The sequence below is a fragment of the Klebsiella sp. LY genome (assembly GCF_004010915.1).
Lineage (GTDB): Bacteria > Pseudomonadota > Gammaproteobacteria > Enterobacterales > Enterobacteriaceae > Klebsiella > Klebsiella quasipneumoniae.
In genome coordinates this window covers 1923533-2034232 of sequence record NZ_CP022444.1, presented here as the reverse complement: position 1 = coordinate 2034232, position 110700 = coordinate 1923533, and the positions used below count along the sequence as shown (strand labels likewise).

Sequence of the window (110700 nt, the reverse complement as noted above, 5' to 3'; positions counted from 1 at the left end):
AGCTGCTGAACCTGCTGCGTGAGCAGTTCAACCTGCGCATGCAGGCTGCAAGTGGCCAGCTGCAACAGACTCATCTGCTGAAGCAAGTGCGTCGTGATGTTGCACGCGTTAAGACTTTACTGACTCAGAAGGCGGGTGCGTAATGACCGATAAAATCCGTACTCTGCAAGGTCGCGTAGTTAGCGACAAAATGGAGAAATCCATTGTTGTTGCTATCGAACGTATGGTGAAACACCCGGTTTACGGCAAATTCATCAAACGTACGACCAAACTGCACGTACATGACGAGAACAACGAATGCGGTATCGGCGACAAGGTTGAAATCCGCGAATGCCGTCCGCTGTCCAAGACTAAGTCCTGGACGCTGGTTCGCGTTGTAGAGAAAGCGGTTCTGTAATAGAGTACGCATTCTCGATACGGATAAACGGCTCAGCGATGAGCCGTTTATTTTTTCTACCCATATCTGGTTTGTGGTGTTATAATGCCGCGCCCTCGATATGGGGCTTTTTAACGACCCTAATTTTCGGGTCTCAGTAGTAGTTGACATTAGCGGAGCACTAAAATGATCCAAGAACAGACTATGCTGAACGTCGCCGACAACTCCGGTGCACGTCGCGTAATGTGTATCAAGGTTCTGGGTGGCTCGCACCGTCGCTACGCAGGCGTAGGCGACATCATCAAGATCACCATCAAAGAAGCAATTCCGCGTGGTAAGGTCAAAAAAGGTGATGTGCTGAAGGCGGTAGTGGTGCGCACCAAGAAGGGTGTTCGTCGCCCGGACGGTTCTGTCATTCGCTTCGATGGTAATGCATGCGTTATTCTGAACAATAACAGCGAGCAGCCTATCGGTACGCGTATTTTTGGGCCGGTAACTCGTGAACTTCGTACCGAGAAGTTCATGAAAATTATCTCTCTGGCACCAGAAGTACTCTAAGGAGCGAATCATGGCAGCGAAAATCCGTCGTGATGACGAAGTTATCGTGTTAACCGGTAAAGATAAAGGTAAGCGCGGTAAAGTTAAGAATGTCCTGTCTTCCGGCAAGGTCATTGTTGAAGGTATCAACCTGGTTAAGAAACACCAGAAGCCGGTTCCGGCTCTGAACCAACCAGGCGGCATCGTTGAAAAAGAAGCTGCAATTCAGGTTTCTAACGTTGCAATCTTCAATGCGGCAACCGGCAAGGCTGACCGTGTAGGCTTTAGATTCGAAGACGGCAAAAAAGTCCGTTTCTTCAAGTCTAACAGCGAAACTATCAAGTAATTTGGAGTAGTACGATGGCGAAACTGCATGATTACTACAAAGACGAAGTAGTTAAGAAACTCATGACTGAGTTTAACTACAATTCTGTCATGCAAGTCCCTCGGGTCGAGAAGATCACCCTGAACATGGGTGTTGGTGAAGCGATCGCTGACAAGAAACTGCTGGATAACGCAGCAGCTGACCTGGCAGCAATCTCCGGTCAAAAACCGCTGATCACCAAAGCACGCAAATCAGTTGCAGGCTTCAAAATCCGTCAGGGCTATCCGATCGGCTGTAAAGTAACTCTGCGTGGCGAACGCATGTGGGAGTTCTTTGAGCGCCTGATCACTATTGCTGTACCGCGTATTCGTGACTTCCGCGGCCTGTCCGCTAAGTCTTTCGACGGTCGTGGCAACTACAGCATGGGTGTCCGTGAGCAGATCATCTTCCCAGAAATCGACTACGATAAAGTCGACCGCGTTCGTGGTTTGGATATTACCATTACCACTACTGCGAAATCTGACGAAGAAGGCCGTGCTCTGCTGGCTGCCTTTGACTTCCCGTTCCGCAAGTAAGGTAGGGTTACTTAATGGCTAAGCAATCAATGAAAGCACGCGAAGTAAAGCGCGTGGCTTTAGCTGATAAATTCTTCGCTAAACGCGCTGAACTGAAAGCTATCATCTCTGATGTGAACGCAACCGACGAAGATCGTTGGAATGCCGTTCTCAAGCTGCAGACTCTGCCGCGTGATTCCAGCCCGTCTCGTCAGCGTAACCGCTGCCGTCAAACAGGTCGTCCGCATGGTTTCCTGCGGAAGTTCGGGTTGAGCCGTATTAAGGTCCGTGAAGCCGCTATGCGCGGTGAAATCCCGGGTCTGAAAAAGGCTAGCTGGTAATTGTCACCAATTGAATCACGGGAGTAAAGACAGATGAGCATGCAAGATCCGATCGCGGATATGCTGACCCGTATCCGTAACGGTCAGGCCGCGAACAAAGCTGCGGTCACCATGCCTTCCTCCAAGCTGAAAGTGGCAATCGCCAACGTGCTGAAGGAAGAAGGTTTTATCGAAGATTTTAAAGTTGAAGGCGACACCAAGCCGGAACTGGAACTGACTCTTAAGTATTTCCAGGGTAAAGCTGTTGTAGAAAGCATTCAGCGTGTCAGCCGCCCAGGTCTGCGCATCTATAAGAAAAAAGATGAGCTGCCGAAAGTTATGGCCGGTCTGGGTATCGCAGTTGTTTCTACCTCTAAAGGTGTTATGACTGATCGTGCAGCGCGCCAGGCTGGTCTTGGTGGCGAAATTATCTGCTACGTAGCCTAATCGGAGGAAAAAATGTCTCGTGTTGCTAAAGCACCGGTCGTTGTTCCTGCCGGCGTTGATGTAAAAATCAACGGTCAGGTTATTACGATCAAAGGTAAAAACGGCGAGCTGACTCGTACTCTCAACGATGCTGTTGAAGTTAAACATGCAGATAATGCACTGACCTTCGGTCCGCGTGATGGTTACGCAGACGGTTGGGCTCAGGCTGGTACCGCGCGTGCCCTGCTGAACTCAATGGTTATCGGTGTTACCGAAGGCTTCACTAAGAAGCTGCAGCTGGTTGGTGTAGGTTATCGTGCAGCGGTCAAAGGGAATGTAGTAAACCTGGCTTTAGGTTTCTCTCACCCGGTTGATCATCAGCTGCCTGCGGGTATCACTGCAGAATGTCCGACTCAGACTGAAATCGTGCTGAAAGGCGCTGATAAGCAGGTGATCGGCCAGGTTGCAGCAGATCTGCGCGCCTACCGTCGTCCTGAGCCTTACAAAGGCAAGGGTGTTCGTTACGCCGACGAAGTCGTGCGTACCAAAGAGGCTAAGAAGAAGTAAGGTAACACTATGGATAAGAAATCTGCTCGTATCCGTCGTGCGACCCGCGCACGCCGCAAGCTCCAGGAGCTGGGCGCAACTCGCCTGGTGGTACATCGTACCCCGCGTCACATTTACGCACAGGTAATTGCACCGAATGGTTCTGAAGTTCTGGTAGCTGCTTCTACTGTAGAAAAAGCTATCGCTGAACAACTGAAGTACACCGGTAACAAAGACGCTGCTGCAGCTGTGGGTAAAGCTGTCGCTGAACGCGCTCTGGAAAAAGGCATCAAAGATGTTTCCTTTGACCGTTCCGGGTTCCAATATCATGGTCGTGTCCAGGCACTGGCAGATGCTGCCCGTGAAGCTGGCCTTCAGTTCTAAGGTAGAGGTGTAAGATGGCTCACATCGAAAAACAAGCTGGCGAACTGCAGGAAAAGCTGATCGCGGTAAACCGCGTATCTAAAACCGTTAAAGGTGGTCGTATTTTCTCCTTCACAGCTCTGACTGTAGTAGGCGATGGTAACGGTCGCGTTGGTTTTGGTTACGGTAAAGCGCGTGAAGTTCCAGCAGCGATCCAGAAAGCGATGGAAAAAGCCCGTCGCAATATGATTAACGTCGCGCTGAACCACGGCACCCTGCAGCACCCGGTTAAGGGTACTCACACGGGTTCTCGTGTATTCATGCAGCCGGCTTCCGAAGGTACCGGTATCATCGCCGGTGGTGCAATGCGCGCCGTTCTGGAAGTCGCTGGGGTTCGTAACGTTCTGGCTAAAGCGTATGGTTCCACCAACCCGATTAACGTGGTTCGTGCAACTATCGACGGTCTGGAAAACATGAAGTCCCCGGATATGGTCGCTGCCAAGCGTGGTAAATCCGTTGAAGAAATTCTGGGGAAATAAACCATGGCAAAGACTATTAAAATTACTCAAACCCGCAGTGCAATCGGTCGTCTGCCGAAACACAAGGCAACGCTGCTTGGCCTGGGTCTGCGTCGTATTGGTCACACCGTAGAGCGCGAGGATACTCCTGCTGTTCGTGGTATGGTCAACGCGGTTTCCTTCATGGTTAAAGTTGAGGAGTAAGAGATGCGTTTAAATACTCTGTCTCCGGCCGAAGGCTCCAAAAAGGCGGGTAAACGCCTGGGTCGTGGTATCGGTTCTGGCCTCGGTAAAACCGGTGGTCGTGGTCACAAAGGTCAGAAATCTCGTTCTGGCGGTGGCGTACGTCGCGGTTTCGAGGGTGGTCAGATGCCTCTGTACCGTCGTCTGCCGAAATTCGGCTTCACTTCTCGTAAAGCGATGATCACCGCAGAGATCCGTCTCTCCGATCTGGCTCACGTAGAAGGCGATGTAGTAGACCTGAACGCGCTGAAAGCGGCTAACATTATCGGTGTCCAGATCGAGTTCGCGAAAGTGATCCTGTCTGGTGAGGTAACTCGTCCGGTAACTGTTCGTGGCCTGCGTGTGACTAAAGGTGCTCGTGCTGCTATCGAAGCTGCTGGCGGTAAAATTGAGGAATAAGTAGCAGATGGCTAAACAACCGGGATTAGATTTTCAAAGTGCCAAAGGTGGCCTTGGCGAACTGAAACGCAGACTTCTGTTTGTGGTCGGTGCGCTGATAGTGTTCCGTATTGGCTCTTTTATTCCGATCCCTGGTATTGATGCCGCTGTACTTGCCAAACTGCTTGAGCAACAGCGAGGCACCATCATTGAAATGTTCAACATGTTCTCTGGTGGTGCTCTCAGCCGTGCTTCTATCTTTGCACTGGGGATTATGCCGTACATTTCGGCATCTATCATCGTGCAGCTGCTGACGGTGGTTTATCAACCGCTGGCAGAACTGAAGAAAGAAGGGGAGTCTGGTCGTCGTAAGATCAGCCAGTACACCCGCTACGGTACTCTGGTGCTGGCGATATTCCAGTCGATCGGTATTGCTACCGGTCTGCCGAATATGCCTGGTATGCAGGGCCTGGTGATTAATCCAGGCTTTGCATTCTATTTCACCGCTGTTGTCAGTCTGGTCACAGGGACTATGTTCCTGATGTGGCTCGGCGAACAGATCACTGAACGCGGTATCGGTAACGGTATCTCGATCATTATCTTCGCCGGTATCGTTGCGGGACTCCCGCCGGCCATCGCCCATACTATCGAGCAAGCGCGTCAAGGCGACCTGCACTTCCTCCTGTTGCTGTTGGTTGCAGTATTAGTATTTGCAGTGACCTTCTTTGTTGTATTCGTTGAACGTGGTCAACGCCGCATTGTGGTAAACTACGCGAAACGTCAACAGGGTCGTCGTGTCTATGCTGCACAGAGCACACATTTACCGCTGAAAGTGAATATGGCGGGGGTGATCCCGGCAATCTTCGCTTCCAGTATTATACTGTTCCCGGCAACCATCACGTCATGGTTCGGGGGTGGTACTGGTTGGAACTGGCTGACAACAATTTCGCTGTATTTGCAGCCTGGGCAACCGCTTTATGTGTTACTCTATGCGTCTGCAATCATCTTCTTCTGTTTCTTCTACACGGCGTTGGTTTTCAACCCGCGTGAAACAGCAGATAACCTGAAGAAGTCCGGTGCATTTGTACCAGGAATTCGTCCGGGAGAGCAAACGGCGAAGTATATCGATAAAGTGATGACTCGCCTGACTCTGGTTGGTGCGTTGTACATTACTTTTATCTGCCTGATCCCGGAGTTCATGCGTGACGCGATGAAAGTGCCGTTCTACTTCGGTGGGACCTCGCTGCTTATCGTTGTTGTCGTGATTATGGACTTTATGGCTCAAGTGCAAACTCTGATGATGTCCAGTCAGTATGAGTCTGCATTGAAGAAGGCGAACCTGAAAGGCTACGGCCGCTAAAACTGGTCGCCCGAGAAGTTACGGAGAGTAAAAATGAAAGTTCGTGCTTCCGTCAAGAAATTATGCCGTAACTGCAAAATCGTTAAGCGTGATGGCGTCATCCGTGTGATTTGCAGTGCCGAGCCGAAGCATAAACAGCGCCAAGGCTGATTTTTTCGCATATTTTTCTTGCAAAGTTGGATTGAGCTGGCTAGATTAGCCAGCCAATCTTTTGTATGTCTGTACGTTTCCATTTGAGTATCCTGAAAACGGGCTTTTCAGCATGGTGCGTACATATTAAATAGTAGGAGTGCATAGTGGCCCGTATAGCAGGCATTAACATTCCTGATCACAAACATACCGTAATCGCTTTAACCGCTATTTTCGGTATCGGCAAAACCCGTTCTAAAGCCATCTGCGCTGAAACGGGCATCGCTGAAAATGTTAAGATCAGTGAGCTGTCTGAAGAACAAATTGATATTCTGCGTGAAGCAGTAGGTAAATTTGTCGTTGAAGGTGATCTGCGCCGTGAAATCACCCTGAGCATCAAGCGTCTGATGGACCTTGGTTGCTACCGTGGTTTGCGTCATCGTCGTGGTCTCCCGGTTCGCGGTCAGCGTACCAAGACCAACGCACGTACCCGTAAGGGTCCGCGTAAACCGATCAAGAAATAATCGGGGTGATTGAATAATGGCAAAGGCACCAATTCGTGCACGTAAGCGTGTAAGAAAACAAGTCTCTGACGGCGTGGCTCATATCCATGCTTCTTTTAACAACACCATCGTTACCATTACTGATCGTCAGGGTAACGCACTGGGTTGGGCAACAGCCGGTGGTTCCGGTTTCCGTGGTTCTCGCAAATCCACTCCGTTCGCAGCTCAGGTTGCAGCAGAGCGTTGCGCAGAAGCCGTAAAAGAATACGGCATCAAGAATCTGGAAGTTATGGTCAAAGGTCCGGGTCCGGGTCGCGAATCTACCATTCGTGCACTGAACGCCGCTGGTTTCCGCATCACTAATATTACTGATGTGACTCCGATCCCTCATAACGGTTGTCGTCCGCCGAAAAAACGTCGCGTATAACGCTGCGTTTTCCAGGTTAGTTGGAGAAAGAAAATGGCAAGATATTTGGGTCCTAAGCTCAAGCTGAGCCGTCGTGAGGGCACCGACTTATTCCTTAAGTCTGGCGTTCGCGCGATCGATACCAAGTGTAAAATTGAACAAGCTCCTGGCCAGCACGGTGCGCGTAAGCCGCGTCTGTCTGACTATGGTGTGCAGTTGCGTGAAAAGCAAAAAGTTCGCCGTATGTACGGTGTGCTGGAGCGTCAGTTCCGTAACTACTATAAAGAAGCAGCACGTCTGAAAGGCAACACCGGTGAAAACCTGTTGGCTCTGCTGGAAGGTCGTCTGGACAACGTTGTATACCGTATGGGCTTCGGCGCCACTCGTGCTGAAGCACGCCAGCTGGTTAGCCACAAAGCGATTATGGTAAACGGTCGTGTTGTTAACATCGCTTCTTATCAGGTTAAAGCGAATGACGTTGTCAGCATTCGTGAGAAAGCGAAAAAGCAATCTCGCGTGAAAGCCGCTCTGGAGCTGGCTGAGCAGCGTGAAAAGCCAACCTGGCTGGAAGTTGATGCTGGCAAGATGGAAGGTACGTTCAAGCGTCAGCCGGAGCGTTCTGATCTGTCTGCGGACATTAACGAACACCTGATCGTCGAGCTTTACTCCAAGTAAAGCTTAGTACCAAAGAGAGGACACAATGCAGGGTTCTGTGACAGAGTTTCTAAAACCGCGCCTGGTCGATATCGAGCAAGTGAGTTCGACGCACGCCAAGGTGACCCTTGAGCCTTTAGAGCGTGGCTTCGGCCATACTCTGGGTAACGCACTGCGCCGTATTCTGCTCTCATCGATGCCGGGTTGCGCGGTGACCGAGGTTGAGATTGATGGTGTACTGCACGAGTACAGCACCAAAGAAGGCGTTCAGGAAGACATCCTTGAAATCCTGCTCAACCTGAAAGGGCTGGCGGTGAGAGTTCAGGGTAAAGATGAAGTCATCCTTACTTTGAATAAATCTGGCATTGGCCCTGTGACCGCAGCCGACATTACCCACGACGGTGATGTCGAAATCGTCAAGCCGCAGCACGTGATTTGCCACCTGACTGATGAGAACGCTGCTATCAGCATGCGTATCAAAGTTCAGCGCGGTCGCGGTTATGTGCCGGCTTCTGCCCGAATTCATTCGGAAGAAGATGAGCGCCCAATCGGCCGTCTGCTGGTCGACGCCTGCTACAGCCCTGTAGAGCGTATTGCCTACAATGTTGAAGCTGCGCGTGTAGAACAGCGTACCGACCTGGACAAGCTGGTCATCGAAATGGAAACCAACGGCACAATCGATCCTGAAGAGGCGATTCGTCGTGCGGCAACCATCCTGGCTGAACAACTGGAAGCTTTTGTTGACTTACGTGATGTACGTCAGCCAGAAGTGAAAGAAGAGAAACCAGAATTCGATCCGATCCTGCTGCGCCCTGTTGACGATCTGGAATTGACTGTCCGCTCTGCTAACTGCCTCAAGGCAGAAGCTATCCACTATATCGGTGATCTGGTACAGCGTACCGAGGTTGAGTTGCTGAAAACGCCGAACCTGGGTAAAAAATCTCTTACTGAGATTAAAGACGTGCTGGCTTCCCGTGGACTGTCTCTGGGCATGCGCCTGGAAAACTGGCCACCAGCAAGCATTGCTGACGAGTAACCGGATCACAGGTTAAGGTTTTACTGAGAAGGATAAGGTCATGCGCCATCGTAAGAGTGGTCGTCAACTGAACCGCAACAGCAGCCATCGCCAGGCTATGTTCCGTAACATGGCAGGTTCGCTGGTTCGTCATGAAATCATCAAGACGACCCTGCCGAAAGCGAAAGAACTGCGTCGCGTAGTTGAGCCGCTGATTACTCTTGCCAAGACTGATAGCGTTGCTAATCGTCGTCTGGCATTCGCCCGCACTCGTGATAACGAGATCGTGGCAAAACTGTTTAACGAGCTGGGCCCGCGTTTCGCGAGCCGCGCCGGTGGTTACACTCGCATTCTGAAGTGTGGCTTCCGTGCAGGCGACAACGCGCCGATGGCATACATCGAGCTGGTTGATCGTGCTGAGCCGAAAGCAGAAGCTGCTGCAGAGTAATCTGTAGTAACGTAAAAAAACCCGCCCCGGCGGGTTTTTTTATATCTACCTCATCCCCACTTCACTACAATATCTGTACTCTTTTTGTTCATCCCCCGGAGCCGTAGAATGTGGTTACTGGATCAATGGGCAGAACGCCATATCCTCGATGCCCAAACCAAAGGCGAGTTCGATAATTTACCCGGTAGCGGCGTACCGCTAACTCTCGATGACGATTCGCATGTACCGGCCGAGCTGCGGGCAGGCTATCGCCTTCTGAAGAATGCAGGGTGTCTTCCCCCGGAGCTGGAGCAGCGCAGAGAGGCGGTGGCTCTGGCAGACTTGCTTAAGGGTGTGCGTCAGGACGACCCGCGGCATGGCGAACTCAGCAAGCGCCTTGCTCTGCTCGAGCTTAAGCTGCGTCAGGCAGGACTGAACACTGACTTTTTACGCGGTGAGTACGCCGATGCGTTGCTGCATAAAATCAATCAGGAGTGAATATGTATCGTATTGGTGAGCTGGCAAAACTGGCTGATGTGACGCCAGATACCATCCGTTATTATGAAAAACAGCAAATGATGGATCATGACGTGCGCACTGAGGGGGGATTTCGTCTTTACTCGGATAACGATCTTCAGCGTCTGCGCTTTATTCGCTATGCCCGTCAGCTGGGCTTTACTCTGGAAGCGATCCGCGAATTATTGTCGATCCGTATCGATCCGGAACATCACACCTGTCAGGAGTCGAAAGGGATCGTTCAGGCGCGATTAAGCGAAGTTGAGGCGAGGATCAACGAGCTACAAACGATGCGTCGCTCTCTGCAACGGCTCAACGACGCCTGCTGCGGCACAGCTCACAGCAGCGTTTACTGTTCGATCCTCGAGGCCCTTGAGCAAGGCGCCAGTAACGGCAATGCCAGCCGTTGATTTTTTGTGCGCGCGGATCTACACTCGCGCGGAATTCACACATGTACTGGAGTTACTATGAGTCGCTATCAGCATACCAAAGGGCAAATTAAAGATAACGCCATTGAGGCACTTCTCCACGATCCATTATTCAGGCAGCGTGTAGAGAAGAACAAGAAAGGGAAGGGAAGCTATCAACGTAAAGATAAACATGCAGCAAGGATGGACCGGGAGGCCAGTGGCAAGCAAGCGAATCGCTTTTTTACCACTGGTCTTCTGCTTTCGCTGCTGATTAAGAACGCTTGTTTTGTTCTTTCAACAGATCGCGAATTTCGCTCAGCAGGACTTCTTCTTTAGAGGGCGCTGGCGGTGCCGCCGGAGCCTCTTCTTTCTTGCGATTTAACTTATTCATCAGTTTAATCGCCATGAAAATGGCAAATGCGACGATGATGAAATCGAAAACGTTCTGAATAAACACCCCATAGTGCATCACCACTGCCGGTACATCACCCTGGGCATCGCGCAGCGTGACGGCAAACTGTTTAAAATCGATCCCGCCAATCAACAGGCCGAGCGGCGGCATAATAATATCCGCGACCAGCGACGAAACAATTTTACCGAATGCTGCACCGATGATCACACCCACTGCCAAATCGACAACGTTCCCGCGCATCGCGAATTCGCGAAACTCTTTTAAAAAACTCATTTTATTCTCCTTGAGCCAGCTGACGTTGTAAGTTTAACAAATGTATTTTCATTTGCCATTCCCCGTAGAGCGTTACAGGAAAATATTAACCTTTGAATAATAAGGGATAATAAAAGGCGCCTGTTCGACGCCCTGGGAATTAGAGGAAGAAAGGACTTGGCTGGAACAGCCTTTCTACATCGGAAATAAACTTTTTATCAGTCAAAAACATGATCACATGATCGCCCTGCTCGATGCGCAGATTATTATTGGCGATCATCACGTCATTCCCGCGCACGACGGCGCCAATGATCGTGCCTGGCGGAAGCTTGATCTCATCGATCGATCGCCCGACCACCCGCGAGGTACTCTCATCGCCGTGTGCCACTGCTTCGATCGCTTCCGCAACGCCGCGGCGCAGGGAGGAGACGCCGACAATATCGGCTTTACGAACATGGCTGAGGAGGGCGGAAATCGTGGCCTGCTGAGGCGATATCGCGATATCGATGACGCTACCCTGAACCAGATCCACATAGGCTCTACGCTGGATCAGCACCATCACTTTTTTGGCCCCCATTCGCTTGGCCAGCATCGCAGACATGATGTTTGCTTCGTCATCGTTAGTGACGGCAATAAACAGGTCCACCTGGTCAATATGCTCTTCGGCCAGCAGCTCCTGATCCGATGCATCACCGTAGAAGACGATAGTATGCTGCAGTTTTTCTGCCAGCTCAGCGGCTCGCTGCTGATTGCGCTCGATAAGCTTAACGCTGTAGTCTTTTTCCAGCTTATGGGCCAGGCCCGCGCCAATATTGCCGCCGCCGACCAACATGATGCGTTTATAAGGCTTCTCCAGACGCTGGAGTTCGCTCATGACCGCCCTGATATGCTGCGAGGCGGCAATAAAGAAGACTTCATCGCCGGCCTCGACAATCGTCGAACCCTGTGGGCGAATGGGGCGATCGTGGCGGAAAATAGCGGCCACGCGCGTATCGATATGCGGCATATGCTCACGCATGGTGGACAATGCATTACCCACCAGCGGACCACCGTAATAGGCTTTCACCACGGCGAGGCTGACTTTCCCTTCCGCGAAGTTCACGACCTGCAGCGCGCCGGGATATTCTATCAGACGGTGAATATTGTCGATGACCAGCTGTTCCGGAGCGATTAAGTGATCGATGGGCACTGCTTCAGAATTGAAGAGCTTTTCCGCATCGCGGACGTAATCAGGCGCACGAATACGAGCAATACGGTTTGGCGTATTGAATAACGAATAGGCGACCTGGCAGGCCACCATGTTGGTTTCATCCGAACTGGTGACCGCCACCAGCATATCGGCATCATCGGCTCCTGCCTCGCGCAGTACGCGGGGGTGAGAACCGTGCCCCTGGACGACACGCAGGTCGAACTTATCCTGCAGGCTGCGCAGACGGTCGCCATTGGTATCAACCAGCGTAATATCATTGTTCTCGCCGACGAGGTTCTCCGCCAGCGTGCCGCCGACCTGGCCGGCGCCCAGAATAATAATCTTCATCTGCAGTGATCCATTAGTTGCGACGTTTGATTAGCTTAGCGTAAAAGAAGCCATCGCCTTCTTCCGCACCCGGCAGATTTTGCTGTCCCGGGCTTGCCGGCGTACCGGTTGCGTCAAGCTCCGCATCCGGGGTCCGCGCGAGGAAGGCGGCAATTTGCTGGCTATTCTCTTCCGGCAGAATAGAACAGGTAGCGTAAACCAACGTGCCGCCTGGTTTCAGATGCCCCCAGATGGCATTGAGGATCTCGGCCTGTAGCTGGGCTAAATCGGCGATATCCCGATCCCGGCGCAGCCATTTGATATCCGGATGGCGGCGAATAACACCGGTGGCGGAACAGGGGGCATCCAGCAGAATGCGATCGAACTGCTCGCTGCCACACCACTGCTCAGGGAAGCGACCATCGCCCTGTTTGACTTCGGCTTTCATGCCCAGCCGTTTCAGGTTGTCATAGACGCGGGAAAGACGCTGTTCATCAATGTCCACCGCCATGACCTCAGCCTGGGGAGCGACCTCCAGAATATGCGTCGTCTTGCCGCCCGGCGCAGCGCAGAGATCAAGAATGCGCTCGCCGTTTTCCGGCTGCAGATAGCGCATGCAGCCCTGGGCCGAGGCATCCTGAACGGTTACCCATCCTTCGGTAAAACCCGGCAACGTATGGACCGGGGCAGGGGTGGCCAGACGCACGGCGTCGGGATAGTCAGGGTGGGTGAAACCTTCTAAACCGGCCTCTTTAAGCAGAGCAAGCCATTCATCTCGGGAATGATGGTTGCGGTTAACGCGCAGCCACATCGGCGGGCGCTGGTTGTTAGCGTCGACAATCTCCTGCCAGTGTTGCGGCCAGGCCTGCTGCAGACGCTTCAGCAGCCATTTGGGATGAAGGTAGCGGTTTTCCTGCCCGGCGAATTCTGCCAGTAGCTCTTCCTGTTGGCGCTGAAACTGGCGTAACACCCCATTGATCAGCCCTTTAAGCTGCGGGCGCTTAATCGCCACCGCGCCTTCTACCGTTTCAGCCAGCGCGGCGTGTGGAGGGATGCGGGTGTAGAGTAACTGATAGAGCCCAACCATAATCAGAAAGTGCACGGTGCGCTGTTTGCCGGTCATCGGACGCGCCATCAGCTTGCTGATAAGCCACTCCAGCTGGCTGAGCGTACGCAGTACGCCAAAACACAGCTCCTGCAGCAGCGCTTTGTCTTTATCGCTGACTTTTTGCTGTAGAGGGGGCAGGACGTTGCTTAAAGACTGACCTTTTTCAACGACTTGCTCGATAGCCTGGGCGGCCAGGCTGCGTAAATTTATATTCTTTTTCATAAGCGCAAAAATAAAAATGCCCGGCGAACCCGGGCTTCAGAAGAGACGACCGTCAGGCGAGACGGGTGCCAGGCGTAAACCACTCCCGGCGGGAATTGAGTAAATCCTGGGCGCTCATCGCTTTTTTACCCGCAGGCTGTAGCGATTCCAGGCTGAGGATCCCATCGCCTGTGGCGACCTGGATACCCTGTTTGGTTGCTGCCACGATAGTACCTGGTTCGGCATGTGCGGCTTCGGCAATGACCGATGCCCGCCACACTTTTAGCGGCTGCCCGTCAATTTCCAGCCAGCTCATTGGCCACGGATTAAAGGCGCGGATGCAGCGCTCCAGCTGTGCGGCGGAAAGCGACCAGTCGATGCGAGCTTCTTCTTTACTCAGCTTCTCGGCGTGGCACACCAACGATTCATCCTGTACTTCAGGCTGCGCGGTGCCGTTGGCCAGCTGGGCTAAAGTTGCCAGCAGACCTTGAGGGCCGAGCTCGGCCAGCTTATCGTACAGGCTGCCGCTGGTATCCTCTGCGGTAATGGGGCAGGAAAGCTTATACAGCATATCACCCGTATCAAGGCCGACGTCCATCTGCATGATGGTTACGCCTGTTTCGCTATCCCCCGCCCACAGCGAACGCTGGATCGGCGCTGCGCCACGCCAGCGCGGCAGCAGGGAGCCGTGAACGTTGATGCAGCCCAGACGGGGCATCTCCAGCACCGCTTTCGGCAGAATCAAACCGTACGCCACCACCACCATAATATCGGCGCCGAGATCGGCGACTAATTGTTGGTTGTCCTGCGGACGCAGGGAGGATGGCTGGAATACAGGTAAGTTATGGGCTTCAGCCAGCACCTTTACCGGGCTCGGCATCAATTTTTTGCCGCGGCCAGCAGGGCGGTCTGGCTGAGTGAATACGCCAACAACCTGATGTTCAGACGACAACAGCGCGTCAAGATGACGCGCTGCAAAATCGGGGGTGCCGGCGAAAATGATACGTAGTGATTGTGACACGGTATTCCTTGTTATCAGGCACGGGAACGTAAACGATCCAGTTTCTCAACCTTCTGACGAATGCGCTGTTGTTTGAGCGGTGACAGATAATCAATAAACAGTTTGCCGACCAGATGATCCATCTCATGCTGAATACAGATAGCCAGCAGGCCATCGGCCTCCAGTTCAAATGGCTTACCGTCGCGATCCAGCGCGCGGATCTTCACTTTTTCCGCACGCGGCACCAGGGCGCGCTGTTCCGGAATAGACAGGCAGCCTTCTTCAATGCCGGTTTCGCCATCTTTTTCCAGCAGCTCCGGGTTGATTAACACCAGCTGCTCTTCACGATTTTCCGACACATCAATAACGATAATGCGCTGATGGATATCGACCTGGGTCGCGGCCAGACCAATGCCCTCCTCAGCGTACATGGTGTCGAACATATCATCGACGATACGCTGAATTTCCGCATTCACTTCTTTGACCGGCTCGGCGACTTTGCGAAGGCGCTCGTCCGGAATATGTAACACTTGCAAAACTGCCATAAAGTTCCAGAGTCGTATTCAGGAGTTGATAAGATTATTAGCTCTATTCTAGACAAAACACCCTGCAATTGACAGTCTCACTGTCCAATCGCAAAGATTGTCAATACCGCTTATGGCAGGGGGTAAGGATGACGCCCGACGAGATTTGGCTGCGGCTGATGAAGGTCAGTAGCTTGTATGGCGACAGGATGGTAGAGATCGCTCAGCGCTTATGCGCAGCCGCCAGCATTGATCATGAAGCGCTGCATGCCGTCGGGATGACCGCGGCGCAGGCAACGTTATTTTTTCGGCTTGACGGGCGTGAGCTTGACGAGACGCGGCGCTGGCTGGAGCACCCGGAACATCATCTGTTACTGGCCGACGATCCACGCTTTCCGCTGCGGCTAAGGGCCATCGTTGATTATCCCGGCGCGTTGCTGGTCAGCGGCGATCCCGCTCTGCTTCACAGCGCGCAGCTTGCCGTTATTGGCAGTCGCTTGCATTCCTGGTATGGCGCTCGCTGGGGGAAGCTGTTCAGCGAAACGTTGGCGCGTAAAGGGATGACTATCACCAGTGGGTTGGCGTTAGGCATTGATGGCGTCGCGCATCGCGGCGCGCTCGCGGCCGAGGGCAAAACCATCGCGGTACTGGGCAACGGACTGGGCCAGGTTTATCCGCGGCGCCATGCGAGCCTCGCCCAGCAGATCGTCGATAATGGCGGTGCGCTGGTGTCTGAATTTCCACTTATAACGCCGCCGCTTCCCGCGCATTTCCCCAGACGCAACCGGATTATCAGCGGCCTGAGCCTGGGCGTGCTGGTGGTTGAGGCGGCATTGAGAAGCGGTTCGCTGGTTACCGTCCGCTGTGCTCTGGAACAGGGAAGGGATGTGTTTGCCCTGCCTGGGCCGATAGGCAATCCGGGATCGGAAGGCCCACACTGGTTAATTAAACAAGGCGCGGTGCCGGTGACCTCGCCAGAGGATATTGTGGAATACTGGCACAACGAGCTGGCCTGGCTAACTGATACGTCTGATTCGATAAATAATTGCGCCGATCAGCCGTCTGTAGCATTGCCATTTCCGGAGCTCCTGGCTAACGTAGGAGATGAGGTAACACCTGTTGACGTTGTCGCTGAACGTGCCGGCCAATCTGTGCCAGTAACCGTAGCTCAGCTACTTGAACTGGAGTTAGCAGGCTGGATCGCAGCTGTACCCGGCGGCTATGTCCGATTAAGGAGGGCAAGCCATGTTCGACGTACTCATGTATTTGTTTGAAACTTACATCCATAGCGAAGCAGAAATGCGCGTGGATCAGGACAAACTGACGCGGGATCTTACCGACGCAGGTTTTGAGCGGGAAGATATCTATAACGCGTTAATGTGGCTCGAGAAACTGGCTGATTATCAGGAAGGTCTCGTTGAACCCATGCAGCTCGCTTCCGACCCGCTGTCGCTTCGGGTATATACCGAAGAGGAGTGCCAGCGTCTGGACGCCAGTTGCCGTGGGTTTTTACTCTTCCTCGAGCAGATTCAGGTGTTGAACCTCGAAACGCGAGAAATGGTGATAGAGCGCGTACTGGCGCTGGATACGGCAGAATTTGAGCTGGAGGACCTGAAATGGGTCATCCTGATGGTACTGTTCAATATTCCGGGCTGTGAAAACGCCTATCAGCAAATGGAAGAATTACTCTTCGAAGTAAATGAAGGTATGCTGCATTAATCTTTTTGCAGCAACATCGAGTTGTTATGACCAAATCAGCACTGTTTTCGGTGCGTAAAAATGAGCCCTGCCCACAGTGCGGGGCTGAACTGGTGATCCGTTCCGGGAAACATGGCCCGTTTCTCGGCTGTTCGCATTATCCGGACTGTGACTATATCCGTCCCCTGAAAAGTCAGGCTGACGGGCATGTCGTTAAGGTGCTGGAGGGGCAAGTATGCCCATCGTGCGGCGCGGTTATGGTGCTACGTCAGGGGCGTTTTGGGATGTTCATTGGCTGTAGCCACTATCCGGAATGCGAACATACTGAGGTAATTGATAAACCAGATGAGACGGCTATTGCTTGCCCACAGTGCGGACAAGGCCATCTGGTCCAGCGTCGTTCCCGTTTCGGTAAAACCTTTCACTCCTGCGATCGCTATCCTGATTGCCAGTTCGTTATCAATTTTAAACCGGTGGCGGGCGAATGCCCTGAATGCCATTACCCGCTGTTAATAGAAAAGAAGACGGCGCAGGGGCTCAGACGCTTCTGTGCCAGTAAACAATGTGGAAAGCCGATCCCGGCGGAATAAATCAGTGAACAATAACCTGCCCTCAGAAGCCGTCGCCCATGCCGTGGCGGTCCTGAATAATGAACATGTCATCGCCTATCCCACGGAAGCCGTTTTTGGCGTCGGCTGCGACCCTGACAGCGAAACGGCCGTTATGCGTCTGCTGGAGCTGAAGCAGCGTCCTGTTGAGAAGGGATTGATCCTTATCGCCGCTAGCTTTGAGCAACTCAAGCCATATATTGATGATTCACGGTTAAGTGATTCGCAGCGGGCAGCGATCTTTTCCTGCTGGCCAGGACCGGTGACGTTTGTATTCCCGGCGCGTCCTGAAACACCACGCTGGCTGACTGGTCGTTTTGATTCGCTGGCTGTACGCGTGACCAACCATCCGCTGGTGATTGAATTGTGCGAAGCCTACGGAAAACCGCTGGTCTCGACGAGCGCCAATCTCACCGGGCAACCGCCTTGCCGCACCACCGCAGAGGTCCGTGCTCAGTTTGGTGACAGCTTCCCGGTCGTGGATGGCGCTACGGGCGGACGGCAAAATCCATCTGAAATACGTGATGCCCTGACGGGTGAACTGTTCCGCCAGGGGTGAACCATGGAAACCTATGCTGTTTTTGGTAATCCGATCGCGCACAGCAAGTCGCCTTCTATTCACCAGCTGTTTGCCCGCCAGTTAGGGATTACCCATCCTTATGGACGTGTGCTGGCGCCGCTGGACGATTTTGTCTCTTCTCTCAATCAGTTTTTTGCGGAAGGAGGAAAGGGCGCCAATGTTACCGTTCCTTTTAAAGAAGAAGCCTTTGCGCGCGCGGATGAACTGACAGAACGCGCTGCGCTGGCGGGAGCGGTGAATACCCTGAAACGTCTCGAAGACGGGCGTTTGCTGGGCGACAACACGGACGGTATTGGTCTGCTGAGCGATCTGGAGCGTCTGGGATTCATTAAGCCACGCCAGCGGATCCTGCTTATCGGTGCCGGTGGCGCATCGCGTGGGGTGCTGCTGCCGCTGCTGTCGCTGGGATGTGCCGTCACGATCGTCAATCGCACCTACGCTCGTGCCCATGAGTTAGCCACGCTCTTCGCTCATACCGGCAGCGTCAGCGCAAGGGAGATGGATACCTTATCCGGGGAAACATTCGATCTGATCATCAATGCGACGTCCAGTGGAATAGACGGTGATGTACCGGCTATCCCGGCATCTGTTGTCAACGCTGACGTGTATTGCTATGACATGTTCTACCAGAAAGGGCCGACACCGTTTCTTCACTGGTGCCAGCAGCATGGCGCAACCCACTGTGCTGACGGGCTGGGAATGCTGGTGGCGCAAGCCGCCCATGCCGTTCTGCTATGGCACGGCGTCCTGCCGGCTATCACCCCGGTTATAGAAAGGCTGCAACAGGAACTGAATGCATGAATCAGGCGATTCAGTTTCCCGATCGGGAATCATGGGATGCCGAACGGCAGGGCGTGGTGTTTCCCGCGCTGGTTAATGGGATGCAATTAACCTGCGCAATTTCAGGGCAGATCCTGCAGCAGCGTTTTGGCGCAGAGGGGCCAGCGCAGTGGCTGGCCGCATTCCAGAAACATCGTTGGGATCTTGAGGAAGAGGCAGAGGCATTGATCCGCGATAATCAGGAGGATGCTCAGGGTTGGGTCTGGCTCTCCTGATCCAGATATTCATCTTTCCATTTCACATAGTTATTCGCTGAATACTTAAGGCCTTCCCGCTCCGCCTCTGTCAGGGGGCGGATCTGTTTGACCGGATTGCCAAAGTAAAGGAAGCCGCTTTCCAGCTGTTTGTTCTGCGGTACGAGACTTCCCGCGCCAATCATGACGTCATCGCCAACGACGACACCATCTAATAAGATCGAACCCATACCAACCAGTACGCGGTTGCCGATAGTGCAGCCGTGCAGCATCACTTTGTGGCCAACCGTCACATCCTCTCCAATGATCAGTGGATTACCCTCAGGCTTGTAAGAGGATTTATGGGTCACGTGTAGAACGCTGCCGTCCTGAATATTGCTGCGTTGACCTATCGATACATAGTTGACGTCGCCGCGAATGGCTACCAGAGGCCAGACGCTGACGTCATCGGCAATTCTGACATCACCGATAACGACGCTGGATGCGTCAATCATGACGCGAAGACCGATTTGCGGGAAAAATGCTTTATAGGGGCGAAGTTGAGCAGACATGTTGACCTCAAAAATAGGGGAGCGTAAGAAGACTTTGGTGGCTTTTATCTCGCTCTGCAACCCCTGAAAACGGTGAAAATTGAGCAAATCGTGCAATTACACGGCGAAAAGGGTGAAAAATCACCATTCAGAAAAAAAGATCGAAAAAAGGCTTGTGCAAAAAAATGGGATCCCTATAATGCGCACCCACTGACACGGCAGATGTGAATCACTTCACACAAACAGCCGGTTCGGTTGAAGAGAAAAATCCTGAAAAACGGGTTGACTCTGAAAGAGGAAAGCGTAATATACGCCACCTCGCGACAGAGCGCTAAAGCGCGTCGCAACTGCTCTTTAACAATTTATCAGACAATCTGTGTGGGCACTCAAAGTGACATGGATTCTTAATGTCTTCGGACAATAAATGAATACCAAGTCTCAAGAGTGAACACGTAATTCATTACGAAGTTTAATTCTTTGAGCATCAAACTTAAATTGAAGAGTTTGATCATGGCTCAGATTGAACGCTGGCGGCAGGCCTAACACATGCAAGTCGAGCGGTAGCACAGAGAGCTTGCTCTCGGGTGACGAGCGGCGGACGGGTGAGTAATGTCTGGGAAACTGCCTGATGGAGGGGGATAACTACTGGAAACGGTAGCTAATACCGCATAACGTCGCAAGACCAAAGTGGGGGACCTTCGGGCCTCATGCCATCAGATGTGCCCAGATGGGATTAGCTAGTAGGTGGGGTAACGGCTCACCTAGGCGACGATCCCTAGCTGGTCTGAGAGGATGACCAGCCACACTGGAACTGAGACACGGTCCAGACTCCTACGGGAGGCAGCAGTGGGGAATATTGCACAATGGGCGCAAGCCTGATGCAGCCATGCCGCGTGTATGAAGAAGGCCTTCGGGTTGTAAAGTACTTTCAGCGGGGAGGAAGGCGATAAGGTTAATAACCTTGTCGATTGACGTTACCCGCAGAAGAAGCACCGGCTAACTCCGTGCCAGCAGCCGCGGTAATACGGAGGGTGCAAGCGTTAATCGGAATTACTGGGCGTAAAGCGCACGCAGGCGGTCTGTCAAGTCGGATGTGAAATCCCCGGGCTCAACCTGGGAACTGCATTCGAAACTGGCAGGCTAGAGTCTTGTAGAGGGGGGTAGAATTCCAGGTGTAGCGGTGAAATGCGTAGAGATCTGGAGGAATACCGGTGGCGAAGGCGGCCCCCTGGACAAAGACTGACGCTCAGGTGCGAAAGCGTGGGGAGCAAACAGGATTAGATACCCTGGTAGTCCACGCCGTAAACGATGTCGATTTGGAGGTTGTGCCCTTGAGGCGTGGCTTCCGGAGCTAACGCGTTAAATCGACCGCCTGGGGAGTACGGCCGCAAGGTTAAAACTCAAATGAATTGACGGGGGCCCGCACAAGCGGTGGAGCATGTGGTTTAATTCGATGCAACGCGAAGAACCTTACCTGGTCTTGACATCCACAGAACTTAGCAGAGATGCTTTGGTGCCTTCGGGAACTGTGAGACAGGTGCTGCATGGCTGTCGTCAGCTCGTGTTGTGAAATGTTGGGTTAAGTCCCGCAACGAGCGCAACCCTTATCCTTTGTTGCCAGCGGTTCGGCCGGGAACTCAAAGGAGACTGCCAGTGATAAACTGGAGGAAGGTGGGGATGACGTCAAGTCATCATGGCCCTTACGACCAGGGCTACACACGTGCTACAATGGCATATACAAAGAGAAGCGACCTCGCGAGAGCAAGCGGACCTCATAAAGTATGTCGTAGTCCGGATTGGAGTCTGCAACTCGACTCCATGAAGTCGGAATCGCTAGTAATCGTAGATCAGAATGCTACGGTGAATACGTTCCCGGGCCTTGTACACACCGCCCGTCACACCATGGGAGTGGGTTGCAAAAGAAGTAGGTAGCTTAACCTTCGGGAGGGCGCTTACCACTTTGTGATTCATGACTGGGGTGAAGTCGTAACAAGGTAACCGTAGGGGAACCTGCGGTTGGATCACCTCCTTACCTTAAAGAACCTGCCTTTGTAGTGCTCACACAGATTGTTTGATAAATAATAAATTTCAAAATGTACTGCAAAGTGCATTGTGAAATTTTGCTCTTTAAAAATCTGGATCAAGCTGAAAATTGAAACGACACACAGTTAATGTGTGTTCGAGTCTCTCAAATTTTCGCGACACGATGATGTTTTACGAAACATCTTCGGGTTGTGAGGTTAAGCGACTAAGCGTACACGGTGGATGCCCTGGCAGTCAGAGGCGATGAAGGACGTGCTAATCTGCGAAAAGCGTCGGTAAGGTGATATGAACCGTTATAGCCGGCGATGTCCGAATGGGGAAACCCAGTGCAATTCGTTGCACTATCGTTAACTGAATACATAGGTTAACGAGGCGAACCGGGGGAACTGAAACATCTAAGTACCCCGAGGAAAAGAAATCAACCGAGATTCCCCCAGTAGCGGCGAGCGAACGGGGAGCAGCCCAGAGTCTGAATCAGCTTGTGTGTTAGTGGAACGGTCTGGAAAGTCCGACGGTACAGGGTGATAGTCCCGTACACCAAAATGCACAGGCTGTGAACTCGAAGAGTAGGGCGGGACACGTGGTATCCTGTCTGAATATGGGGGGACCATCCTCCAAGGCTAAATACTCCTGACTGACCGATAGTGAACCAGTACCGTGAGGGAAAGGCGAAAAGAACCCCGGCGAGGGGAGTGAAAAAGAACCTGAAACCGTGTACGTACAAGCAGTGGGAGCACCTTTATGGTGTGACTGCGTACCTTTTGTATAATGGGTCAGCGACTTATATTCTGTAGCAAGGTTAACCGTATAGGGGAGCCGCAGGGAAACCGAGTCTTAACTGGGCGTTAAGTTGCAGGGTATAGACCCGAAACCCGGTGATCTAGCCATGGGCAGGTTGAAGGTTGGGTAACACTAACTGGAGGACCGAACCGACTAATGTTGAAAAATTAGCGGATGACTTGTGGCTGGGGGTGAAAGGCCAATCAAACCGGGAGATAGCTGGTTCTCCCCGAAAGCTATTTAGGTAGCGCCTCGTGAACTCATCTTCGGGGGTAGAGCACTGTTTCGGCTAGGGGGTCATCCCGACTTACCAACCCGATGCAAACTACGAATACCGAAGAATGTTATCACGGGAGACACACGGCGGGTGCTAACGTCCGTCGTGAAGAGGGAAACAACCCAGACCGCCAGCTAAGGTCCCAAAGTCATGGTTAAGTGGGAAACGATGTGGGAAGGCACAGACAGCCAGGATGTTGGCTTAGAAGCAGCCATCATTTAAAGAAAGCGTAATAGCTCACTGGTCGAGTCGGCCTGCGCGGAAGATGTAACGGGGCTAAACCATGCACCGAAGCTGCGGCAGCGACACGATGTGTTGTTGGGTAGGGGAGCGTTCTGTAAGCCTGCGAAGGTGACCTGTGAGGGTTGCTGGAGGTATCAGAAGTGCGAATGCTGACATAAGTAACGATAAAGCGGGTGAAAAGCCCGCTCGCCGGAAGACCAAGGGTTCCTGTCCAACGTTAATCGGGGCAGGGTGAGTCGACCCCTAAGGCGAGGCCGAAAGGCGTAGTCGATGGGAAACAGGTTAATATTCCTGTACTTGGTGTTACTGCGAAGGGGGGACGGAGAAGGCTATGTTAGCCGGGCGACGGTTGTCCCGGTTTAAGCATGTAGGCTGATTATCCAGGCAAATCCGGATAATCAAGGCTGAGGTGTGATGACGAGGCACTACGGTGCTGAAGTAACAAATGCCCTGCTTCCAGGAAAAGCCTCTAAGCATCAGGTAACATCAAATCGTACCCCAAACCGACACAGGTGGTCAGGTAGAGAATACCAAGGCGCTTGAGAGAACTCGGGTGAAGGAACTAGGCAAAATGGTGCCGTAACTTCGGGAGAAGGCACGCTGGTGTGTAGGTGAAGTCCCTGCGGATGGAGCTGAGACCAGTCGAAGATACCAGCTGGCTGCAACTGTTTATTAAAAACACAGCACTGTGCAAACACGAAAGTGGACGTATACGGTGTGACGCCTGCCCGGTGCCGGAAGGTTAATTGATGGGGTTATCCGTAAGGAGAAGCTCTTGATCGAAGCCCCGGTAAACGGCGGCCGTAACTATAACGGTCCTAAGGTAGCGAAATTCCTTGTCGGGTAAGTTCCGACCTGCACGAATGGCGTAATGATGGCCAGGCTGTCTCCACCCGAGACTCAGTGAAATTGAACTCGCTGTGAAGATGCAGTGTACCCGCGGCAAGACGGAAAGACCCCGTGAACCTTTACTATAGCTTGACACTGAACATTGAGCCTTGATGTGTAGGATAGGTGGGAGGCTTTGAAGCGTGGACGCCAGTCTGCGTGGAGCCAACCTTGAAATACCACCCTTTAATGTTTGATGTTCTAACGTTGGCCCCTTATCGGGGTTGCGGACAGTGTCTGGTGGGTAGTTTGACTGGGGCGGTCTCCTCCCAAAGCGTAACGGAGGAGCACGAAGGTTAGCTAATCCTGGTCGGACATCAGGAGGTTAGTGCAATGGCATAAGCTAGCTTGACTGCGAGCGTGACGGCGCGAGCAGGTGCGAAAGCAGGTCATAGTGATCCGGTGGTTCTGAATGGAAGGGCCATCGCTCAACGGATAAAAGGTACTCCGGGGATAACAGGCTGATACCGCCCAAGAGTTCATATCGACGGCGGTGTTTGGCACCTCGATGTCGGCTCATCACATCCTGGGGCTGAAGTAGGTCCCAAGGGTATGGCTGTTCGCCATTTAAAGTGGTACGCGAGCTGGGTTTAGAACGTCGTGAGACAGTTCGGTCCCTATCTGCCGTGGGCGCTGGAGAATTGAGGGGGGCTGCTCCTAGTACGAGAGGACCGGAGTGGACGCATCACTGGTGTTCGGGTTGTCATGCCAATGGCACTGCCCGGTAGCTAAATGCGGAAGAGATAAGTGCTGAAAGCATCTAAGCACGAAACTTGCCCCGAGATGAGTTCTCCCTGAGACTTTAAGTCTCCTGAAGGAACGTTGAAGACGACGACGTTGATAGGCCGGGTGTGTAAGCGCAGCGATGCGTTGAGCTAACCGGTACTAATGAACCGTGAGGCTTAACCTTACAACGCCGAAGATGTTTTGGCGGATTTGAGAAGATTTTCAGCTGATACAGATTAGTCGATGCGTCCGCAGGGCGTGTTGATAAAACAGAATTTGCCTGGCGGCACTAGCGCGGTGGTCCCACCTGACCCCATGCCGAACTCAGAAGTGAAACGCCGTAGCGCCGATGGTAGTGTGGGGTCTCCCCATGTGAGAGTAGGGAACTGCCAGGCATCAAATTTAGCGTGCTGATATGGCTCAGTTGGTAGAGCGCACCCTTGGTAAGGGTGAGGTCCCCAGTTCGACTCTGGGTATCAGCACCACTTTTTAGGTTAAAGTTCGGCACGTTGTAAAGAATTTGCCTGGCGACAATAGCGCGGCGGTCCCACCTGACCCCATGCCGAACTCAGAAGTGAAACGTCGTAGCGCCGATGGTAGTGTGGGGTCTCCCCATGTGAGAGTAGGGAATCGCCAGGCATCAAATAAAGCAGAAGGCCCAGTCGAAAGACTGGGCCTTCTGCTTTTGTGTTATCTGTTATCTGTTATCTGTTGATAAACAGTCCTGCCACCAGGGGAAACCCGTCAAAGTCGATTTGCTCGTAATGCAGCAAGGGACAGAGAGTTTATTTGCCCGGTTGTCATGTGGATGATGCGCAGAAGAGCAGATACAGGTTCGACGCTAGCCCCAGTATCTGCTGGTCGGGGGTGAATTAGCGGGTCAACGCAACGATCCCTAACGTGAGACCGGCTACCGCGGCGGCCCCCCCGGCGATCGCGCCTGCCGTGTCCCAATTGTCTTCTGTTGTGCCCTTCATACAGGTATTGGTGTGGACTAAGCGGCCTTGCGAGTCATAAACCGGCACGCAGGGAGAGTCATGGGCACAGCCTGCCAGCAGAGAGGCCAGCAGCGCCACGATTAAATACTTTTTCATGATATTACCTCTGGATAATCCGCAGGGTTGTACTGAAAGCCAGTGCAGAACGGAATGGCTTATTTTATCACCGCGGATTGTCCGGCCCGGATGCCGAAATCATCTCAATATATGAGCCACGTAAATATCGTGAAGATAAGCAGGGGAATATGCAGAAAAGATGGAGAGAAAGATCGTCTCCCCGCGCTGCCGCACGCGATAGAGGTTGTCAGATAGCGGGAAGCTGAGCGGGTTGCTAATATGCCTGGCGAAAAAAAAGCGCCCGCAGGGGGCGCCTTTAAAACCAGGCCGGGTTATTCAGCGTGCCGGGTAAAACGTCGTCTGACGACCACAAAGAAGACCGGAACAAAGAAGATCGCCAGCAGTGTCGCGGTTAGCATCCCGCCCATGACGCCGGTACCTACCGCATTCTGCGCCCCGCTGCCGGCACCATGGCTAATCACCAGCGGCATGACTCCGAGAATAAAAGCCAGAGAGGTCATCAGAATGGGTCGCAGGCGCATCCGCGATGCCTCCAGGGTTGCTTCAATGATCCCTTTCCCCTCTTTCTCCATCAGATCCTTGGCGAATTCGACGATCAGGATCGCGTTCTTCGCCGACAAACCGATCGTGGTCAGAAGGCCTACCTGAAAGTACACGTCATTATTCAGCCCACGCAGCGTGGCGGCTAACAGCGCGCCGATCACCCCCAGCGGAACCACTAACATGACTGAGAATGGAATCGACCAGCTCTCATACAGCGCCGCCAGGCACAGGAAGACGACAATCAGCGAGATGGCATAAAGCGCGGGAGCCTGGTTGCCGGAAAGGCGTTCCTGGTAAGACATCCCGGTCCAGTCGTAACCAATGCCGCTCGGCAGCTTACTGGCCAGCGCTTCCATCAGCGCCATGGCTTCCCCGGTACTTTTACCCGGCGAGGCTTCACCGAGGATTTCCATGGAGGGTAAACCGTTGTAGCGTTCCAGACGCGGCGAGCCATAAATCCAGCGCGAAGTGACGAAGGCGGAGAACGGGACCATTTCGCCATTGGCGCTACGAACATACATATTGTTAATGTCGCTCGGCAGCATACGGAAATGGGCATCAGCCTGGACGTACACTTTCTTGACGCGACCACGGTCAATAAAGTCATTGACGTAGTACCCGCCCAGCGCGGCTGATATCGTTTCATTGATATCGGAGAGCGATACGCCCAGCGCCTGCGCTTTTTCCTGGTCGACATCCAGTTTGAACTGCGGCGTATCTTCCAGCCCATTAGGCCGTACCCGCACCAGCTGATCCGGATGCTGTTTCACCATGCCCAGCAGTTGATTGCGCGCCTGCGTCAGGGCGGTATGACCTAGCCCGCCCTGGTCGATCAGCTCAAAGTCGAAGCCGGTGGCGGTACCCAGCTCAATAATGGCAGGCATGTTGAACGGGAAAACCATGGCGTCCTTGATCTGGCTGAAGGCCACGGTGGCTCGCTTGATGATGGACTCCACGCTGTTTTCATCACCGCTGCGCGCTTCCCAGGGTTTCAGGCTGACAAACGCCATGCCGGAGTTTTGCCCCTGGCCGCTGAAGCTGAAGCCGTTCACGGTAAAGACGCTGTCGACGTTAGCCTTCTCCTTATGTAGATAGTAGTCGGTCACGGTATCCAGCACTTTCTGTGTCCGCTCCTGGGTGGCGCCGGAGGGCAGCTGGATCATGGTCAGGAAGACCCCCTGGTCTTCATCGGGTAGAAAGGATGTCGGGAGACGCATAAACAGCACGGCCATTCCCACGACGATCAGCAGATAGATCACCAGGTAACGGCCGGTTCCACGCAAAATACCGCTGACGCTGTTGGTGTAGTGGTTAACGCTCTGGTCAAAGCGGGCGTTAAACCAGCCGAAGAAGCCTTTTTTCTCATGGTGTTCGATCGAGGACGGCTTTAACAACGTGGCGCAGAGCGCTGGCGTCAGGACCAGGGCAACCAGCACGGAGAGCGCCATGGCGGAAACGATGGTGATCGAAAACTGGCGATAAATCGCGCCGGTGGAACCGCCGAAGAAGGCCATCGGCACGAATACCGCAGAGAGCACCATGGCGATACCCACCAGCGCCCCCTGGATCTGCGACATCGACTTTTCCGTCGCTTCTTTTGGCGAGAGTTTTTCCTCAACCATCACGCGCTCAACGTTTTCCACTACGACGATAGCGTCATCGACCAGCAGACCTATCGCCAGCACCATGCCAAACATCGTCAGGGTGTTGATGGAGTAGCCAAACATCGACAGTACGGCGAAGGTGCCCAACAGCACGACGGGCACGGCAATGGTCGGAATGAGCGTTGCGCGCATGTTCTGCAGGAACAGATACATGACAAGGAAGACGAGAATAATCGCTTCAAATAGCGTTTTGACCACTTCGTGAATAGAGATTTTAACGAAAGGGGTCGTATCGTACGGATAGACCACCTTCATTCCCTGGGGGAAGTAAGGCTGCAGTTCGGCCAGCTTCGCTTTAATCGCCGTGGCGGTATCCAGCGCGTTGGCGCCGGTCGCAAGCTTAATACCCAGACCAGAGGCGGGCTTACCGTTAATTCTGGCGACGACGTTGTAGTTCTCTCCGCCCAGCTCAATGCGGGCGACATCTTTCAGATGGACGACAGAGCCATCGGCATTGACCCGCAGCGTGACCTTGCCAAACTCCTGCGGATCTTTAAGCCGCGTCTGGGCAATGATCGACGCATTGAGCTGCTGGCCTTTTAGCGCTGGCGTACCGCCCAGCTGGCCGGCGGCGATCTGATCGTTCTGAACCTGCAGCGCATTAATGACATCCACTGGCGTCAGGTTGTATTTGTTCAGCAGGTTGCCATCCAGCCAGATGCGCATGGCGTACTGTGCGCCAAACAGCTGGACATCGCCCACACCGTTGAGGCGGCTGATGGGATCTTTAACATTAGAGGCGACATAGTCGGAAATATCGTCCTGGGTAGTGACCGGGTTATCAGAGATAAAGCCGGCCACCAGCAGGAAGCTGCTGCTGGACTTTTCTACGCTAATTCCCTGCTGCTGGACTTCCTGAGGCAGCAGCGGGGTGGCCAGCTGCAGTTTGTTTTGCACCTGCACCTGGGCGATATCCGGATCGGTGCCGGACTTAAAGGTAAGCGTGATGGTTACTGAGCCGGCGGAATCGCTGGTCGACGACATATACATCAGGTTGTCGATACCGTTCATGTTCTGCTCAATAACCTGAGTGACCGTGTCCTGCACGGTCTGGGCATCCGCACCAGGATAGGTAGCGGAGATCGCCACCGCAGGGGGCGCTATCGTCGGATACTGCGCTATCGGCAACTGCAGAATGGCCAGACCTCCGGCAATCATCATGATGATCGCCAGCACCCAGGCAAAGACTGGTCGATGGATAAAAAACTTAGACATGGCTGGGTATCCTTATTGTGCGACCGGTGCCGCACGCTCCGCTTCTGCTTTAACGGTGACGCCTGGACGGACTTTCTGTAAGCCGCTGATAATCACCTTATCGCCCGGCTTCAGCCCGCTGGTGATAAGCCACTTATCGCCCACGGCCTGGGAAGCTACCACCTGACGGGTTTCAACCTGGTTTTTGTCATTCACCAGCATGACGGAGGCATCGCCCCGCGGCGTACGGGTCACCCCCTGCTGCGGCACCAGGATGGCCTGCGGATCGGTGCCTTCATCGATGCGGGCGCGAACGAACATTCCCGGCAGCAGGACATGCTGTGGGTTAGGGAAGATAGCGCGCAGGGTAATTGAACCTGTACTTTCATCGACAGTCACGTCGGAGAACTGCAGCGAACCCTTAAGCGGATAGGCCTGACCGTTCTCCATCACCAGCTCAACGCTTTTGGTGTCGCCGCCGCGTTGCAGGCTTTCCTGCTTAAGGCGCATGAAGTCATTGCTGGATTCAGTCACGTCGACGTAGATCGGATCGAGCTGCTGGACGGTAGCCAGGGCATCCGACTGACCGTTGGTGACCAACGCTCCCTCGGTGACGCTCGATTTACCGATGCGTCCGCTAATGGGAGAGGTCACTTTGGTGTAGGCCAGGTTGATGCGGGCGCTTTCCACGGAGGCTTTGGTGGCGATGACGTCAGCGTCGGCCTGGCGGGCGGTGGCCACCGCCTGATCGTATTCCTGCTGACTGATATACTTGGTGCCCAGCAGCGGAACGTAGCGTTTCACCGTTAAATGGGCGATGGCGGCTGCGGCTTCGGCTTTAGCCTCATCGCCCTTGGCGCTGTTCCACGCCGCCTGGTAGGTTGCCGGATCAATCTGATAGAGCGACTGGCCTGCTTCGACATCGCTTCCTTCAACAAAGTTACGCTTCAGGATGATACCGCTTACCTGAGGGCGGACTTCCGCCACGCGAAAAGCTGAAGTTCGGCCTGGCAGTTCGGTGGTGACCGACAGCGGCGCGCTGTTCACGACATGGACCGTCACCTGCGGCGCCTGGGCATGGGGTTGCGGGTTGTCCGAATTATCGCAGCCGGTAAGCAATAAGGCCGAGATAATTAAACCGGATAAAAGTGTCACTCTGGCGTGAGTTGTCATGGCGGTTCCTTATAGATTACGTGCCAAATTCGGCGGCGAATCTGTGAAAGAAAGAGGGAATTAAAAAGCAGTTTGCCATCCTACAAATAAACGCCGCTGGATGTAAGGGATACTTATTTTTGAGCAATCAGCAAGGCACGCAAAAACAAAAAAGCGCGCAGGATTTTTTTGCTATTTACCTCAATTGTAAAACTTAATAAATAGACATCAATTCAGTGAATGGGTTATTTATTAATATTATTTTGGGTAATTTATTTGGCGGCAGCTTCAGAATTAACTTGTCTGCATTTTTGCTAAAAAATATTCCATGACAAATGTTAGGTTAAGCGATCTTCAGAAAATCCTGAATAACCTGTCTGACGGGAAGGGGCTTGTATGGCTAGAAAAACGAAAGAAGAGGCGCTACGCACGCGGCAGCTCCTGATTGAGTCCGCGATCCAGCAGTTCGCCCTGCGGGGGGTGACCAACACAACCCTGACGGATATTGCTGATGCGGCGGGAGTGACCCGCGGCGCCGTATACTGGCATTTTGCCAGTAAGACTGAGCTGTTTAATGAAATGTGGCAGCAGCAGCCACCGCTCAGGGATTTGATTCAGCATAGCCTCGTAACAGAGAATGAACAGGAGCCGTTAAATGCATTGCGCGAGCGGTTTATTACCGGGCTCCGCTATATTGCTGCGAATCCTCGCCAGCGCGCGCTGATGCAAATTCTTTATCAGCGCTGCGAGTTTGCCAATGATATGCTTTCGGAAAACGAAATTCGCCAGCGCATTGGTTTTAATTATTCGCTGATTGGCGGCATGCTTCAGCGCTGTGTGCGTAACAATATATTGCCAGCCGAAACAAATATTGAAGTGATATTAATTGTTTTACACAGCGCCTTTTCCGGGCTGATTAAAAACTGGCTGCTCGATCCGCAACGCTTCGATCTTTATCAGCAGGCGCCTGCGCTGGTGGATAATGTTATGGCGGTAGTCTGTGCTGCTCATGTATCGGAGGCGCCGGTACTGCGGGCGGTGAATCAGTGATGTGTCCCGCTGTCGCAGGTAATAAAAAAGGCGCTTCCCCATGCCGAAGAGCGCCTTTTATATCAAGCAAGCAACTGACTAGTATCAGTTCATGCCGTATTTTTTCAGTTTTTTACGCAGCGTACCGCGGTTGATGCCCATCATCAGGGCAGCGCGGGTCTGGTTACCACGGGTGTATTGCATCACCATGTCCAACAGGGGCTGTTCAACTTCAGCCAGTACCAGCTCATACAGGTCATTCACATCCTGACCGTTCAGTTGAGCAAAATAGTTCTTCAGTGCCTGTTTAACCGAGTCACGCAGGGGCTTTTGAGTTACCTGATCCTGAGAGTTAACGGTAGAAACGGTCAGTACGTCAGAATTTACGCGTTGTTCGAACATAGTTCTGTCAGCTCTTTATTTCTATTACGCAAAATTTTCGAAGTATGCCTCCAACGCCTCCAGCTGTTCGCTGGCATCCTCAATGGCGTTGAATGTGCGCCGAAACTGGTCATCTGGAGCATGTTCCTGAAGATACCAGGAGACGTGTTTACGCGCGATTCGGTACCCTTTTGCCTGACCATAAAAGTCATGCAATTCCCGAACGTGCGCACAAAGCAAGCGCTTGACCTCTGCCAGCGGCAGCGGGGGCAGCAGCTCTCCAGTGTCCAGATAATGCTGGATTTCCCGAAAGATCCAGGGTCTTCCCTGAGCTGCACGGCCTATCATCAGGGCATCAGCCCCTGTATAGTCGAGCACAGCTCTGGCTTTAAGCGGGTCAGTAATGTCGCCATTCGCGATAATCGGAATGGAAACTTTCTGCTTAACTGCCCGAATACTGTCGTACTCAGCGTCTCCGTTAAACAAGCAGGCGCGGGTGCGTCCGTGAATAGTCAGAGCCTGAATGCCACACTCTTCGGCCAGTTGGGCAATCTCTACGCAGTTACGGTGTTCCGGTTCCCAACCGGTGCGAATCTTGAGAGTCACAGGAACGTCCACCGCATTCACGACCGCCGTCAGGATCGACTTCACCTGGTCGGGGTACTGCAAGAGGGCTGAACCTGCAAGCTTGCGATTCACCTTTTTCGCCGGGCATCCCATATTGATATCAATAATCTGGGCGCCGCTTTCCACGTTAATCCGCGCGGCGGCAGCCATCTCTTCCGGCACGCTACCGGCGATTTGCACGGTACGAATACCGGGCTCATCAATATGCACCATCCGTAAACGGGACTTGTCGCTCTCCCACACCTGTGGGTTAGAGGACATCATCTCGGAAACGGTTAAACCCGCTCCCATCTCGTAGCACAGCGTCCGGAATGGTCTGTCAGTAATGCCAGCCATGGGCGCTGCGATCAGGCGATTTCTGAGCTGGTGGTGTCCGATGCGCATGAGTTAAGAAATGACCATACTGTGACTGCAAGGCGGCGTATATTACGCATTTTTTGCACGAGATGAAAGGCCAAACTTTGAGCAATCCTCTGTTGCAGATCAATGAATCCGGGACTAACGTAAAAGGGATGAATAAATACTTATATTAATCATTGATTTAATGGCTGATGGATAATTTGTGTCCATTTATAAAATCATAAAACTTCTCGATTTTTCTTAGACAAACTCGCTACCAGGCGATATAAAACGCTGTTTTTATAGTCAAAAAAGTGCTCTGTAGTGCGATCTGCCTCTCATTTCCTGGCATTATTTGGTGGCTACTGGAAACAAAAATGCGGCCCACAGGCCGCATTGCACTTAGTTTTTCCGGCCGGTGATCCGGCACCACTCCTCTTTCTCGACCACCGGGTCAAGGGTGAAGAGATCGGCGTAGGCTTCACAGACGCTCTCCGCCTGGCTGGCAAGGATGCCGGAAAGCCCCAGCAAACCGCCTGAAACGGGCAGGACGCTGATTAACGGCGCCAGCTCACGTAACGGGCCAGCCAGGATATTGGCGACCACGACGTCGGCTTTCATCGACTCGGGCTGGTCCTGAGGAAGATAGAGCTCCAGACGCTCAGAGACGCCGTTACGCTGTGCGTTATCGCGGCTGGCCTGAATAGCCTGCGGGTCGATATCAATGCCGATCGCTTTTGCGGCTCCCAGCTTCAGCGCGGCAATCGCCAGGATGCCGGAACCGCAGCCGAAATCAATGACCGTTTTTCCGTTGAGGTCGAGTCCATCGAGCCACTGCAGGCACAGGGATGTCGTCGGGTGCGTGCCGGTACCGAAGGCCAGACCCGGATCGAGCATCACGTTGACGGCATTTTCATCCGGAACGTCGCGCCAGCTCGGGCAGATCCACAGCCGCTCACCGAAGCGCATCGGATGGAAGTTATCCATCCATTCCCGCTCCCAGTCTTTATCTTCCAGCTGCTCGATCTTATGCGCGAATCCGGCGCCCAGCAGCGGGTGCTGCTCCAGTTGGGCAACGACCGCTTTCATATCGGTTTCGGCATCGAACAGGCCGATCACGTCGGTGTCGCCCCACAGCCGGGTTTCCCCGGGTAACGGCTCAAATACCGGCGTATCGTGCGTATCCTGGAAGGTGATCGAGACCGATCCGGCCTCCATCAGCGCATCGCTAAGATCTTCAGCGTTCGCGCCGGTGGTATTTAGTTTCAGTTGGATCCATGGCATAGCAAAACTCTTTATTTATCAGTAGTCAAAATAGGTGGCTGTGGTGCGGGACGGCCGAAACGATTCCCTGCCACAAACGCCAGTAAACTCAGCAGCAGCGCGGGAACGATCGGATGGAAGCCGAGAAACTGCACTTTCAGCGTGGCAAGTACGGCATACAGTACACCACCCACGATCATCGCGCTCAGCGCGCCAGCCGCGTTGGCACGTTCCCAATACAGGCCCAGCACCAGCGGCCACAGAAAGACGGCTTCCAGGCCGCCGAAGGCCAGCAGGTTCAGCCAGATAATCATCTCTGGCGGTCGCCAGGCCGCGAGCAGCAGCAGGACACCCAACAGGAGCGTAATGCCGGCGGACATGCGTTTTAGCCGCTTTTCGTTAGTCGCCTGATCCGGACGCCAGTTCAGATACAGATCCTTGATGATCGTAGCGGAACTTTGCAGAAGTTGGGCATTGATCGTCGACATAATCGCCGCCATCGGCGCGGCCAGAAAGATCCCTGCCGCAAAGGGCGGGAGCACTTTGACCATCAGCGTCGGGATCACCAGATCCGGTACGGTGAGGTCAGGGATCACCGCCCGACCTAACGCGCCGGCCAGGTGCATGCCAAACATCAGGATCGCCACCACGATGGTGCCGATAATGATGCCGCGATGCACGGCTTTGCTGTCTTTGTAGGAGATACAGCGCACGGCGGTATGCGGGAGGCCTATCACGCCGAAGCAGACCAGCACCCAAAACGAGGCCATAAAGGTTGGTGAGAGGATATCTTCCGCCCCCTGAGGGGACACCAGCTTGACATCGATCGACTGCAGGGTCTCTACCGCATGGCCAATCCCGCCGGCGGCGTGGATCACCCCCACCAGCAGCACGATCGTGCCGATCAGCATCACCATGCCCTGCATGGTGTCGTTGAGCACGCTGGCGCGAAAGCCGCCATAAGCGGTATACAGCGCGATGCTGATGCCGAAGATCAGCAGACCGGTATCGTAGGGAATACCCGCAGCCGTCTCCAGCAGGCGGGCACCGCCGATAAACTGGACGGTCATGGCGCCAACGAAGGCTACCAGCAGACTCAGGCTGGCCAGCCAGACCAGCAGACGACTCTGGTAGCGCGCAAACAGCATGTCATTGAGGGTGACGGCGTTGTAACGGCGCGCAAGAATGGCGAATTTTTTTCCCAGTACGCCCAGCGACAGCCAGATGGCGGGAAGCTGGATCATTGCCAGCAGCACCCAGCCCAGGCCGTATTTATAGGCGGCGCCGGGTCCGCCGATAAATGAGCTGGCGCTGATATAGGTGGCGGTTAGCGTCATGGCCAGCACGAAGCCGCCCATCGAGCGGCTGCCGAGAAAGTACTCATTCAGAAAGTTTCCTGAGGCTCGTTTTCGCATGGCGTAAAGGGATAAGCCGAACACCACCACCAGATAGGCGATCAGGGGAATAATGACCTCAAACTGCATCATCGTCCTCCAGAGGAATGTCGCGAAAAACCAGTTTGACCATCGCCCAGCACAGCAGAATAAACAGCAGCGGAACCAGCAGGCAGGCCATTTCAAACCAGTGGGGCAGGCCGGTAAAACCGATAGCCACCCCCGGCAGATAGGCGGCGGCCAGCCAGGCGGCAAGATAGAGAAGGGTCAGCCACAGCGCCCAGCGCGCTTCTTTGTGGGCCTGAACAAAGCGTTTGTCCATTTTTTGTCCCTTGAGGATGAAGAAAGCGGGGATTGTACCGCATGGTATAGATGAGGAGAGAGAAAAAGAAAAAAGGCCGGAAAATCCGGCCTTTTGCTGAGAATGCAGAATTATTTTTCCTGCAAGCCGAGTTTTTTCTCCAGATAGTGGATGTTGGTGCCACCATGCTGGAAGTTCTCGTCGCTCATAATGCGCATCTGCAGATCGACGTTGGTCTTGATGCCATCGATGATCAGCTCCTGCAGCGCATTCTTCATGCGGGCAATCGCCACGTCACGGCTTTCGCCGTAGCAGATCAGTTTGCCGATCATGGAGTCATAGTACGGCGGTACGGTGTAACCGGCGTAAATATGGGACTCCCAGCGCACGCCAAAGCCGCCCGGCGCGTGGAAACGGGTAATTTTACCCGGGCTCGGCAGGAAGGTGTTCGGGTCTTCGGCGTTGATACGGCATTCCACCGCATGGCCGCGAACCACCACTTCATCCTGCTTGATGGACAGCGGCTGACCGGCTGCGATACGCAGCTGCTCTTTGATCAGGTCAACGCCGGTGATCATTTCAGTTACCGGATGCTCTACCTGGATACGGGTGTTCATTTCAATGAAGTAGAACTCGCCGTTTTCGAACAGGAACTCAAAGGTACCCGCCCCGCGGTAGCCGATATCGACACAGGCTTTCGCGCAACGCTCGCCGATGTAGCGACGCAGTTCCGGGGTGATGCCCGGCGCCGGCGCTTCTTCGACCACTTTCTGGTGACGGCGCTGCATGGAGCAATCACGTTCAGCCAGATAGATAGCGTTACCCTGACCGTCCGCCAGCACCTGAATTTCGATGTGACGCGGGTTTTCCAGGTATTTCTCCATGTAGACCATGTCGTTGTTGAAAGCCGCTTTGGCTTCCGCTTTGGTCATGGAGATGGACTGGGCCAGTTCAGCATCGCTGCGCACAACGCGCATACCGCGACCGCCGCCGCCGCCGGAGGCCTTGATGATCACCGGATAGCCGATGCGTTTGGCATGGGCGCGGTTAGCGTCCATGTCGTCGGTCAGCGGGCCGTCAGAACCGGGTACGGTCGGGACGCCGGCTTTTTTCATGGCGGTGATCGCGGACACTTTGTCGCCCATCAGGCGGATGGTGTCGGCTTTCGGGCCGATGAAGATAAAGCCGGAGCGCTCAACCTGCTCAGCAAAGTTGGCGTTCTCAGAGAGGAAGCCATACCCCGGGTGAATTGCTACCGCGCCGGTGATCTCAGCGGCGCTGATGATAGCCGGGATGTTCAGATAGCTTTTTACGGACGGAGCCGGACCGATGCAGACCGTCTCATCCGCTAACAATACGTGTTTTAGATCGCGATCCGCGGTGGAATGCACAGCAACGGTCTTGATGCCCAGTTCTTTACAGGCACGCAGGATGCGCAGTGCGATCTCGCCACGGTTAGCGATGACAATTTTATCCAGCATGTTCGCCTCGTTACTCGATAACTACCAGCGGCTCGTCGAATTCTACCGGTTGGCCGCTTTCGATCAGAATGGCTTTCACCACGCCGGCTTTGTCGGCTTCGATCTGGTTCATCATTTTCATCGCTTCGACGATGCACAGGGTGTCGCCCACGTTAACTTTCTGGCCAACTTCCACAAACGCTTTCGCGTCCGGGCTTGGCGTACGATAGAAAGTACCAACCATCGGGGAACGTACGATGTGACCACTGATTTCCGCTTTTGCCGGCGCTTCTGCTGCTGCAGCTGGCGCGGCAGCCGCGGCGGCAGGTGCCTGAGGCTGCATCATCGGCGCAGCATAAGCCTGCTGCATAACCGGATAGCTTGCGGCCGGTGCAGAGCGGCTGATGCGAACAGACTCTTCGCCTTCAGAAATTTCCAGTTCGGAGATACCTGATTCTTCAACCAGCTCGATCAGTTTTTTAATCTTACGAATATCCATGAGTGGGTTCCGTACTCTTTGTTTAGTGTGATTGTGACAGGCGTTTTACCGCCGTCTGTAAAGCGTATGAATAGCCGTCCGCCCCCAGTCCGCAGATAACGCCAGCGGCGATATCTGACAGATACGAATGCTGGCGGAAGGGTTCGCGTGCATGCACATTGCTCAGGTGAATCTCGATAAACGGGATGTTCACGGCAAGCAACGCGTCACGGATTGCTACGCTGGTATGCGTGAACGCGGCCGGATTAATCAGGATATAGTCCACGTTGTCTTTAGCCTGATGAATTCGGTCGATTAACGCATGCTCCGCGTTGGACTGCAGGTGATCCAGGCTCACATTCAGCGCCGCTGCTTCAGATGTTAAATGGTTAACAATCTCAGCCAGCGTGAGAGATCCATACTTCTCTGGCTCGCGGGTACCGAGCATGTTAATGTTTGGACCATTCAAAAGCAAAATGTGAAACTTGTCTGCCATCGTGTGGCGATCTCCTGCCATTTTCGGGTAAAAAACAACATATACCTTCAATGCGCCCTTGTCACCTTTTCAGGGTCAGAAAACCCTGTCAGGAAAGCCAAAGTCGCACATTATAACGATTTCGTAGCAATTGGCAGCTAAATACTGGTCTTATCAGGGAAGATTATCAACCGCTATCTTAAAAAGAGTCGCGGTTGATAAAGGATCTGCGGGAAACTGCACATTACCGGATTCAGCGCCACCACTGGCGAAACTTCTTGTAACGCCATGCCAGGAGCGCGACTGCCAGCAGGGCATAAATGATGGGCTGCGGTGAGAGGATCTTCACTGACCACAGGTAGTGAATCGGCGCGAGGATCGCCACCAGATAGACGAAGTTGTGTAAAAGTTGCCAACGGCGGCCCAGTTTTCGCTGCATCGCCTGCGTCGACGTCGCTGCCAGCGCCAGCAGGATCGCCCAACTGACCATGCCTAACGTCAGATAGGGGCGGTTGATAATCTCCGAGCCCAGTAGCGCCAGATTGTTAATGCCCAGCTCCAGCAGGGTATAGCTGGTCAGGTGCAGGGTCGCCCAGGCGAAACACCATAAACCTAACAGGCGGCGAACGCGAATCAATAATGGCTGTTTCGCGTAGCGCGCCAGCGGGGAGACCAGCAGCGTCGCCAGCAGAAACTTCAGCGCCATCCTGCCGGTAAAATGCTGGATATCCTTGGCCGGATCGGCGCTAAAGTAGCCCTGGTGCCCGGCCCAGAATAACCAGACCAGCGGCAAAAACCCCGCCAGATGAAGTAAAACCTTCAACCAGGCGATCTGTTTGACGGTGAAACGCACTAGAAGTTCTCCCGCAGATTCATGCCGCGATACAGCGACGCCACCTCGTCGGCATAGCCGTTAAACAGCAGCGTTGGTTGACGTTTCACATCGAGCACGCCGCCGGCACCGATAAACCGCTCGCTAGCCTGTGACCAGCGGGGGTGATCGACGTGCGGATTGACGTTGGCGAAGAAGCCGTATTCGTCCGGCGCCGCGAGGTTCCAGGTGGTCGGTGGCCGCTCGCGGGTCAGTTCAATGCTGACGATGGATTTAATGCCTTTGAAACCGTACTTCCACGGCACGGTAAGGCGGACCGGCGCGCCGTTTTGCGGCGGCAGCGCTTTGCCATACACCCCGACGGTGAGCAGCGTCAGCGGGTGCAGCGCTTCATCCAGCCGCAACCCCTCCACGTAAGGGTAAGCGAGCCCGCCGCCGATAAACCGATCTTTCTGCCCGGGCATTTGATCCGGGGCATAGAGGGTTTTGAAGGCCACATAGCGCGCGTTGCTGGTGGGCTCCACCAGCGCCAACAGCTTGTGCAGCGGGAAGCCGACCCAGGGGACCACCATCGACCAGGCTTCCACGCAGCGCATACGGTAAATACGCTCTTCCAGCGGGAAGCGTTTGGTCAGATCGTCATGGTCAAGGGTCAGCGGCTTCGCCACCTCACCGCCGATGGTCAACGTCCAGGGATCGGTGCGCAGACTACCCGCGTTCGCCGCCGGATCGGCTTTATCGAGGCCGAATTCATAAAAGTTATTGTAGCCGGAGACTTTATCTTCCGGAGTAAGCGTCAGGTTAGCCTGCCATTCAGCGGGTTTAGCAAAGTCCAGGGCCTTGCCCGCCGGGGCTGGCGGACGGTCGTGGCCTTTAAACCAGTCCAGCAGGTCGGCCTGTGCGGCGGCGGGAAGCGAAAGGGCGGTCGCGCTGATGCCCAGCATTTTCAGCACCTGGCGCCGCTGGAGCATAAAAACGGATTCGGCCGTGACGTCGGCTTCCGTCAGTTTTTTTCTTTTCATGGTGTCCTCCGTCATGCGTTTCCCTAAGCATGACGGAGGCGGCGATGAATCGCGAATATGTCACGAAAAATTGCACATTAGGCGCATTCGCCACCGCCGAAGCTGGGGCGCGGTCGTCCAGGAATCATCGGAAAGTGGCGCAAGACGTTTCCTTTAACGCGCCTGACCCGGCATCTTTAGCAGGGGAAAAAAGCGGGCGGGAGGCTGGCAGGATGGAAAATTAGCAATAATGTGCGCCGCTGGCGCGGGTTTGCCATCCAGCGTCTAAAATTAAAGCGCTTCTGGCGCAGGCCGCAGGCGGGCGGCGTTTGGCAAATTTTTTCTGCCGACTATACTCGCTATCGGCATACTTTCGCCGATAATACGCATTCCATTGCCAGACTCGCCATCTTTGATAGTATGCGTCGCGCTTTAAAAGGTTAATGCTAGCGTCAAGGCGCGCGCCGGCACGGGAGCCTGATGGTTCATCGGGCAGTCATTCACTCGCGGAGTTAACACAGGGATGCGATTAACGACGAAGTTCTCAGCCTTTATCACGCTGCTAACTAGCCTGACCATCTTTGTCACGCTGATTGGCGCTTCGCTGAGTTTTTACAACGGCATTGAGAACAAGGTCGAAAACCGGGTTCAGGCGGTGGCGACCATGCTGGATAACCGGCTCATCACCACCTCTTTTGATAAGCTTGAGCCGCAGCTGGATGAGCTGATGACGCCGATAGAGATCGTGCATATCGATTTCATGCTTAACGGTAAACCGCTCTACAGCCACTCCCGAACCGACAGCTACCGCCCGCTGGGCAGTCATGAGCAATTCCGTGAGATCACGGTCCCGTCGTTGAAACATCCCGGTATCACCCTGCATCTGGTCTACGTTGACCCGATGGTGAACTATTTCCGTTCGCTGTCAATCACCGCCCCGCTGTCGATCTCCATCGGCTTCATGGTGGTGATTATTTTCTTCGCCGTCCGCTGGATACGCCGCCAGCTGGCAGGTCAGGAACTGCTTGAGCTTCGTTCCACGCGCATCCTGAGCGGCGAGCGCGGGCCGCAGGTGCGCGGGTCAGTCTATGAATGGCCTGCCAGCACCAGTAGCGCGCTGGATATGCTGCTGTCGGAGCTGCAATTCGCCAGCGATCAGCGCAGCCGGATGGATACGCTGATTCGCTCCTATGCGGCACAGGATTCCAAAACCGGGCTGAACAATCGCCTGTTTTTTGACAATCAGTTGGCCACGCTGCTCGAAGATCAGGAGAAGGTGGGGGCGTACGGCATCGTGATGATGATCCGTCTGCCGGAGTTTGATCTGCTGCGGGACAACTGGGGACGAGCGGCGGCCGAAGAACATTACTTCACGCTAATCAACCTGCTCTCTACCTTTATTATGCGTTACCCTGGCGCGCTGCTGGCCCGCTATCACCGTAGCGACTTCGCCGTGCTGCTGCCGCACCGCACGTTAAAAGAGGCGGATAGCATCGCTGGACTGTTGCTGAAGGCCATGGACGCGCTGCCTCCGACGCGCATTCTCGATCGTGACGATATGATGCATATCGGCATCTGTTCTTTCCGCAGTGGACAATCGGCGGCGCAAGTGATGGAACATGCTGAAGCAGCAACGCGCAACGCGGTGCTGCAGGGCAGCAACAGCTGGTCGGTCTATGACGATACCCTTCCGGAGAAAGGCCGCGGCAACGTTCGCTGGCGGACGCTGATCGAACAGATGCTGAGCCGCGGCGGGCCGCGGTTGTATCAGAAACCCGCCGTCACTCGCGATGGCCGGGTGCATCACCGTGAACTGATGTCGCGGATGTACGACGGTAAGGAAGAGGTGATCGCCGCCGAGTATATGCCGATGGTGCTGCAGTTTGGCCTGGCGGAAGAGTATGACCGCCTGCAGGTGACGCGCCTGCTGCCATTTTTAGGCTTCTGGCCCGAGGAGAATCTGGCGCTCCAGCTGTCGGTGGAGTCGCTGATCCGTCCGCGATTCCAGCGCTGGCTGCGTGATGCTCTGATGCAGTGTGAAAAATCGCAGCGTCAGCGGATTATTTTTGAACTTGCTGAGGCAGATGTTTGTCAATATATCGGCCGTCTGCAGCCGGTTATGCGGTTGGTTAACGCGCTTGGCGTTCGGGTGGCGGTGGTTCAGGCAGGGTTAACCCTGGTGGGAACTAGCTGGATCAAGCAGCTGGATGCGGAGCTGATCAAACTGCATCCGGGGCTGGCGCGCAATATCGAAAAGCGCAGCGAGAACCAGCTGCTGGTGCAAAGCCTGGTGGAAGCCTGTAAAGGCATGCCTATGCAAGTTTTTGCGACGGGCGTACGCAGCCGCAGCGAGTGGCTGGTACTGTCCCAATGCGGTGTCACGGGCGGGCAGGGGGAATTTTTTGCCGCCTCACAGCCACTTGACACAAATGTGAAAAAATATTCGCAAAGATACTCGGTTTGATCTGCCGTTTAGCGTGATTTCACGTAGAATAACGCGCGCCATCGTGAAGGGGGTGTGCTTGTCTACCTGCCGGATCATCGCAATGTAAATGCCAGTGACCCTCCTTTGACAGGTTACAAATTCAGGCGTGGAGCGCTGCTGAAGATTTCAGCAATGAACGGAGTCGGAAAAATTTGTAACAAAGGAAATGAACTGCACTAATTTTCACCGCAGCAGGTGATTTTTGCGCCTTGTCGCTGCTGCGTGTGGTTGGTAAAGTAAGCGGATTTTGTTTTCCGCCCCAGCTTTCAGGATTATCCCTTAGTATGTTAAAAAAATTTCGTGGCATGTTTTCCAATGACCTGTCCATTGACCTGGGTACCGCGAATACCCTTATTTACGTAAAAGGACAAGGCATCGTATTGAATGAGCCTTCCGTGGTGGCCATTCGTCAGGATCGTGCCGGATCGCCGAAAAGCGTCGCCGCCGTGGGTCATGAAGCGAAGCAGATGCTCGGCCGTACCCCGGGTAATATCGCGGCGATTCGCCCGATGAAGGACGGCGTTATCGCTGACTTCTTCGTGACGGAAAAGATGCTGCAGCACTTTATCAAACAAGTGCACAGCAACAGCTTTATGCGCCCGAGCCCGCGCGTACTGGTCTGCGTGCCGGTTGGCGCCACCCAGGTTGAGCGTCGTGCTATCCGTGAATCCGCGCAGGGCGCAGGCGCTCGCGAAGTGTTCCTGATTGAAGAACCGATGGCGGCCGCGATCGGCGCTGGCCTGCCGGTTTCTGAAGCGACCGGTTCCATGGTGGTGGATATCGGCGGCGGTACCACCGAGGTGGCGGTTATCTCCCTGAACGGCGTGGTTTACTCTTCTTCCGTGCGTATCGGCGGCGACCGTTTCGACGAAGCCGTCATCAATTACGTGCGTCGTAACTACGGCTCCCTGATCGGTGAAGCGACCGCTGAGCGTATCAAACATGAAATCGGTTCGGCTTATCCGGGCGATGAAGTGCGTGAAATTGAAGTGCGCGGCCGTAACCTGGCGGAAGGCGTGCCACGCGGTTTCACCCTGAACTCAAACGAAATTCTTGAAGCGCTGCAGGAGCCGCTGACCGGCATCGTGAGCGCGGTCATGGTTGCCCTTGAGCAGTGCCCGCCGGAACTGGCGTCTGATATCTCCGAGCGCGGGATGGTTCTCACCGGCGGTGGTGCGCTGCTGCGCAACCTGGACCGTCTGTTAATGGAAGAAACCGGTATTCCAGTCGTGGTTGCTGAAGATCCGCTGACCTGCGTAGCGCGTGGCGGCGGCAAGGCGCTGGAAATGATCGACATGCACGGCGGCGACCTGTTTAGCGAAGAGTAGTCAGCCTGAAGGTCCGGGGTGGCTTACCCGCTGCCCCAGGTCTTTACTGACACGAGAATACGCATAGCCTATGAAGCCAATTTTTAGCCGTGGCCCCTCGCTACAGATTCGCCTTATTCTGGCGGTGCTGGTGGCGCTTGGCGTGATTATCGCCGACAGCCGCCTGGGTACGTTCAGTCAAATCAGAACGTACATGGATACAGCCGTCAGCCCTTTCTACTTTGTCTCTAATGGTCCCCGGGAACTGCTCGACAGCGTATCGCAGACGCTGGCTACCCGTGACCAGCTCGAACTGGAAAACCGCGCGCTGCGTCAGGAGCTGTTGTTGAAAAACAGCGATCTGCTGATGCTGGGCCAGTACAAGCAGGAGAACGCGCGCCTGCGTGAACTGCTTGGCTCGCCGCTGCGCCAGGACGAGCAAAAAATGGTGACCCAGGTCATCTCAACGGTCAACGACCCCTATAGCGATCAGGTGGTTATCGATAAGGGCAGCGTCAACGGCGTCTACGAAGGCCAGCCGGTTATCAGCGATAAAGGCGTGGTGGGGCAGGTCGTGGCGGTAGCGAAAATGACCAGCCGGGTACTGCTGATCTGTGATGCCACCCATGCGTTGCCGATCCAGGTCCTGCGTAACGACATTCGCGTCATTGCCGCCGGTAACGGCTGCACCGACGACCTCCAGCTTGAGCATCTGCCGGCCAATACCGATATTCGCGTCGGCGATGTGCTGGTGACCTCCGGTCTTGGCGGCCGTTTCCCGGAAGGGTACCCGGTTGGGGTTGTCTCTTCAGTGAAACTGGACACCCAGCGCGCCTACACGGTGATCCAGGCGCGTCCGACGGCCGGTCTGCAGCGTTTGCGCTATCTGCTGCTGCTGTGGGGCGCCGATCGCAATGGCGCTAACCCGATGACTCCGGAAGAGGTTCATCGCGTGGCTAACGAACGCCTGATGCAGATGATGCCGCAGGTGTTGCCTGCGCCGGATGCGATGGGGCCGCAGATGCCGGCGCCCGCCACCGGGCTGACGCCGTCTCAGCCGTCGCAGCCTGCAGGGGGGCAATAGTGGCAAGTTACCGTAGCCAGGGACGCTGGGTTATCTGGCTCTCGTTTCTTATCGCGCTATTGCTGCAAATTATGCCCTGGCCGGCGGACATCAGCGTTTTCCGGCCCAACTGGGTATTATTGATCCTGCTGTACTGGATCCTCGCGCTGCCGCACCGGGTGAACGTGGGGACGGGCTTCGTGATGGGGGCTATTCTTGATCTCATCAGCGGCTCGACGCTGGGCGTTCGCGCGCTGTCCTTAAGCATCGTCGCCTATCTGGTGGCGCTGAAGTATCAGCTGTTCCGTAACCTGGCGCTGTGGCAACAGGCGCTGGTGGTCATGCTGTTATCCCTCGCCGTGGATATCATTGTTTTCTGGGCAGAGTTTTTAGTGATCAACGTCTCTTTCCGTCCGGAAGTATTCTGGAGTAGTGTAGTAAACGGTATCCTCTGGCCATGGCTCTTCCTGCTGATGCGTAAAGTGCGTCAGCAATTTGCAGTGCAATAAGGTTGATATGACAACTCTGTATCTTGCTTCTGGTTCCCCGCGTCGGCAGGAACTGATGACTCAGCTTGGTCTCGCGTTCGAGCGTCTGGTTCCTGGTATCGAGGAGCAGCGCCAGCCGCAGGAGAGCGCACAGCACTATGTCGTCCGTCTGGCGCGTGAAAAGGCGCAGGCCGGAGTGGCGCTGGCATCGCGGGATTTGCCGGTGTTGGGAGCGGATACGATTGTTATTTTGAACGGCGAAGTGCTGGAAAAACCGCGCGACGCCGAACACGCTGCAGCGATGCTGCGCCTGCTTTCCGGCCAAACCCATCAGGTCATGACCGCGGTGGCGCTGGCGGATAAGCAGCAGACGTTGGATTGTCTGGTGGTCACGGAAGTGACCTTCCGAACGCTCAGCGAGCAGGATATCGCCGATTATGTGGCCAGCGGCGAGCCTTTAGATAAAGCAGGTGCATACGGTATTCAAGGGTTGGGTGGCTGCTTCGTCAGGAAGATTAATGGCAGCTATCACGCCGTAGTCGGCTTACCGCTGGTGGAAACGTATGAGTTGCTCAGTAACTTTAACTCACTGCGTAAAGAAAAGGGATAAAGATGACGGCTGAATTATTAGTGAACGTAACGCCATCCGAAACGCGCGTTGCGTATATTGATGGCGGTATTCTGCAGGAAATCCATATTGAGCGTGAAGCGCGACGCGGAATAGTAGGCAATATCTACAAAGGTCGTGTTAGCCGAGTGCTGCCGGGAATGCAGGCGGCTTTTGTAGATATTGGTCTGGATAAGGCGGCGTTCCTCCACGCCTCCGATATCATGCCGCATACCGAATGCGTTGCCGGTGAGGAGCAAAAGCAGTTTACCGTGCGCGATATTTCGGAGCTGGTGCGTCAGGGCCAGGACCTGATGGTTCAGGTGGTTAAAGATCCGCTCGGTACCAAAGGCGCGCGTCTGACCACCGATATTACCCTGCCTTCCCGCTATCTGGTTTTTATGCCAGGCGCCTCCCATGTGGGGGTCTCTCAGCGGATTGAAAGCGAAGCCGAGCGCGAGCGGCTGAAAAAGGTCGTGGCAGAGTACTGCGACGAGCAGGGCGGGTTTATCATTCGCACCGCCGCGGAAGGGGTCCACGAGCAGGAGATGGCCGCCGATGCCGCCTATCTTAAGCGCGTATGGACCAAAGTGATGGAGCGCAAAAAGCGCAACCAGACCCGCTATCAGCTGTACGGCGAGCTGGCCCTGGCTCAGCGCGTGCTGCGGGATTTTGCCGATGCGCATCTCGATCGTATTCGCGTCGACTCGCGGCTGACCTATGAGGCGCTGCTGGAATTTACCGCCGAATATATCCCGGAAATGACCAGCAAGCTGGAACACTACAGCGGCCGTCAGCCGATATTCGATCTCTTTGACGTTGAGAACGAAATTCAGCGCGCGCTGGAGCGTAAAGTCGAGCTCAAGTCCGGGGGCTATCTGATCATCGACCAGACCGAGGCGATGACCACCATCGATATCAACACCGGGGCGTTTGTTGGGCACCGCAATCTTGACGATACTATCTTCAATACCAATATCGAAGCCACCCAGGCGATAGCCCGCCAGCTGCGTTTGCGTAACCTCGGCGGCATTATCATCATTGATTTCATCGACATGAACAATGAAGACCATCGCCGGCGGGTGTTGCACTCCCTGGAGCAGGCCCTCAGCAAAGACCGGGTGAAGACCAGCATCAACGGTTTCTCCCAGCTGGGTCTGGTGGAGATGACGCGGAAACGCACCCGCGAAAGCGTGGAGCATGTGCTGTGCAACGAATGCCCGACCTGCCACGGACGCGGAACGGTAAAGTCCGTGGAAACGGTATGCTATGAGATTATGCGTGAGATCGTTCGCGTGCATCATGCTTATGATTCCGATCGCTTCCTGGTCTATGCTTCCCCTGCGGTGGCGGAAACCCTGAAAGGGGAAGAGTCGCATGCGCTGGCGGAAGTGGAGATCTTTGTCGGCAAGCAGGTGAAGGTACAAATTGAGCCGCTCTATAATCAAGAGCAGTTCGATGTGGTTATGATGTAATACACCGCGTCATTGTGCGGCTGACAAGGAGAGAGGCGTGAGGCGACTGCCCGGGATTTTATTGCTCACCGTGGCAACATTGATTGTTATCGTCGCGCTGCTGGTGAGTGGCTTGCGTCTCGTGTTGCCGCAGCTCGACGCCTGGCGTCCGCAGCTGCTGGAGAAAATCTCCGCCCTCACCGGCACGCCGGTGGATGCCTCGCAGATCGCCGCCAGCTGGCAAACTTTTGGCCCAACATTAGATGTCCGCGATATTCATGTTGGGCTGAAGGATGGCGGGACAATGGCGGTCAAGCGCGTGACCCTGGCGCTGGACGTCTGGCAAAGTCTGCTGCATATGCGCTGGCAGTTTCGCGATCTCACCTTCTGGCAGCTGCAGGTCCATACCAATACCCCGATTCAGACCAATGACGGCGGCGAAAGTCTGAAAACCGACCGCATCAGCGATCTCTTTTTACGTCAGTTCGACCACTTTACTCTGCGCGACAGCCATCTGAGCTTCCTGACCATTTCTGGTCAGCGGGCGGAGCTGGCGGTCCCGCAGCTGACCTGGCTTAACGGCAGGAACCGTCACCGCGCCGAGGGGCAGCTCAGCCTTTCCAGTCTCACCGGCCAGCATGGCGTCATGCAGGTGCGGATGGATCTCCGCGATGAGGATGGCCTGCTGAATAAAGGCCGGGTCTGGCTGCAGGCTGACGATATTGACGTCAAACCCTGGCTAGGCCGCTGGATGCAGGACAATATCGCGCTGAAAAGCGCCCGCTTCAGCCTCGAAGGCTGGATGACTATTGAAAAAGGCGATGTAGCCAGCGGCGACGTATGGCTGAAAAAAGGGGGCGCCAGCTGGCAAGGGGATAGCGAGGTTCATCATCTGTCAGTGGATAACCTGACGGCGCATCTCTCTCACGACAAGCAGAGCTGGGGCTTCTATATTCCCGATACGCGGATCGCGATCGACGATAAACCGTGGCCAAGCGGCGCGCTGGCGATGGCGTGGATCCCGGGGCAGGATGTCGGTGGCGACGGTCATCAGCGTAGCGATGAATTACGTATTCGCGCCAGCAATTTAGCGCTCAGTGGCCTGAGCGGATTGCAGCCGTTTGCCGATAAGCTGGCGCCTTCTTTGGGCGAACTCTGGCGCACCACGCAGCCCAGCGGCAAAATCAATCTGCTGGCTCTCGATATTCCCCTGCAGGCGACGGAGAAAACGCGCTTTCAGGCGCAGTGGAGCGATCTGGCGTGGAAGCAGTGGAAACTCCTGCCGGGAGCGGAACACTTTTCCGGCAGCCTGAATGGCAGCGTGGAGCACGGGGAACTGCGCGCCCGCATGACGAAGGCGCAGATGCCGTATGCCGGAGTTTTCCGGGCCCCGCTGGAGATCGCCGCTGGCGAAGCCACCCTCAGCTGGGTGAAAAATGACAAAGGCTTTATGCTTGATGGCCGCGATATTGACGTGCAGGCGACGGGGGTACGCGCCCGCGGCGGCTTCCGCTATCTGCAACCGCAGGGGGACGATCCGTGGCTGGGCATTCTGGCGGGGATCAGCACCAACGATGGCGGCCAGGCGTGGCGTTACTTCCCGGAAAACCTGATGGGCAAAGCGCTGGTGGACTATCTCAGCGGCGCGATTAAAGCCGGGCAGGCCCGCGATGCGACGCTGGTGTATGGCGGTAACCCACATCTGTTCCCGTATCCGCACAATGAAGGCCAGTTCCAGGTTTACGTCCCGCTGAAGAATGCCACTTTCGCTTTTCAACCGGACTGGCCGGCGCTGACCGGGCTGAATATCGACCTCAATTTTATCAACAGCGGCCTGTGGATGCGGGCGGATAAAGCGATGCTCGGCAATGTGACCGCCAGCAATCTCGATGCCGTGATCCCGGATTATGCGCAGGAAAAACTGCTGATTGATGCTGACATCAAAGGCCCGGGCAAAGAGGTGGGCCCTTATTTCAACACCACGCCATTGAAAGCGTCGCTCGGGGCAGCGCTGGATTCCCTGCAGCTGGATGGGGATGTGAGCGCTCGCTTACATCTGAATATCCCCCTCGATGGCGAGATGACCACCGCGAAAGGCGATGTACGGCTGCAGAATAATACCTTGTTTATCAAACCATTAGATACTACGTTGCAGAACCTAAGCGGTAATTTCAGCTTTGTGAATGGCGATCTTAATAGCCAAACGTTGAGCGCGACCTGGTTTAATCAGCCGCTGAACCTCAATTTTTCCACCCGCGAAGGCGAAAAAGCGTTTCTGGTGGATGTCGGGATGAACGCCACCTGGCAGCCGTCGCGCACCGGACTGCTGCCGAAAGCGGTTAATGAGACGCTGAGCGGTAGCGTTCCGTGGGATGGCAAGGTCGCTATCGAACTGCCGTACCATGGCAATGCCAGCTATAAGGTTGATATCAATGGCGATCTGAAGAATGTGAGCAGTCACTTACCTTCACCGGTCAACAAGTCCGCTGGCGAACCCCTGCCGGTCAAAATTAACGTCGCCGGCGGTCTGAGCAGCTTCGACCTGACCGGATCCGTTGGCGCGAAGAATCATATCAACAGCCGCTGGTTGCTGAACCGTAAGCTGACGCTGGACAGAGCGATCCTCACGACGGATAGCAAAGGCCTCTCTCCGCTGCCCGACCAGCCCGGCGTTGAACTCAATCTGCCGCCGATGGATGGCGCGCAATGGCTGGCGCTGTTCCAGAAGGGCGCGGCGAATGAAGTCAGCAGCAGCGTCCTCTTTCCACCGCGCATTGTGCTGCGTACGCCGTCGCTGGCGCTGGCCGGCCAGCAATGGAACAACGTCAGTCTGATGTCGCAGCCGGTCGCCGGCGGCTCGCAGGTTGAGGCGCAGGGGCGTGAGATCAACGCCACCCTGACGATGCGCGACAATGCCCCGTGGCTGGCAAATGTGCGTTATCTCTATTTCAACCCGGCCAGCGCCAGCGGCAAGGGCGGAACGGAGAACGTGACTTCTCAGGCGGAGACGCGGCTGGATTTCCACGGCTGGCCCGATCTGCAACTGCGCTGCGCGGAATGCTGGCTGTGGGGGCAAAAATATGGCCGCATCGACGGCGATGTGACGATCAAGGGCGATACCTTAACGCTCTCCAACGGCCTGGTGGATACCGGGTTTGGCCGGCTGACGACCGACGGCGTGTGGGTTAACGCCCCTTCCGGGGTGCGCACCTCGCTGAAAGGCAGACTGCATGGCAATAAAACGGATGAATTTGCGGATTTCTTTGGCGTTTCCACACCGGTGAAGGATTCGCCGTTTGATATCGACTACGATCTCCACTGGCGCGCGCCGCCCTGGTCACCCGATGTCGCCTCGCTCAATGGGATCATTAAAAGCCACCTCGGCAAGGGGCAGTTTACCGACCTGAGTACCGGACATGCAGGCCAGCTGCTGCGTTTGCTGAGCGTCGATGCCCTACTGCGCAAACTGCGCTTCGACTTCAGCGATACCTTCAGCGAAGGTTTTTACTTTGACTCGATTAACAGTACGGCATGGATTAAGGATGGCGTACTGCATACCGATGATACGCTGGTGGATGGTCTGGAGGCGGACATTGCCATGAAAGGGTCGGTCGATCTGGTGCGTCGCCAGCTGGATCTGCAGGCGGTGGTCGCGCCGGAGATCTCCGCGACCGTCGGCGTGGCGGCGGCTTTTGCTGTCAACCCGATTGTCGGCGCGGCGGTGTTTGCCGCCAGCAAGGTGCTGGGGCCGCTGTGGAACAAAGTCTCGATACTGCGCTATCGCATCACCGGCCCGATTGACCAGCCGCAGATCAATGAAGTGCTGCGCCAGGCGCGCAGCAACAAAAAGCAATGATTTGACGATTGCCGGGAATTGCCGCAATCTCAATAGATAGCCTTCTGTATTTCCGCCTGTCAGGCGGCAACAAACGAGTAGCATAACGATGAGTCTGAACCTGGTAAGTGAACAATTACTGTCGGCAAATGGCCTGAATCATCAGGACCTGTTTGCCATTCTTGGTCAACTGACCGAGCGCCGCCTCGATTACGGCGATCTTTATTTTCAGTCGAGCTATCACGAATCCTGGGTTCTGGAAGACAGCATCATTAAAGATGGGTCGTACAATATCGACCAGGGCGTAGGCGTGCGCGCCGTCAGCGGCGAAAAAACGGGCTTTGCCTACGCTGACCAGATCAGCAAGCTGGCGCTGGAGCAGAGCGCCCAGGCGGCGCGGACCATTGTGCGCGAGACCGGCAATGGCAAAGTACAGACCCTCGGCACCGTAGAGCACAGCGCCCTCTATACCAGCATCGACCCGCTGCAGAGTATGAGCCGGGAAGAGAAGCTGGATATTCTTCGCCGGGTCGACAAAGTCGCTCGCGCGGCGGATCAGCGTGTGCAGGAGGTTTCGGCCAGCCTGAGCGGCGTCTATGAACTGATTCTGGTGGCCGCCACCGACGGCACTCTGGCCGCGGACGTTCGTCCGCTGGTGCGCCTCTCGGTCAGCGTACTGGTGGAAGAGGACGGCAAACGCGAGCGCGGCAGCAGCGGCGGCGGCGGGCGTTTTGGCTATGACTATTTCCTTGCCTCTCAGGAGGGCGAAGTGCGGGCCGACGCCTGGGCGAAAGAAGCGGTGCGCATGGCGCTGGTTAACCTCTCAGCGGTCGCCGCCCCGGCGGGAATGCTGCCAGTGGTGCTCGGCGCCGGCTGGCCTGGCGTCCTGCTGCACGAAGCGGTCGGTCACGGCCTGGAAGGCGATTTCAACCGTCGCGGCACCTCGGTCTTTAGCGGTCATATGGGGGAATTAGTCGCCTCTGAACTGTGCACCGTCGTGGACGACGGCACCATCGTCGATCGTCGTGGCTCAGTGGCTATCGATGATGAAGGCACGCCGGGTCAATACAATGTGCTGATCGAAAACGGCATCCTGAAAGGCTACATGCAGGATAAACTCAATGCGCGTCTGATGGGCGTCGCGCCGACCGGCAACGGCCGCCGTGAATCCTATGCCCATCTGCCGATGCCGCGTATGACCAACACCTATATGCTGGCGGGCCAGTCCACGCCACAGGAGATTATCGAGTCGGTGGACTATGGTATCTTCGCGCCTAACTTCGGCGGCGGGCAGGTGGATATCACCTCCGGTAAGTTTGTCTTCTCCACCTCCGAGGCCTATCTGATCGAAAAAGGCAAGGTCACGAAGGCGGTGAAAGGGGCTACCCTGATCGGCTCCGGGATTGAGACCATGCAGCAGATTTCGATGGTGGGTAACGATCTGCGTCTGGATAACGGCGTCGGCGTCTGTGGCAAAGAGGGCCAGAGCGTGCCGGTGGGCGTTGGCCAGCCGACCCTGAAGGTCGATAATCTTACCGTCGGCGGCACCGCCTGATCCTGACCGGGTTCCCGGCGTCGCCGGGAACCGCTTCAGCGGGCGATCCCTCTCCCGTGCATCCCCTGATAGATCTTCGCCACGTCGACAAAATATTCCGTCAGATAGTTGATACAGACCTGCACTTTCAGCGGCAGTTTATCCTTTTCGGTGTACAGGGCGTAAACCGGCCGCGGATCGGACTGGTAGCTCGGCAGCAGGATCTCAAGCTCACCACGATTGATCTCTTCGATCGCCCACATCAACGGCACATAGGCGATACCCACCCCGGCGGTCAGCCAGCGCACCAGCGTCATGGGGTCGTTGGTCACAAAGCGCCCCTGCGGGGTCAGGCGGGTTGAGATCCCTTCCGGCGCGATAATGACAAACTCATTGTCCGGCCGCACGCTATATTCCAGCCAGGCATGCCCGGTAAGATCGGCCGGTTTCTCCGGATTGCCAGCCTGCGCCAGATAGCTTTTCGCGGCGCATAATACCATCGGCATTGATCCCAGGCGGCGGGAAAAAAGGCTGGAATCCTGCAGGGCACCCACGCGGATCACCACGTCAAGACCGTCGGCGATCAGGTCCGGCGCAGGTATGCCGGTGACCAGATTGACGGAGAGCCCGGGGTATTCTTTCAGCATTTTCGCCGTTATGCGCGCCAGAACATTCTGTGCCATAGTTGAAGAGCAGCCGATACGCAGCGTCCCGATGGGGGTGTTGTTAAATGCGTATAATTGCTCATGGACATCCTGCGCTTCAAACAGCATCCTACGGCAGCCCTGATAGTAAATTTTACCCGCTTCCGTTAAGCCAAGGCTGCGGGTGCTGCGGTTGAGCAGCTTCACCTGCAGTTCATCTTCCAGTTTGGCGACGGTCTGACTGATTGAGGAAACGCTCATCTGAAGCTGGCGGGCCGCTGCGGTGAAGGAACCTAATTCGACCACTTTGGCGAAAACGGACATGCGCTTTAATCGTTCCATTATTCACTCTGGCTTAAAAGTGATTTAGATCACACATTGTAGATAATGCGGCAATCGTTACGTTAATATATTGTTAGCTACATAATAAACGCATCTGCTCACTACCTGTACGCTTCTTATTCAAGGTCATCATGAGTCTGTTTCCTGTCATCGTGATTTTCGGCTTATCGTTTCCGCCGATCTTCTTCGAGTTGCTGTTGTCGCTGGCCATCTTCTGGCTGGTGCACCGATTGCTGGTTCCGACCGGCATTTACGATTTTGTCTGGCACCCTGCACTGTTTAATACGGCGCTATATTGCTGCCTTTTTTATTTGATATCGCGCTTGTTCGTTTGAGGTTGATGTGAAAACACTAACAAGAAATATCCTCCGTACTGCTATTACCGTGATACTGGTCATTTTGGCCTTCGTAGCGATTTTCCGCGCCTGGGTTTACTACACCGCCTCGCCGTGGACGCGGGATGCGCGCTTTAGCGCCGACATTGTGGCCATTGCCCCCGACGTCTCCGGGCTGATCTCCCAGGTAAACGTCAAGGATAACCAACTGGTTAAGAAAGACCAGGTATTGTTCGTTATTGACCAGCCTCGTTACCAAAAAGCGCTGGCGCAGGCGGAAGCCGATGTCGCCTACTACCAGACGTTAGCCCAGGAAAAACGTGTCGAAGCCGGTCGGCGTAATAAGCTTGGCGTCCAGGCGATGTCGCGGGAAGAGATTGACCAGGCGAACAATGTGCTGCAGACGGTTGAGCATCAGCTGGCGAAAGCGGTGGCCAGCCGCGACCTGGCCAGACTGGACCTGGAGCGCACGGAGATTCGCGCCCCTGCGGATGGTTGGGTAACCAACCTTAACGTCTATACCGGGGAATTTATCACCCGCGGCTCCACGGCGGTGGCGCTGGTGAAAGAGAATACATTTTACGTCATGGCCTATCTGGAAGAGACCAAACTGGAAGGCGTCCGTCCTGGCTACCGGGCGGAAATTACCCCGCTTGGCAGCAGCAAAACCATAAAAGGCACGGTGGACAGTATCGCTGCGGGGGTAACCAACGCCAGCAGCAGCAGCGACTCGAAAGGGATGGCCTCGGTGGATTCCAACCTTGAATGGGTGCGTCTGGCGCAGCGTGTGCCGGTACGTATTCGCCTTGACCACCAGCAGGGGAATCTGTGGCCATCGGGCACGACGGCGACGGTGGTGATCACCGGTAAAGAAGACCGTGATACCAGCCAGGCCAACTTCTTCCAGAAACTGGCTATGCGCCTGCGCGAATTCGGTTAATCGCTATGGGGACATATACTATTGCTCCCCAGCATCTCCGCTTTGCCATTAAGCTTGCATGCGCGGTGGTGCTGGCGCTGTTCGTCGGCTTCCATTTTCAGCTCGAAACGCCGCGCTGGGCGGTGCTGACCGCGGCAATCGTCGCCGCTGGCCCGGCCTTTGCCGCCGGGGGAGAGCCGTACTCCGGCGCGATCCGCTATCGCGGCATGTTGCGTATTGCCGGGACCTTTATCGGCTGTATTGCGGCGCTGGTTATCATCATCCTGATGATCCGCGCCCCTCTGCTGATGATGCTGGTATGCTGCCTGTGGGCCGGGTTTTGTACCTGGGTTTCGTCGCTGGTCAAGGTCGAAAACTCCTATGCCTGGGGACTGGCCGGCTACACCGCGCTGATTATCATTATTACCATCCACACCGATCCGATGCTGGCGCCGCAGTTTGCCGTTGAGCGCTGCAGCGAAATTGTCATCGGGATTGTCAGCGCCATCGTCGCCGATCTGCTTTTCTCCCCGCGTTCGATTAAAAAAGAGATCGACCTTGAGCTGGATAACCTGCTGATTGCCCAGTATAAGCTGATGCAGTTATGCGTTGCGCACGGCGAAAAAGAGGAAGTGGATCAGGCCTGGGGAGCGCTGGTGCGTCGTACCACGGCGCTGGAAGGCATGCGCAGTAACCTGATTATGGAATCCTCTCGCTGGGCTAAGGCGAATCAACGCCTGAAGGCGATCAATACCCTCTCGCTAACGCTTATCACCCAGGCTTGCGAAACCTACCTGATTCAGAACTCGCGACCGGAAATGGTGACGGACGACTACCGCGAGCTGTTTGCTGAGCCGGTTGAGACAGTGCAGGATGTTCACCAGCAGCTGAAGCGTATGCGTCGCTTCCTGACCTGGAAAGGAGAGCATAATACGCCGGTCACCATCTACAGCTGGGTAGGCGCAGCCACCCGTTACCTGCTGCTTAAGCGTGGCGTGGTGGGCAATACCAAAATCAGCCGCATCGAAGACGGTGTATTGCGCGGCGAAACGGTGGTTAAAGTGGAGTCCGCCGAGCGTCACCACGCGATGGTGAACTTCTGGCGCACCTCCGTCTCCTGTATCCTCGGGACGCTGTTCTGGCTGTGGACGGGCTGGACCTCAGGCAGCGGGGCGATGGTAATGATTGCCGTGGTTACCGCGCTGGCGATGCGTCTACCTAACCCGAGAATGGTGGCGATAGACTTCCTCTACGGTACTCTGGCGGCGTTACCGCTGGGTACCCTGTACTTTCTGGTGATCATGCCGGCGACGCAGCAGAGTATGCTGCTGCTCTGTATCAGCCTGGCGGCGATGGCGTTTTTTATCGGTATCGAAGTGCAGAAAAGGCGCCTCGGATCGCTGGGAGCGCTGGCGAGCACCATCAACATTCTGGTGCTGGATAACCCGATGCAGTTCCAGTTCAGCCAGTTCCTCGATAGCGCGCTGGGGCAGATCGTCGGCTGTTTCCTCGCTCTGATGGTTATTCTCATTGTCAGGGATAACTCCCGGGCCAGAACCGGTCGGGTGCTGCTGAACCAGTTTGTCTCCGCGGCGGTCTCTTCGCTGACCACCAACTCGGCGCGTCGCAAAGAGAATCATCTGCCCGCGCTCTATCAGCAGCTGTTTTTGTTGCTCAACAAATTTCCCGGCGATGTCGCCCGTTTCCGTCTGGCGTTGACGTTAATCATTGCCCACCAGCGCCTGCGCGATGCGCCCGTGCCGGTGAACGAGGATTTGTCGGCGTTCCATCGCCAGCTGCGACGTACTGCGGATCATGTGATCTCCGCCGGGAGCGATGATAAGCGTCGGCGCTACTTTACCCGGCTGCTGGCGGAGCTTGATGTTTATCAGGAGAAGCTGCGGGTCTGGGAGGCTTCGCCGCAGGTGACCGAGCCGGTACGGCGACTGGTTGAGATGTTGCACAAGTACCAGCATGTGCTGACCAGCAGTTAACCCATAAACCGACGCCCAGGCGTCGGTTTTTTTATCGCTATACTTAACGGCGACAGGAAGAGAAGCGGGAGGGGCTGTCATGACCACCTATACGTTTGATTTTGACGAAATCGCCGAGCAACAGGATTTCTACCGGGAGTTCTCCCGGACCTTCGACCTGGCTCAGGATAAGGTCAACAACCTTGATTCGCTATGGGACGCGGTGACCGGTGGGCTGCTGCCGCTGCCGCTGGACATTGAGTTCATCCATTTAAATGACAAGCAGCGTCGGCGCTTTGGGGCATTAATTTTATTATTTGATGAAGCAGAGGAAGAGCTGGAGGGGGAGTTACGTTTTAACGCCCGGCAGGCATAAAAAAGCCCCCGGCAGGCGGGGGCAAGTCGTCGAAATAAGACGACGAGGGTTTATTTGTACAGCTCAGCGGTGGCGTGCCAGCTATCGCCGGTACGTGCTTCAATAATACGGTAGCTGCTGGCGCCTTCTTTCTCGGCTTTAGCGGCCAGTTCCTGACGCATGTCCATTGGCGCACTACCTACCTGGGAAACCGAGATGGTGCCCATGGACTGCAGGTTTTGTGCTTGTTCAGCGTTCACTTGTTGAACGGCCGCACTTGCGCCGAAAGAGAGAAGGGAAGCCAGGCCAAGGGATGCGATGATCATTGCGCGTTTCATAATCTTTACTCCAGTCTTTGTTTTACCGCGGCGGGGCGATGAATGAGACCGGGCCGCGGTAGAGAATTTTTGTCGGGTTAATCGTTGACGATCTAAAACTTATTTATACAGCTCAGCAGTAGCATGCCAGTGGTCGCCAGTGCGGGCTTCGATAATGCGGTAAGAAGAAGCTCCTTCTTCCTGCGCTTTTTTGTTCAGCATTTCATGCATATCCATCGGGGATGATGCTACCGCGCCGACGGATACTGTGCCGATGGCCTCGCGGCCCTGGGCCTGCTCGCTGTTGATAACGTCAGCGGCGAAAGCGCCAAACGACATGACGGACAGGATGCTGAGAGCTGCTACAGTGGTTTTGATTTTCATGATGTTCACCTCGTCGAATCTTTTTGTTGAGGGTCTTTGTTTCGTGACCCTCATCACAAAAACAAGTATACACTAATCACCAAAAATATTAATACCATGCTAATTGTTTTGTGTGTTAATAGTTACAATGGATTGCGCTTTTTATAACCGATAAGAATTAGAAATGACAAGTCGTAGACGGAGATAAGTTTTATTTCTAATAAAATCATAAAGGTATACGATTTTGATCTTTTGTGCGTTTTAGGCGTTTGCCTTACGTAAAAGAACGTATAGACAGGCTAAATCACACAAAATGTTAAATTTTTGTTGAGTTGAAAGGGGGGAGAGAAGAGGGAGTAATCCACCCTCTGACGGTTGCCAGAGGGGAATGCTCAGAGTTCCTGTTCGAACAGTACCAGGATAGCGTCGTGCAGATCTTTCACTGTGAAACCACGCGCTGGCGTGGTGAAGATGGTGTCATCCCCGGCGATGCTGCCAAGAATACCTTCCGCCTTGCCCAGCGAGTCGAGAAGACGGGCGATCAGCTGCGCTGCACCGGGGCTGGTATGGATCACCACGACGGCATCGTTATAGTCGATATCCAGCACCAGATTTTTCAGCGGGCTGGAGGTGGTCGGCACGCCAAGCTCGGCAGGCAGGCAATAGACCATTTCCATTTTGGCGTTACGGGTACGAACCGCGCCAAATTTGGTGAGCATGCGGGAAACCTTCGATTGGTTGATATTCTCGAAGCCCTCTTCCTGCAGCGCCTGAACGATCTCTCCCTGCGAGCTGAATTTCTCTTCTTTAAGCAGCGCTTTAAACGCTTTAACCAGTTCTTCTTGTTTTGCCGAACTTCGCATAAGTCACCCAGATTATGGTGGTAAAATCAACATCATTATGCATAACCGTGAATTTTTATGCAAATAATCCGCGAAGGGATAGGTCAATAATGTTATGAAGGGGGCATATTTTAGCAAAAAAACCGTATAAGGAACATGTTCTCATCACAACGCTTAAAGCCATGTAAAAGTAAATGAAATGTTATTGAGTTGGTGTTGTTTTGCGCAACTGGCTGGGTGTATTGTAACCAATAGTCGATCCGGTACTTCGCTTTGCTGGATGGTCAGTCAGGAAGCATAACGTGCGCCGCTGTTCTATTGCTACGCACAATCATGCATTCTTCAGCCATAATCATTGTAATTGTTCATCTTGTGAATTAAGGTCCAGGCGACGGAATAACGAAAGACTAAATTAACCATAATAAGGAGTTTAGGATGAAAGTTGCAGTCCTTGGCGCTGCCGGTGGTATCGGCCAGGCGCTTGCCCTACTACTTAAGACCCAACTGCCTTCAGGTTCAGAGCTCTCGTTGTACGACATCGCTCCGGTTACGCCGGGCGTGGCGGTAGATCTAAGTCATATCCCCACAGATGTAAAAATTAAAGGATTTTCCGGTGAAGATGCTACCCCAGCGCTGGAAGGCGCTGATGTGGTGCTGATCTCCGCGGGCGTAGCGCGTAAGCCCGGCATGGATCGTTCAGACCTGTTTAATGTGAATGCGGGTATCGTTAAGAACCTCGTGCAGCAGATTGCCAAAACCTGCCCGCAGGCCTGCATCGGCATTATCACCAACCCGGTGAATACCACCGTGGCTATCGCCGCCGAAGTGCTGAAAAAAGCTGGCGTGTACGATAAAAACAAACTGTTCGGCGTGACTACGCTGGACATCATCCGCTCCAATACCTTTGTGGCGGAGCTGAAAGGTAAATCGGCAACCGAGGTGGAAGTCCCGGTTATTGGCGGTCACTCCGGGGTCACCATTCTGCCTTTACTGTCGCAGATCCCGGGCGTCAGCTTTAGCGATCAGGAAGTGGCCGATCTGACTAAACGCATTCAAAACGCCGGTACCGAGGTCGTGGAAGCGAAAGCGGGCGGCGGGTCGGCGACTTTGTCGATGGGTCAGGCGGCTGCGCGCTTTGGTCTCTCTCTGGTTCGCGCCATGCAGGGAGAAAAAGGTGTAGTGGAGTGTGCCTACGTGGAAGGCGACGGCGAGTATGCGCGTTTCTTCTCCCAGCCGCTGCTGCTGGGGAAAAACGGCGTGGAAGAGCGTCAATCTATCGGCAAACTCAGCGCCTTTGAGCAACAGGCGCTGGAAGGCATGCTGGACACCCTGAAGAAAGATATCGCGCTCGGTGAAGACTTCGTTAACAAGTAACCTCGCACGTGCCAAAAAGCCGGAACCGTTGTTCCGGCTTTTTATTGCCTTGCATTCATGGTGACCGGGTTTCTGGTCAGATTCCCGGCCGATCCGGTATCTAGCGAATAACGTAGCCCCCAGCCGGAGAGCCACTTAGTTGGTGGCCGGGTATTCCTGGACGGCGATATGGAGCGTGATTTTCTTATCATCTCGCATGATGACCACTGGAATTTCCGATCCCGGACGGATCTCGGCCACCTGATCCATCGTTTCCAGTGCAGAGACGGCAGGTTTGTCATTCACGGAGATGATCACGTCGTTGGCGCGGATCCCGGCTTGTGCTGCGGGGCCATCAGGCGCCACATCGTTAACCACGATCCCCTGGATCTGATCGATCCCGCCGCCCTGCGCGTGCAGCGGGGCGATCTCCCGGCCGCTAATGCCGATATAGCCGCGGATCACCCGGCCATCCCGGATCAGCTTATCCATAATTTTGGTCGCTAACTGGAACGGGATCGCAAAGCCAATGCCTTCCGGCGTTTCGCCGTCGTTGCTCTTATCAAAGGAGAGGGTGTTAATGCCCATCAGCTCGCCGAGGGAGTTCACCAGCGCCCCGCCGGAGTTACCGTGGTTGATCGACGCGTCAGTCTGCAGGAAATTCTGGCGCCCGGTGGGGTTGAGGCCAATGCGCCCTGTGGCGCTGATGATCCCCTGGGTGATGGTCTGTCCCAGGTTATAGGGGTTGCCAATCGCCAGCACCACATCGCCAATATGCGGGGTGCGTTTCGGGTTGATCGGGATCACCGGCAGCCCGCCGGTGGCGTTGATCTTCAGCACCGCGAGGTCGGTCAGGGAATCGGAGCCTACCAGCAGCGCTTCGAAGACCCGGCCGTCCTGCAGCGCGACGATAATCTGGTCGGCATCGTTAATCACATGCTTGTTGGTCAGGATATAGCCGCGCTGGTCCATGATCACCCCGGAGCCTAGCGTCAGCTGATTATGGCTGGTGCTGTTCAGGGCGCGGTTATAGACGTTCACTACGGCGGGCGCCGCGCGGCGTACGGCGGCGTTATAGCTCGCAGGGGAGTCGTCTGCCGTATCGTTCTGAGTGGTCGGCGCCAGCTGCCACTGGCGCAGCGAAGGCATCAAGGCCAACAGCAGGCCCCCGACAAGCAAACCGATGAGTACTGAACGTAATAACTTTCCAGGCATGATGCAGATATCGTTAATGAATGGTCAGGCGCAGCATAGCATGAGTTGTCCGGACATCGCACATGGCGGCGATGTCCGGGGAGACAATCAGCGCAGCAGCAGATAGATGCTTTCGTTGCCGCGGATCACGTTCAGGGCGATGACCGGCGGTTTGCCTTCGAGCACTTTGCGTAGTTCGGCAATCGAATGAATACGCTCCCGGTTAAGGCCAATGATAATGTCATCCTTATGCAGGCCGACCTGGGCGGCGGCGCTGCCTTTATCGACATTATCGATCACCACCCCTTTGGTACCATCTTTCATCTGACCGTCGCTGAACGAGGCCCCCTGCAGAGCCGGGATAATCAGCTCAGCGCTGGCGGTGGAGGAGGTGCTCTTATCCAGCGTCACTTCGACATCGACCGGTTTTCCATCGCGCAGCAGGCCCAGTTTGACTTTGGTCCCCGGCTCGGTAGTGGCAATGCGCGAGCGCAGCTCGGCAAAACTGTTCAGCGGTTTGCCGTTCAGGCTAACGATGACGTCGCCGGATTTGATCCCCGCTTTGGCGGAGCCGGAGTTTGGCAGCACTTCACTGACGAAGGCGCCGCGCTGAACGTTGAGGTTCATCGCCTTGGCGATATCGGCGCTCATTTCCATGCCTTTAATGCCCAGCAGGCCGCGCTTGATTTCGCCAAACTGAATGAGCTGGTCGGCGAGGGTTTTCGCCATGTTGCTCGGGATGGCGAAGCCGATGCCGATGCTGCCGCCGCCCGGCGCCAGGATCGCGGTGTTGATCCCGATAAGCTCGCCGTTGAGGTTCAACAGCGCGCCGCCGGAGTTGCCGCGGTTGATGGAGGCATCGGTCTGGATGAAATTCTCCAGCCCTTCAAGGTTCAGGCCGCTGCGGCCAAGGGCAGAGATAATGCCGGAGGTGGCGGTCTGGCCAAGGCCGAACGGGTTGCCGACGGCGACGGCGAAGTCGCCGACGCGCAGTTTATCGGAGTCAGCAATGGCGATTTGCGTCAGGTTTGACGGCTTAATCAGCTGCAGTAGCGCAATATCGCTCTGTTCATCGCTGCCGACCAGTTTGGCATCAAATTCACGGCCATCGTTCAGCTGGACGCTGATCTTCTGCGCCTGATTGATGACGTGATTATTGGTCAGCACGTAGCCTTTCGCTGCGTCGATGATGACGCCGGACCCGAGCCCTTCGAACGGCTGCGCCTGTTCTTGCGGGGCGTTATCGCCAAAATATTTCTTCAGCTCTTCCGGCATATTGAGCGTCGGCGAGGCAGTGCCTTCCACCTGCACGCTGACTACCGCCGGCAGGACCTTTTCCAGCATCGGCGCCAGGCTTGGTAACGCGCCCTGGCCGGGCACCTGAGTCGGTAAGGATGCTGCTGCCGGAGGCAGAACCGACAACGATAACCCAATGCTTAACGCTAACGCACTCAACAGCAAAGTCTGTTTCTTCATTAGATGCTGGCTCTCGTAACCTGAGGTGTATGGAAAAATGTCCTGAATAACCTGATGTTATTGAATTTTTGCGCAGGTAACAATGTGGGGACTGGTTTAAATTGTAGCCGGGAAGTGGGGGAAGGAGCGGGCGCGATGGGCGCGCCCGGAGAATATTTTAGCAGAGGCGATCGATTAATCGCGTTTTGCGCCACCGCGCAGTAAACCGGATGCGCCTTCGGAGTAGTCGCGTGGCATCTGGACCGGCGCCTGATCGTTGCTGGCTTCAGACTCTGCCAGGCGGTTGCGGAACGGGTTGGCGTCTGCCATGGAATCCGGCAGCAGGTTGTTAGAGCTTTTCGCCATATGCTGATACAGCTGACGGTAGTCGTGCGCCATGTTATCCAGCAGCTCGGCGCTGCGCGCAAAATGGCTGACCAGCTCTTCACGGTACTCTTCAAGCTCGGCTTTATTCTTTTCCAGTTCGAACTGCAGCGCCTGCTGCTGGCGCAGTTTGCGGTTGCCGAAACGCATGGCGACGGCACCAATGATGATACCGACGACTAACCCAATTAGCGCGTATTCCCAGGTCATGAACATCTCCCGTTGTATTGTGGTTCCGTAGGGTGGCTCTTAGGCTCTCCGCCTGCGCCCGATAGTGCCACTATAACCGCTAATTCCACAGAAGTGGAATCCTGGCGTATCATCGCGTAGTGTAGAACGGCCTTTTTTTCGTCAATCGTGAGCTTCGACATCACGGTTTTCAAGGAATAACAATTAGATCATGCAAAGCCTGTCTCCAACATCGCGTTACCTTTCAGCCCTGAAAGAGGGCAGCCATCAACCCGACGGCGTCCAACAAGAAGCGGTGAGCCGCCTTGATACCATTTACCAGGAGCTGCAGACTCAGCCCGCGCCCGTCGCGTCAGGCGGCGGTTTGCGCGCGAAATTCGGCAAACTGCTGGGTAAGCGCGAACCAGCAGCCGAGGCGACGCCTGTCCGCGGCCTGTATATGTGGGGCGGCGTGGGGCGAGGGAAAACCTGGCTGATGGACCTGTTTTACCAGAGCCTGCCGGGCGAGCGTAAGCAGCGCCTGCATTTCCATCGCTTTATGCTGCGGGTGCACGAAGAGCTGACCACCCTGCAGGGCCATAGCGACCCGCTGGAGATTGTCGCCGACCGCTTTAAAGCGGAAACCGACGTGCTCTGTTTCGACGAGTTTTTTGTCTCCGATATTACTGACGCCATGCTGTTGGGCGGTCTGATGAAAGCCCTGTTCGCCCGCGGCATCACGCTGGTGGCGACTTCCAATATTCCGCCGGATGAGCTCTATCGCAATGGCCTGCAGCGCGCCCGTTTTCTGCCCGCTATCGACGCCATCAAGCAGCATTGCGATATTATGAACGTTGATGCCGGCATCGATTATCGCTTGCGTACCCTGACCCAAGCGCACCTGTGGCTGTCGCCGCTGAATAACGACACCCGCGAACAGATGGATAAACTGTGGCTGGCGCTGGCCGGCGCGCCGCGCGCTGCCGGGCCGACGCTGGAGATCAACCATCGCGAGCTGCCGACCCTCGGCGTGGAAAACCAGACGCTGGCGGCGTCGTTCGCCACGCTGTGCGTGGATGCCCGCAGCCAGCATGACTATATTGCGCTCTCCCGCCTGTTCCACACCGTGATGCTGTTCGACGTGCCGGTGATGACCGCGCAGCTGGAGAGCGAAGCCCGGCGCTTTATCGCCCTGGTGGATGAGTTCTATGAGCGCCACGTGAAGCTGGTGGTCAGCGCGGCGGTGCCGCTGTACGACATTTATCAGGGAGAGCGGCTGAAGTTTGAGTTCCAGCGCTGTCTGTCGCGCCTGCAGGAGATGCAGAGCGAAGAGTACCTCAAGCGCCCGCATATGCCCTGACAGGACACTTTTCCCGGCGAATTCAGGGCCGCAGGGCCGCCCCGGGAGCTGCCTGAAAAATCTCATAAAGGGGTCGATCTTTGACCCCGACTTCTCTATAATCTTGCGACCCCACGTTACGAGAAGGTTTTTTTCCCGAAACTTTCTATGTGCCGGCATAGGCTATTCGAAGGGGTAGGTTTGCTGGACAATGTCGTGTGAACCTCAACTGACTAAACGTTTGGGTGTTCACCAACGTGTAACTTATTATTTGGGTAAGCTTTTAATGAAAACTTTTACAGCTAAACCAGAAACCGTAAAACGCGACTGGTATGTTGTTGACGCGACCGGTAAAACTCTGGGCCGTCTGGCTACTGAACTGGCTCGTCGCCTGCGCGGTAAGCACAAAGCGGAATACACTCCGCACGTTGATACCGGTGACTACATCATCGTTCTGAACGCAGAAAAAGTTGCTGTTACCGGCAACAAGCGCGAAGACAAAATGTACTACCACCACACCGGCCACATCGGTGGTATCAAAGAAGCGACCTTTGAAGAGATGATTGCCCGCCGTCCTGAGCGTGTGATTGAAATCGCGGTTAAAGGCATGCTGCCAAAAGGCCCGCTGGGTCGTGCTATGTACCGTAAACTGAAAGTTTACGCGGGTAACGAGCACAACCACGCGGCACAGCAACCGCAAGTTCTTGACATCTAATCGGGATTATAGGCAATGGCTGAAAATCAATACTACGGCACTGGTCGCCGCAAAAGTTCCGCAGCTCGCGTTTTCATCAAACCGGGCAACGGCAAAATCGTTATCAACCAGCGTTCTCTGGAACAGTACTTCGGTCGTGAAACTGCCCGCATGGTAGTTCGTCAGCCGCTGGAACTGGTCGACATGGTTGAGAAACTGGATCTGTACATCACTGTTAAAGGTGGTGGTATCTCTGGTCAGGCTGGTGCGATCCGTCACGGTATCACCCGCGCTCTGATGGAGTACGACGAGTCCCTGCGTTCTGAACTGCGTAAAGCTGGCTTCGTCACTCGTGACGCTCGTCAGGTTGAACGTAAGAAAGTCGGTCTGCGTAAAGCACGTCGTCGTCCGCAGTTCTCCAAACGTTAATTGTTTTCTGCTCACGCAGAACAATTTGCGAAAAAACCCGCTTCGGCGGGTTTTTTTATGGATAAAACGGCTGTTATCCACAAGCTTACCGCCGGTTCTTGCTACTTTTTCAGCATTTCCAGAATCCCCTCACCACAACGTCTTCAAAATCTGGTAAACTATCATCCAATTTTCTGCCCAAATGCTGGTGATTGTTCATTTTTTGTTTTATTCGTGAACGAAGGTGACATCGCGCTAATGGGGTTTTTACATCTGGCTGGCCATGAGTGGCTGGCAGCAGTACAAAATTCTGAATATACCTGGAGGTTTTCATGGCTGTCGCTGCCAACAAACGTTCGGTAATGACGCTGTTTTCTGGTCCTACTGACATCTATAGCCATCAGGTCCGCATTGTGCTGGCCGAGAAGGGTGTCAGTTTTGAGATAGAGCACGTGGAGAAGGACAACCCGCCTCAGGATCTGATTGACCTCAACCCGAATCAAAGCGTACCGACGCTGGTGGATCGTGAGCTCACTCTGTGGGAATCCCGCATCATTATGGAATACCTGGATGAGCGTTTCCCGCACCCGCCGTTAATGCCGGTTTATCCGGTGGCGCGTGGCGAAAGCCGTCTGTATATGCAACGTATCGAGAAGGACTGGTATTCGCTGATGAACACCATCCAGAGCGGTACCGCAGCGCAAGCTGATGCTGCGCGTAAGCAGCTGCGTGAAGAACTGCTGGCCATCGCGCCGGTCTTCACCCAGAAACCTTACTTCCTGAGCGATGAGTTCAGCCTGGTGGATTGCTACCTGGCGCCGCTGCTGTGGCGTTTGCCGGTTCTCGGTGTGGAGCTGGTTGGCGCAGGCGCGAAAGAGCTCAAAGGCTATATGACTCGCGTATTTGAGCGTGATTCCTTCCTCGCTTCTTTAACTGAAGCCGAGCGTGAAATGCGCCTCGGTCGGGGCTAAATAATGGATGTATCACAGCTGACGCCGCGTCGCCCGTATCTGCTGCGGGCGTTTTATGACTGGCTGCTGGATAACCAGCTGACGCCGCACCTGGTGGTGGATGTCACACTGCCGGGCGTGCTCGTGCCGATGGAGTACGCGCGCGACGGGCAAATCGTTCTCAATATTGCTCCGCGAGCGGTAGGTAATCTTGAGCTGGCGAACGACGAAGTGCGCTTCAACGCGCGCTTTGGCGGCGTGCCGCGCAACGTGTCTGTCCCGCTGGCTGCGGTACTCGCCATCTATGCCCGTGAGAACGGCGCTGGCACGATGTTTGAACCGGAAGCGGCCTATGACGAAGACGTCAGCAGCCTCAACGATGATGACGTCGCGCCTGAGAGTGAAAGCGAAACGGTGATGTCGGTGATTGATGGCGATAAGCCGGACAATCACGACGACGATCCTGACGACACGCCGCCGCCGCGCGGTGGCCGCCCGGCGCTGCGCGTCGTGAAGTAATCCTTACCAGGCCCTTCGGGGCCTGTTTTATGCTCTCTGCAAAATTCTTGTGTTAAGATGGAACAGCCGTCACATGCTGTCACAAATCACGCAATGGTCCCTATGAGCGCATTTGATCCACAAGCCGAAGATACCCCGTCCTCCATTGGCAACAGCCTTGGCCGCCGTCCTCTGGCGCGCAAAAAACTGTCTGAAATGGTGGAAGAAGAGCTGGAGCAGATGATCCGGCGCCGGGAGTTTGCGGAGGGTGAACAGCTGCCGTCCGAACGTGAGCTGATGACCTTTTTTAACGTTGGACGTCCTTCGGTTCGTGAAGCGCTGGCGGCGCTGAAGCGTAAGGGACTGGTGCAGATCAGCAACGGCGAACGCGCTCGCGTTTCCCGGCCTTCAGCGGACACCATCATTGGCGAGCTTTCCGGCATGGCGAAAGACTTTTTGTCTCACCCTGGCGGTATCGCGCATTTTGAACAGCTGCGTCTGTTTTTTGAGTCCAGTCTGGTTCGCTATGCCGCAGAACACGCCAGCAATGAGCAGTTGGAAAAGCTGACGCAAGCGCTAAAGATCAACAGTCAATCGCTGGATGACAATGCGCTGTTTATCCGCTCTGACGTTGAATTTCACCGCGTGCTTGCGGAAATCCCCGGTAATCCAATCTTTATGGCTATCCATGTGGCCCTGCTGGACTGGCTAATCGCCGCCCGGCCAACGGTGCCCGAGCGCGAACTGCACGAACATAACAGCGTCAGCTATCAACAGCATATCGCTATTGTTGATGCTATTCGTCGTCGCGATCCTGACGAAGCCGATCGCGCCCTCCAGACCCACCTCAATAGCGTATCCGCCACCTGGCACGCCTTAGGTCAGAAAGCCTGATCTCGTAGTTTATCCTCACGATCCTGAGGATCGTTTAGTGAAGTAGATCGCATTATAAGCGTTCTCTATTACTCTGCTGCTTATTTGATCTGGTATAACAGGTATAAAGGTACATAGTTAATCATTAAAAATTCACAAAGAGGTAGATATGGCGGTCAATTTACGTGGGGTTATGGCGGCGTTGCTTACGCCGTTCGATGGGCAGCAAAAACTGGATAAAGAGAGCCTGCGTCGACTGGTGCGATTTAATCTGCGCCAGGGTGTTGATGGACTATATGTTGGAGGATCTACCGGTGAAGCCTTTGTCCAGAGCGGCACAGAGCGTCAGGAAGTGCTGGAGATCGTAGCGGAAGAGGCGAAAGGCAAAATGACTCTTATCGCCCATGTCGGCTGCGTGAGTACCCTCGAAAGCCAGCAACTGGCAAGGGCTGCGGTAGGTTATGGCTACGATGCTGTCTCCGCCGTCACGCCGTTCTATTATCCGTTTAGTTTCGAAGAACACTGCGCGCATTATCAGGCCATTATTGAGTCGGCTGATGGCTTGCCGATGGTGGTGTACAACATCCCGGCGCTAAGCGGCGTGAAGCTGACCCTCGATCAAATCAATACCCTGGTGACGCTGCCTGGCGTCGGTGCGCTAAAGCAGACTTCAGGCGATCTATTCCAGATGGAACAGATCCGACGGGCTCATCCGGATCTGGTGTTGTACAACGGTTACGATGAGATATTTGCCTCAGGCCTGTTGGCAGGAGCTGATGGCGGTATTGGGAGTACTTACAACATCATGGGCTGGCGTTACCAGGGAATGGTCGCGGCGCTGAAAGTGGGTGATGTTGCCAAAGCACAGCAGCTGCAATGTGAGTGCAATAAGGTAATCGACCTGTTGATTAAAACCGGCGTATTCCGTGGTTTGAAAACCGTATTGCACTATATGGATGTGGTCTCTGTGCCGCTGTGCCGTAAGCCGTTTGCACCGGTAGACGAAAAATTCTTGCCGGAGCTGAAAGCGCTGGCGCAGCAGCTAATGCAGGAACACGGCTGATCGGTAGCCGGGTGGCGACAGTGCTTTCCGGCCTGCGGTTGCTCTTTCCTGGCCGGGCAAGCGAAGCCCCCTGGCGCGACAACAAACATCGTCGGGAGAGTAAAATGAGTACACTGCCCCAGAACATCCCGTGGTACCGCCATCTTAGCCGTCCCCAGTGGCGGGCTTTTTCCGCCGCCTGGCTCGGGTATTTGCTTGATGGTTTTGATTTTGTATTAATCGCCCTGGTGCTCACCGAAGTGCAGGGGGATTTTGGCCTGACGACCGTGCAGGCTGCAAGTCTCATCTCAGCGGCTTTCATTTCTCGCTGGTTTGGCGGTCTGATGCTTGGCGCGATGGGCGATCGCTATGGTCGACGCCTGGCGATGGTGACCAGCATTATTCTGTTCTCTCTCGGTACTCTGGCCTGCGGTTTTGCGCCGGGTTACACAACAATGTTTATCGCGCGTCTGGTTATCGGTATGGGAATGGCTGGAGAGTACGGCTCCAGCGCCACTTACGTTATCGAAAGCTGGCCGAGGCATCTACGCAATAAGGCCAGCGGTTTTCTGATTTCCGGGTTTTCCGTTGGCGCAGTTATCGCCGCACAGGTTTATAGCCTGGTGGTACCCGTCTGGGGCTGGCGCGCGCTTTTTTTCATCGGCATTGTTCCCATCGTATTTGCCCTCTGGCTGCGGAAAAATATTCCGGAAGCCGAAGACTGGAAAGAGAATCATGAAGGCAAAGAACCGGTACAGACTATGGTCGATCTGCTTTATCGCGGCAAGCATCGGGTTATTAACATCCTGATGACCATCGTGGCGGCGACTGCCCTATGGTTCTGTTTTGCCGGTGGCTTGCAAAATGCAGGTATCGTTCTGCTGCTGGGCGTAATGTGCGCGGTGATATTTATCAGCTTTATGGTGCAGAGCAGCGGTAAACGCTGGCCTACGGGCGTGATGCTGATGGTGGTGGTACTTTTCGCCTTCCTTTATTCATGGCCAATTCAGGCGCTGCTGCCGACTTATCTGAAAACCGAGCTGGCCTATGACCCGACGACGGTGGCAAAGATTTTGTTTTTCAGCGGGTTTGGCGCGGCGGTTGGCTGCTGTGTGGGCGGATTTCTCGGGGACTGGCTGGGCACCCGCAAGGCCTATGTTTACAGCCTGCTGGCTTCACAGTTGTTGATTATTCCGGTCTTTGCAATTGGCGGCACGAACATCTGGGTTCTTGGCCTGCTTCTGTTTTTCCAGCAGATGTTAGGGCAGGGGATCTCCGGGATCTTGCCAAAACTGATTGGCGGTTATTTCGATACCGATCAGCGAGCGGCTGGACTTGGTTTTACCTACAACGTGGGGGCGCTGGGCGGCGCGATTGCGCCGGTGCTGGGTGCCTTAATTGCCCAGCGTTTGGATTTGGGTACCGCGTTGGGATCGCTCTCTTTTGGTCTGACCTTCGTTGTAATCCTGCTGATTGGGCTGGATATGCCGTCCCGCGTACAGCGCTGGATTCGGCCGGAAGCGATACGAACTCATGATGCGATCGATGGTAAACCTCTAATCGGAGCGGTGCCTTTTGGTGGTAACAAAAGCGGCTTAGTTAAGACCAGATAACAACAGCCCGGCTGCGGTGCCGGGTGTGCATATTTATCAGGGAGCGAGTATGTCTTTGCTTAAAGAATTGGATTTACGCATTAGCGCTAACGGCGGTCTTATTGTTTCCTGTCAACCGGTACCCGGCAGCCCATTGGATAAGCCAGAGATCGTTGCCGCGATGGCGCTGGCGGCGGAGCAGGCCGGGGCGGTTGCGTTGCGCATTGAAGGCGTAGAGAATCTGCGCGCGGTACGCGCGCAGGTAAAGGTGCCGATTATCGGCATTATTAAACGCGATCTGGATGATTCGCCGGTAAGGATCACGCCCTATCTGGAAGATATCGATGCATTGATGCAGGCTGGCGCCGATATTATCGCCGTTGATGGCACAGAGCGAGCGCGCCCTGTTCCAGTGGCAACGCTACTGGCGCGTATCCACCAGCATAAGCTAGTGGCGATGGCCGACTGCTCCTCTCTTGAGGATGGCCTGGCCTGTCAGGCTCTTGGCGCGGAAATCATCGGCACTACGCTGTCGGGCTATACCATGGCGTATACCCCGGATGAACCAGATCTGGAGCTGGTGAAAGCGCTGGCGGAGGCCGGCTGCAGGGTGAATGCGGAAGGGCGCTACAACACACCGGCTCAGGCAGCGGAAGCCATACGCCACGGTGCGTGGGCGGTGACCGTTGGTTCTGCGATTACCCGCCTGGAACATATTTGCCAGTGGTATAACACGGCGTTAAAAGAGACGAAGTCATGACGACGCTGGCGATAGATATTGGCGGTACGAAGCTTGCTGCGGCGCTGGTAACGGATGACCTGCTGCTCTGCGATCGTCGCGAGCTACCCACTCCTGCCAGCAAAACAGCGGATGCTCTGAACACGGCGCTGGAGGCGCTTGTCAGGCCTCTGTGCATGCGGGCAAAGCGCGTCGCGATAGCCTCGACCGGGATTATTCGTGAAGGAAACCTGATTGCAATTAATCCACAGAATCTTGGCGGACTCATGCACTTCCCGCTGGTAAAAACGTTACGCGAAATAACCGGTCTGCCAACGCTGGCGATAAATGATGCTCAGGCGGCAGCCTGGGCGGAATACCAGGCGATGGCTGATAAGGTCAGCGATATGGCGTTTATTACCGTTTCTACCGGGGTTGGCGGCGGCGTGGTGAGCAACGGTACTTTACTTACCGGGGCCGGAGGCCTGGCCGGACACCTGGGGCACTCGTTAGCCGATCCTGACGGACCGCTTTGCGGCTGCGGTCGCGTCGGCTGCGTAGAGGCTATTGCTTCCGGACGGGGAATCGCCGCGGCGGCAACTGACGATCTCTGCGGACTGGATGCGAAATCTATTTTTACTTATGCGGCGCAAGGCCACCCGCAGGCGCGTTTACTCATTCAGCACTCGGCACAAACTTTGGCGCGGATGATTGCCGATCTTAAAGCGTTGACCGATTGCCAGTGCGTGGTCGTTGGCGGCAGTATTGGCCTGGCGGATGGGTACTTACCGTTGGTGAGGGACTATCTGGCGCAAGAACCGGCTATTTACCAGGTTCCATTATGCGCAGCACACTATCGCCATGATGCTGGCCTGCTGGGAGCGGCGCTATGGGGCAAGGAGAGAAGCCATGATAATCGGTGATGTAAACAATCCATTGTTGGCTGGCGTGTCGTCGGGGCTACAAAAGGCGATATCCCTCGCCCTGGATCATGATTTATTGAGTCTTTCTCCCGGAAGCGTTGAACTTCAAGGGGATAATGTCTTTATGAATGTGATGCAGTTTATGACGGAGTTACCGGCAGATAAAAAGGCTGAACTACATACGAAGTTTATCGATATCCAGATATTACTGGCGGGCGAAGAGCAGATTTTTTTCGGTGTAGCCGGCTCCGCAATGCAGTGCGAGGAGATGCACGTTGAGGAGGATTATCAGCTGTGCAACGCGATTGATGGCGAACAGTCGGTCATTCTGAGGCCAGGTATGTTCGCGATCTTTATGCCGGGTGAACCGCATAAGCCAGGATGCGTAATAACCGAGCCCGCAGAGATAAAAAAAGTGGTGATTAAAGTCAGCGCAAATTTGTTAAGCGCATAAATAAGCCCGATGGGATTAACCATCGGGCCTGAGTCCCATACCCGGATAAAACCGCTATCCGGGTATTCGCATTACACTTCCAGGTAGTTCAGGATCCCGTCCGCCGCTTTACGTCCTTCGGCAATCGCGGTGACCACCAGGTCGGAACCGCGCACGATATCGCCACCGGCGAAGATTTTCGGGTTGCTGGTCTGGAAGGCGTTCTCGCTGCCTTCCGGGGCAATGATGCGGCCCTGGGAGTCCAGCTCGACGCTGTGCTTCGCCAGCCACTCCATGCTGTGGGGACGGAAGCCAAACGCCATGACGACGGCGTCTGCCGGCACCACGTGCTCAGAGCCGGGAACGATCTCCGCACGACGGCGGCCTTTTGCATCCGGCTGGCCCATCTCGGTGCGCGCCATCTTCACGCCGCACACTTTGCCGTTGGCATTCACTTCCACACCCAGCGGCTGGACGTTGAACTGGAACTCCACGCCTTCTTCACGCGCGTTTTTCACTTCGCGTTTTGAACCCGGCATGTTCTCTTCGTCACGACGATAGGCGCAGATCACGTGAGCCGCATTCTGACGGACGGAGGTGCGTACGCAGTCCATCGCGGTGTCGCCACCGCCGAGAACCACCACGCGTTTGCCTTCCATGCTGACGTAGGGCTCATCGGCGGTTTCGCCAAAGCCCATGATCTGCTTGGTATTGGCGATCAGGAACGGCAGCGCGTCGTAGACGCCCTGGGCGTCTTCGTTGTCCAGCCCGCCGCGCATTGACTGATAGGTGCCAACGCCGAGGAACACCGCATCGTACACTTTCAGCAGGTCGTCAAGCTGCACGTCACGGCCCACTTCGGTATTGAGTTTGAACTCAATGCCCATGCCGGTGAAGATCTCCCGGCGGCGGGTCATCACCTCTTTTTCCAGCTTGAACGCCGGGATACCGAAGGTCAGCAGGCCGCCGATTTCCGGATGGCGGTCAAACACCACCGCCTTGACGCCGTTACGGGTCAGGACGTCGGCACAGGCGAGGCCCGCCGGGCCAGCGCCGATGATAGCGACGGTTTTACCGGTCGGTTTCACGCCGGAGAGATCCGGACGCCAGCCCATCTCGAATGCTTTATCGTTGATATAGCGTTCGATGTTGCCGATGGTCACCGCGCCGAACTCATCGTTCAGCGTACAGGAGCCTTCACACAGGCGGTCCTGCGGGCAAACGCGCCCGCAGACTTCCGGCAGGGTGTTGGTCTGGTGCGACAGCTCAGCCGCCTCAAAAATACGTCCCTCGTTGGCCAGCTTCAGCCAGTTCGGGATGTAGTTATGCACCGGGCACTTCCATTCGCAGTACGGGTTGCCGCAGGACAGGCAGCGATCTGCCTGCGCCTTGGCCTGGCCTTCTGAAAACGGCTCGTAAATTTCCACAAATTCAATTTTACGGATCTTCAGCGGTTTCTTTGGCGGATCAACGCGCTGCAGGTCGATAAATTGATAAACGTTCTGACTCATCTTAACCCCTTACTGCGCCTGCACCCGCAGCTCAGCTGCGGAACGACTACGGTGACCCAACAGTGCTTTAACATCGCTGGACTTCGGTTTAACCAGCGCAAACTTCGCGGAGAAGGCCGGCCAGTTGGCAAGGATCTCTTCGCCGCGTTGCGAACCGGTAAGCTGTACGTGCTCGGTGATTAAACCGCGCAGGTGCTCTTCATGGATGGCCAGAGAGTCAACGTCCAGCACTTCCACCAGCTCCGGATTCACGCGCTTGCGGAAGTCGCCATCTTCATCCAGGACATAGGCAAAGCCGCCGGTCATCCCTGCGCCAAAGTTGACGCCGGTTTTACCGAGCACGCAGACGATGCCGCCGGTCATATATTCACAGCCGTTGTCGCCGATGCCTTCCACCACGGTAATGGCGCCGGAGTTACGCACCGCGAAACGCTCACCTGCGCGGCCTGCGGCGTACAGACGACCACCGGTCGCGCCGTACAGGCAGGTGTTGCCGATAATGCTGGCTTCGTGACTGCGGAAAGCGGAGCCCACCGGAGGACGAATGGCCAGCAGACCGCCCGCCATGCCTTTGCCGACATAGTCGTTGGCGTCGCCCGTCAGATGCAGTTCCACGCCGCCGGCGTTCCACACGCCGAAGCTCTGGCCCGCGGTGCCGCTAAAGTGAGCGACGATCGGGTCGCCCGCCAGTCCCTGGTCGCCATGGGTCTGGGCGATATACCCGGACAGCGAGGCCCCCACGGAGCGGTCGGTGTTGCGGATATCGAACCAGAACGTTTTGCTCTGCTTTTCATCAACGTACGGTTTCGCCTGCTGCAGCAGCTGGGCGTTGAGCACGCCGTTATCGAACGGCGGGTTATTTTCGGTGCAGTACAGCGCTTTGCCAGGATGCGGCTCTGCGGTCTCCAGCAGTTTACCCAGATCCAGTTTCTGCTGCTTGGCGGTGAACCCATCCAGCTCTTTGAGCAGATCGGTGCGGCCAATCAGATCCACCAGTCGCTTGACGCCCAGCTGGGCCATCAGCTCGCGGGTTTCACGGGCGATAAATTCAAAGTAGTTGGTCACTTTGAACGGCAGACCGTGATAGTGGTTCTTACGCAGTTTGTCATCCTGGGTCGCCACGCCGGTCGCGCAGTTGTTCAGGTGACAAATACGCAGGTATTTACAGCCCAGCGCCACCATCGGGCCGGTGCCGAAGCCGAAGCTTTCCGCGCCAAGGATCGCCGCTTTGATGATATCGAGGCCGGTTTTCAGGCCGCCATCCACCTGCAGACGGATCTTGTGACGCAGACCGTTAGCGACCAGCGCCTGCTGGGTTTCCACCAGACCAAGCTCCCACGGACAGCCGGCATATTTCACTGAAGTGAGCGGGCTTGCCCCGGTGCCGCCGTCGTAGCCGGCGATGGTGATCAGATCGGCATAAGCCTTGGCTACGCCGGTGGCGATGGTGCCCACGCCCGGTTCCGAAACCAGCTTGACCGAGATCATCGCTTTCGGGTTAACCTGCTTGAGGTCGAAAATCAGCTGCGCCAGATCCTCGATAGAGTAGATATCGTGGTGCGGCGGCGGGGAGATCAGCGTCACGCCCGGTACCGAATAGCGTAGTTTAGCGATGTACGGGGTGACTTTATCACCCGGCAGCTGACCGCCTTCACCCGGCTTCGCGCCCTGGGCGACTTTGATCTGGATAACGTCGGCATTGACCAGATAGGCTGGGGTGACGCCGAAGCGGCCGGATGCCACCTGCTTGATGCGCGACACTTTGTTGGTGCCGTAGCGCGCCGGGTCTTCACCGCCTTCACCGGAGTTGGAGAAGCCGCCGATGCTGTTCATCGCTTCCGCCAGCGATTCGTGCGCTTCCGGACTCAGGGCGCCGATCGACATCGCTGCGGTATCGAAGCGTTTAAACAGCTCCTTCGCCGGCTCCACGTCGTCGATGCTGATGGCATCTTCGCCCGGGTTGAGCGCCAGCAGATCGCGCAGCGTGGCCGCCGGGCGTTCGTTAACCAGCTTCGCGTATTGTTGATAATCGCTGTACTCACCGCTCTGCACAGCCTGCTGCAGGGTGCGCACCACGTCCGGGTTGTAGGCGTGATATTCGCCGCCGTGAACGTACTTCAGCAGACCGCCCTGAGCCAGCGGCTTGCGCGCCAGCCAGGCGCGTTTCGACAGATTCAGCAGATCCTGCTGGAAATCGTCGAAGCCGGCGCCGCCGATGCGGCTGACCACGCCCTGGAAGCAGAGATCGGAGACATCGCGATGCAGACCGACCGCTTCGAACAGCTTCGAGCAGCGGTAGGAGGCGATGGTCGAGATCCCCATCTTGGACATGATCTTATACAGACCTTTGTTGATACCGTTGCGATAGTTCAGCATCACCGCACGGTACGGTTTATCGATGGCTTTGCTGTCGACCAGCTTCGCCAGCGTTTCATAGGCGAGGTACGGATAGATAGCTGTCGCGCCGAAGCCAAGCAGCACGGCGAAGTGGTGCGGATCGCGGGCGCTGGCGGTTTCAACGATGATGTTGGCATCGCAGCGCAGACTTTTATCGACCAGACGGGTCTGGATCGCGCCAACGGCCATCGGCGCCGGCACCGGCAGGCGGTCTTTGGCGATGTTACGGTCGGAGAGGACCAGCAGCACGGTACCATCGCGTACCATCTGCTCCGCTTTGTCGCACAGGGCCTTCACCGTCTCGCTGAGGGAAGCCTCTGCCGGGTTGAAGGTGATGTCGAGGACGTCGGCACGATAGTGCTCTTCTTCCATCGTCGTCAGCTGTTTGAAATCGGAATACAGCAGGATCGGCGATTTGAAGCTCAGACGATGCGCCTGGCCTTCCGCTTCGCAGAAGACGTTCATTTCGCGACCGATGCTGGTGGCCAGCGACATGACGTGCGCTTCACGCAGCGGATCGATAGGTGGGTTCGTCACCTGGGCGAACTGCTGACGGAAGTAATCGTAGATAATGCGCGGCTGGCTGGAAAGGACGGCAAACGGCGTGTCATCGCCCATAGAGCCGACCGCCTCCTGGCCATTTTCGCCGAGCACGCGCAGAACCGAGTCCAGCTCTTCCGCGCTGTAGTTAAACTGTTTCTGGTAGCTGGCCAGCAGATCGTCGTCCAGCTGGCGGCTGCCAACCTCTTCGTCCGGCAGATCTTCAAACGGCACCAGGCGACGAACGTTTTTCTCCATCCACTCTTTATACGGATGGCGGCTCTTCAGATCGTCATCGGTTTCCGCCGAGTGCAGAATGCGTCCGGCACGGGTATCGATAACCATCAGCTCGCCCGGGCCCACGCGGCCTTTTTCAACCACTTCGTCCGGCTGGTAGTCCCAGATGCCGACTTCAGAGGCGCAGGTGATGAGCTTATCTTTGGTAATGACGTAGCGCGCCGGGCGCAGGCCATTACGGTCGAGGTTACAGGCCGCGTAGCGACCGTCGGACATGACGATGCCCGCCGGGCCGTCCCATGGCTCCATATGCATGGAGTTAAAGTCGAAGAATGAACGCAGCTCCGGATCCATATCCGGGTTGTTCTGCCAGGCTGGCGGCACCAGCAGACGCATGGCGCGCACGATGTCCATCCCGCCGGCCAGCAGCAGCTCCAGCATGTTGTCCATTGAACTGGAGTCGGAGCCGGTTTCGTTAACGAACGGCGCGGCGTCGTGCAGGTCCGGGATCAGCGGGGTCTGGAACTTATAGGTACGGGCGCGAGCCCACTGGCGGTTGCCGGTGATGGTGTTGATTTCACCGTTGTGCGCCAGGTAGCGGAACGGCTGTGCCAGCGGCCAGCGTGGTACGGTGTTGGTGGAGAAGCGCTGGTGGAACAGGCAGATAGCCGACTCCAGGCGCAGGTCCGCGAGGTCCAGGTAGAAGCGCGGCAAATCCGCCGGCATACACAGACCTTTATAGATGTTGACCAGGTTGGACAAGCTACAAACGTAGAAATCTTTGTCTTCCTGCAGGCGTTTTTCAATGCGACGACGCGCAATAAACAGACGGCGCTCCATATCGCGCGGGCGCCAGCCGGCCGGGGCGTTAACAAAGATTTGCTCAATACGGGGCAGCGAGGAGAGGGCGATTTCACCGAGCACGCCTTCGTTGGTCGGCACATCGCGCCAGCCGACGATCGACAGGGTCTCAAGCTGAAGTTCTTCTTCAACGATGCGGCGCGCCGCTTTCGCCAGTTCAGGATCTTTATTCAGGAACAGCATCCCAACGGCGTAGTTTTTGGCTAAACGCCAGCCGCGCTCTTCGGCAACGATGCGGAAGAAACGATCGGGTTTTTGCAGCAGCAGACCGCAACCGTCGCCGGTTTTACCATCGGCAAGGATTGCGCCACGGTGCTGCATGCGGGCCAGTGCGTGTATCGCGGTTCGCACTACCTTGTGGCTAGGTTCGCCTTCTATGTGGGCGATCAGGCCGAAACCACAGTTATCCCTCTCAAGGGATTTGTCGTACAACATATCAGTGAACCTCCCCAGGCTCTACGGACCCCCTCCGATACCGATTGCGCACAGGCACAGAAAGAGCATGGCGACGGGGTTTGCACCTCGCATTCGCCCTCTTTAAATCCTTTTCGCATCGGTACACAAGTTTGAGGACTTGCTGTTAAGAGGGAATCTCAATTACTGCATAAATATGATGAGCAGAGTGCTCATCCAGAAAGCTTCCAGCGGATTCCCAACTTATCGGGAATCCACACTTACGTCAAATGGCAATCTTATTAATACAAAAATGTGCTATGCAGGTATTAACTTGTTGTTTTTAAAATAAATAATGCCATTTTTTATGCTTTGGATACGCCTGCAGAGGGTAAGGCTAGTGTGATCTGTCTCACTGTGCGCGCGGCTTTGCATTACCGATCTACGCTGAAATACATTTCATTATTAGCACATTTGACTGCTGTAAATGTGTGTGATGGACATTAATACTGTTTTTTACCATAAAGCAGATTAGGGCCGCGCGATGATGAAATATAAGGAAAACTCATTACCCTGCGTGTGAATGAAATTGCAGTAATCATGATTGTTTATGCAATGGGATGATTCGCCGCGCTGACGATTGATCCAGGTCATCGCCGTCGGTGACGAAAAGTGGCAGGCTTGGCCCCCTTTGTTGAGGCCGGTCTATCAGATTATGCAGTTACAGAAATTAGTCAATATGTTTGGTGGGGATCTTCTGCGCCGCTATGGCGAAAAGGTCCATAAGCTAACGCTGCACGGCGGTTTTAGCTGCCCGAACCGCGACGGCACGCTGGGCCGTGGCGGTTGCACATTCTGTAACGTGGCCTCGTTTGCGGATGAAGCGCAGCAGCATCGATCCATCGCCGAACAGCTCGCCCATCAGGCGCAGCTTGTTAACCGGGCAAAGCGTTATCTGGCCTACTTTCAGGCCTATACCAGCACCTTTGCTGAAGTGCAGGTGCTCCGCTCGATGTATCGTCAGGCCGTCAGCGAGGCGAATATCGTTGGCCTCTGCGTTGGCACCCGCCCGGACTGCGTGCCGGAGGCGGTTCTCGACCTGCTCAGTGAATACCACCAGCAGGGGTATGAGGTTTGGCTGGAGCTGGGGCTGCAGACCGCCCATGATAAGACCCTGCATCGCATTAACCGCGGGCATGATTTCGCCTGTTACCAGCGCACCGCGCGTCTGGCGCGTGAGCGCGGACTGAAGGTATGCGCGCATCTGATCGTCGGCCTGCCCGGGGAGAGCCAGGAGCATGGCCTCGAGACGGTGGAGCGGGTCGTGACCACCGGCGTGGATGGCATAAAGCTGCATCCGCTGCATATTGTGAAAGGCAGCATTATGGCAAAAGCATGGCAGGCCGGTCGTCTCGATGGCATCGAACTGGAGGCGTATACCGTCACCGCCGGGGAGATGATCCGCCATACCCCGCCGGAGGTGATCTACCATCGCATATCGGCCAGCGCCCGTCGGCCGACGCTGCTCGCGCCGCTGTGGTGCGAAAATCGCTGGACCGGAATGGTTGAACTGGATCGCTATCTGAATGAGCAGGGCGCTCAGGGTTCGGCGCTGGGCCGCAGCTGGGTCGCGCCCCAGTCGGCGAAATAGTCTAAGAGGATGCCCGGCGTGATGGCTGCGCCGGGCATGGCTTTCCTGTCAACTAAGCCTGACTGGCTTTCATCGTCACACGCGGCGTTTTGATCACGAACAGCACCAGCAGGGCGCCGAGCGCGGCGATAGTGCCGGCGAGGACAAAGGCGCTGTCGAATTTACCGGTAGACTGTACGATATAGCCGGTGACAATCGGTCCCACGATGCCGGAGACGCTGCCGATAAGGTGGATAAAGCCGCTGGTGCCGCCAACGCGGGATTTATGCACCACGTCCTGGATAATCGCCCAGTAGATCGCTCCGGTGACATAGAGGAAAAAGATGGAGACCGACATCAGCAGAACGGCAGGAACGACGCTGCTGACGGTACCGGCAAGCCCCACACAGATGGCGGCCATCAGCAGACATACCACCAGCACAATTTTGCGTGACAGCAGCAGGCGTCCGGTGAGTTTAAAAATTTTATCGGAAATATAGCCCCCCAGCGCCAGACCGACAAAGCCGACTATCCATGGGATCATGGTGGTGAGGCTCATCTGTTTAATATCGAGATGGTGCTGCTGAACCAGATAGGACGGAAACCAGCTGAGAAAGAAAAACAGAATATAGTTGTAGCAAAAGAAGGCAAAGGCCGTCACCAGTATAATAGGTTGTTTGAGATAATAACCCAGCGAGTGGGCGGTTTGATTTTCAGTTGATTCCAGCGCAGACTCCTCTTGCTTCATATTATTAATGAGCATGAGCTCTTCCCGGCTGACATGTTTATGTTTTTCCGGCGAGTTAGCGGCAATAAAAAACCACACTATCATCCACACAATGCCGATGGCGAAAATAATCATAAACGCCGGGCGCCAGCCGAATGCCAGGGCCAGATAACCGACGATGGGGCCGGCAACCGCGCCGCCCAGCGGAGAGCCGGCGCTGAGCAGCCCCACGGCGGTGGCCGCTTGCTTCTTGGGAAACCAGCCGTTGATCATCTTGTTCGCCGACGCGCAAATCGGGCCCTCAGCCATCCCGAAGAGGACTCGCAGCATCAGCATGGAATAAAAGCCGGTGGCAAAGGCAGTTAAGCCGCAAAACAGCGACCACATCCCCACCGCCAGCCCCAGGACCAGCGTTGCGCCAAACTTATCTACGGCCAGACCGCCAATAAAATTAAATACCGCATAGCCGAAGAAAAAACTGCCGAAAATAATACCAAATTGTTCAGCGTTTAGCGCCAGATCCTTTTCAATCATTGGTACCGTAATGGATAACGCCACCCGGTCCAGATAATTAATCATATATACTAAAAATAATAACAGGACGATAATCCAGCGGATATTTTTTCCCATGATGACACCATGATGATTATATTATTGAGCTCTGGCGCGACGGATATCAATATTCACGTCGCCCGTTATTTAGCATTTAACCCAGCTGCAGCAATACCTTGCAGCAAGTTTTCCGATCGTTGGCGAAAATCTCCATCGCCTCTTTTACCTGCTCCAGCGGCATGCAGTGGGTGATTAACGCCTCAGGCTGGATAAGGCCTTTCTCCATCCAGTCGATAACCAGCGGAAAACGCCCGCTGTTTAGCCGGGAGGAGAAAATGGAGATCTCTTTGCTGGTGATGCTTTGCTGGGTCAGGGTGGACGGCTCGCCGGAGAAGCCGAGTATGCCGATGCGTGCGGCGGGAGAGGCGAGGTGAATGGCCTCCTGAAGGATCGCCGGATGGCAGGCGGCATCGATGATCAGCGTGGGGGCTATCTGCCGCTGCGCCAGCTGTTCCGCCAGCGGCTGGTGAGTGTTATCCAGCGTCAAATCGGCGCCGTTGTCCCGCGCCATCTGCAGACGTTCGGCAATGCGGTCCACTACGATCACCTGCTTAACGCCATACACCCCCTTCAGCGCCTGGATCACCGTCAGACCCATCGGACCTGCGCCGTAGATCAGGGCGATATCCTGCACCGTGGGCTGCAGCTGGGCGGTAATGTTTGCCGCAATGGTAAAAGGCTCAACCATCGTCGCCTGACGATCGCTGATGGCCTCCGGAATGCGCCAGGCGTTTTTCGCCGGCACGCAGGCGTAGTCGCTGAATCCGCCGTCGCGGTGAACCCCGATGACCTGGAGCCGCGCACAGACATTCGGCCGCCCCACCGAGCAGGGATAACAATGGCCGCAGCTGACGACAGGGTCGACCGCGACGCGCTCGCCGATGCGTGCCGAAGAGACCTGCTCGCCGACGGCATCAATGATGCCGAAGAATTCATGGCCGATAACGCGGGGATATTTCGCGAAGGGGTTATGGCCTTGATAGATATGCACATCGGACCCGCAGATCCCGGCAAAGGCGATTTTCACCCGGACTTCGTGGGCGCCCGGAGCGGGAACCGGACGGGATTCGATGTTCAGTTGGCCTGGCTCTTTGACAACGACGCTTCTCATTTCTGTTCCTTCCCTTGTCTGTTTTCTGAACAAATAGCGTTATTTTTATTACCATACAAGTATGCAATTGATCATAACTAGCTCTGGATCACATTTGGCGAAGGTCGTAAGAAAAAGCCCGGGAATGATTAATCTATTGAAATAAATTGAGAAAAATTATGAATGCCGCGAAAGCGACCTTACCGACGAGCCGGTCAGCAGGAATGTGATCGTCATCACGACAGTTAAGGCTCAATCAATTATGATTACTGGTATGGTAGTAGGGTGAAATTAAACTATGTTGAGCAGGTGATGACGATGCAGATGACAATGCGCTGGTTTGGACCAGAGGAAGATAAGGTTTCATTAGAGCATATACGCCAGGTGCCCGGCGTGGAGGGAGTGGTCGGCGCGCTCTATGACGTCGCGGTCGGCGAGGTATGGCCGGAGGATAAAATTGAGCGTCTGGTCAGCCAGGCCCATGCCGCAGGCCTGAAAATGGAGGTGATAGAGAGCGTCAACATCCATGACGACATCAAAATCGGCCTCCCTTCCCGTGACCGCTATATTGCCAACTATCAGCAGACCATTCGCCACCTTGCCCGCTTCGGCGTCAAAGTCATCTGCTATAACTTCATGCCGGTGTTTGACTGGATGAAGACGGATATGAACTACGTCCTGCCGGATGGCTCGTTAACGATGGCTTTTGAGAAGAAAGATATCGATAAGCGGCTGGAAGACGTGGTGAAGGAGGTCCTGGAGAATTCAAACGGCTTCGCGTTGCCGGGCTGGGAGCCGGAACGGCTGGCGGAAGTGCAGACCCTGTTTGCCAAATATAGCGCGGTGGATGACCACAAGCTGCGGGAGAACCTGGTCTATTTTCTGCAGGCGGTGATCCCGGTTTGCGAAGAGGTGGGCGTGAAAATGGCGATCCATCCTGACGATCCGCCGTACTCGATATTTGGCCTGCCGCGGGTGGTCAAAAACCGCGACGATCTGGACTGGATCTGCCGGGCTGTCGATTCACCCGCCAACGGCATTACCCTCTGCACCGGCTCGATTGCCGAAGATCCGGATAACGACGTATACGCTATTCTGGCTGAGTTTACCCGCCGCAAGCGGATCCATTTTGCCCACGTCCGCAATATTAAACTGATGCAGGATAAAGACTTTTACGAGTGCGCCCATCCGTCAGAATACGGCTCCCTGGATATGTACAAGGTGATGCAAGCGTTGCACGATAACGGCTTCGACGGCTATATACGCCCGGATCATGGCCGCTTTATCTGGGGAGAGACCGGACGCCCGGGCTATGGTTTATACGATCGCGCACTCGGGGTGACCTACCTCAAAGGTCTCTGGGAGGCGCTAAGCAAGCGCTAGCCTCCTCCTGACCATGCCTCTTTTTAGCGGCTGGTTCGCCTTGGCGGCCAGCCGTCATATCGGCTCCTTCCCGCATTTTTTGCACAACTTACAGCGCATTGCTCAGAATTGAGTATTATTGTGCGGAGTTGTCGTGAAGGAATCCCCTATGAAGCAAATTCGTATGCTGGCGCAGTATTATGTCGACCTGATGATGAAGCTGGGTCTGGTCCGCTTTTCAATGCTGTTGGCTCTTGCGCTGGTGGTGCTGGCCATCGTGGTACAGATGGCGGTCACCATGGTGCTGCATGGCCAGGTTGAAAGCATCGACGTTATCCGCTCTATCTTCTTCGGTCTGCTCATCACCCCGTGGGCGGTCTACTTTCTCTCGGTGGTGGTGGAGCAACTCGAAGAGTCCCGCCAGCGTCTTTCGCGGCTGGTGGAGAAGCTGGAGGAGATGCGCGAGCGCGATCTGAAGCTGAATGTGCAGCTGAAAGACAATATCGCGCAGTTGAATCAGGAGATTGGCGAACGTGAAAAGGCGGAAGCCGAGCGTGAGACCACCCTTGAGCAGCTGAAGATCGAGATGAAAGAGCGTGAAGAGACGCAGATCCAGCTCGAACAGCAATCCTCCTTTCTGCGCTCTTTCCTCGACGCCTCCCCGGACCTGGTCTTTTACCGCAATGAGGATAAAGAGTTTTCCGGCTGTAACCGGGCGATGGAACTGCTGACCGGCAAAAGCGAGAAACAGCTGATCCACCTCAAACCACAGGACGTCTATAGCGAAGAAGCAGCGGAAAAGGTGCTGGAAACCGATGAGAAGGTGTTCCGCCACAATGTATCGCTGACCTATGAGCAGTGGCTGGACTATCCCGATGGCCGTAAAGCGTGCTTCGAAATCCGCAAGGTCCCGTACTACGATCGCGTCGGCAAGCGTCGCGGCCTGATGGGCTTCGGGCGCGATATCACCGAACGAAAACGCTATCAGGACGCCCTCGAACGCGCCAGCCGGGATAAAACCACCTTCATCTCCACCATCAGCCATGAGCTGCGTACCCCGCTGAACGGGATCGTCGGGCTGAGCCGAATTTTGCTGGATACCGAACTGACCAGCGAGCAGGAAAAATACCTGAAAACCATCCATGTCTCGGCGGTGACGCTGGGGAATATCTTCAATGATATTATCGACATGGATAAAATGGAGCGCCGTAAGGTACAGCTCGATAACCAGCCGGTGGACTTCACCAGCTTCCTTGCCGACCTTGAAAACCTTTCCGGTCTGCAGGCGCAGCAGAAGGGACTGCGCTTTGTGCTGGAGCCGAGCCTGCCGCTGCCGCACAAGGTGATCACCGACGGCACCCGCCTGCGGCAGATCCTGTGGAATCTTATCAGCAACGCCGTGAAATTTACCCCACAGGGCGGTGGGGTGAACGTCCGCGTGCGCTATGACGAAGGCGATATCCTGCACTTCGAAGTGGAAGACTCCGGGATTGGTATTCCTGAAGCGGAACAGGACAAAATATTCGCCATGTATTACCAGGTCAAAGATAGTCACGGCGGCAAACCAGCCACCGGCACCGGGATTGGCCTCGCCGTATCGCGCCGCCTGGCGCGCAATATGGGCGGCGATATCAGCGTCACCAGCCAGCCGGGTAAAGGGGCGACCTTTACGCTCACCGTCCATGCGCCTGCCATTGCGGAAGAAGTGGAAGATACCCTGGCGGAAGACGACATGCCATTACCGGCGCTCAACGTGCTGCTGGTAGAAGATATTGAGCTCAACGTCATCGTGGCGCGCTCGGTGCTGGAAAAGCTGGGTAACAGCGTGGATGTCGCGATGACCGGTAAAGCCGCGCTGGAGATGTTTGAGCCTGGCGAGTACGACCTGGTGCTGCTGGATATCCAGCTGCCGGATATGACGGGTCTGGATATCTCTCGTCAGCTAAAACAGAATTTTGCCGCGGATGAGCTGCCGCCGCTGGTAGCCCTGACCGCCAACGTGCTGAAGAATAAGAAAGAGTATCTTGATGCCGGCATGGACGATGTGCTGAGCAAGCCGCTATCGGTGCCGGCGCTGACGGCCATGATCAAAAAATTCTGGGATGCGCCGGAAGAGGAGGCGCAGGAAGCGCCGGCGGCCGATCTGCATAAAGCTGACGCGGTGCTGGATACCGATATGCTGGAGCAATACATCGAACTGGTGGGACCGAAGCTTATCAACGATGGTCTCGCGGTGTTTGAGAAGATGATGCCGGGCTATATGTCCGTCCTTGAGTCTAATCTCACCGCCCGCGATCAAAAAGGGATCGTCGAAGAGGGGCATAAGATCAAAGGGGCTGCGGGTTCTATTGGCCTGCGCCACATCCAGCAGCTGGGTCAGCAGATCCAGACGCCGGACCTGCCTGCCTGGTCTGATAATGTCGCTGAATGGGTTGAAGAGATGAAATCCGAGTGGCAAAACGACGTGGCGATTCTGAAGGCATGGGTGGCGAAGACCGGGAAAAAATGACCCCGGACAGACCGGGGTGCGCGAATACTGCGCCAACACCAGGGAACTGGTGGTTGAGCCAGTGTGATTTGAGTGATGTTGTTACGTGGCGCAACCTGAGAAGTGGATTGCTCGCTCATTAAGATAGCAAAGCTTAACTAATTTGTTACATGAATCAGTAAAATATGTGAAGCATAGCGAGTAAATCGACATTTTTGACTGGTTTCAGCGAGTTGCATGGAGGAGCGAAGGCGATGAAAAAAATTGGTGTGGTACTGAGCGGCTGCGGCGTGTACGACGGCAGTGAAATTCATGAGGCAGTGATTACCCTGCTGGCGATCGCGCGCAACGGCGCGCAGGCGGTCTGCTTTGCGCCCGATAAACCGCAGCGCGACGTCATCAACCATCTGACGGGTGAACCGTTGACGGAGCAGCGCAACGTGCTGGTGGAAGCGGCGCGCATCGCCCGCGGCGACATCCTGCCGCTGGCGCAAGCGCGTGAGGAGACGCTGGACGCGCTGATCGTCCCCGGCGGCTTCGGCGCGGCGAAAAACTTAAGCAGCTTCGCTGCCGAGGGCAGCAAATGCGAGGTGGACCACGATCTGCAGGCCCTGGCGCTGGCGATGCATCAGGCCGGCAAGCCGCTGGGCTTTATGTGCATCGCTCCGGCGCTGCTGCCGAAGATCTTTGCGTTTCCGCTGCGGATGACTATCGGGACCGATCTCGACACCGCCGATGTGGTGGAGGAGATGGGGGCGGAGCATGTGCCTTGCCCGGTCGACGACATCGTGGTGGATGAAGAGAATAAAGTGGTCACCACCCCGGCGTATATGCTGGCGGAGAATATTGTGCAAGCCGCCACTGGGATCGAAAAACTGGTCGCCCGCGTGCTGGCGCTGAGCGCATGAAGCTCCGCATTGCGCCCTTCGCGCTGCTCAAACGACTGGCGCTGCGTCTGCTGCTGATCGCCGCCGTCTTCTGGGGCGGGGGTATCGCGCTGTTTAGCGTGCTGCCGGTGCCCTTTTCGGCAGTCATGCTTGAGCGGCAGATAAGCGCCTGGCTGTCCGGCGATGTCCACTATCTGGCGCACTCCGACTGGGTCGCCATGGATAAGATCTCCCCGTGGATGGGGCTGGCGGTGATTGCCGCCGAAGATCAGAAGTTCCCGGAACACTGGGGGTTTGACGTCTCGGCAATCGAAAAGGCGCTGGCGCACAATGAGCGTCACGATACCCGCATCCGCGGCGCGTCAACGCTGTCGCAGCAGACGGCGAAAAACCTGTTTTTGTGGGATGGTCGTAGCTGGCTGCGCAAGGGGCTGGAGGCCGGATTGACCGTCGGCATGGAAACCGTGTGGAGTAAAAAGCGGATCCTGACCGTCTACCTGAATATTGCCGAGTTTGGCGAGGGGATTTTTGGTGTGGAAGCGGCCGCCCAGCGCTATTTTCATAAGCCCGCCAGCCAGTTGACGCCGGGGGAAGCGGCTCTGCTGGCCGCGGTGCTGCCAAACCCGATCCGCTATCGCGCCGACGCGCCTTCGGGCTATGTGCGCAACCGCCAGGCCTGGATCTTACGCCAGATGCGACAGCTGGGTGGGGAAGGGTTCATGCGTGAGCATAAGCTCTATTAGCGGGTAAATCCGGCGCCGGGGCTGGTACCGTCGCCAGTCTCCGTCGCCGGGAAGCGTCACCTTTAGTCTTCGTCAAACCCGGCATTAAACAGGGCAATCACCGCGGCGAGGGCTTCCACTTCCTGCGGACCGCTGGCCTCCACCTCTATCTGCCGTCCTTTCGCCGAGTCCAGCATCAGCAGGGCAATGACGCTGTTGGCTTCCGCCTCCGTGCCTTCATCGTTGCGCAGCAACACCTCGGCATCGAAATTCTGCATCAGTTCGAACAGCTTCATCGCCGGGCGGGCGTGCATGCCCAGCTTATTGGTGATTTCAACGGTCTGCTTTACGGTCATGATTTACGTTTTTCCAGCGTCCGATGACGAGACTGCACGTTTTTGCCGCGCGAGCGGAAGTAGTCAGCCAGTTGTTCAGCAATATAAACCGAACGATGTTTACCGCCGGTACAGCCAATGGCCACCGTCAGATAGCTGCGATTGTTGGTCTCCAGCATCGGTAACCATAGCTCAAGATAGCTCCGGGTCTGGTAAATAAAGTTGTGCACTTCGGTGTGCCGATCGAGGAAGGCGGCCACCGGCTTATCCAGACCGGTCATGGGACGCAGCTTCGGATCCCAGTGCGGGTTTGGCAGAAAGCGCACGTCAAAGACGTAATCGGCATCGATCGGGATACCGTGCTTAAAGCCGAAGGATTCGAAGACCATGGTCAGTTCGCGTTCTCGTTTACCCAGCAGCCGGGTGCGCAACATTTCCGCCAGCTCGTGAACCGACATCTCCGAGGTATCGACAATCAGATCGGCCCGCGAGCGCAGGGGCTCCAGCAGATCGCTCTCTTCATCGATGGCGCTTTCCAGCGACAAATTCTTGCTCGACAGCGGATGCAGGCGACGGGTGTCGCTGTATCGACGGATCAGCGTGTTGCGATCGGCATCGAGAAATAGCAGCTGCGGCGAAAAGCACTCCGGCAGGTTTTTCATCGCCTGCTCGAAGATCTCCGGTGATTCCGGCATGTTCCGCACGTCGATGCTGACGGCCGCCGAAATATTGCGGTCAGCCAGCGACCGTGCCAGATCGGGCAGCAGCACGACCGGCAGGTTATCCACGCAGTAAAAGCCCATATCTTCCAGCGCTCGCAGAGCGACGGATTTACCCGAGCCCGAGCGGCCGCTGACGATCATCAGTACCATGTACCGTTTCTCCTCAGTACGATAAAGGATAAGGTGCGACTGCCGTTATGCGTCATCGCTGCTTCCTGCTTCGGTGATGATCTCATACAACTCTTCATCGCTCTGCGCCGCGCGCAGGCGACGACAAATCGCTTTGTCGGCCAGCCGTTTGGCCACCAGGGAGAGCGTATGCAGGTGGGTTTTTGTCTGATCGGCCGGCACCAGCAGCGCGAACAGCAGGTCGACAGGCTGATTGTCGATCGCGTCGAAGGCGATGGGGGTTTCCAGCTGGACAAAAACGCCGACAGCACGCAGCGTATCCTCTTCCAGTTTTCCGTGGGGAATGGCGATACCATTGCCAATCCCGGTACTGCCCATTTTTTCGCGGGTGAGGATCGCTTCGAACACCACCTGCGGCGGCAAACTTAACTGTTTGGCGGCCAGTTCGCTAATGATTTCCAGAGCACGCTTCTTGCTCTGGCAGTGAACCTGGCTACGGGTACATTCCTGGTTCAGGACGTTGCTCAGTTGTAGAGCCGAATCGTTGTTCATCATAATTTCACCTGAGCGCCCCCGCGCCCGTCGCCGGTGTTACCTGGCGGCTGACGCAGGGGGGCCCGGACAATTAGTGTTGTTTTAGTTTATCTTTATGCTTCGTTAACTGCCTTGCCAGCTTGTCGATAAGACCATCGACAGCTGCATACATATCCTGCCCTTCCGCACTGGCATGGATTTCGCCACCGTTGACATGCAGATTCGCGTCCGCAATTTGCGTCACTTTCTCTACTTTTAACACAATATAGACCTGATTGATCCGGTCGAAAAATTGTTCCAGCTTGCTGAACTTCGCCGTGACGAAGTCGCGCATCGCGGGAGTGATCTCGACGTTGTGTCCTGTAATGTTGAGCTGCATAGTGTCTTCCTTATCGGTTGTGTCAGACCAGTTGTTTACGCTGGTTTGACGGCGGGATGGATAAAGACTCTCTGTACTTCGCGACAGTGCGGCGCGCGACCATGATACCCTGCTCGGACAGCATGGAGGTGAGCTTACTGTCGCTCAACGGCTTCGCGGGGTTTTCCGCAGCGATGAGTTTCTTCACCAGCGCGCGAATCGCCGTCGACGAGGCTTCGCCGCCGCCTTCGGTATTAACATGGCTGGAGAAGAAATACTTCAGTTCAAAAATACCGCGCGGACTGTGCAGATATTTTTGCGTGGTGACACGGGAAATCGTCGATTCATGCATCTCGACGGCCTGGGCGATATCGGCCAGCACCATCGGCTTCATATACTCTTCACCCTGTTCGAAAAAAGCCTGCTGCTGTTCTACGATGCAGCGGCTGACGCGAAGCAGGGTGTCGTTGCGGCTTTCAAGACTTTTGATCAGCCAGCGTGCTTCCTGAAGATTGCTGCGAATGAACTGGCCGTCGGCGTCATTGCGGGCGCTGTTGCCCATTGCCGCATACTGCTGATTAATTTTCAGCCGTGGAATGCTGTCGGCGTTGAGCTCCACGGTCCAGCGGCCGCTGACCTTGCGCACCAGCACGTCGGGAATGACATATTCCGGTTCGCTGGTTTGAATGGACTGGCCAGGACGGGGATCCAGGGACTGGATCAGATTTACCGCCTCTTTCAGCACCTCTTCTTTCAGGCGGGTCACCCGCATCAGGGTGCGGAAATCATGGTTGGCCAGAAGATCGAGATGATCGCTGATAATCAGCCGGGCCTCTTCCAGCCATGGCGTCTCTTTGGCGAACTGCGAGAGCTGGATCAGCAGACAGTCGCGCAGATCTTTCGCCGCGACGCCAACCGGATCAAAACGCTGGATGCGCTTCAGGACGGCTTCCACTTCTTCGAGGCCGATCTCCTCATCGCCGATGCTGTCGACGATATCTTCAATCTGAACGGTGAGGTAGCCCGTATCGTCGACGGCGTCGACAATGGAGGTGGCGATGGCGCGGTCGGTATCGGTGAAGGGCGTCAGCTCGACCTGCCACATCAGGTAATCCTGCAGCGTCTGGGTGGTCTCGCCTTGATAAACGGGGAGTTCGTCGTCCTGGTAATCCACGCCGTTGCCTGACGGCGTACCGGCGGTATAGATTTCATCCCAGCTGGCATCGAGAGGAAGCTCGTCGGGCATCTCTTTTTGCTCAAGTGCGTCGACGGTATCGAGAGACTCGCGGTCCTCCACCTCTTTCGCCTCTACCTCGTCGTGAAGATCGGTTTGCTCAAGCAACGGGTTACTTTCCAGCGCTTGCTGGAGCTCTTGCTGGAGTTCTAACGTGGACAACTGCAGCAAACGAATCGCCTGCTGCAGCTGCGGCGTCATGGCAAGCTGTTGGCTAAGCCTTAATTGCAAACCTTGCTTCATGTTCAGGGTAAATATCTCCGGCTAAAACGTCTGTAACCTCTACCCTATCAGAGTCTGAAGTCTTCCCCAAGATACACGCGCTTAACCTGCTCATCTTCGAGGATCTGCTGCGGTGTACCATGAGCGATAAGGTGTCCCTGACTGACAATATACGCGCGTTCGCAGACCGCGAGAGTCTCTCTGACGTTATGGTCGGTAATCAGTACGCCGAGGCCGCTGTCGCGCAAATGCTCAATGATGCGTTTGATGTCGATAACCGAGATCGGATCCACGCCGGCAAAGGGTTCATCCAGAAGAATAAATTTCGGGTTGGCCGCCAGCGCGCGGGCGATTTCGACGCGGCGGCGTTCACCACCGGAGAGCGCCTGACCGAGGCTTTCGCGCAGGTGCTCAATATGAAACTCTTCCATCAGCTCTTTGGCGCGATCTTCCCGCTGCTCGCTGCTCAAATCGTCACGGATCTGCAGGACCGCCATCAGGTTGTCATAAACGCTCAGGCGACGGAAAATCGAGGCTTCCTGCGGCAGATAGCCGATCCCCCGGCGCGCGCGCGCGTGCAGCGGCAGCAGGCTGATGTCTTCGTCATCAATGATAATATTGCCCGCGTCGCGCGGCACAATCCCGACCACCATGTAGAAGGTGGTGGTTTTACCGGCGCCGTTGGGGCCAAGCAAGCCGACAATCTCCCCCGAGTTAACGGTGAGACTGACATCTTCCACCACGCGGCGGCCTTTATACGCTTTAGCGAGATTCTTCGCAGTTAAGGTTGCCATACGGATTAGTTACTCTTCTTTTGCTGGTTGCCGCTTTTGTCCTGCAGCTCGGACGGCACCAGAACGGTGGTGACGCGTCGACCTTTGTCGCTGAAGGCCTGCATTTTTTGCTCTTTCACCAGATAGGTGATCTTGTCGCCCTTGATGTTGCTGTCGAGCTGTTCAAGGTACGCGTTGCCGGTCAGCACGACGTAATCGTTCTGCAGCTCATAGCGCATTTTCGACGCCCGGCCTTTTACCGGTTTGCCGTTATCCTGCATCTGGTAGAAGGTGGCCGGGTTACCGAAACCTTCGATCACCTCTTTGCCTTTTTCATTGCCCGGACGGGTGACCACCACTTTATCAGCGTTAATTTTGATCGTCCCCTGAGTCACGACCACGTTACCGGTGAAGGTGACGACATTGCCCTGCATATCCAGCGACTGCTGATCGGATTCGATATGGATCGGCTGATCGGTATCGCCCGTCTTGGCGAGGGCCGGCAGGCTGGCGGCCAGTAACGCGCCGGCGAGCGCAATCTTAAGGCTGAGTTTGTTTGTTCTGAATTTCATAAGAGGTTCTCACCTTTTCAATCAGCTCGGCATTTTTGCTGCGAAGGTTTCCACGCATTTTCAGGCCGCTGGAATTAAATGTGGTGCCGTATAACGTCACCATGTCATCAGAGGTAACGTCCTGCGTTACCAGATTTATCTGGGCGTTATCCGTCGTAATTTTGCGCAGTTGAGAGTCAGGCGCGAGCGCATTCACCTCAACGTGCCCGTAAAGATAGAGCATCCGGTCATTTGTTAGCTTCGCTTTATCTGCTCTGACTGACCAGGTCGGCACCTTATTGGTATCAAAGGTGGTCATCACCGGTTTGGTAAACCAGGAGACCTCCTGATCGGAAAAATACTCCACGTGCTCGGCAATCAGCCGATAGCTCAGGGCGCCTTCCGGACTGTACACCACGGTGTCAGTGTGTTCGCTTTTATACGTCGGGTCGTTGGGATTGACCTCCTGCTGGGCCGTGTCGTCCGTATTCGCCAAATTCAGGCCGATGAGGATCAGCGCGAGCAGCGACAGTAAAATGATAACCCAACGTCTGGTTTTACTCATATTGATTGCCCTTTGGCCTCATCCAGCTTGCCCTGCGCCAATAGTAACAAATCGCAGACTTCGCGTACCGCGCCGCGTCCGCCATTAATCCGGGTGATGTAATCGGCGCGCGGCAGCAGCAGCGGATGCGCATCCGCGACGGCGACGCTAAGCCCCACTTCGGCCATCACCGGCCAGTCAATCAGATCGTCGCCGATGTAGGCGACTTCCTCTGGCCGCACGCCCAGTTTGTCAGTGAGATCGCGGAACGCCAGCAGCTTGTCCGACTGCCCCTGATACAAATGCGTGATGCCCAGCGTCTGACAGCGATCTTCTACCAGTTTAGCTTTTCGTCCGGTAATAATCGCCACTTCAATGCCAGAGGTCAGCGCGCAGCGGATACCATAGCCATCGCGGACGTTGAACGCTTTCAGCTCCTCGCCGTGATTACCCATATAGATAAGCCCGTCGGATAATACACCGTCGACATCGAGGATCAGTAAACGGATCTTAGCCGCGCGATCGAGAAACGTCTGGCTTACCGGCCCATAGCAGGTCGCTAACGGAGCATCAGCATTATTCATTATTTTTTCCTTACTTACACTACGCCCGCGCGCAGGAGATCGTGCATATGTACCACACCCAGCAGATGGTCGCCATCGGCAACCAGCACGCAGGTGATATGACGGGATTGCATCAGGTTTAGCGCATCCACCGCCAGGGTGCCGGGACGGATACGGATCCCTCCCCGGGTCATGACGTCGGCAATGCTGGCATCGCGCATATCAATGCCGGTGTCGAAGACCCGCCGCAGGTCACCGTCGGTAAAGATACCGATGATGTTCATGTCGTCATCGCAGATAGCGGTCATACCTAAATTTTTACGGGTGATTTCCAGCAGCGCATCGCGCAGGGTGGCCTGCAGGCCGACGTGCGGGATCTCATCACCGGTATGCATAATATCATTGACGCGCAGCAACAGCTTACGACCGAGTGCGCCGCCCGGATGCGAGAGAGCGAAATCCTCAGCGGTAAAGCCGCGGGCTTCCAGCAGGGCGACGGCGAGGGCATCGCCCATCACCAGCGCGGCGGTGGTGCTGGAGGTGGGCGCCAGCCCTAACGGACAGGCCTCCTTCGGCACTTTCACGCACAGATGGATATCCGCCGCGCGCGCCATGCTGCTTTCAGGCCGGCTGGTGATGCAGATAAGCTTCACCTGCTGGCGTTTCAGGACCGGGATCAGCGCGAGGATTTCGTTCGATTCGCCGGAGTTCGACAACGCAATCACCACGTCCTGCGGCGTAACCATGCCCAAATCGCCGTGCGCGGCTTCGCCTGGGTGGACAAAAAATGCCGACGTGCCGGTACTGGCGAAGGTTGCCGCCATTTTGCGGCCGATATGGCCGGATTTGCCCATCCCCATCACTACGACCTTCCCGCCGCAGCGGAAAATCGTTTCGCAGGCGCGGGTGAAATCGTCATTTATATACTGATCGAGCTGGGCCAGACCTTCACGTTCAATTTCCAGCACCTGACGGCCTGCCTGTTGAAAGTCAAAATCCGTGGGCAAATCTATTTGCGACATGATGTTATCCCGAGTCATTCAACGAAGAGCGGCGCTGTCCAGAACAGCATCGCCAACCAAACCACAAAACCGCCGACCAGCAGCGCGCCAACCAGTCGTCCCGGCTGCTGCTGGCGGCGCCAGCACAGCACGGCGAAGATCAGGCTGACCAGCAACATCACGCCATAGTCGCGGGTAAAGGCTTCCGCCGCAAAGGCTCCCGGCGCGATCAGCGCCGGCAAACCCAGCACCAGCGCAATATTGAGGATATTTGCGCCGATGATATTGCCGATGGCAATGTCATCTTCCCCTTTGCGCGCCCCGGCGATGGCGGTGGCCAGCTCCGGCAGGCTGGTGCCTATCGCCACTACCGTCAGGCCGACGGTCAGTTCACTGATGGCAAAATAGTTTGCCAGCACCGTACTGTTATCTACCACCATGCGGGTGGCCATCGGCATGACGATCATCGCCACCCCTAACCACAGCAGAGCGACCGGCAGCGACCCTTCACGGGGCAGTTCGGCCAGCTGTTCGCGGGTCAGGCTATCGCTTCCCTGGCGTTCCGCCAGACGGGCGATTTTGATGGTGAACAGCAGCCATAGCAGCGCCAGCGCCAGTAAAAACAGGCCGTCGAGACGGGACAGTTGACCATCATAGAGCACCAGCCCTGCCAGTACGCTGACCAGCAACATTAGCGGTAATTCGCGGCGCAGAATATCAGAATGCACGGTAAATGGCCTGAGTAAGGCAGCCAGACCGAGGATCAGGAGAATATTAGTAATGTTGGAGCCGAGCGCGGTGCCCACCGCCAGATCGGTCTGTCCATGCAGCGAGGCCGCGGTGGAAACCATGATCTCTGGCAGGCAAGTGCCAATACTCACCACCGTCATACCGATGATCAGCGGCGGGATCCCCAACATGCGACAGAGGATGGAGGCGGCATAGACCAGACGATCGGCGCTGTAGACAACCAGCAATAAACCAATAATTAACAGAGCCGTCGCTAAGAGCATCTAAAGTCCTTTCTTCAGGTATAATCGTCGCCTCGCTGGGTTATCCCTACGCAGCGTAACGAATTCTTAATTTTGACTTTATGCGTGCCAAAAGTAAAACAAATGCCAGCTTTCGCTAACCTGTGCAGGTAAGATTCTGTAAAAATGTTGTGATTGTGGCGTAAGAAAGGGCGATGCTTGCCCATCAGGTGCTTAGTAAGGATGATTTTATGAGCCAAACTCAGGCGAATTTAGTTGAAGTGCGCGGTATCCGCTTTTCTCGCGGCGATCGCGTGATCTTCGACGACATCTCGCTGTCGGTGCCGCGCGGTAAAATTACTGCGATTATGGGACCTTCGGGGATCGGCAAGACTACCCTGTTACGCCTGATCGGCGGACAGATCCCGCCGGACAGGGGAGAGATCCTGTTCGATGGCGAGAACGTGCCGCAGATGACCCGTTCGCGTCTGTACACGGTGCGTAAGCGGATGAGCATGCTGTTCCAGTCCGGGGCGCTGTTCACCGACCTCAATGTCTTTGACAACGTCGCCTACCCGCTGCGCGAACATACGCATCTGCCGCCTGCGCTGCTGCATACGACGGTGATGATGAAGCTGGAGGCGGTAGGGCTGCGCGGTGCGGCGAAGTTAATGCCCTCTGAGCTTTCCGGCGGCATGGCGCGCCGCGCCGCCCTGGCGAGGGCCATTGCCCTGGAGCCGGATCTCATTATGTTCGACGAACCGTTCGTCGGGCAGGATCCCATCACCATGGGCGTGCTGGTGAAGCTGATTTCTGAACTCAACAGCACGCTGGGTGTCACCTGCATCGTGGTTTCGCACGATGTGCCTGAGGTGCTGAGCATTGCGGACTATGCGTATATCGTGGCGGATAAAAAGATTGTCGCCCACGGCAGCGCCCAGTCGCTACGTGAGAATGCTGACCCTCGGGTTCGTCAGTTCATTGATGGTATTGCCGACGGCCCGGTGCCGTTCCGTTATCCGGCTGGCGACTATCACCATGATTTATTAGGCATAGGGAGTTGAGCGACTGATGCTGTTTAATGCGCTGGCCGCGCTAGGCCATCGCGGTATTAAAACCACCGCGACCTTTGGACGCGCCGGATTAATGCTGTTCAACGCCGTTGTCGGCAAGCCAGAGTTTCGCAAGCACGCGCCGCTGCTGGTTCGTCAGCTCTACAACGTCGGCGTTCTGTCGATGCTGATTATCATTGTATCGGGCCTGTTTATCGGTATGGTGCTCGGGCTGCAGGGGTATCTGGTCTTAACCACCTACAGCGCAGAGACCAGTCTTGGCATGCTGGTGGCGCTGTCGCTGCTGCGCGAGCTGGGGCCGGTGGTCGCCGCGCTGCTGTTTGCCGGTCGCGCCGGGTCGGCGCTGACCGCCGAGATTGGCCTGATGCGGGCCACGGAACAGCTCTCCAGTATGGAGATGATGGCGGTGGATCCGCTGCGCCGCGTCATTTCTCCCCGTTTCTGGGCCGGCGTCATTTCGCTGCCGCTGCTGACGATTATCTTCGTTGCGGTGGGGATCTGGGGTGGAGCGCTGGTGGGCGTGAGCTGGAAAGGCATTGATGGTGGTTTTTTCTGGACCGCGATGCAAAATGCCGTCGACTGGCGAATGGATCTGGTGAACTGCCTGATTAAGAGCCTGGTATTCGCCATTACGGTAACCTGGATTGCGTTATTCAATGGTTATGACGCTATCCCCACTTCCGCCGGGATTAGCCGGGCGACTACGCGCACCGTGGTGCATGCGTCGCTGGCGGTTCTGGGGCTGGATTTTGTGCTGACTGCGCTGATGTTTGGGAATTGAGTTCATGCAAACGAAAAAAAATGAAATCTGGGTAGGGGTGTTCTTACTGGTGGCGCTGCTGGCGGCGCTGTTTGTCTGCCTGAAGGCGGCGAACGTCACCTCGCTACGTACCGAGCCGACTTACCGTCTTTACGCGACCTTCGATAATATCGGCGGCCTGAAAGCACGCTCGCCGGTGCGCATCGGCGGTGTGGTTGTTGGCCGCGTGGCGGACATCACCCTCGACCCGAAAACCTATCTGCCGCGCGTGGAGCTCGATATCGATGAGCGCTACAACCATATCCCGGATACCAGTTCGCTGGCGATCCGCACCTCTGGCCTGCTGGGCGAGCAGTATCTGGCGCTGAACGTCGGTTTTGAAGACCCGGACCTCGGGACGACTATTCTTAAAGACGGCGGTACTATCCAGGACACCAAGTCCGCTATGGTGCTGGAAGATCTGATTGGTCAGTTCCTTTATAACAGTAAGGGCGGCGACAATCAGAATTCTGGCAATGATAAGGCCGAGGCAGAAGGTCATACTGACGCGACGCCGGCAGCCGGCACGACGCATTAATTTCAGGAGAAACACGATATGTTTAAACGCTTACTCATGGTCGCCATGCTGGTGATTGCCCCGCTGACCGCCGCCCAGGCGGCAGACCAGTCCAATCCGTATAAGCTGATGAATGAAGCGGCGCAGAAAACCTTCGATCGCCTGAAGAATGAACAGCCGAAGATCAAGGCCAACCCTAACTATCTGCGCGACATCGTCGACCAGGAGCTTCTGCCTTATGTGCAGGTGAAGTATGCCGGCGCGCTGGTGCTGGGCCGCTATTACAAAGAAGCAACCCCGGCGCAGCGTGAAGCCTATTTTGCCGCCTTCCGTGAATACCTGAAGCAGGCCTATGGCCAGGCGTTGGCAATGTACCATGGTCAGACCTATCAGATTGCCCCGGAACAGCCGCTGGGCAGCGCGACCATCATTCCGATCCGCGTCACTATCATCGACCCGAACGGCCGTCCGCCGGTACGTCTCGACTTCCAGTGGCGTAAAAATACCCAGACCGGCAACTGGCAGGCCTACGATATGATTGCGGAAGGGGTCAGCATGATCACCACCAAACAAAACGAGTGGAGCGACCTGCTGCGTACCAAGGGCGTTGATGGCCTGACCGCGCAGCTCAAAGCGATCTCCGCTCAGCCGATCACCCTGGAACAGAAAAAATAATGAGCGGGCAGCTGAGCTGGACTCGTGATGGCGAGACGCTGGCGCTGCACGGAGAGCTGGACCAGGATCTGCTGGTCCCGCTCTGGGAGGCACGCGCCCAGGCGACGGCGGGGACAGCGATCATCGATCTCAGTCAGACCACGCGCGTGGACACGGCGGGCCTGGCGCTGTTAATGCATTTTGTAGCGCTGATTCGCCGCCAGGGCCGGGAAGCGCAGCTGATCGGCAAGAGCGAAAATCTGCAAACGCTGGTCGGTCTTTACAACCTGCCTGTCGATATGATCCCATAATCTTTTCAGTGTCTTAGCGCTGAAGCTATTCCGAAAGCCCCGGCAATCTTTTCGCCGGGGCTTTTTGCTTGTTTAAGACCGCGCCACTTTCCTCTAAGATGTTGGGCTGTTTTCACTATCAGATAAATTTGAGCCCATGGAAAATCATGAAATTCAGACCGTGCTGATGAACGCACTCCCCCTCCAGGAAGTCCACGTCTCTGGCGATGGCAGCCACTTTCAGGTTATTGCTGTGGGTGAGATGTTCGATGGCATGAGTCGGGTTAAAAAGCAGCAGAGCGTCTACGCGCCGCTGATGGAATATATTGCTGACAACCGCATCCATGCGCTGTCGATCAAGGCCTTTACTCCGCAGGAGTGGGCGCGAGACCGCAAACTAAATGGCTTCTAAGCTGTGGGGGATCCCCTGCAGCGTATGTGAATTTTTAATAGAGAACAGAATCAATGGATAAATTCCGTGTTCAGGGGCCGACTCGCCTTCAGGGCGAAGTCACCATCTCCGGTGCAAAAAACGCCGCCCTGCCAATCCTCTTTTCCGCGCTGCTTGCCGAAGAGCCGGTAGAGATCCAGAACGTACCTAAGCTGAAAGACATCGATACCACCATGAAGCTGCTGAGTCAGCTGGGCGCGAAGGTAGAGCGCAATGGTTCGGTGTGGATTGACGCCGGCCCGGTCGATGTATTCTGTGCTCCGTACGATCTGGTGAAAACCATGCGCGCCTCTATCTGGGCGCTGGGGCCGCTGGTGGCGCGTTTCGGTCAGGGACAAGTCTCTCTGCCTGGCGGCTGCGCCATCGGCGCGCGTCCGGTCGATCTGCATATTAGCGGCCTGGAACAGCTGGGCGCCGAGATCAAACTGGAAGAAGGTTATGTAAAAGCTTCGGTCAATGGTCGTCTGAAAGGCGCGCATATCGTGATGGATAAAGTGAGCGTCGGCGCCACCGTCACTATCATGAGCGCAGCGACCCTCGCCGAGGGTACGACGATTATCGAAAACGCCGCTCGCGAGCCGGAGATCGTCGATACCGCGAACTTCCTTAACGCGCTGGGCGCAAAAATCAGCGGCCAGGGTACCGATCGCATCACCATCGAAGGCGTGCAGCGTCTGGGCGGCGGCGTTTACCGTGTGCTGCCGGACCGTATTGAAACCGGGACCTTCCTGGTGGCCGCAGCCATTTCCGGCGGCAAGATCCTCTGCCGTAACGCGCAACCAGATACCCTCGATGCCGTACTGGCGAAGCTGCGCGACGCCGGAGCGGACATCGAAACGGGCGAAGACTGGATCAGCCTTGATATGCATGGCAACCGTCCGAAAGCGGTTAACGTGCGTACCGCGCCGCATCCGGGCTTCCCGACCGATATGCAGGCCCAGTTCACGCTGCTCAACCTGGTCGCGGAAGGGACCGGCGTGATCACCGAAACGATCTTTGAAAACCGCTTTATGCACATTCCGGAACTGATCCGTATGGGTGCTCACGCGGAGATCGAGAGCAATACCGCGATCTGTCATGGCGTGAAGCAGCTTTCGGGCGCGCAGGTGATGGCGACCGATTTGCGTGCTTCGGCGAGCCTCGTGCTGGCAGGTTGTATCGCTGAGGGAACCACCATCGTCGATCGCATCTATCATATCGATCGTGGCTATGAGCGTATTGAAGATAAACTGCAGGCGCTGGGTGCCAATATTCAGCGCGTGAAAGGCGAGTAATCGCGTCCTGACAGGGCCCGGGTGTCTCTCCCGGGTCCTTGTCGCATAATCACATCACTTGTCCATCTTCTTCTGACGCATCATCTGCGTTCTGTCGATAAACTCATGCGTTACCGGATCATGGTAGCGTGACGGCCAGATGACCCATGGCTGTGTATCCAGCGCCGTGGCGATGATTAATTCGCCTTTCGGCCAGGGGCGGGTCAGGGCGTTCGCCAGCGTTGAAGAACTCAGACCGTGCCGTCGCGACTCTGCCGCCAGCGATGTTCCCCGTTTACGTAATCCAGCAACAATATCTGCGGGATGCCAGTCGATGAACTTATCCATAAATTCTCCTGGTGATAAAGATCCTGAACGGCCCATATGGGCAACGGAGACACTATACCCGCGCACCAGGTAAGGTTCTAACAAGTTCTGTTAAAGCGTCGGAATATTCAGAATGTATCAAGATATCGGGAAATTTACGGTAGGGAATGGATTTTTACTGGAACTTTCCCGCGCACTGCGCGGGAAGGGAGAGGGGATTAATGATCGCGCTGAACCGCGATATGCGCCAGCCCGATCAAGGCTTCACGCCAGGGGGTGTCCGGGAGAATCTGCAGCGCGGCAATCGCTTTGTCAGCTTCTTCTTCAGCACGTTTCTGCGTCCACTCCAGCGAACCGCAGGCAGCCATCGTTTCCAGGACGGCATCCAGCAGATGGCGGCCGTTGCCCTGCTCGATAGCCCCGCGGATCATCGCCGATTGATCGGCGGTACCATGGTGCATGGCGTGCAGCAGCGGTAGCGTCGGTTTGCCTTCGTTGAGGTCGTCACCGACGTTTTTACCGAGCCGCTCTCCGTCGGAGCTGTAATCGAGTAAATCGTCGATCAGCTGGAAAGCGGTGCCGAGATAGCGGCCATAATCCTGCAACGCGCGCTCTTCTTCCGCAGTGCAGTCGGCCAGCAGTCCCGCACACTGCGAAGCTGCCTCAAACAGACGCGCCGTCTTGCTGTAGATGACGCGCATGTAGTTCTCTTCCGTGATATCCGGGTCATTGACGTTCATCAGCTGCAGCACTTCGCCTTCGGCAATGACGTTCACCGCTTCCGACATGACCTCGAGGATCTTCAGCGAGCCCAGCTGGGTCATCATCTGAAAGGCGCGGGTATAGATAAAATCGCCGACCAGCACGCTGGCGGCATTGCCAAACGCCGCATTTGCCGTGGCTTTGCCGCGACGCATATCAGACTCATCGACGACGTCGTCATGCAGCAGGGTGGCGGTATGAATAAATTCAATCAGCGCAGCGATGGTGACATGCGCGCTCCCCTGATAACCCACCGCGCGCGCGGCGAGCACAGCAATCATCGGGCGAATGCGTTTGCCGCCGCCGCTGACGATGTAATAGCCTAACTGATTGATAAGCTGAACATCGGAGTTGAGTTGCTCAAGAATCGTCGCATTGACACCCGCCATATCTTGCGCGGTTAACTCATTGATTTTTTCTAAATTCATCGCAAAAGCCGGGCCAAATGTCCTGTTACCATGAATCCAGGTGGGATCACAGAAGGATTAAGACAGAATTAAAAGAAGATATGATTGTACTGAAAAATTGCCGTAGATAAACGTTGTCGTGAAAGTTGTGTTTTTTTTCTGCATTGATCGCTAATCGCTCTTGTCAAAGGCTCGCGTTTTGCGTAATATTCGCGCCCTATTGTGAATATTTATAGCGCACTCTGAATCACACGAAGAGGTGCGCGGAAGCGGAGTTTTATATGTACGCGGTTTTCCAAAGTGGTGGTAAACAACACCGAGTAAGCGAAGGTCAGACCGTTCGCCTGGAAAAGCTGGACATCGCAACTGGCGAAGCTGTTGAGTTCGCTGAAGTGCTGATGATCGCAAACGGTGAAGAAATCAAGATCGGCGTTCCTTTCGTTGAGGGCGGCGTAATCAAAGCTGAAGTTGTTGCTCACGGTCGTGGCGAGAAAGTTAAAATCGTTAAGTTTCGTCGTCGTAAACACTATCGTAAGCAGCAGGGCCATCGTCAGTGGTTCACTGATGTGAAAATCACTGGCATCAGCGCCTAAGACCTGAGGAGTAGATTTAAATGGCACATAAAAAGGCTGGCGGCTCGACTCGTAACGGTCGCGATTCAGAAGCTAAACGTCTGGGCGTAAAACGTTTCGGCGGTGAAGCAGTTCTGGCAGGTAGCATCATCGTTCGTCAACGTGGTACCAAATTCCACGCTGGCACCAACGTTGGTTGCGGCCGTGACCACACTCTGTTCGCTTTGACTGACGGTAAAGTCAAGTTCGAAGTTAAAGGCCCGAAAAACCGTAAATTCATCAGCATCGTTGCTGAATAAGTTTTTCGCGTCCCGGTAACGGATGAAAGCCCCGCAACACGTTGCGGGGCTTTTTACATTCGTCTACCGGAAAATTTTTGCAGGGAAACAGGCATGAAGCAGCAGGCTGGGATTGGCATTATTCTGGCGCTTACCACCGCGATGTGTTGGGGAGCGTTGCCGATTGCAATGAAGCAGGTTCTTGAGGTGATGGCGCCGCCAACGGTGGTGTTTTATCGCTTCCTGATGGCCAGTATTGGCCTTGGCGCGATCCTCGCGATCAAAGGCAAACTGCCGCCGCTGCGGATTTTTCGCAAGCCGCGCTGGCTGGTCTTATTAGCGATTGCCACCGGCGGTCTGTTCGGTAACTTCATTCTGTTCAGTTCTTCCCTGCAGTATCTCAGCCCCACGGCTTCTCAGGTCATCGGCCAGCTATCGCCGGTGGGCATGATGGTGGCTAGCGTCGTGATTCTGAAAGAGCGCATGCGCGGCACCCAGGTGGTGGGCGCGTTGATGCTGCTCAGCGGGCTGGTGATGTTCTTCAACACCAGCCTGATTGAAATCTTTACCCGCCTGACGGACTACACGTGGGGGGTAATTTTCGGCGTTGCTGCCGCCACGGTGTGGGTAAGCTACGGCGTCGCGCAAAAGGTGTTATTGCGCCGTCTGGCATCGCAGCAGATACTATTTTTGCTGTACACTTTATGTACGATTGCATTACTGCCGCTCGCTGAGCCTGGGGTGATATCCCGGTTAAGCAGCTGGCAACTGGCATGCCTGATTTTTTGCGGGTTAAATACCCTGGTCGGCTACGGCGCGCTGGCGGAAGCCATGGCGCGCTGGCAGGCGGCGCAGGTCAGCGCGTTAATCACCTTGACGCCACTGTTTACGCTACTGTTTTCTGATTTATTATCAATGGCCTGGCCCGATGTTTTCGCCAGACCGATGTTAAACCTGATTGGTTATCTCGGTGCGTTTGTCGTGGTTGCGGGCGCGATGTATTCCGCCATCGGTCATCGTCTTTGGGGACGTTGGCGTAAGCGAGAGGCGGTAGTACCGCTGCCCCGCTCAGGCGAATGATTTACGGAGAGTAAAATGAAGTTTGTAGATGAAGCAACGATCCTGGTCGTAGCAGGTGACGGCGGCAATGGTTGCGTAAGCTTCCGCCGCGAGAAATATATTCCGAAAGGCGGCCCGGACGGCGGCGATGGCGGTGACGGCGGCGATGTCTGGCTGGAAGCGGACGAGAACCTGAATACCCTGATCGACTACCGTTTTGAAAAATCTTTCCGCGCCGAACGCGGGCAGAATGGCCAGAGCCGCGACTGTACCGGTAAGCGTGGTAAAGACGTGACGGTAAAAGTGCCGGTCGGGACCCGGGTTATCGACCAGGGCACCGGCGAGACCATGGGCGATATGACCAAACACGGTCAGCGTCTGATGGTGGCGAAGGGCGGCTGGCACGGTCTGGGCAACACCCGTTTTAAATCATCCGTTAACCGTACCCCGCGTCAGAAGACCATGGGTACGCCGGGTGATAAGCGCGACCTGCAGCTGGAGCTGATGCTGCTGGCGGACGTCGGAATGCTGGGGATGCCGAACGCCGGTAAATCCACCTTCATCCGTGCGGTCTCCGCCGCCAAGCCAAAAGTGGCTGACTATCCGTTTACCACCCTGGTACCAAGCCTGGGCGTGGTGCGTATGGACAACGAGAAGAGCTTTGTGGTCGCCGATATCCCGGGGCTGATTGAAGGCGCAGCGGAAGGCGCAGGCCTCGGTATTCGTTTCCTCAAGCACCTTGAGCGCTGCCGCGTATTGCTGCACCTGATCGACATCGAGCCTATCGACGGTTCCGATCCGGTTGAGAACGCGCGCATCATCATCGGCGAGCTGGAGAAATACAGCGAGAAGCTGGCCTCCAAACCGCGCTGGTTAGTCTTTAACAAGATTGACCTGATGGACAAAGCGGAAGCCGAAGCTAAAGCGAAGGCGATTGCTGAAGCGCTGGGTTGGGAAGAGAAATTCTACCTGATCTCCGCCGCCAGCCAGCAGGGCGTCAAAGATCTGTGCTGGGACGTGATGACCTTCATCATCGAAAACCCCATCGTGCAGGCGGAAGAAGAGCAGAAGCCGGAGAAAGTCGAGTTTATGTGGGACGACTATCACCGTCAGCAGCTTGAAGAGGCCGAAGCCGAAGTGGAAGATGACGAAGACTGGGATGACGACTGGGACGAAGACGACGAAGAAGGCGTCGAATTCATCTACAAACGCTAATCCTGACTTCTTTAGATCAAAAAGGGCCGCATCTGATGCGGCCCTTTTGTTTTTAGTTGTTCTGGTACAGATCCTTATAAAGCCGGCTTTCAAAGCGCACCAACGGTATGCGGCGATTACGCTGATCGGCTGGCTCCACGGCGTAGCCGGAGAGGTATTGCACGAAGGCCACCTTTTGCCCGCTGGCGGTAGTGATGAAGCCCGCAAGGTTATAAACCCCCTGCAGTGACCCAGTTTTCGCCGAGACTTTGCCATCGACGCCCGCCTGATGGAGGCCGGCGCGATACTGCAGCGAGCCGTCATGGCCCGCCAGCGGCAGCATAGAGATAAAGTTGAGCTCGGTGTCGTGCTGGGCGATATACTGCAACACCTGCATCATGGTCGCCGGGGCGATCAGGTTGTGGCGCGACAGGCCTGAGCCGTCGGCGATGATGGTGTTGCCGAGATCAACTCCAGCCTGTTGACGCAGGATCTGACGTACGGCATCAGATCCTGCCCGCCAGGTCCCTGGTACGCCGAACCGGGCATGACCGATGGTACGAAAAACGGTATCCGCAATCATGTTGTCGGATTTCTTCAGCATGATCCGCAGCAGATCGTGCAGCGGCGCCGACTGGGTGGTGGCTAATACCGTACCGGGCTCATTGGCCAGCGTCTGACGCAGCAGCGTGCCGCTATAGGCGATCCCCGCCTGCTTCAGCTCCGCTTTAAGGATCGCCCCGGCATAGCTGGCACCATCCTGTATCGCAAAGGCCAGCGGCAGCGGTTCGCTACGCTGCGGCAGGCAGCCGGTGAGGGTATAGCGGTTAAGGTCGCCCGGCACCACGTCCAGTTCGCAATACTGCGCTTCCGATGAGCCGCGCGCCAGGGTGCGAACCTGACTAAACATAGTGACCGGATAATAGGAAGCGACGCGAATGAAGGCGAGATCGCCCGGCTTCTGCGCGCTATACAGCGAGACCGAGAAGCAGTTGCGGTCGACAATCGCCGCCGCAGGCGGAGCGCTGAAGCATTGCGTCATGTCGTTCCACGGCCACCCCGGCGCTTTATCATGGCTGGCGAAGACCGAGGTATCGATAAGCACATTGCCGTCGATACGCTGCACGCCAGCTTTTTTTAGCGTCGCCACCATGTTGCGAATATCCTGCCGCTTCAGCGTTGGGTCGCCGCCGAAGCGGGCGATCAGATCGCCTTTCAGCACGCCGCCGTCCAGTGAGCCTTTGGTTTCCAGCGTGGTGGTGAAGCGAAAATCGGGCCCCAGTTGCAGCAGCGCCGCCAGCGCGGTGATGACCTTTTGCGTACTGGCTGGAAGTGCCATTTGCTGGCTGTGATAGTCGATTTCCGGCGTCGACGCGCCGACCTTTTGCGCCATAAAGGCAAGGTTCGCACCGGCGGGAAGCTGGGTGATGTACTCGTCAATATTCGCCGCCTGAGCGCTAAGCGCTATACCGGCAGTCAATCCGATGATAAATCTGGGAAATCGCATAATCTCGCGCTAACAACCTGAAGCCAGGCCGTCATACTACGGTGCAACGCCCAGTAAAGTAAACGATGACCCATAATGAACTTCGGGGTAAAATACCTATCAAATGAAAAATTGCTGCTGACCTGGGGAGTGTTTCCCGGGTCGGTTTCTTTTTGCTCGTGTCCTGCCCGTGTACAGGACAGGTGGCGGAGCGGGGCTATCCGTTCCCTGAAGGAATGATAAAGAGGTATAACTAATGCAAGCGATTCCGATGACCTTACGTGGCGCTGAAAAACTGCGCGAAGAACTGGATTATCTGAAGTCTGTGCGTCGTCCTGAAATCATTGCCGCTATTGCTGAGGCCCGTGAACACGGCGATCTGAAAGAGAATGCCGAGTATCACGCTGCGCGTGAACAGCAGGGCTTCTGCGAAGGGCGTATCAAGGACATCGAAGCGAAGCTGTCCAACGCGCAGGTTATCGATATCACCAAAATGCCGAACAATGGCCGGGTGATTTTTGGTTCAACCGTCAGTGTGCTGAACCTCGATACTGACGAGGAGCAGACCTACCGTATCGTAGGCGATGACGAAGCTGATTTTAAGCAGAATCTGATCTCCGTGAACTCGCCGATTGCCCGTGGTCTGATCGGTAAAGAGCAGGATGACGTCGTGACTATCCGTACACCGGGTGGGGAAGTGGAATACGAAATTACCAAGGTTGAATACCTGTAAGGCGTATTTCCCGCTACGATGTTTATAGATTGTAAAGAAAGGAAAAAGGCCGCATAGCGGCCTTTTATCAACGTCACGAGCATGGCATTTTGCTCGCCTGGCCACAGAAATCCCTCGTTTTACACAAAGTTGTGTCGGGATTGAGGATATTCTTAGCGTGGCAGCGAGATTTTACGCTCTGGCGTTGGGCGGTACAGAACCAGCGTTTTACCGATGACCTGTACGTTACAGGCGCCGGTTTCGCGCACGATGGCTTCCACGATCAAGGCTTTAGTTTCGCGATCTTCTGAGGCGATCTTCACCTTGATGAGTTCATGGTGCCCTAACGCTTGTTCGATCTCGGCCAGTACCCCTTCGGTCAAACCATTGTTGCCAAGCATAACTACCGGCTTGAGCGGATGTGCCAGACCTTTCAGGTGCTGTTTTTGTTTAGTACTCAGATTCATCGTATTTTTTTGCTTACGTTGGGATTGAAAACGGGTCATTCTACCGCCATCTCCCATATATCGCCAAACTACCGCGTCGATTTTTACGCAGTAAAGTACGATGAACCCGAACGGGAATGTTAAATGACAGGTAAAAAGCGTTCTGCCAGCTCAAGCCGCTGGCTTCAGGAACACTTTAGCGATAAATATGTTCAACAGGCACAGAAAAAGGGGTTACGTTCCCGTGCCTGGTTTAAACTTGATGAAATACAGCAAAGTGACAAAATTTTTAAGCCGGGGATGACGGTAGTCGACCTCGGTGCTGCTCCCGGTGGCTGGTCGCAGTATGCGGTCACGCAGATCGGCAACAGCGGCCGCATCATCGCTTGCGATCTTTTACCAATGGATCCAATTGTTGGTGTGGACTTCCTTCAGGGCGATTTTCGTGATGAATTAGTCCTGAAAGCGTTACTTGAGCGAGTGGGCGACAGTAAAGTACAAGTGGTCATGTCCGATATGGCGCCGAATATGTGCGGAACACCGGCGGTGGATATTCCCCGGGCTATGTATCTGGTAGAACTGGCGCTTGAAATGTCTCGTGATGTATTAGCGCCAGGTGGTAGTTTTGTAGTGAAGGTGTTCCAGGGCGAAGGCTTCGATGAGTATCTTCGAGAAATTCGCTCCCTGTTTACGAAGGTCAAAGTTCGTAAGCCGGACTCTTCCCGCGCTCGTTCGCGTGAAGTGTATATTGTAGCGACCGGGCGTAAACCATAACCGGCAGATTTCAAACGAAAGTTTGAAAGAAACTGGATATAGAGTATCCTGACGCTGTTTTTAACACAGTTGTAATAAGAGGTTAATCCCTTGAGTGACATGGCGAAAAACCTAATACTCTGGCTGGTCATTGCCGTTGTGCTGATGTCAGTATTCCAGAGCTTTGGGCCCAGCGAGTCGAATGGCCGCAAGGTGGATTATTCTACCTTCCTGCAAGAGGTCAATCAGGACCAGGTTCGCGAAGCGCGTATCAACGGACGTGAGATCAACGTTACCAAGAAAGATAGTAACCGTTACACGACTTACATTCCGGTTAACGATCCGAAGCTGCTCGATAACCTGTTGACTAAAAACGTCAAAGTGGTTGGTGAACCACCAGAAGAGCCAAGCCTGCTGGCTTCCATCTTCATCTCCTGGTTCCCTATGCTGCTGTTGATCGGCGTCTGGATCTTTTTTATGCGGCAAATGCAGGGCGGCGGCGGGAAGGGCGCGATGTCCTTCGGCAAAAGCAAAGCCCGTATGCTGACGGAAGATCAGATCAAAACCACTTTTGCTGACGTTGCCGGGTGTGACGAAGCGAAAGAGGAAGTCGGCGAACTGGTGGAATACCTGCGTGAGCCGAGCCGCTTCCAGAAACTGGGCGGTAAGATCCCGAAAGGCGTCCTGATGGTCGGTCCTCCGGGTACCGGTAAAACGTTGCTGGCGAAAGCGATCGCTGGCGAAGCAAAAGTGCCGTTCTTTACTATTTCCGGTTCTGACTTCGTAGAAATGTTCGTCGGTGTTGGTGCATCTCGTGTGCGTGACATGTTCGAACAGGCTAAGAAAGCAGCGCCTTGCATCATCTTCATCGATGAAATCGACGCCGTCGGCCGCCAGCGTGGCGCCGGTCTTGGCGGTGGCCACGATGAACGTGAGCAGACCCTGAACCAGATGCTGGTTGAGATGGACGGCTTTGAAGGTAACGAAGGCATTATCGTTATCGCGGCGACTAACCGTCCGGACGTTCTTGACCCCGCGCTGTTGCGTCCGGGCCGTTTTGACCGCCAGGTGGTGGTTGGCCTGCCGGATGTTCGCGGTCGTGAGCAGATCCTGAAAGTGCATATGCGTCGCGTTCCGCTGGCGCCGGATATCGATGCGGCAATCATTGCTCGCGGTACCCCTGGCTTCTCCGGTGCCGACCTGGCCAACCTGGTCAACGAAGCGGCCCTGTTTGCTGCCCGCGGCAACAAACGCGTCGTCTCGATGGTTGAGTTCGAAAAAGCGAAAGACAAAATCATGATGGGTGCGGAACGCCGCTCCATGGTGATGACGGAAGCGCAGAAAGAGTCTACCGCTTACCACGAAGCGGGCCACGCGATTATCGGTCGCCTGGTGCCGGAGCACGATCCGGTACACAAAGTGACGATTATCCCGCGCGGTCGTGCGCTGGGTGTGACCTTCTTCCTGCCGGAAGGCGATGCGATCAGCGCCAGCCGTCAGAAACTGGAAAGTCAGATCTCCACCTTGTACGGCGGTCGTCTGGCGGAAGAGATTATCTACGGTCCGGAACATGTTTCTACCGGCGCGTCCAACGACATTAAAGTGGCGACGAACCTGGCGCGTAACATGGTGACCCAGTGGGGCTTCTCCGACAAACTCGGTCCGCTGCTGTATGCGGAAGAAGAGGGTGAAGTGTTCCTCGGCCGCAGCGTCGCGAAAGCGAAGCATATGTCCGATGAAACCGCGCGTAT

119 protein-coding genes, 1 tRNA gene and 4 rRNA genes (2 of these 124 only partly in view) are annotated in these 110700 nt (G+C 55.5%); 79 read left to right on the top strand and 45 right to left on the bottom strand.

Annotated features, from left to right (window positions below; translation table 11 throughout):
• From rpmC to CE636_RS12780, 22 genes are all read left to right on the top strand, one after another.
• Positions 1–143, top strand: partial view of a 50S ribosomal protein L29 gene (gene rpmC / locus CE636_RS12885; RefSeq protein WP_002919754.1) — the 3' portion only. 49 nt of this gene lie to the left of the window's left edge; 143 of the gene's 192 nt are visible here — the last part of the coding sequence; its start codon lies beyond the left edge, outside the window; the stop codon is at positions 141–143.
• Entirely contained in the window at positions 143–397 is a 255-nt protein-coding gene (gene rpsQ / locus CE636_RS12880; RefSeq protein WP_002919751.1) for a 30S ribosomal protein S17, read from the top strand. Before rpmC ends, rpsQ begins: the two co-directional genes overlap by 1 nt.
• A gap of 165 nt (positions 398–562) precedes the next feature.
• The gene (gene rplN, locus CE636_RS12875) at positions 563–934 is read left to right on the top strand and encodes a 50S ribosomal protein L14 (protein WP_002919748.1); all 372 of its coding nucleotides are present in this window, start codon (positions 563–565) and stop codon (positions 932–934) included.
• A gap of 10 nt (positions 935–944) precedes the next feature.
• A complete protein-coding gene (rplX, locus tag CE636_RS12870; protein ID WP_000729185.1) occupies positions 945–1259 on the top strand; it encodes a 50S ribosomal protein L24 in 315 nt (104 codons plus the stop codon).
• Positions 1260–1273: 14 nt separating this feature from the next.
• The gene (gene rplE, locus CE636_RS12865) at positions 1274–1813 is read left to right on the top strand and encodes a 50S ribosomal protein L5 (protein WP_001096200.1); all 540 of its coding nucleotides are present in this window, start codon (positions 1274–1276) and stop codon (positions 1811–1813) included.
• Positions 1814–1827: 14 nt separating this feature from the next.
• Positions 1828–2133, top strand: a complete 306-nt coding sequence (gene rpsN, locus CE636_RS12860) for a 30S ribosomal protein S14 (RefSeq protein WP_002919667.1) — start codon at positions 1828–1830, stop codon at positions 2131–2133.
• Between the two features lie 33 nt (positions 2134–2166).
• Positions 2167–2559, top strand: a complete 393-nt coding sequence (gene rpsH / locus CE636_RS12855) for a 30S ribosomal protein S8 (protein ID WP_002919665.1) — start codon at positions 2167–2169, stop codon at positions 2557–2559.
• 12 nt (positions 2560–2571) lie between these two features.
• Positions 2572–3105 carry a 50S ribosomal protein L6 gene (gene rplF, locus CE636_RS12850; protein WP_002919662.1) on the top strand — a complete coding sequence of 178 codons (534 nt, stop codon included), beginning with the start codon at positions 2572–2574 and terminating at the stop codon, positions 3103–3105.
• Between the two features lie 9 nt (positions 3106–3114).
• Positions 3115–3468, top strand: a complete 354-nt coding sequence (gene rplR / locus CE636_RS12845) for a 50S ribosomal protein L18 (RefSeq protein ID WP_000358960.1) — start codon at positions 3115–3117, stop codon at positions 3466–3468.
• A gap of 14 nt (positions 3469–3482) precedes the next feature.
• Entirely contained in the window at positions 3483–3986 is a 504-nt protein-coding gene (gene rpsE, locus CE636_RS12840; protein ID WP_002919545.1) for a 30S ribosomal protein S5, read from the top strand.
• A gap of 3 nt (positions 3987–3989) precedes the next feature.
• A complete protein-coding gene (rpmD, locus tag CE636_RS12835) occupies positions 3990–4169 on the top strand; it encodes a 50S ribosomal protein L30 (protein ID WP_001140434.1) in 180 nt (59 codons plus the stop codon).
• Positions 4170–4172: 3 nt separating this feature from the next.
• Positions 4173–4607 carry a 50S ribosomal protein L15 gene (gene rplO / locus CE636_RS12830; protein ID WP_002919516.1) on the top strand — a complete coding sequence of 145 codons (435 nt, stop codon included), beginning with the start codon at positions 4173–4175 and terminating at the stop codon, positions 4605–4607.
• 7 nt (positions 4608–4614) lie between these two features.
• Positions 4615–5946, top strand: coding sequence for a preprotein translocase subunit SecY (gene secY / locus CE636_RS12825; protein ID WP_002919515.1), 1332 nt, complete (start codon positions 4615–4617; stop codon positions 5944–5946).
• 33 nt (positions 5947–5979) lie between these two features.
• Positions 5980–6096: a 50S ribosomal protein L36 gene (gene rpmJ, locus CE636_RS12820; protein WP_000868187.1), complete on the top strand. Its 117-nt coding sequence runs from the start codon at positions 5980–5982 to the stop codon at positions 6094–6096.
• 146 nt (positions 6097–6242) lie between these two features.
• The gene (gene rpsM / locus CE636_RS12815) at positions 6243–6599 is read left to right on the top strand and encodes a 30S ribosomal protein S13 (protein WP_002919259.1); all 357 of its coding nucleotides are present in this window, start codon (positions 6243–6245) and stop codon (positions 6597–6599) included.
• Between the two features lie 16 nt (positions 6600–6615).
• Positions 6616–7005 (top strand): 30S ribosomal protein S11, encoded by a 390-nt coding sequence (gene rpsK, locus CE636_RS12810; RefSeq protein ID WP_002919257.1) that lies wholly within the window; start codon positions 6616–6618, stop codon positions 7003–7005.
• Positions 7006–7038: 33 nt separating this feature from the next.
• A complete protein-coding gene (gene rpsD / locus CE636_RS12805; protein ID WP_002919224.1) occupies positions 7039–7659 on the top strand; it encodes a 30S ribosomal protein S4 in 621 nt (206 codons plus the stop codon).
• Between the two features lie 25 nt (positions 7660–7684).
• Positions 7685–8674, top strand: a complete 990-nt coding sequence (locus CE636_RS12800; RefSeq protein ID WP_002919219.1) for a DNA-directed RNA polymerase subunit alpha — start codon at positions 7685–7687, stop codon at positions 8672–8674.
• Positions 8675–8714: 40 nt separating this feature from the next.
• Complete coding sequence (gene rplQ / locus CE636_RS12795; protein ID WP_002919206.1) at positions 8715–9101, top strand: 50S ribosomal protein L17; 387 nt, start codon at positions 8715–8717, stop codon at positions 9099–9101.
• Between the two features lie 108 nt (positions 9102–9209).
• Complete coding sequence (locus CE636_RS12790) at positions 9210–9578, top strand: DUF1992 domain-containing protein (RefSeq protein WP_004206795.1); 369 nt, start codon at positions 9210–9212, stop codon at positions 9576–9578.
• Positions 9579–9580: 2 nt separating this feature from the next.
• A complete protein-coding gene (zntR, locus tag CE636_RS12785) occupies positions 9581–10006 on the top strand; it encodes a Zn(2+)-responsive transcriptional regulator (RefSeq protein ID WP_004206796.1) in 426 nt (141 codons plus the stop codon).
• 57 nt (positions 10007–10063) lie between these two features.
• Positions 10064–10342, top strand: a complete 279-nt coding sequence (locus CE636_RS12780) for an alternative ribosome-rescue factor A (protein WP_004206797.1) — start codon at positions 10064–10066, stop codon at positions 10340–10342.
• Here the strand turns inward: CE636_RS12780 and mscL are convergent.
• The 5 genes from mscL to def all read right to left on the bottom strand — a co-directional run bounded on the left by mscL (position 10278) and on the right by def (position 15040).
• Entirely contained in the window at positions 10278–10691 is a 414-nt protein-coding gene (gene mscL / locus CE636_RS12775) for a large-conductance mechanosensitive channel protein MscL (RefSeq protein WP_004206799.1), read from the bottom strand. The genes CE636_RS12780 and mscL overlap by 65 nt on opposite strands.
• Positions 10692–10830: 139 nt before the next feature.
• The gene (trkA, locus tag CE636_RS12770; protein ID WP_002919153.1) at positions 10831–12207 is read right to left on the bottom strand and encodes a Trk system potassium transporter TrkA; all 1377 of its coding nucleotides are present in this window, start codon (positions 12205–12207) and stop codon (positions 10831–10833) included.
• Between the two features lie 13 nt (positions 12208–12220).
• Positions 12221–13516, bottom strand: coding sequence for a 16S rRNA (cytosine(967)-C(5))-methyltransferase RsmB (rsmB, locus tag CE636_RS12765; protein WP_017900610.1), 1296 nt, complete (start codon positions 13514–13516; stop codon positions 12221–12223).
• A 52-nt stretch (positions 13517–13568) separates the two neighbouring features.
• Positions 13569–14516, bottom strand: a complete 948-nt coding sequence (gene fmt, locus CE636_RS12760) for a methionyl-tRNA formyltransferase (protein WP_017900611.1) — start codon at positions 14514–14516, stop codon at positions 13569–13571.
• A gap of 14 nt (positions 14517–14530) precedes the next feature.
• Positions 14531–15040 (bottom strand): peptide deformylase, encoded by a 510-nt coding sequence (gene def / locus CE636_RS12755; RefSeq protein ID WP_004206802.1) that lies wholly within the window; start codon positions 15038–15040, stop codon positions 14531–14533.
• 128 nt (positions 15041–15168) lie between these two features.
• On the opposite strand from def, the gene dprA reads away from it, so the two are divergent.
• The 6 genes from dprA to CE636_RS12725 are packed head-to-tail and all read left to right on the top strand — an operon-like array spanning position 15169 to position 18960.
• A complete protein-coding gene (gene dprA, locus CE636_RS12750) occupies positions 15169–16293 on the top strand; it encodes a DNA-protecting protein DprA (RefSeq protein ID WP_017900612.1) in 1125 nt (374 codons plus the stop codon).
• On the top strand, positions 16265–16738 hold the full coding sequence (smg, locus tag CE636_RS12745; protein WP_002919137.1) for a DUF494 family protein Smg: 474 nt from the start codon (positions 16265–16267) through the stop codon (positions 16736–16738). Before dprA ends, smg begins: the two co-directional genes overlap by 29 nt.
• Positions 16739–16764: 26 nt before the next feature.
• The gene (locus CE636_RS12740; RefSeq protein ID WP_017900613.1) at positions 16765–17307 is read left to right on the top strand and encodes a type I DNA topoisomerase; all 543 of its coding nucleotides are present in this window, start codon (positions 16765–16767) and stop codon (positions 17305–17307) included.
• A gap of 4 nt (positions 17308–17311) precedes the next feature.
• Positions 17312–17884 (top strand): L-threonylcarbamoyladenylate synthase type 1 TsaC, encoded by a 573-nt coding sequence (gene tsaC / locus CE636_RS12735; RefSeq protein ID WP_004206805.1) that lies wholly within the window; start codon positions 17312–17314, stop codon positions 17882–17884.
• Positions 17885–17887: 3 nt separating this feature from the next.
• Positions 17888–18706, top strand: coding sequence for a shikimate dehydrogenase (aroE, locus tag CE636_RS12730; protein ID WP_017900614.1), 819 nt, complete (start codon positions 17888–17890; stop codon positions 18704–18706).
• Positions 18703–18960: a DUF1488 domain-containing protein gene (locus CE636_RS12725; RefSeq protein WP_004206807.1), complete on the top strand. Its 258-nt coding sequence runs from the start codon at positions 18703–18705 to the stop codon at positions 18958–18960. The genes aroE and CE636_RS12725 overlap by 4 nt, the downstream gene beginning before the upstream one ends.
• On the opposite strand, the gene CE636_RS12720 is transcribed toward CE636_RS12725, so the two are convergent.
• Positions 18936–19490: a gamma carbonic anhydrase family protein gene (locus CE636_RS12720; protein WP_023319228.1), complete on the bottom strand. Its 555-nt coding sequence runs from the start codon at positions 19488–19490 to the stop codon at positions 18936–18938. The two genes, CE636_RS12725 and CE636_RS12720, sit on opposite strands and share 25 nt — an antisense overlap.
• Before the next feature lie 471 nt (positions 19491–19961).
• On the opposite strand from CE636_RS12720, the gene CE636_RS12710 reads away from it, so the two are divergent.
• The 5 genes from CE636_RS12710 (at position 19962) to rrf (CE636_RS12690) (ending at position 25065) form a co-directional block, all read left to right on the top strand.
• Positions 19962–21501 (top strand): 16S ribosomal RNA (locus CE636_RS12710).
• A gap of 206 nt (positions 21502–21707) precedes the next feature.
• Positions 21708–24610 (top strand): 23S ribosomal RNA (locus CE636_RS12705).
• Positions 24611–24705: 95 nt separating this feature from the next.
• Positions 24706–24821: ribosomal RNA gene (gene rrf, locus CE636_RS12700) — 5S ribosomal RNA — on the top strand.
• Positions 24822–24835: 14 nt separating this feature from the next.
• Positions 24836–24911 (top strand) — tRNA-Thr (locus CE636_RS12695).
• Between the two features lie 38 nt (positions 24912–24949).
• Positions 24950–25065, top strand: a 5S ribosomal RNA gene (gene rrf, locus CE636_RS12690).
• The 16S, 23S and 5S rRNA genes sit together here with 1 tRNA gene alongside, the layout of an rRNA operon.
• 233 nt (positions 25066–25298) lie before the next feature.
• Here rrf (CE636_RS12690) and CE636_RS12685 read toward each other — a convergent pair.
• The 3 genes from CE636_RS12685 to CE636_RS12675 all read right to left on the bottom strand — a co-directional run bounded on the left by CE636_RS12685 (position 25299) and on the right by CE636_RS12675 (position 30076).
• The gene (locus tag CE636_RS12685) at positions 25299–25520 is read right to left on the bottom strand and encodes a membrane protein (RefSeq protein ID WP_004206262.1); all 222 of its coding nucleotides are present in this window, start codon (positions 25518–25520) and stop codon (positions 25299–25301) included.
• A gap of 293 nt (positions 25521–25813) precedes the next feature.
• Positions 25814–28924: an efflux RND transporter permease subunit gene (locus tag CE636_RS12680; RefSeq protein ID WP_017899940.1), complete on the bottom strand. Its 3111-nt coding sequence runs from the start codon at positions 28922–28924 to the stop codon at positions 25814–25816.
• Between the two features lie 12 nt (positions 28925–28936).
• Positions 28937–30076, bottom strand: coding sequence for an efflux RND transporter periplasmic adaptor subunit (locus tag CE636_RS12675; protein WP_017899939.1), 1140 nt, complete (start codon positions 30074–30076; stop codon positions 28937–28939).
• A gap of 375 nt (positions 30077–30451) precedes the next feature.
• Between CE636_RS12675 and envR the strand changes: the two genes are divergently transcribed.
• On the top strand, positions 30452–31105 hold the full coding sequence (envR, locus tag CE636_RS12670; RefSeq protein ID WP_004206257.1) for an acrEF/envCD operon transcriptional regulator: 654 nt from the start codon (positions 30452–30454) through the stop codon (positions 31103–31105).
• An 84-nt stretch (positions 31106–31189) separates the two neighbouring features.
• Here the strand turns inward: envR and fis are convergent, their stop codons facing one another.
• The 10 genes from fis to msrP all read right to left on the bottom strand — a co-directional run bounded on the left by fis (position 31190) and on the right by msrP (position 39656).
• Positions 31190–31486: a DNA-binding transcriptional regulator Fis gene (gene fis, locus CE636_RS12665; RefSeq protein WP_000462905.1), complete on the bottom strand. Its 297-nt coding sequence runs from the start codon at positions 31484–31486 to the stop codon at positions 31190–31192.
• Between the two features lie 24 nt (positions 31487–31510).
• Entirely contained in the window at positions 31511–32476 is a 966-nt protein-coding gene (gene dusB / locus CE636_RS12660; protein ID WP_004144972.1) for a tRNA dihydrouridine synthase DusB, read from the bottom strand.
• A gap of 357 nt (positions 32477–32833) precedes the next feature.
• Positions 32834–33715, bottom strand: coding sequence for a 50S ribosomal protein L11 methyltransferase (gene prmA, locus CE636_RS12655; protein WP_004144971.1), 882 nt, complete (start codon positions 33713–33715; stop codon positions 32834–32836).
• 11 nt (positions 33716–33726) lie between these two features.
• Entirely contained in the window at positions 33727–35178 is a 1452-nt protein-coding gene (gene panF / locus CE636_RS12650; protein WP_017899938.1) for a sodium/pantothenate symporter, read from the bottom strand.
• The gene (locus tag CE636_RS12645) at positions 35168–35410 is read right to left on the bottom strand and encodes a DUF997 family protein (RefSeq protein WP_004206253.1); all 243 of its coding nucleotides are present in this window, start codon (positions 35408–35410) and stop codon (positions 35168–35170) included. Before CE636_RS12645 ends, panF begins: the two co-directional genes overlap by 11 nt.
• 110 nt (positions 35411–35520) lie before the next feature.
• Positions 35521–36870: an acetyl-CoA carboxylase biotin carboxylase subunit gene (gene accC, locus CE636_RS12640; protein ID WP_004174096.1), complete on the bottom strand. Its 1350-nt coding sequence runs from the start codon at positions 36868–36870 to the stop codon at positions 35521–35523.
• 10 nt (positions 36871–36880) lie between these two features.
• Entirely contained in the window at positions 36881–37348 is a 468-nt protein-coding gene (accB, locus tag CE636_RS12635; RefSeq protein ID WP_004206250.1) for an acetyl-CoA carboxylase biotin carboxyl carrier protein, read from the bottom strand.
• A gap of 22 nt (positions 37349–37370) precedes the next feature.
• Positions 37371–37823, bottom strand: coding sequence for a type II 3-dehydroquinate dehydratase (gene aroQ, locus CE636_RS12630; RefSeq protein WP_004206246.1), 453 nt, complete (start codon positions 37821–37823; stop codon positions 37371–37373).
• A gap of 232 nt (positions 37824–38055) precedes the next feature.
• Positions 38056–38655, bottom strand: coding sequence for a protein-methionine-sulfoxide reductase heme-binding subunit MsrQ (gene msrQ, locus CE636_RS12625; protein ID WP_004206245.1), 600 nt, complete (start codon positions 38653–38655; stop codon positions 38056–38058).
• Entirely contained in the window at positions 38655–39656 is a 1002-nt protein-coding gene (gene msrP / locus CE636_RS12620) for a protein-methionine-sulfoxide reductase catalytic subunit MsrP (RefSeq protein WP_017899937.1), read from the bottom strand. The genes msrQ and msrP overlap by 1 nt, the downstream gene beginning before the upstream one ends.
• Positions 39657–39887: 231 nt before the next feature.
• On the opposite strand from msrP, the gene CE636_RS12615 reads away from it, so the two are divergent.
• The 9 genes from CE636_RS12615 (at position 39888) to tldD (ending at position 52429) form a co-directional block, all read left to right on the top strand.
• Positions 39888–40079: a hypothetical protein gene (locus tag CE636_RS12615; protein WP_017899936.1), complete on the top strand. Its 192-nt coding sequence runs from the start codon at positions 39888–39890 to the stop codon at positions 40077–40079.
• 79 nt (positions 40080–40158) lie between these two features.
• Positions 40159–42099 carry an RNase E specificity factor CsrD gene (gene csrD / locus CE636_RS12610; RefSeq protein WP_004206243.1) on the top strand — a complete coding sequence of 647 codons (1941 nt, stop codon included), beginning with the start codon at positions 40159–40161 and terminating at the stop codon, positions 42097–42099.
• 305 nt (positions 42100–42404) lie between these two features.
• Positions 42405–43448: a rod shape-determining protein MreB gene (gene mreB / locus CE636_RS12605; RefSeq protein WP_002918653.1), complete on the top strand. Its 1044-nt coding sequence runs from the start codon at positions 42405–42407 to the stop codon at positions 43446–43448.
• Between the two features lie 70 nt (positions 43449–43518).
• Positions 43519–44511, top strand: a complete 993-nt coding sequence (gene mreC, locus CE636_RS12600) for a rod shape-determining protein MreC (protein WP_004206242.1) — start codon at positions 43519–43521, stop codon at positions 44509–44511.
• Positions 44511–44999: a rod shape-determining protein MreD gene (gene mreD / locus CE636_RS12595; protein WP_002918648.1), complete on the top strand. Its 489-nt coding sequence runs from the start codon at positions 44511–44513 to the stop codon at positions 44997–44999. The genes mreC and mreD overlap by 1 nt, the downstream gene beginning before the upstream one ends.
• A gap of 7 nt (positions 45000–45006) precedes the next feature.
• Complete coding sequence (locus CE636_RS12590) at positions 45007–45588, top strand: Maf family protein (protein WP_017899935.1); 582 nt, start codon at positions 45007–45009, stop codon at positions 45586–45588.
• A 2-nt stretch (positions 45589–45590) separates the two neighbouring features.
• Positions 45591–47060, top strand: a complete 1470-nt coding sequence (gene rng / locus CE636_RS12585) for a ribonuclease G (RefSeq protein WP_004206239.1) — start codon at positions 45591–45593, stop codon at positions 47058–47060.
• A 37-nt stretch (positions 47061–47097) separates the two neighbouring features.
• Positions 47098–50895, top strand: a complete 3798-nt coding sequence (gene yhdP / locus CE636_RS12580; protein WP_017899934.1) for an AsmA2 domain-containing protein YhdP — start codon at positions 47098–47100, stop codon at positions 50893–50895.
• An 88-nt stretch (positions 50896–50983) separates the two neighbouring features.
• Complete coding sequence (gene tldD, locus CE636_RS12575; RefSeq protein WP_017899933.1) at positions 50984–52429, top strand: metalloprotease TldD; 1446 nt, start codon at positions 50984–50986, stop codon at positions 52427–52429.
• Between the two features lie 35 nt (positions 52430–52464).
• On the opposite strand, the gene aaeR is transcribed toward tldD, so the two are convergent.
• On the bottom strand, positions 52465–53394 hold the full coding sequence (aaeR, locus tag CE636_RS12570; protein WP_004206235.1) for an HTH-type transcriptional activator AaeR: 930 nt from the start codon (positions 53392–53394) through the stop codon (positions 52465–52467).
• A gap of 131 nt (positions 53395–53525) precedes the next feature.
• Between aaeR and aaeX the strand changes: the two genes are divergently transcribed.
• From aaeX to CE636_RS12550, 4 genes are all read left to right on the top strand, one after another.
• Positions 53526–53729, top strand: a complete 204-nt coding sequence (gene aaeX, locus CE636_RS12565) for a p-hydroxybenzoic acid efflux pump operon protein AaeX (protein ID WP_002918640.1) — start codon at positions 53526–53528, stop codon at positions 53727–53729.
• 7 nt (positions 53730–53736) lie between these two features.
• Positions 53737–54669 carry a p-hydroxybenzoic acid efflux pump subunit AaeA gene (gene aaeA, locus CE636_RS12560; RefSeq protein ID WP_004206234.1) on the top strand — a complete coding sequence of 311 codons (933 nt, stop codon included), beginning with the start codon at positions 53737–53739 and terminating at the stop codon, positions 54667–54669.
• Positions 54670–54674: 5 nt separating this feature from the next.
• Positions 54675–56642 carry a p-hydroxybenzoic acid efflux pump subunit AaeB gene (gene aaeB, locus CE636_RS12555; RefSeq protein ID WP_004206233.1) on the top strand — a complete coding sequence of 656 codons (1968 nt, stop codon included), beginning with the start codon at positions 54675–54677 and terminating at the stop codon, positions 56640–56642.
• Positions 56643–56721: 79 nt separating this feature from the next.
• Positions 56722–56997, top strand: coding sequence for a barstar family protein (locus CE636_RS12550; RefSeq protein ID WP_004206232.1), 276 nt, complete (start codon positions 56722–56724; stop codon positions 56995–56997).
• Positions 56998–57047: 50 nt separating this feature from the next.
• Here CE636_RS12550 and yhcN-B read toward each other — a convergent pair whose 3' ends face one another.
• The 3 genes from yhcN-B to argR form a co-directional block, all read right to left on the bottom strand.
• Positions 57048–57314 carry a DUF1471 family stress response protein YhcN-B gene (yhcN-B, locus tag CE636_RS12545; protein WP_002918627.1) on the bottom strand — a complete coding sequence of 89 codons (267 nt, stop codon included), beginning with the start codon at positions 57312–57314 and terminating at the stop codon, positions 57048–57050.
• 99 nt (positions 57315–57413) lie between these two features.
• Positions 57414–57677: a peroxide/acid stress response protein YhcN gene (gene yhcN / locus CE636_RS12540; protein ID WP_017899932.1), complete on the bottom strand. Its 264-nt coding sequence runs from the start codon at positions 57675–57677 to the stop codon at positions 57414–57416.
• A gap of 371 nt (positions 57678–58048) precedes the next feature.
• Positions 58049–58519, bottom strand: coding sequence for a transcriptional regulator ArgR (argR, locus tag CE636_RS12535; RefSeq protein ID WP_002918625.1), 471 nt, complete (start codon positions 58517–58519; stop codon positions 58049–58051).
• Positions 58520–58933: 414 nt separating this feature from the next.
• Here argR and mdh point away from each other — a divergent pair, with 414 nt between their 5' ends.
• Positions 58934–59872 (top strand): malate dehydrogenase, encoded by a 939-nt coding sequence (gene mdh, locus CE636_RS12530; RefSeq protein ID WP_004206230.1) that lies wholly within the window; start codon positions 58934–58936, stop codon positions 59870–59872.
• A gap of 135 nt (positions 59873–60007) precedes the next feature.
• Here mdh and degS read toward each other — a convergent pair whose 3' ends face one another.
• The 3 genes from degS to zapG form a co-directional block, all read right to left on the bottom strand.
• On the bottom strand, positions 60008–61066 hold the full coding sequence (gene degS / locus CE636_RS12525) for an outer membrane-stress sensor serine endopeptidase DegS (RefSeq protein ID WP_002918568.1): 1059 nt from the start codon (positions 61064–61066) through the stop codon (positions 60008–60010).
• 87 nt (positions 61067–61153) lie between these two features.
• Positions 61154–62521: a serine endoprotease DegQ gene (gene degQ / locus CE636_RS12520; RefSeq protein WP_017899931.1), complete on the bottom strand. Its 1368-nt coding sequence runs from the start codon at positions 62519–62521 to the stop codon at positions 61154–61156.
• A 174-nt stretch (positions 62522–62695) separates the two neighbouring features.
• Complete coding sequence (gene zapG, locus CE636_RS12515; protein ID WP_004206227.1) at positions 62696–63094, bottom strand: Z-ring associated protein ZapG; 399 nt, start codon at positions 63092–63094, stop codon at positions 62696–62698.
• Positions 63095–63284: 190 nt separating this feature from the next.
• On the opposite strand from zapG, the gene zapE reads away from it, so the two are divergent.
• The 12 genes from zapE (at position 63285) to nanQ (ending at position 72543) form a co-directional block, all read left to right on the top strand.
• A complete protein-coding gene (zapE, locus tag CE636_RS12510) occupies positions 63285–64412 on the top strand; it encodes a cell division protein ZapE (RefSeq protein ID WP_017899929.1) in 1128 nt (375 codons plus the stop codon).
• A 265-nt stretch (positions 64413–64677) separates the two neighbouring features.
• Positions 64678–65106: a 50S ribosomal protein L13 gene (gene rplM, locus CE636_RS12505; protein ID WP_002918559.1), complete on the top strand. Its 429-nt coding sequence runs from the start codon at positions 64678–64680 to the stop codon at positions 65104–65106.
• A gap of 15 nt (positions 65107–65121) precedes the next feature.
• The gene (gene rpsI / locus CE636_RS12500) at positions 65122–65514 is read left to right on the top strand and encodes a 30S ribosomal protein S9 (RefSeq protein ID WP_000829818.1); all 393 of its coding nucleotides are present in this window, start codon (positions 65122–65124) and stop codon (positions 65512–65514) included.
• 57 nt (positions 65515–65571) lie between these two features.
• The gene (locus tag CE636_RS28740) at positions 65572–65856 is read left to right on the top strand and encodes a hypothetical protein (protein WP_136070606.1); all 285 of its coding nucleotides are present in this window, start codon (positions 65572–65574) and stop codon (positions 65854–65856) included.
• Positions 65826–66464: a stringent starvation protein SspA gene (gene sspA, locus CE636_RS12490; RefSeq protein ID WP_002918467.1), complete on the top strand. Its 639-nt coding sequence runs from the start codon at positions 65826–65828 to the stop codon at positions 66462–66464. Before CE636_RS28740 ends, sspA begins: the two co-directional genes overlap by 31 nt.
• A gap of 3 nt (positions 66465–66467) precedes the next feature.
• Positions 66468–66962, top strand: coding sequence for a ClpXP protease specificity-enhancing factor (gene sspB / locus CE636_RS12485; RefSeq protein ID WP_002918465.1), 495 nt, complete (start codon positions 66468–66470; stop codon positions 66960–66962).
• 93 nt (positions 66963–67055) lie between these two features.
• Positions 67056–67835 carry a transcriptional regulator NanR gene (gene nanR / locus CE636_RS12480; protein ID WP_004206225.1) on the top strand — a complete coding sequence of 260 codons (780 nt, stop codon included), beginning with the start codon at positions 67056–67058 and terminating at the stop codon, positions 67833–67835.
• Positions 67836–67983: 148 nt separating this feature from the next.
• Positions 67984–68877, top strand: coding sequence for an N-acetylneuraminate lyase (nanA, locus tag CE636_RS12475; protein WP_004206223.1), 894 nt, complete (start codon positions 67984–67986; stop codon positions 68875–68877).
• 104 nt (positions 68878–68981) lie between these two features.
• Entirely contained in the window at positions 68982–70469 is a 1488-nt protein-coding gene (locus CE636_RS12470) for an MFS transporter (protein WP_004206222.1), read from the top strand.
• A 49-nt stretch (positions 70470–70518) separates the two neighbouring features.
• A complete protein-coding gene (locus CE636_RS12465; RefSeq protein WP_004206221.1) occupies positions 70519–71208 on the top strand; it encodes an N-acetylmannosamine-6-phosphate 2-epimerase in 690 nt (229 codons plus the stop codon).
• Positions 71205–72089, top strand: coding sequence for an N-acetylmannosamine kinase (gene nanK, locus CE636_RS12460; protein WP_017899928.1), 885 nt, complete (start codon positions 71205–71207; stop codon positions 72087–72089). Before CE636_RS12465 ends, nanK begins: the two co-directional genes overlap by 4 nt.
• The gene (nanQ, locus tag CE636_RS12455; RefSeq protein WP_017899927.1) at positions 72076–72543 is read left to right on the top strand and encodes an N-acetylneuraminate anomerase; all 468 of its coding nucleotides are present in this window, start codon (positions 72076–72078) and stop codon (positions 72541–72543) included. Before nanK ends, nanQ begins: the two co-directional genes overlap by 14 nt.
• A 71-nt stretch (positions 72544–72614) precedes the next feature.
• On the opposite strand, the gene gltD is transcribed toward nanQ, so the two are convergent.
• Together gltD and gltB are read right to left on the bottom strand one after the other, a co-directional pair.
• Positions 72615–74033: a glutamate synthase subunit GltD gene (gene gltD, locus CE636_RS12450; protein WP_017899926.1), complete on the bottom strand. Its 1419-nt coding sequence runs from the start codon at positions 74031–74033 to the stop codon at positions 72615–72617.
• A gap of 9 nt (positions 74034–74042) precedes the next feature.
• A complete protein-coding gene (gene gltB, locus CE636_RS12445) occupies positions 74043–78503 on the bottom strand; it encodes a glutamate synthase large subunit (RefSeq protein WP_017899925.1) in 4461 nt (1486 codons plus the stop codon).
• 673 nt (positions 78504–79176) lie between these two features.
• Between gltB and CE636_RS12440 the strand changes: the two genes are divergently transcribed.
• Positions 79177–80112, top strand: coding sequence for a TIGR01212 family radical SAM protein (locus tag CE636_RS12440; protein WP_004206216.1), 936 nt, complete (start codon positions 79177–79179; stop codon positions 80110–80112).
• Positions 80113–80164: 52 nt separating this feature from the next.
• Here CE636_RS12440 and CE636_RS12435 read toward each other — a convergent pair whose 3' ends face one another.
• Positions 80165–81448: an MFS transporter gene (locus tag CE636_RS12435; protein WP_004206215.1), complete on the bottom strand. Its 1284-nt coding sequence runs from the start codon at positions 81446–81448 to the stop codon at positions 80165–80167.
• Between the two features lie 76 nt (positions 81449–81524).
• Positions 81525–82541 carry a Zn-dependent oxidoreductase gene (locus CE636_RS12430; RefSeq protein WP_017899923.1) on the bottom strand — a complete coding sequence of 339 codons (1017 nt, stop codon included), beginning with the start codon at positions 82539–82541 and terminating at the stop codon, positions 81525–81527.
• A 297-nt stretch (positions 82542–82838) separates the two neighbouring features.
• Here CE636_RS12430 and uxuA point away from each other — a divergent pair, with 297 nt between their 5' ends.
• From uxuA to mtgA, 4 genes are all read left to right on the top strand, one after another.
• Positions 82839–83903 (top strand): mannonate dehydratase, encoded by a 1065-nt coding sequence (gene uxuA / locus CE636_RS12425; RefSeq protein ID WP_025999212.1) that lies wholly within the window; start codon positions 82839–82841, stop codon positions 83901–83903.
• Between the two features lie 148 nt (positions 83904–84051).
• Positions 84052–86391, top strand: coding sequence for an aerobic respiration two-component sensor histidine kinase ArcB (gene arcB, locus CE636_RS12420; protein WP_017899921.1), 2340 nt, complete (start codon positions 84052–84054; stop codon positions 86389–86391).
• 233 nt (positions 86392–86624) lie between these two features.
• Entirely contained in the window at positions 86625–87278 is a 654-nt protein-coding gene (elbB, locus tag CE636_RS12415; protein WP_017899920.1) for an isoprenoid biosynthesis glyoxalase ElbB, read from the top strand.
• Entirely contained in the window at positions 87275–88000 is a 726-nt protein-coding gene (gene mtgA / locus CE636_RS12410) for a monofunctional biosynthetic peptidoglycan transglycosylase (protein WP_017899919.1), read from the top strand. The genes elbB and mtgA overlap by 4 nt, the downstream gene beginning before the upstream one ends.
• A gap of 62 nt (positions 88001–88062) precedes the next feature.
• On the opposite strand, the gene npr is transcribed toward mtgA, so the two are convergent.
• From npr to CE636_RS12355, 11 genes are all read right to left on the bottom strand, one after another.
• Positions 88063–88335: a PTS phosphocarrier protein NPr gene (gene npr / locus CE636_RS12405; protein ID WP_002918431.1), complete on the bottom strand. Its 273-nt coding sequence runs from the start codon at positions 88333–88335 to the stop codon at positions 88063–88065.
• Positions 88332–89186: an RNase adapter RapZ gene (rapZ, locus tag CE636_RS12400; RefSeq protein ID WP_004206208.1), complete on the bottom strand. Its 855-nt coding sequence runs from the start codon at positions 89184–89186 to the stop codon at positions 88332–88334. The genes npr and rapZ overlap by 4 nt, the downstream gene beginning before the upstream one ends.
• A 45-nt stretch (positions 89187–89231) precedes the next feature.
• Positions 89232–89720, bottom strand: a complete 489-nt coding sequence (gene ptsN / locus CE636_RS12395; RefSeq protein ID WP_004144926.1) for a PTS IIA-like nitrogen regulatory protein PtsN — start codon at positions 89718–89720, stop codon at positions 89232–89234.
• Positions 89721–89790: 70 nt separating this feature from the next.
• Complete coding sequence (gene hpf / locus CE636_RS12390) at positions 89791–90078, bottom strand: ribosome hibernation promoting factor (RefSeq protein ID WP_004206206.1); 288 nt, start codon at positions 90076–90078, stop codon at positions 89791–89793.
• 22 nt (positions 90079–90100) lie between these two features.
• On the bottom strand, positions 90101–91534 hold the full coding sequence (gene rpoN, locus CE636_RS12385) for an RNA polymerase factor sigma-54 (protein WP_004206204.1): 1434 nt from the start codon (positions 91532–91534) through the stop codon (positions 90101–90103).
• Between the two features lie 47 nt (positions 91535–91581).
• Positions 91582–92307: an LPS export ABC transporter ATP-binding protein gene (gene lptB / locus CE636_RS12380; protein ID WP_017899918.1), complete on the bottom strand. Its 726-nt coding sequence runs from the start codon at positions 92305–92307 to the stop codon at positions 91582–91584.
• Between the two features lie 5 nt (positions 92308–92312).
• Positions 92313–92858 carry a lipopolysaccharide ABC transporter substrate-binding protein LptA gene (gene lptA / locus CE636_RS12375; protein ID WP_002918415.1) on the bottom strand — a complete coding sequence of 182 codons (546 nt, stop codon included), beginning with the start codon at positions 92856–92858 and terminating at the stop codon, positions 92313–92315.
• Positions 92827–93402: an LPS export ABC transporter periplasmic protein LptC gene (gene lptC, locus CE636_RS12370; protein WP_004206202.1), complete on the bottom strand. Its 576-nt coding sequence runs from the start codon at positions 93400–93402 to the stop codon at positions 92827–92829. Before lptC ends, lptA begins: the two co-directional genes overlap by 32 nt.
• The gene (gene kdsC, locus CE636_RS12365; protein ID WP_017899917.1) at positions 93399–93965 is read right to left on the bottom strand and encodes a 3-deoxy-manno-octulosonate-8-phosphatase KdsC; all 567 of its coding nucleotides are present in this window, start codon (positions 93963–93965) and stop codon (positions 93399–93401) included. The genes lptC and kdsC overlap by 4 nt, the downstream gene beginning before the upstream one ends.
• Positions 93966–93979: 14 nt before the next feature.
• Positions 93980–94984 (bottom strand): arabinose-5-phosphate isomerase KdsD, encoded by a 1005-nt coding sequence (kdsD, locus tag CE636_RS12360; RefSeq protein WP_369707407.1) that lies wholly within the window; start codon positions 94982–94984, stop codon positions 93980–93982.
• Complete coding sequence (locus CE636_RS12355; RefSeq protein WP_004206198.1) at positions 94981–95958, bottom strand: calcium/sodium antiporter; 978 nt, start codon at positions 95956–95958, stop codon at positions 94981–94983. The genes kdsD and CE636_RS12355 overlap by 4 nt, the downstream gene beginning before the upstream one ends.
• 209 nt (positions 95959–96167) lie before the next feature.
• Here CE636_RS12355 and mlaF point away from each other — a divergent pair, with 209 nt between their 5' ends.
• The 7 genes from mlaF (at position 96168) to murA (ending at position 100974) form a co-directional block, all read left to right on the top strand.
• Positions 96168–96980 carry a phospholipid ABC transporter ATP-binding protein MlaF gene (gene mlaF, locus CE636_RS12350; protein WP_004206196.1) on the top strand — a complete coding sequence of 271 codons (813 nt, stop codon included), beginning with the start codon at positions 96168–96170 and terminating at the stop codon, positions 96978–96980.
• 7 nt (positions 96981–96987) lie between these two features.
• On the top strand, positions 96988–97770 hold the full coding sequence (gene mlaE / locus CE636_RS12345) for a lipid asymmetry maintenance ABC transporter permease subunit MlaE (RefSeq protein WP_004150949.1): 783 nt from the start codon (positions 96988–96990) through the stop codon (positions 97768–97770).
• A gap of 4 nt (positions 97771–97774) precedes the next feature.
• Positions 97775–98326 (top strand): outer membrane lipid asymmetry maintenance protein MlaD, encoded by a 552-nt coding sequence (gene mlaD, locus CE636_RS12340; protein ID WP_004206195.1) that lies wholly within the window; start codon positions 97775–97777, stop codon positions 98324–98326.
• An 18-nt stretch (positions 98327–98344) separates the two neighbouring features.
• Complete coding sequence (gene mlaC / locus CE636_RS12335; RefSeq protein ID WP_004206194.1) at positions 98345–98980, top strand: phospholipid-binding protein MlaC; 636 nt, start codon at positions 98345–98347, stop codon at positions 98978–98980.
• Positions 98980–99270: a lipid asymmetry maintenance protein MlaB gene (gene mlaB, locus CE636_RS12330; protein WP_004206192.1), complete on the top strand. Its 291-nt coding sequence runs from the start codon at positions 98980–98982 to the stop codon at positions 99268–99270. The genes mlaC and mlaB overlap by 1 nt, the downstream gene beginning before the upstream one ends.
• 136 nt (positions 99271–99406) lie before the next feature.
• Entirely contained in the window at positions 99407–99661 is a 255-nt protein-coding gene (gene ibaG / locus CE636_RS12325) for a BolA family iron metabolism protein IbaG (RefSeq protein ID WP_004144910.1), read from the top strand.
• 53 nt (positions 99662–99714) lie between these two features.
• Positions 99715–100974: a UDP-N-acetylglucosamine 1-carboxyvinyltransferase gene (gene murA / locus CE636_RS12320; protein ID WP_004206190.1), complete on the top strand. Its 1260-nt coding sequence runs from the start codon at positions 99715–99717 to the stop codon at positions 100972–100974.
• A 54-nt stretch (positions 100975–101028) separates the two neighbouring features.
• Here the strand turns inward: murA and sfsB are convergent, their stop codons facing one another.
• Together sfsB and ispB are read right to left on the bottom strand one after the other, a co-directional pair.
• On the bottom strand, positions 101029–101301 hold the full coding sequence (sfsB, locus tag CE636_RS12315) for a DNA-binding transcriptional regulator SfsB (protein WP_004206189.1): 273 nt from the start codon (positions 101299–101301) through the stop codon (positions 101029–101031).
• Positions 101302–101498: 197 nt separating this feature from the next.
• Positions 101499–102470 (bottom strand): octaprenyl diphosphate synthase, encoded by a 972-nt coding sequence (gene ispB / locus CE636_RS12310; protein ID WP_004206188.1) that lies wholly within the window; start codon positions 102468–102470, stop codon positions 101499–101501.
• 260 nt (positions 102471–102730) lie between these two features.
• On the opposite strand from ispB, the gene rplU reads away from it, so the two are divergent.
• The 4 genes from rplU (at position 102731) to cgtA (ending at position 105573) form a co-directional block, all read left to right on the top strand.
• Positions 102731–103042 carry a 50S ribosomal protein L21 gene (gene rplU, locus CE636_RS12305; RefSeq protein WP_002918379.1) on the top strand — a complete coding sequence of 104 codons (312 nt, stop codon included), beginning with the start codon at positions 102731–102733 and terminating at the stop codon, positions 103040–103042.
• A gap of 20 nt (positions 103043–103062) precedes the next feature.
• A complete protein-coding gene (rpmA, locus tag CE636_RS12300; protein WP_002434222.1) occupies positions 103063–103320 on the top strand; it encodes a 50S ribosomal protein L27 in 258 nt (85 codons plus the stop codon).
• Between the two features lie 93 nt (positions 103321–103413).
• On the top strand, positions 103414–104379 hold the full coding sequence (locus tag CE636_RS12295) for a DMT family transporter (RefSeq protein WP_004206187.1): 966 nt from the start codon (positions 103414–103416) through the stop codon (positions 104377–104379).
• A 15-nt stretch (positions 104380–104394) separates the two neighbouring features.
• Entirely contained in the window at positions 104395–105573 is a 1179-nt protein-coding gene (gene cgtA / locus CE636_RS12290; RefSeq protein WP_004206186.1) for an Obg family GTPase CgtA, read from the top strand.
• Positions 105574–105625: 52 nt separating this feature from the next.
• On the opposite strand, the gene dacB is transcribed toward cgtA, so the two are convergent.
• Positions 105626–107059 carry a serine-type D-Ala-D-Ala carboxypeptidase gene (dacB, locus tag CE636_RS12285; RefSeq protein WP_004206185.1) on the bottom strand — a complete coding sequence of 478 codons (1434 nt, stop codon included), beginning with the start codon at positions 107057–107059 and terminating at the stop codon, positions 105626–105628.
• Between the two features lie 235 nt (positions 107060–107294).
• Between dacB and greA the strand changes: the two genes are divergently transcribed.
• A complete protein-coding gene (greA, locus tag CE636_RS12280) occupies positions 107295–107771 on the top strand; it encodes a transcription elongation factor GreA (RefSeq protein WP_002918375.1) in 477 nt (158 codons plus the stop codon).
• A 152-nt stretch (positions 107772–107923) separates the two neighbouring features.
• On the opposite strand, the gene yhbY is transcribed toward greA, so the two are convergent.
• Positions 107924–108217, bottom strand: a complete 294-nt coding sequence (gene yhbY, locus CE636_RS12275) for a ribosome assembly RNA-binding protein YhbY (RefSeq protein WP_002918374.1) — start codon at positions 108215–108217, stop codon at positions 107924–107926.
• A gap of 123 nt (positions 108218–108340) precedes the next feature.
• Here yhbY and rlmE point away from each other — a divergent pair, with 123 nt between their 5' ends.
• Positions 108341–108970, top strand: a complete 630-nt coding sequence (rlmE, locus tag CE636_RS12270) for a 23S rRNA (uridine(2552)-2'-O)-methyltransferase RlmE (RefSeq protein ID WP_002918373.1) — start codon at positions 108341–108343, stop codon at positions 108968–108970.
• A 99-nt stretch (positions 108971–109069) separates the two neighbouring features.
• On the top strand, positions 109070–110700 hold the 5' portion of the coding sequence (gene ftsH / locus CE636_RS12265) for an ATP-dependent zinc metalloprotease FtsH (RefSeq protein ID WP_004206183.1). Its footprint extends 304 nt past the window's final position; 1631 of the gene's 1935 nt are visible here — the first part of the coding sequence; the start codon lies at positions 109070–109072; its stop codon lies beyond the right edge, outside the window.

Excerpts from the sequence above, each read along its gene's own strand:
- rpsQ (WP_002919751.1), top strand. The coding sequence starts at position 143 with ATGACCGATAAAATCCGTACTCTGCAAGGTCGCGTAGTTAGCGACAAA.
- rplN (WP_002919748.1), top strand. The coding sequence starts at position 563 with ATGATCCAAGAACAGACTATGCTGAACGTCGCCGACAACTCCGGTGCA.
- rplX (WP_000729185.1), top strand. The coding sequence starts at position 945 with ATGGCAGCGAAAATCCGTCGTGATGACGAAGTTATCGTGTTAACCGGT.
- rplE (WP_001096200.1), top strand. The coding sequence starts at position 1,274 with ATGGCGAAACTGCATGATTACTACAAAGACGAAGTAGTTAAGAAACTC.
- rpsN (WP_002919667.1), top strand. The coding sequence starts at position 1,828 with ATGGCTAAGCAATCAATGAAAGCACGCGAAGTAAAGCGCGTGGCTTTA.
- rpsH (WP_002919665.1), top strand. The coding sequence starts at position 2,167 with ATGAGCATGCAAGATCCGATCGCGGATATGCTGACCCGTATCCGTAAC.
- rplF (WP_002919662.1), top strand. The coding sequence starts at position 2,572 with ATGTCTCGTGTTGCTAAAGCACCGGTCGTTGTTCCTGCCGGCGTTGAT.
- rplR (WP_000358960.1), top strand. The coding sequence starts at position 3,115 with ATGGATAAGAAATCTGCTCGTATCCGTCGTGCGACCCGCGCACGCCGC.
- rpsE (WP_002919545.1), top strand. The coding sequence starts at position 3,483 with ATGGCTCACATCGAAAAACAAGCTGGCGAACTGCAGGAAAAGCTGATC.
- rpmD (WP_001140434.1), top strand. The coding sequence starts at position 3,990 with ATGGCAAAGACTATTAAAATTACTCAAACCCGCAGTGCAATCGGTCGT.
- rplO (WP_002919516.1), top strand. The coding sequence starts at position 4,173 with ATGCGTTTAAATACTCTGTCTCCGGCCGAAGGCTCCAAAAAGGCGGGT.
- secY (WP_002919515.1), top strand. The coding sequence starts at position 4,615 with ATGGCTAAACAACCGGGATTAGATTTTCAAAGTGCCAAAGGTGGCCTT.
- rpmJ (WP_000868187.1), top strand. The coding sequence starts at position 5,980 with ATGAAAGTTCGTGCTTCCGTCAAGAAATTATGCCGTAACTGCAAAATC.
- rpsK (WP_002919257.1), top strand. The coding sequence starts at position 6,616 with ATGGCAAAGGCACCAATTCGTGCACGTAAGCGTGTAAGAAAACAAGTC.
- rpsD (WP_002919224.1), top strand. The coding sequence starts at position 7,039 with ATGGCAAGATATTTGGGTCCTAAGCTCAAGCTGAGCCGTCGTGAGGGC.
- CE636_RS12800 (WP_002919219.1), top strand. The coding sequence starts at position 7,685 with ATGCAGGGTTCTGTGACAGAGTTTCTAAAACCGCGCCTGGTCGATATC.
- rplQ (WP_002919206.1), top strand. The coding sequence starts at position 8,715 with ATGCGCCATCGTAAGAGTGGTCGTCAACTGAACCGCAACAGCAGCCAT.
- CE636_RS12790 (WP_004206795.1), top strand. The coding sequence starts at position 9,210 with ATGTGGTTACTGGATCAATGGGCAGAACGCCATATCCTCGATGCCCAA.
- zntR (WP_004206796.1), top strand. The coding sequence starts at position 9,581 with ATGTATCGTATTGGTGAGCTGGCAAAACTGGCTGATGTGACGCCAGAT.
- CE636_RS12780 (WP_004206797.1), top strand. The coding sequence starts at position 10,064 with ATGAGTCGCTATCAGCATACCAAAGGGCAAATTAAAGATAACGCCATT.
- mscL (WP_004206799.1), bottom strand. The coding sequence starts at position 10,691 with ATGAGTTTTTTAAAAGAGTTTCGCGAATTCGCGATGCGCGGGAACGTT.
- trkA (WP_002919153.1), bottom strand. The coding sequence starts at position 12,207 with ATGAAGATTATTATTCTGGGCGCCGGCCAGGTCGGCGGCACGCTGGCG.
- rsmB (WP_017900610.1), bottom strand. The coding sequence starts at position 13,516 with ATGAAAAAGAATATAAATTTACGCAGCCTGGCCGCCCAGGCTATCGAG.
- def (WP_004206802.1), bottom strand. The coding sequence starts at position 15,040 with ATGGCAGTTTTGCAAGTGTTACATATTCCGGACGAGCGCCTTCGCAAA.
- dprA (WP_017900612.1), top strand. The coding sequence starts at position 15,169 with ATGACGCCCGACGAGATTTGGCTGCGGCTGATGAAGGTCAGTAGCTTG.
- smg (WP_002919137.1), top strand. The coding sequence starts at position 16,265 with ATGTTCGACGTACTCATGTATTTGTTTGAAACTTACATCCATAGCGAA.
- CE636_RS12740 (WP_017900613.1), top strand. The coding sequence starts at position 16,765 with ATGACCAAATCAGCACTGTTTTCGGTGCGTAAAAATGAGCCCTGCCCA.
- aroE (WP_017900614.1), top strand. The coding sequence starts at position 17,888 with ATGGAAACCTATGCTGTTTTTGGTAATCCGATCGCGCACAGCAAGTCG.
- CE636_RS12725 (WP_004206807.1), top strand. The coding sequence starts at position 18,703 with ATGAATCAGGCGATTCAGTTTCCCGATCGGGAATCATGGGATGCCGAA.
- CE636_RS12720 (WP_023319228.1), bottom strand. The coding sequence starts at position 19,490 with ATGTCTGCTCAACTTCGCCCCTATAAAGCATTTTTCCCGCAAATCGGT.
- CE636_RS12685 (WP_004206262.1), bottom strand. The coding sequence starts at position 25,520 with ATGAAAAAGTATTTAATCGTGGCGCTGCTGGCCTCTCTGCTGGCAGGC.
- CE636_RS12680 (WP_017899940.1), bottom strand. The coding sequence starts at position 28,924 with ATGTCTAAGTTTTTTATCCATCGACCAGTCTTTGCCTGGGTGCTGGCG.
- CE636_RS12675 (WP_017899939.1), bottom strand. The coding sequence starts at position 30,076 with ATGACAACTCACGCCAGAGTGACACTTTTATCCGGTTTAATTATCTCG.
- envR (WP_004206257.1), top strand. The coding sequence starts at position 30,452 with ATGGCTAGAAAAACGAAAGAAGAGGCGCTACGCACGCGGCAGCTCCTG.
- fis (WP_000462905.1), bottom strand. The coding sequence starts at position 31,486 with ATGTTCGAACAACGCGTAAATTCTGACGTACTGACCGTTTCTACCGTT.
- dusB (WP_004144972.1), bottom strand. The coding sequence starts at position 32,476 with ATGCGCATCGGACACCACCAGCTCAGAAATCGCCTGATCGCAGCGCCC.
- prmA (WP_004144971.1), bottom strand. The coding sequence starts at position 33,715 with ATGCCATGGATCCAACTGAAACTAAATACCACCGGCGCGAACGCTGAA.
- panF (WP_017899938.1), bottom strand. The coding sequence starts at position 35,178 with ATGCAGTTTGAGGTCATTATTCCCCTGATCGCCTATCTGGTGGTGGTG.
- CE636_RS12645 (WP_004206253.1), bottom strand. The coding sequence starts at position 35,410 with ATGGACAAACGCTTTGTTCAGGCCCACAAAGAAGCGCGCTGGGCGCTG.
- accC (WP_004174096.1), bottom strand. The coding sequence starts at position 36,870 with ATGCTGGATAAAATTGTCATCGCTAACCGTGGCGAGATCGCACTGCGC.
- accB (WP_004206250.1), bottom strand. The coding sequence starts at position 37,348 with ATGGATATTCGTAAGATTAAAAAACTGATCGAGCTGGTTGAAGAATCA.
- aroQ (WP_004206246.1), bottom strand. The coding sequence starts at position 37,823 with ATGGCAGACAAGTTTCACATTTTGCTTTTGAATGGTCCAAACATTAAC.
- msrP (WP_017899937.1), bottom strand. The coding sequence starts at position 39,656 with ATGAAAAGAAAAAAACTGACGGAAGCCGACGTCACGGCCGAATCCGTT.
- csrD (WP_004206243.1), top strand. The coding sequence starts at position 40,159 with ATGCGATTAACGACGAAGTTCTCAGCCTTTATCACGCTGCTAACTAGC.
- mreB (WP_002918653.1), top strand. The coding sequence starts at position 42,405 with ATGTTAAAAAAATTTCGTGGCATGTTTTCCAATGACCTGTCCATTGAC.
- mreC (WP_004206242.1), top strand. The coding sequence starts at position 43,519 with ATGAAGCCAATTTTTAGCCGTGGCCCCTCGCTACAGATTCGCCTTATT.
- CE636_RS12590 (WP_017899935.1), top strand. The coding sequence starts at position 45,007 with ATGACAACTCTGTATCTTGCTTCTGGTTCCCCGCGTCGGCAGGAACTG.
- rng (WP_004206239.1), top strand. The coding sequence starts at position 45,591 with ATGACGGCTGAATTATTAGTGAACGTAACGCCATCCGAAACGCGCGTT.
- tldD (WP_017899933.1), top strand. The coding sequence starts at position 50,984 with ATGAGTCTGAACCTGGTAAGTGAACAATTACTGTCGGCAAATGGCCTG.
- aaeR (WP_004206235.1), bottom strand. The coding sequence starts at position 53,394 with ATGGAACGATTAAAGCGCATGTCCGTTTTCGCCAAAGTGGTCGAATTA.
- aaeX (WP_002918640.1), top strand. The coding sequence starts at position 53,526 with ATGAGTCTGTTTCCTGTCATCGTGATTTTCGGCTTATCGTTTCCGCCG.
- aaeB (WP_004206233.1), top strand. The coding sequence starts at position 54,675 with ATGGGGACATATACTATTGCTCCCCAGCATCTCCGCTTTGCCATTAAG.
- CE636_RS12550 (WP_004206232.1), top strand. The coding sequence starts at position 56,722 with ATGACCACCTATACGTTTGATTTTGACGAAATCGCCGAGCAACAGGAT.
- yhcN-B (WP_002918627.1), bottom strand. The coding sequence starts at position 57,314 with ATGAAACGCGCAATGATCATCGCATCCCTTGGCCTGGCTTCCCTTCTC.
- yhcN (WP_017899932.1), bottom strand. The coding sequence starts at position 57,677 with ATGAAAATCAAAACCACTGTAGCAGCTCTCAGCATCCTGTCCGTCATG.
- argR (WP_002918625.1), bottom strand. The coding sequence starts at position 58,519 with ATGCGAAGTTCGGCAAAACAAGAAGAACTGGTTAAAGCGTTTAAAGCG.
- mdh (WP_004206230.1), top strand. The coding sequence starts at position 58,934 with ATGAAAGTTGCAGTCCTTGGCGCTGCCGGTGGTATCGGCCAGGCGCTT.
- degS (WP_002918568.1), bottom strand. The coding sequence starts at position 61,066 with ATGCCTGGAAAGTTATTACGTTCAGTACTCATCGGTTTGCTTGTCGGG.
- degQ (WP_017899931.1), bottom strand. The coding sequence starts at position 62,521 with ATGAAGAAACAGACTTTGCTGTTGAGTGCGTTAGCGTTAAGCATTGGG.
- zapG (WP_004206227.1), bottom strand. The coding sequence starts at position 63,094 with ATGACCTGGGAATACGCGCTAATTGGGTTAGTCGTCGGTATCATCATT.
- zapE (WP_017899929.1), top strand. The coding sequence starts at position 63,285 with ATGCAAAGCCTGTCTCCAACATCGCGTTACCTTTCAGCCCTGAAAGAG.
- rplM (WP_002918559.1), top strand. The coding sequence starts at position 64,678 with ATGAAAACTTTTACAGCTAAACCAGAAACCGTAAAACGCGACTGGTAT.
- rpsI (WP_000829818.1), top strand. The coding sequence starts at position 65,122 with ATGGCTGAAAATCAATACTACGGCACTGGTCGCCGCAAAAGTTCCGCA.
- CE636_RS28740 (WP_136070606.1), top strand. The coding sequence starts at position 65,572 with ATGGATAAAACGGCTGTTATCCACAAGCTTACCGCCGGTTCTTGCTAC.
- sspA (WP_002918467.1), top strand. The coding sequence starts at position 65,826 with ATGGCTGTCGCTGCCAACAAACGTTCGGTAATGACGCTGTTTTCTGGT.
- sspB (WP_002918465.1), top strand. The coding sequence starts at position 66,468 with ATGGATGTATCACAGCTGACGCCGCGTCGCCCGTATCTGCTGCGGGCG.
- nanR (WP_004206225.1), top strand. The coding sequence starts at position 67,056 with ATGGTCCCTATGAGCGCATTTGATCCACAAGCCGAAGATACCCCGTCC.
- nanA (WP_004206223.1), top strand. The coding sequence starts at position 67,984 with ATGGCGGTCAATTTACGTGGGGTTATGGCGGCGTTGCTTACGCCGTTC.
- CE636_RS12470 (WP_004206222.1), top strand. The coding sequence starts at position 68,982 with ATGAGTACACTGCCCCAGAACATCCCGTGGTACCGCCATCTTAGCCGT.
- CE636_RS12465 (WP_004206221.1), top strand. The coding sequence starts at position 70,519 with ATGTCTTTGCTTAAAGAATTGGATTTACGCATTAGCGCTAACGGCGGT.
- nanK (WP_017899928.1), top strand. The coding sequence starts at position 71,205 with ATGACGACGCTGGCGATAGATATTGGCGGTACGAAGCTTGCTGCGGCG.
- nanQ (WP_017899927.1), top strand. The coding sequence starts at position 72,076 with ATGATAATCGGTGATGTAAACAATCCATTGTTGGCTGGCGTGTCGTCG.
- gltD (WP_017899926.1), bottom strand. The coding sequence starts at position 74,033 with ATGAGTCAGAACGTTTATCAATTTATCGACCTGCAGCGCGTTGATCCG.
- gltB (WP_017899925.1), bottom strand. The coding sequence starts at position 78,503 with ATGTTGTACGACAAATCCCTTGAGAGGGATAACTGTGGTTTCGGCCTG.
- CE636_RS12440 (WP_004206216.1), top strand. The coding sequence starts at position 79,177 with ATGCAGTTACAGAAATTAGTCAATATGTTTGGTGGGGATCTTCTGCGC.
- CE636_RS12435 (WP_004206215.1), bottom strand. The coding sequence starts at position 81,448 with ATGGGAAAAAATATCCGCTGGATTATCGTCCTGTTATTATTTTTAGTA.
- CE636_RS12430 (WP_017899923.1), bottom strand. The coding sequence starts at position 82,541 with ATGAGAAGCGTCGTTGTCAAAGAGCCAGGCCAACTGAACATCGAATCC.
- uxuA (WP_025999212.1), top strand. The coding sequence starts at position 82,839 with ATGCAGATGACAATGCGCTGGTTTGGACCAGAGGAAGATAAGGTTTCA.
- arcB (WP_017899921.1), top strand. The coding sequence starts at position 84,052 with ATGAAGCAAATTCGTATGCTGGCGCAGTATTATGTCGACCTGATGATG.
- elbB (WP_017899920.1), top strand. The coding sequence starts at position 86,625 with ATGAAAAAAATTGGTGTGGTACTGAGCGGCTGCGGCGTGTACGACGGC.
- mtgA (WP_017899919.1), top strand. The coding sequence starts at position 87,275 with ATGAAGCTCCGCATTGCGCCCTTCGCGCTGCTCAAACGACTGGCGCTG.
- npr (WP_002918431.1), bottom strand. The coding sequence starts at position 88,335 with ATGACCGTAAAGCAGACCGTTGAAATCACCAATAAGCTGGGCATGCAC.
- rapZ (WP_004206208.1), bottom strand. The coding sequence starts at position 89,186 with ATGGTACTGATGATCGTCAGCGGCCGCTCGGGCTCGGGTAAATCCGTC.
- ptsN (WP_004144926.1), bottom strand. The coding sequence starts at position 89,720 with ATGATGAACAACGATTCGGCTCTACAACTGAGCAACGTCCTGAACCAG.
- hpf (WP_004206206.1), bottom strand. The coding sequence starts at position 90,078 with ATGCAGCTCAACATTACAGGACACAACGTCGAGATCACTCCCGCGATG.
- rpoN (WP_004206204.1), bottom strand. The coding sequence starts at position 91,534 with ATGAAGCAAGGTTTGCAATTAAGGCTTAGCCAACAGCTTGCCATGACG.
- lptB (WP_017899918.1), bottom strand. The coding sequence starts at position 92,307 with ATGGCAACCTTAACTGCGAAGAATCTCGCTAAAGCGTATAAAGGCCGC.
- lptA (WP_002918415.1), bottom strand. The coding sequence starts at position 92,858 with ATGAAATTCAGAACAAACAAACTCAGCCTTAAGATTGCGCTCGCCGGC.
- lptC (WP_004206202.1), bottom strand. The coding sequence starts at position 93,402 with ATGAGTAAAACCAGACGTTGGGTTATCATTTTACTGTCGCTGCTCGCG.
- kdsC (WP_017899917.1), bottom strand. The coding sequence starts at position 93,965 with ATGAATAATGCTGATGCTCCGTTAGCGACCTGCTATGGGCCGGTAAGC.
- kdsD (WP_369707407.1), bottom strand. The coding sequence starts at position 94,984 with ATGACTCGGGATAACATCATGTCGCAAATAGATTTGCCCACGGATTTT.
- CE636_RS12355 (WP_004206198.1), bottom strand. The coding sequence starts at position 95,958 with ATGCTCTTAGCGACGGCTCTGTTAATTATTGGTTTATTGCTGGTTGTC.
- mlaF (WP_004206196.1), top strand. The coding sequence starts at position 96,168 with ATGAGCCAAACTCAGGCGAATTTAGTTGAAGTGCGCGGTATCCGCTTT.
- mlaE (WP_004150949.1), top strand. The coding sequence starts at position 96,988 with ATGCTGTTTAATGCGCTGGCCGCGCTAGGCCATCGCGGTATTAAAACC.
- mlaD (WP_004206195.1), top strand. The coding sequence starts at position 97,775 with ATGCAAACGAAAAAAAATGAAATCTGGGTAGGGGTGTTCTTACTGGTG.
- mlaC (WP_004206194.1), top strand. The coding sequence starts at position 98,345 with ATGTTTAAACGCTTACTCATGGTCGCCATGCTGGTGATTGCCCCGCTG.
- mlaB (WP_004206192.1), top strand. The coding sequence starts at position 98,980 with ATGAGCGGGCAGCTGAGCTGGACTCGTGATGGCGAGACGCTGGCGCTG.
- ibaG (WP_004144910.1), top strand. The coding sequence starts at position 99,407 with ATGGAAAATCATGAAATTCAGACCGTGCTGATGAACGCACTCCCCCTC.
- murA (WP_004206190.1), top strand. The coding sequence starts at position 99,715 with ATGGATAAATTCCGTGTTCAGGGGCCGACTCGCCTTCAGGGCGAAGTC.
- sfsB (WP_004206189.1), bottom strand. The coding sequence starts at position 101,301 with ATGGATAAGTTCATCGACTGGCATCCCGCAGATATTGTTGCTGGATTA.
- ispB (WP_004206188.1), bottom strand. The coding sequence starts at position 102,470 with ATGAATTTAGAAAAAATCAATGAGTTAACCGCGCAAGATATGGCGGGT.
- rplU (WP_002918379.1), top strand. The coding sequence starts at position 102,731 with ATGTACGCGGTTTTCCAAAGTGGTGGTAAACAACACCGAGTAAGCGAA.
- rpmA (WP_002434222.1), top strand. The coding sequence starts at position 103,063 with ATGGCACATAAAAAGGCTGGCGGCTCGACTCGTAACGGTCGCGATTCA.
- CE636_RS12295 (WP_004206187.1), top strand. The coding sequence starts at position 103,414 with ATGAAGCAGCAGGCTGGGATTGGCATTATTCTGGCGCTTACCACCGCG.
- cgtA (WP_004206186.1), top strand. The coding sequence starts at position 104,395 with ATGAAGTTTGTAGATGAAGCAACGATCCTGGTCGTAGCAGGTGACGGC.
- dacB (WP_004206185.1), bottom strand. The coding sequence starts at position 107,059 with ATGCGATTTCCCAGATTTATCATCGGATTGACTGCCGGTATAGCGCTT.
- greA (WP_002918375.1), top strand. The coding sequence starts at position 107,295 with ATGCAAGCGATTCCGATGACCTTACGTGGCGCTGAAAAACTGCGCGAA.
- yhbY (WP_002918374.1), bottom strand. The coding sequence starts at position 108,217 with ATGAATCTGAGTACTAAACAAAAACAGCACCTGAAAGGTCTGGCACAT.
- rlmE (WP_002918373.1), top strand. The coding sequence starts at position 108,341 with ATGACAGGTAAAAAGCGTTCTGCCAGCTCAAGCCGCTGGCTTCAGGAA.